Below are 115343 nucleotides of genomic sequence, written 5' to 3' on the forward strand. Positions count from 1 at the left end.
TAAGCCTCAATAAAATAAATCCAATGCCGACAAACAGACTGATAACAATAACGCCCACCCAAGGCTGAAAAAATGATTGACCCCATTATTATTATCCTGGCGCTGGCCGCCGGTTTGCTGATTCGCCAGCTGGGTTTTCCGCCCATGCTGGGTTACCTGGTGGCTGGCTTTGCCATCAGCCAAACGTCTCTGAACCCTGGGCCATTGATTGACCAGATTGCCAGTGCCGGGGTTACCCTGCTGTTGTTTACCATCGGTTTGAAGCTGAACCTGCGGGATTTGGCTGCGGTGCAGGTGTGGGGGGTGGCTGCCGGGGTTATGGTACTGGTGATTCCGTTGTTTGCCCTGGGGTTAATGTTGCTGCTGGCACTGGTGCCCGCACTGTCGGCATTGCAAGGCGGTGCCCTGTGGACAGTGGCTTTTGCGCTGTCATTTTCCAGTACGGTGTTTGCGGTCAAGGTGTTTGATGAGCGTGGTGAAGGGGCATCCCTGCACGCCAAAATCGCCATCGGTATTCTGATTGTTCAGGACTTGATGGCGGTGGTATTCCTTGCCCTGAGTACTGGCAAATTACCGGACTGGCCCGCGTTGGCGTTGTTGTTGCTGATACCCCTGCGGCCCGTGTTGCATCGCCTGTTTGCCCTCTGTGGCCACGGCGAGCTGCTTACACTGTTTGGTATCGGCCTGGCGTTTGGTGGCTATGGGTTGTTTGAATATTTCAACATCAAGGGCGACCTGGGGGCACTGATACTGGGGGTATTGCTGGGGGGGTGCAGCAAAGCCAGCGAACTGCGCAAAACCCTTATCGGCCTCAAAGAGCTGTTTCTGGTGGGCTTTTTTGTCAGCATCGGCCTTAACGGATTGCCGTCGCTGGAGATGTGCCTGTTGGCGGCGGCGCTTGCTTTATTGGCAACGATCAAACCGGTGCTTTACTACCTGGGGTTTGTGGCCACCCGGTTGCGGGCGCGCACATCATTTCTGGCGTCATTGTCACTGTACAACCACAGCGAATTTGGCCTGATTGTCGCTACCCTGGCGGCTGCCAATGGGTTGATTGGCGACGAGTGGGTGGTGATTACTGCACTTGCCATGGCGCTGTCGTTTTTTGTAGCGGTGCCTTTTAACGCACGCTCTCATCGTATTTACCGCCGTTTCAGCAAGCGACTGTTCGAACACTCCCGGCGGCTTCCCTACGAACAGCCGGTGGATATTGGTGATGCTACGATATTGGTGATGGGAATGGGGCGGGTAGGGCGCGGTGCCTACACACACCTGAAGGAAATTTACGGGGACTGTGTATTGGGGGTGGACTCCGAACAAGGCCGCCTGCCGGAGTTGACAAAAGAGGGCTATCGGGCCGTATCCGGCGATGCCACCGACCGTGATTTTTGGGAGGGCATCGACCTGGACGCCATCAAAGTGATTATGGTTTGCCTGCCGGACCACGCGGAAAACCTGGATACCAGCCAACTATTGAAATCCATGGGTTATGGCGGGCAGTTGGCAACCATCGCCCGCTTCCCGGACCACGTGCAAGAACTCACCGATTTGGGTTGTATCTCTTTTAACCTGTATGCGGAAGGCGGCTACGGTTTTGCCGAGCATGTGGTGGAGCGGATTGGGTAGTTTGGCTACTTTATAAAATAGCCAACTACGCGCCAGTTGCTGCCCACTTTAGTGACGGTAATGGTTTCAGTGGCGGATTCTTTGTACTCAAACCGGGTAGCAATTTTTACAACGACATACTCACCTTCGGGCGCATTGGGTAAAGAGGTATAGGCGCTGGCACTGGTGATGTTGTGTGAAATACGTTTGCCAAGCGGTGTACGAACGTTATTTGCCGCTTTCACCCATTGTTCGGATGACACTTTTGTTTGAAAAAATGGTGCGGCCTGATGCCAGCTATCCACGTAATTTCCAGAGTCTACAATCGCTAACCAGGCGAGTGCGGCATTGGTTTGAGATTGATTGGTCTCCGCAACACTGAATACCGAGAACATCCAGGTAACAAGCAATAAATAGACGTTTTTCATAATAGATCCGTTATTTGTCAGACAGCTTTACACAGCTTTTCAATTGCACCACCCAACTTTACGTTGACCCTATCCATAATGGCAACCATCAAACAGCAACACCCCCCTCGTTACTGTTTTGACTACCCCCCTTGATAGAACACTTTTTAGTGTATTTTCAGCCCTGCTCCCCCAGTAGGGCTTTTTTTTGGCTGTTATTCTGTTGCCTGATTCAAGCGCTGTGCGGTAATGGCAACGGCGATATTGAGAATGGCAGTGCCCAAAAAGGTGACAATGGCTGCCAACTCGGTGAATTTGCCGGTGTACACATAAAGGCAGATATTGGCCAGGGCAAACAGCCACCAGGTAGTGATGCTGACCCCTTGAGCATTGCGTTGTTTGACCAATGCCAGAAGCTGAATCAATGCAGCGCCGGGAAATACGACCGCAGGGACAATCTTTACCAGGTCTATCCACTCGTTCATTACGGCTTTCTCTATTTGGGGCGGGGCACGTCGATAATGTTGCCCAGTGTGCCGTATTCGGAACTGCCCAGGCGGGCCAGCGGGTCGATGGCGTTGGCATCCAGCGTCAGTCGGCCAGCATCATTAACCGAAGCCACTTCGTCGCTCACGTAAAGGGCTTTTACTTCACCCAATACCAAAAACTGCGGGCCATTGCCCAATTCCTGAATCTGGTAGCGCTGGCAGGCAAACGCCAGGCGACACTCTGCCAGCCGTGGCAGGCCGAACCCCTCGAAAGCCGTTAAGGGCATATTGAGGTTGTCCAGTTCGGAAACTCCGTGCGCCAGGGTACGCGAGCTTTCGGTCACCTGTGCCGCCTGCCCGCTGTGGGGAATATGCACCACAAAGTGCCCTCGCTCACGAATGTTCACCAGGGTGTCTTTGCGGCTGCCGTCGGGCTTGTGGCCGATGGATAGCATTACCAGCGGCGGGTCGGAACAGACCGCATTAAAGTAAGAGAACGGTGCCAGGTTATGACTGCCATCGCCGTTGTCGGACAACACCCAGGCGATGGGCCGGGGCAGGATGCTCTGGGTCATGGTGAAGTAGCGCTGGTTGGCAGAAAGTTGTTGGAAATCCAGATACATAGCGTTGCTCGACAGTTTTTTCGCCAGTGTATCTGCTGCCGTGGTTTCTGAACAGGACGTACTAAGGAGTTAACAAGATAGGCGACATGGGCTTTTCAAGACCGTCAGCGGCAAGGAAGCCGCTGCCGAGCGTACAAGGATGTATTCACAGCGTGTCTTGAAAAGCCCATGTCGCCTATCTAACGTACGGTTTAGTATGTTCTACCACTACTGCCTATCAGTTGTATCACAGGGCATGAACCCGGAGAGGCTTGCTGGCCACGGTCACAGTAAGTCTCTCCAGATTCATGCCTTCAAATTTTGTGGTGTAGCAGCGATGTTCTACTATCAATTGCCGCCACTAACCTGTATTTTGCGCTCCCTCTCCAGATTCTTGTGGGAAACCTCCATGACGTTCGACCAACTGGGCCTGCGGCCCGAGCTGCTGAAAGCAATTTCTGCCCAAGGCTACAGTACGCCCACTGCCATTCAGTCTCAGGCCATTCCTGTGATATTGCAGGGCCGGGATGTGTTGGCCGGTGCCCAGACCGGCACCGGAAAAACCGCTGGCTTTACCTTGCCATTACTGCAATTGCTGAGCGACAAGGGCAAGCCTGTTAAAGCACCTCGGCCCCGCGCGCTGGTGTTGGCTCCCACCCGGGAGCTGGCCGCCCAGGTGGGTGAGAGTGTTGAAAATTACGGCGCTGAACTGCCGTTGCGCAGTCAGGTGATTTTTGGCGGGGTGAACATCAATCCACAGATTCAACGCCTGCGCCGGGGAGTGGATATTCTGGTGGCCACGCCGGGGCGCCTGCTGGATCACGCCGGGCAGAAAACGCTGGATTTGTCCGGGGTAGAAATTCTGGTATTGGACGAAGCAGATCGCATGCTGGATATGGGGTTTATTCACGATATTCGCCGGGTGCTGAAATTGCTGCCGGGCAAACGCCAGAACCTGCTGTTTTCCGCCACCTACTCCCGGGAAATCAAACAGCTGGCGGACGGCATTTTAAACAACCCCGCCGAGGTGGAAGTGGCGCGGCGCAATACGGCGGCGGAAACCGTCAGCCAACTGGTTTACCCGGTGGCGCAAAAGCAAAAGCGGGCGCTGTTGTCGCAGTTGATTGGCGAGGGCAACTGGTCGCAGGTATTGGTGTTTACCCGCACCAAACACGGTGCCAACCGCCTGGCCAAACAGCTGGAAAGCGATGGCATCAGCGCTGCGGCCATTCACGGTAACAAAAGCCAGAATGCCCGCACTGCGGCGCTGGCTGGTTTCAAGGCGGGTAAGGTGCGTACCTTGGTCGCCACGGATATTGCCGCCCGTGGCATTGATATCGACAAGCTGCCCCATGTGGTGAATTTTGAGTTGCCCAACGTGGCCGAGGACTATGTGCACCGCATTGGCCGCACGGGTCGCGCCGGTGCCGAAGGGCAGGCGATATCCCTGGTATCTGCGGATGAAAACAAGCTGCTAAAGGGGATTGAGCGGCTGTTGAAGCGCAATATTCCCAGTGAGATGTTGTCCGGTTATCGCCAGGAAACCCCCGAAGAATTGGCGGCCAAACCCGCGCCACAACCACGGGGACAGCGCCGCAACCGGGGCGGGGGGAAACAGTCCGGTGGTGATGGCCAAAATAAAAACCGACAGAGTCGCAACAGGTCCCGGCGCCGCTCCGGAAATTCCTGATGCAGTGGGCAAAAAAAAGCCCCACTGGGGAAGCGGGGCAAAAAATGTTCTATCAAGGGGGGTAGTCAAAACAGTAACAAGGGGTGTGTTGCTGTTTGATGGTTGCCATTATGGATAAGGTCAACGTAAAGTTGGGTGGTGGCTGCGTAAAGAAGGGTAAAAATGCCCGTAACTATTCAGCACGTTCTGAAAAACTTGAAGGCGTGAATCTGGGGTGGTTTGCTGTGACCGTGGCCAGCAGGGATGCTGGCCTCGAGCTTACATGGACGTACTTGCAGCGGGTCACAGCAAACCACCCCAGATTTACGTCTCGCGACAAAACCCCACAAATAGCGCCCGTATCATTGTCACTTCAAAAAGTGCTGAATAGCCACAAATGTCCTAAATAAGATGATCGATTTTCTTATGGGTTTTGGAAGCTGTGAATACGAAATACAAAACATTTGCCATTGGAGTACAATGTCCAAACATGCCATACACCCATGTTGTTAAGCTCTGACCAAAATTGAAATTATTATTTGACTCATGCCTGTCTTCTCCAAACTGACAAAATACAAGCGCCAAGCCAGCAGCTTTTTACTGCTTTGGCTATTGTTCAGTGGTCAGTTATTTTGCACTGCCCATGCAGGCTTTGGCAGTGATATTGATTTTGGGCAGTCTCAAGAGCAACAGGTAAAAGCCTGTTGTCATGGCAGCAAAGATCAATCGTCCGCTCCAGAGGCCAATGCAAGCTGTTGTGAAAACCCCGCCAGCTTTTGCTGTGGTGAGGGCAAGTTCACAGGCGCTGATGTACTAAGTGCGGACTTCTCCCATCCGGTATTGTATTTGGTGGCCAGCTTTGAAGATTGGCTGGATACGTACGATGCTTATTCCCCAACTGTCGTTTCCTCATGGGAAGAACTGATTGTCTTGCGGCGATCAGATCCACCCCTCTATCTGCAAGTCTGCAGTTTTATCGAATAACCAATCCTTGCCTTGAGTTCGCAAGCGCTTTGCTGCGCTTGCGTTGGTGGTTGGCGCGCAGCTGGCCAGTCAAGATGCAAGGAGAATAATCATGTTTACCCCTGTTCGTTCGGCGTTGGTTATCCTGGCGCTGAGTTTGTCGGCTCCGGGTTTTGCGGATCAGCCAGCAAATAATCAAAACCTGCCACTGGAAGTGGCAGAGCGGCTGGCTATTGCCAATGAGCCAGGTGTACTGTCGCTGGCGGCGAAAGCCGAGGCACTGGCCAGTGAAGCGACAGCAGTTCGGCAGTTGCCTGATCCGGAGCTGCAACTGTCAGCGGCTAACTTTCCCACAGACACTTTTAACCTCGATCAAGAGCCGATGACTCAGCTCAAGGTCGGTATCAGCCAGAAAATCCCCGCTTCTGGTGCGCTGAAAGCTCGCAGCCAGATTCGCCAGAAGCAATCGCAAGCAATGCAATGGCAGGCACAGGATCGTCAACTTCAAGTTTTGCGGCAAGTGAGGCGTGACTGGCTGGAACTCTATTACTGGCAGCAGGCCGGCGAGATTGTTACCGAGAGCAAAGTGGTTTTCGAACAGTTGTTGGCGGTGGTCAATTCTCTCTACGAGGTAGGCAAGAAACAGCAGCACGATCTGCTACGTGCTGAACTGGAGTTGAGCCGACTGGATGATCGCTTGATTGATATTACCGATCGTTGCAGTCGGCAAAAGGCCAATCTATCGCGCTGGATAGGCGATATGAGTCAATATGACGCTGCTCAAGCATTACCCCATTGGAGTTTGAGTGTAGGCAATCACCATGATCGATTGCTAACGCATCCCGCTATTCAATCACTGGATAAGCAGGTCGCTGCACGGCACCATGGCATTGAGCTGGCTGAGTCCGGTTACCGGCCAAACTGGGGAGTCAGTCTCAGCTACGGATATCGGCAGGAGGATTTTAACGGTCGTGAATTACCGGACTTTTTCTCCGCTGGCGTCACCGTTCAATTGCCACTATTTACTGGTAAACGCCAGGACCAAAGCTATCGTGCCAGCGTGCAGCAACATCAATCTTCACGCAGTGAACGCCAGGAAAAACTGGTTGCCATGCGCGCCGAGCTCGACAACCTGACGGTTGATGCCCGTCACCTGGAACAGCGCTTCCAACTCTACCAACAGACCATTCTGGTGCAGGCCAATCAGCAAGTCGACGCTGTACTCAAAGCGTATCGTTCTGACGCGGCAGACTTTGATGAAGTGATGAGAGCCGTGTTGTCCGAACTGTCGTTGCGTCTGGAATACCAGCGGTTACGCATAGATTATCTGCAGGGCGCTGCACACGTGAAATATTTGACTGAATACGATGAACTGGAGCGACTCAAGCCATGAAACGGTTACTACCCGCTTTGATTTCCCTGGTGGTTGGCCTGGGGGCTGGCTACTACTTGTTTCAACCACATGATGACAATGGCAATGGTACCCCAGAGGCAGATCACCAGCACGATCATGCCAGCCATTGGACATGCCCGATGCACCCCAAAATTGTGCGGGATGAACCGGGTAGCTGCCCGATTTGCGGTATGGATCTGGTTCTTAAAAAACAGTCCGCGCAAGCGGAGGATGATGCATCGACAATTACCATCTTTGCCGCAGTAGAAAACAACCTCGGTGTAAAAACCGAGCCGGCAGTGGAATCGCTGCTGTCACGGCGGATCGAGACCGTCGGCTATGTGCAGTTTAACGAAAGCAGTCTGCACCACATTCACTCCCGGGTGGAAGGCTGGATTGAAACCCTTAATGTAGAAAGTGTTGGAGACCCGATCAAAAAGGGCCAGGTGTTGTTTGAAATCTATGCCCCAGAGTTGGTCAATGCACAGGAGGAGTACATAACGGCACTGGCCAGCGGCAATAAAAAACTGCTTAGTGCGTCCCGCCTGCGGCTTGAGTTGCTGGGTGTTACTGAAAGCCAGATCGACAAATTGCGCAGCACTCGCAAAATCAGTCAACGGTTGGCGGTTCTCGCCCACAGAGACGGCTATGTCAGTGCCCTCAATGTGCGTCACGGCATGCATGTGAAACCGGCTACTGAAATCATGGCCACGGGTGATTTGAATACGGTGTGGGTGATTGGAGAAGTGTTTGAGCGCCAGGCGGCCTGGCTGAAAGAGAGCCAGCAGGTCACGATGCGAGCAGACAGTTATCCCGGCCATCAATGGATGGGGGAGGTGGAATATATTTATCCGGTGTTGAACGAAACATCGCGCACTGTGCAAGTGCGGGTGCGGTTCGATAATGCCGACGAGCTGCTTAAACCCAATATGTTTGCCAGCCTTACTATCCATGCTGACAGTGACAAACCGCTTCTGAATATCCCTCGCCAGGCGTTGATTCGCGGCGGCCATGTTGATCGAGTGGTGTTGTCCGAAGGCGAAGGTCGCTATCGCTCTGTGCCGGTGCTGGCGGGTATGGAATCCGGCGACCGGGTTGCCATTCTGGACGGCTTGACGGTTGACGACCAGGTAGTGACTTCGGCGCAGTTTATGATCGATTCGGAATCCAACCTCGATGCTGACCTGGACAGATTGCACGATGCCGCAGATGTTTCCGACAGTCGTGGCCTGTGGGTAACCGGTGGCGAGGTGTTACGACGCAATGGTTACGATGCAGTAATACGCCACAACGCTATCCCTGAATGGAAATGGCCAGCAATGACCATGACTTACGGCATTGGCCGCGATGTTGATGTCAGCCAGTTAATTCCAGGTGCCCAACTGGAATTTCGTTTGTACCGGAAACGCAAAGGCTTGTACCTGATTACCCGTGTTGAGGTTAAAAACCCGCAGGCAGGAGGTGATCGCGATGATTGAAGCCATTATCGACTGGTCGACTCGCAACCGATTCTATGTGGTGTTGCTGGCAGTATTGTTGTTGGGCTGGGGAATCTATTCGGTGCGAAATACGCCGATAGACGCCATACCCGACCTGTCTGATGTGCAGGTCATTATCAAAACTTCCTATCCCGGCCAGGCACCACAGGTGGTTGAGGATCAGGTTACCTATCCGCTGACCACAGCCATGCTGTCAGTACCCAAAGCCCAGGTGGTGCGTGGTTTTTCCTTTTTTGGCGATTCTTTTGTCTATGTGATTTTTGAAGACGATACCGATATGTATTGGGCACGCAGCCGGGTTTTGGAATATCTGAGTCAGGTATCCCCACAATTGCCGGAAGGTGCCAAACCGCAACTGGGGCCAGATGCCTCCGGGGTTGGCTGGGTATATCAATACGCATTGGTGGATCGCACCGGCCAACATGACCTGGCGGAACTGCGCACTTTGCAAGACTGGTTCCTGAAGTTCGAGCTACAGGCGGTGCCGGGCGTTTCGGAAATTGCCACCGTTGGAGGCATGGTCAAGCAGTACCAGGTGGAAGTGGACCCCAACAAGCTGCGTGCCTACCAGATACCGTTGGCTCATGTCAGCAACGCCATCAAACGCGCGAATAAAGAATCCGGTGCATCGGTGATCGAGATGGCGGAAGCGGAATACATGGTGCGCGCCTCTGGTTATATCGATTCGGTGCAGGATCTTGAGCAGGTGCCATTGCGCCTCAATGATGGCGGCACTCCTCTATTGCTGGGGGAAGTCGCCGACATTGTTGAAGGCCCGCAAATGCGCCGGGGTATCGGAGAGCTCAATGGCGAAGGCGAGGCGGTCAGCGGTATTGTGGTGATGCGCTACGGCGAAAATGCCCAACAGGTGATCGATGGTGTCAAGGCAAAACTGGAAGAACTGAAACAGGGGCTTCCAGCCGGTGTAGAGATTGTAGAAGTGTATGACCGTTCCAGCCTGATTCAAAGGGCGGTGGACAATCTCTGGCACAAACTCACTGAAGAATTTATTGTGGTGGCACTTGTCTGCGCCTTGTTTCTGTTCCATTTCCGCTCTTCCCTGGTGGTTGTGATCAGCCTGCCACTGGGAATACTGGGCGCTTTTATTGTCATGCATCAACAGGGCATCAACGCCAATATCATGTCTCTGGGCGGTATCGCCATCGCCATTGGCACCATGGTGGATGGCGCTATTGTAATGATTGAAAACCTCCATAAACATATCGAAAAAGAACCGCTGACAGACAACAACCGCTGGCGGATTGTTGCCCAATCCTGCAAGGAAGTGGGACCGCCGCTTTTCTTTTCACTGCTGATTATCACCGTCAGCTTTTTGCCGGTATTTACTCTGGAGGCGCAAGAGGGTCGGTTGTTCAGCCCGCTTGCTTACACCAAAACCTATTCCATGGCAGTGGCGGCTGGTTTGGCAATTACCCTGGTGCCGGTGCTGCTGGGTTACTTTGTCCGTGGTCGGATTATTCCAGAGCACAAAAACCCGGTTAATCGGGCATTAATTGCCGCTTACATGCCGGCGATTAAAGCGGTGTTGCGGTACCCGAAAACGGTAATGGCAATGGCGCTGGTGGCGATACTGTCAATTGCCTGGCCCTACAGCAAAGTGGGCAGTGAATTTATGCCTGCGCTGGATGAAGGTGACCTGATGTATATGCCCACCACCTATGCGGGCATTTCCATTGGTGAAGCGCGAGAGCTGTTGCAGCAAACCGATAAATTGATCCGCACCATTCCGGAAGTGGTCACGGTCTACGGAAAAATGGGCCGCGGCGAAACCGCCACCGATCCGGCACCGCTCACCATGATCGAAACCATTATTCAGCTCAAACCCAGAGATCAGTGGCGCAAAGGTATCACCACCGGCGACCTCAAGGCGGAGCTTGATCAGCTGGTGACATTTCCGGGGCTGACCAATGCTTGGGTGATGCCTATAAAAACTCGCATTGACATGTTGGCCACCGGTATTAAAACCCCGGTGGGTATCAAGGTGTCTGGCCCCAAACTCAGCGAAATTGAAAAGATCGGTAAGCGCCTGGAGACCGTGTTGGCAGGCGTGCCGGGCACCTCCTCGGTTTATTCCGAGCGTGTGGCAGGTGGGCGTTATGTCAACGTCGATATTGATCGCCTGCGGGCAGCCCGCTATGGCCTCAATGTGGAATATTTGCAAATGGTGGTTCGCACCGCTATCGGCGGGGTCAACGTCACTGAAACTGTAGAAGGGCTTGAGCGTTATCCGGTCAACTTGCGCTACCCCCAACGCTATCGGGATTCTGCCGAACAGTTAAAGCTGTTACCCATTGTCACTCCCGGTGGTGGGCAAGTGGCGCTTGCAGATGTAGCAGATGTTTATGTGGCCAACGGGCCGCCAGCCATCAAAAGCGAGAACGCCCGGATTAATGGCTGGACGCTGGTAGATATCAAAAACCGCGATCTGGGCAGCTATATTGATGAAGCCCAGCAAATTGTTCGAGAGCAGGTGGAACTGCCACCGGGGTACTCGGTTACCTGGTCTGGGCAATACGAATACATGATGCGCGCCGAACAGAAGCTACAAATAGTGGTGCCGTTGACCCTGGCAATTATTGTTCTGCTGCTGTACATGAGCTTCCGTCACCTGGGCGATGTGGCTCTGATTGTTGGCACGCTGCCATTTGCCCTGGTGGGCGGCATCTGGTTTATGTACTGGAACGATTACGACTTCTCGGTTGCCGTCGGGGTGGGTTTTATTGCCCTTGCTGGGCTGGCAGCGGAACTGGGTGTTTTGATGCAAGTGTATTTGAACCAGGCCTGGCAGCGGATCAGTGGCGAAGCCCAGAAACAAGGGCGCCAGCCCAACAGAGCTGACCTGCGCGAAGCCATTATCGAAGGTGCCTGCCTGCGGGTAAGGCCCAAAATGATGACGGTAGTATCCGTTGTTGTGGGTTTGATTCCCATCATGCTCAGTACAGGCAGCGGTTCGGAAGTTATGCAGCGCATTGCCGGGCCGATGGTTGGTGGCATGGTGTCGGCACTGGCGCTGGCATTGTTGGTGATTCCTGCTGTGTATTATGTGTGGAAAGGCTATGGCTTAAAAAGTGGTTAAAACGGCGGCCGGAATTCTTGCGGTAGCTGATAGTGGTGTAACTCACTATTTAATGGGCAGGTAAATAACAGCTGCACAGCGGTCAGTTGTAAATCCTGCCCTGGTTCCCCATCTCCATATAGTCGATCCCCCACCACCGGGTAGCCAATGCCAGCCAAATGGCGGCGAATCTGGTGCTTGCGGCCGGTTTCTATTTTTACTTCCAGCAAACAGCGATTGCTGACTGCATCGTATCCCAGCTGGCGCACATGGCTGATGGCGTGGCGGTCATCAATGGGTGCTGCGATGGTTTGTTGCTGTGCGGCAAACTGGCCACTGACAATGACCTGATAGCACTTGTCCAGCTGGCGCAGTTCAAACATCTTTGCCAGTGCCGCGGTCGCCTTGCGGCTGTGGCCAATCAGTATCAAACCGCTGGCGGCACGATCCAGGCGGTGAATGATGTGCGCCGGGCGCTGGTGTTGCAGTTGCTGTTCCACCAGACGATGGATGGTGCAGTGGTCGCTCCATTTGGACCCTTGACTCAGCACACCGCGAGGTTTGTGCCAAACGCTGTAGTCACCTTCATCGGCAATCAGCAGGGGCGCTGCTGGCTGTTGTTGAAGAACATGGCTGTCGTAGTAAAGGTGCAATTGCTGCCCGGGCTGCAGCACTTTGCTGTGCCGCCTCAGGCGTTTGGTGTGCTGGCCGCGAGTCAGCCATACGGCGCCTTTCTGCATCACCTGCTTGATGTGTTGTTTGGAGAGGTCACAGGCCCCTGTCAACAGCGATACCGGGTCGGTAGCCTCAGTAATCTCAAGGTGCAGTTCAAAACGGTCACTCATAGGTGAGATTATATCTTGCCCGTTAGGTAGAATGCCCCCTGCTTTTTACCCGGATGTGGCATGAACCAACTCAATCCCCAACAACACAAGGCCGTGCACTATATCGATGGCCCGCTGCTGGTGCTGGCGGGGGCGGGTTCTGGCAAAACCAGTGTGATAACCCGCAAAATTGCCTACCTGATTGAGCAGTGCGACTACAGCGCCCGCCATATTGCTGCGGTGACCTTTACCAACAAGGCGGCCCGGGAGATGAAAGAGCGGGTGAGCAAGTTGGTGCAGGGCAAGGCCAGCCATGGTTTGACTGTGTCTACCTTTCACAATCTGGGGCTCAATATTATCCGCCGGGAAATTCGCGCTCTGGGTTTTAAAAGCGGCTTTTCCATTCTCGATCAGGAAGACACCAAAGCCATTCTGAAAGATTTGATGCTGCGGGAATCGCAACTGGATGGCGACCATGTGGATTTGGTGCAGCACCAGATATCCGATTGGAAAAACAGCCTGCTGTGCCCACAGATGGCCATGTCCAAAGCCCAGAGCCCCGGCGAGCAAACCCTGGCCATGCTCTATCAGCGCTATACCCAGGCATTGCGGGCCTACAATTCTGTGGACTTCGATGACCTGATTTTGATTCCCGCGCAGTTGTTTCGCGACAATGCGGACATACTGCAAAAATGGCAGCGGCAAATTCGCTATCTGTTGGTGGACGAGTATCAGGACACCAATTTGGCTCAGTACCAACTGGTGCAACAGTTGGTGGGGGATCGCGGGGGCCTGACGGTGGTGGGGGACGACGACCAGTCTATCTACGCCTGGCGGGGTGCTCGCCCGGAAAATCTGGTGAAACTGGGGGAGGATTACCCGACTCTGAAATTGATCAAACTGGAGCAAAACTATCGCTCCACCGCGCGTATTCTGAAAGCTGCCAACTGCCTGATTGCCAACAATCCCCATGTGTACGAAAAGACCCTGTGGAGTGAGCTGGGTTTTGGTGAACCCATGCGTTTGATTCGCTGCGGCAATGAAGAAACCGAGTGCGAGCGGGTAGCCAATGAAATTCTCGCCCAGCGCGCCCATCGCACATGCCACTTCAAGGATTTTGCGGTGCTCTACCGGGGCAATTTCCAGTCCCGTATTCTGGAATTAAAGCTGCAGGCGGCGGGTATTCCCTATCATCTTAGCGGTGGCACTTCGTTTTTTGCCCGCACCGAAATCAAAGACATCATGGCTTACCTGCGACTGCTGGTGAACCCGGACGACGACAACGCCTTTTTGCGCATTATCAATACCCCGCGCCGCCAGATAGGTGCTTCCACGTTGGAAAAACTGGGGGAGTACGCCAACGAGCGCCACATCTCCATGCACGATGCCATTGACGAGCTGGGCCTCAAAGAGCGCCTGCCCGAGCAAAGCCTGGAACGGTTGCAGCGTTTTAAACACTGGCTGGACAGCGTGCAGCGCAACGCCGAGAGCAACGACCCGGTGGCGGCAGTGAAGGAAATGATCGACGATGTGGATTACGAGGGTTGGTTACACAACAACACCAGTAGCGCCAAAGTAGCGGAAAATCGTTACAAGAATGTTTTGTTTCTGGTTGAACAACTGGCCAATGCGGTTGAGCGTGAGCAAGACTCCGCCAACCCTCTGGAAAGCGCCATCAGAAAATTGATACTGCGGGATATGCTCGATCGTCAGGAGGAGGAAGACGCCGACGACAAGGTGCAACTGATGACCATGCACGCCTCGAAGGGTCTGGAATTTCCCCACGTGTTTGTGATTGGCATGGAGGAAGATTTACTGCCCCACCGCACCAGCATCGACGAAGACAATATCGAAGAAGAGCGTCGCCTGGCCTACGTAGCCATCACCCGCGCCCGGCAAACCCTTACCATGACCCTGGCGGGCAAGCGCAAGCAATACGGCGAGATACTCGAAACTACCCCCAGCCGCTTTCTGGATGAGCTGCCGCAGGTGGATATAGAAAGGGAGGGGTTTGGCGAGAATGACCCGCAACGTAATAAAGAGAAGGGTAAAAAATCCCTGGATGATTTGAAGGCGTTGTTTGGGTAGTTGGCGGGTATCGGATTTGGTCTGAACTAATACAACTCCAGCTGCCTCATCTGAAGCAATCCATTTACGCCGCAATTTCCTCCAATATTTTTGGGTTTTTTTTAGCCACTTTTATCAACGTAATTGCAGCGCTATCTGGCTGCTTCCGGCCCTGTTCCCAGTCTCTGATAGTACCAATGGGAACGCCTAGTAATCTGGAAAATTCGGGTTGAGATTTTTTCAGTGATTTGCGAACACTTATGACGAGCAGTTGTTCAGGTGTCCACTGCTTTGCCGGTTCTTTATTGTTGGCTTTTATCGCTTTGATTTCATCCAGTAAAGCTTGTCCTTCGGAACTCATGTTGTCAGTCATTAATCGACTCCTTAATCATTCTCAGTTCATTGGCGGGAATAGACTCGCGCTCATTTTTGCATACATCGTGAGCAGCCAGGTTTCCCGGCGGGCGCTGTTAAAATAAATAACCCTTACGCCGCCGCTCTTGCCTTTATTGCCAGTACTCCAACGAATTTTTCGCACGCCGCCAGAATCTTGAACCACAACACCTGCTTTGGGATTTTTGGCAATGTAGATAATAAATGCTTCGTAATCCTCGGTATTCCACAGCTTAGTGGCTTTATTAAACCGGCAACCTTATAGGTTGCGTTTAATAATGCGGCACAGGGATGTGCCGCCGCTGGCGTAGCCAGCGCGAGCTCAATAAAATCAAGCACTTCCGCGCAAGTGCGTCAGGTTTTATTGAGCTCGCAATAGAAAAGGCAGGACGCCTTTTCTATTGCCGGGTTAATAGTGTGGAAGATGTTTGTTTCAATAATTGTATTCATATTGAGTATACGGCCAAGCCGTACTTTGTCAATCCTTGAATTGTGGGCTTATTGTCGGTTTGTATCCAGCCGATACCCCACCGCCTCCGCCAAATGAGCATCACTCAGTTTCTCGGCTCCTTCCAAATCCGCGATGGTGCGCGCCACTTTTAAAATGCGGTGGTAGGCCCGTGCCGAGAGTTTCAGACGCTCGATGGCGCTGTCCAGCCATTCCCGCTGTTGCTGGTTGATGTGGCAGCAGTTTTGCAATTCCTTGTTGGTCAATTGTGCGTTGGCCTTGCCATTGCGTTGCACTTGGCGCTGTCTGGCCGCTATCACCCGCTTGCGAACCGCAGTGCTGCTTTCGCCACCGGGTTTAGCCTGGGTGAGCTGACCCTGTGGCAAGGCGCTGACTTGCACTTGCAGGTCGATGCGGTCCAGCAATGGGCCAGAAATTTTGCCTTTGTAGCGGCGGATTTGGTCCGGCGTGCACTGGCAGCGGTCATCCCCCAAGTGGCCGCAGGGGCAGGGATTCATGGCCGCCACAAGCTGAAACTGGCTCGGGAAAGCCACCTGGCTGTTGGCGCGGGATATGAGGATTTCACCCCGCTCAAGGGGTTCGCGCATCACTTCCAGGGCTTTGCGGGGGAATTCCGGCAGCTCGTCCAGAAACAGTACGCCATGGTGTGCCAGGGAAATTTCGCCGGGTCGCGGCTGACTGCCACCACCCACCAGGGCCACCGCCGACGCGGTGTGGTGGGGTGAGCGAAACGGCCGCTGGAAGAAGTTGTCGGCAATGCCCAGGCCTGCAACCGAGCGCACGGCGGCGGTTTGCAGGGCTTCCTGCTCGCCCATTGGCGGCAAGATACCGGGCAGGCGGCTGGCGAGCATGGTTTTGCCGGTGCCCGGAGGCCCGGAAAACAGCAAATTGTGTGAACCGGCGGCGGCAATTTCCAGCGCGCGCTTGGCTTGCTGTTGGCCAATCACTTCCGCCAGGTCAGAGCTGTTGTCAGGGCTTGTGTTGGCCAGTGTTGTGGGTGCTTGCGGCAGAGGTTGGTTGTTGTGCAGGTGGGCGCATACGGCCAGCAGGTGGTCGGCGGGCAGTACCTGGGTGCGGGAGCTGAGCGCCGCTTCGGGGGCGTTTTGTGCCGGCAGAACCAAGGGCCGCCCGGCGTTTCCGCAAGCGAGGCTGGCGGGCAGTACGCCGGTGACGGGGCGCAGGTCACCGGACAGTGACAGCTCCCCCAAAAATTCACAGTCGTTCAGGGCCTCCGCAGGCACCTGGCCAGAGGCGGCGAGAATACCCAGGGCGATGGCAAGGTCGAAGCGGCCTCCCTCTTTGGGCAAATCCGCAGGGGCCAGATTGATGGTGATGCGGCGGGCGGGGAATTCAAAATGGGCATTGAGTATGGCGCTGCGCACCCGGTCTTTACTTTCCCGCACGGCGGTTTCCGGCAGGCCGACGATGTTGAGGCTGGGCAGGCCGTTGGAGAGGTGAACTTCGACGGTAACCAGGGGTGCCTGAATGCCGGTGCGGGCGCGGGTGTGGACGGTGGCCAGTGACATGCTTCCTCCTTGAAGGCTGTAAGGTATTAGAACGTGGCAGATATGGGTCTGATTATGCTTGCTGTGACACGCCGTGAACCCATCCGTGGGGGCTCGACGCCAGCATCCATGCTGGCGACGGTCTCATCAAGCATAACCAGACCCATATCTTTAAATTCTCAGTTCAGTTGTGCTTCCAACTCCGCAACCAGCTTTTCCAGCTCCTCCAGCCGTTGCCGGGTGCGTTGCAAAACCGCTTGCTGGGCGTCGAATTCTTCCCGGCTGACCAGGTCCAGTTTTCCTATGGCGGAATTCATGGCGCTGCGCATGTGTTGTTGCAGTTCGTCGCCAAGGGCGCGGGCTCCGGGGCCGAGGTTATTGTTTAGCTGGCGGCTAAATTGCTCAAAAAGCTCGCTGGGTTGCATGGGAGTGCCTGTATTCAAAAAAGTCGAAGGCTGGCATTGTAACACTACTGCACCGCAGGTATGGTTGGTGCCTTATCAAAACGCACAAGGGGCAGGGTTGTGAAACTGATTACCGCGATTATCAAGCCGTTCAAATTGGACGATGTACGGGAATCACTGGGGGAAATCGGGGTGCAGGGCATCACGGTCACGGAAGTGAAGGGCTTTGGCCGCCAGAAGGGGCATACGGAGTTGTATCGCGGTGCCGAGTATGTGGTGGATTTTTTGCCCAAAGTGAAACTGGAAATTGCGGTGGATACGGATATGGTGGACCAAGTGGTGGAGGCTATCAGCAAAGCCTCCGCCACCGGCAAGATTGGCGATGGCAAAATCTTTATTTCGTCACTGGATGAAGTGATTCGCATCCGTACCGGGGAAACCGGTAAAGAGGCGATTTAAAGGCAGCCTCGGGCTTCGGGCAAATCCAGCAAAATTGTCATTCTGTGCGCAGCGAAGAATCTCTGCGCTCTGCCGAAGTTTGGGATTCTTCGCTACGCTCAGAATGACAGTGCCCGCAAGCGATTATTTCTGATCGCTCACCCACTCTTTAACCTGTTGCTCCAGAACTGGTAGCGGCAATGGGCCGTTGCCCAGTATCAGATCGTGGAAGCTGCGGATGTCGAATCTGTCTCCCAGCGCTGCCTTGGCGTTTTCCCGCAGTTCAAGAATTTTCAGCATGCCCACTTTGTAAGAGGTAGCTTGTCCGGGCATCACCATGTAACGCTCAATTTCCTTGACCACTTCTTCTTTCGGGTTGGGACTGTTATTCAGAAACCACTCTATGGCTTGTTCGCGGGTCCATTGTTTACTGTGCATACCGGTATCCACCACCAGGCGTATGGCGCGCATCAGTTCCAGGGTCAGGCGGCCAAAGTCTGAGTACGGGTCCTGGTAAAAACCCATTTCCTTGGCCAGCAGTTCGGTGTAAAGAGCCCAGCCTTCCCCATAAGCGGTTATCCAGCTGTATTTGCGAAAGTTGGGAATATCCGACAGTTCTTGAGCAATGGCGATTTGCATATGGTGCCCCGGCACCGCTTCGTGAAAGGCGGTGGCGTCGATCTGGTAGTTGGGCATGGCGCTCATGTCGTAGAGGTTGGTGTAGTAAATGCCAGGGCGTGAGCCATCCAGAGCGGGGGGTTCATAGAAGGCGATGCCGGCACTGGCTTCGCGGTACGGTTCTACGGCTTTTACCACCAGGTCAGCTTTGGGGAGAATGCCAAACTGTTCCGGCAGGCGTTGTTTCATGGTGGCGATGACGTCTTCACTGCGTTTGAGAAATTCCGCCCGGCCCACTTCTGTGTTGGGGTAGAAGAACCGCGGGTCGGTGCGGAAAAAATTGAAAAAGGCCTGCAAATCACCCTTAAACCCTACCTGTTGGCGAATCTTGTCCATGTCTTCGTGAATGCGTTTGACTTCAGCCAACCCCAGCTGGTGGATTTCGTCGGCGCTCATATCTGTGGTGGTATGCAGTTTCAGCAGGTGTTGGTAGTAGGCGTCGCCGTTGGGCAGTTTCCAGGCGCCGGCGCGCTCGTCGGCGCTGCGTTGCATGGCGCTGACAAAAGCGATCAGTTTTGAATAGGCGCGAAAGGTGACGTTTTCCAGCGTAGTCGTGGCGCGTTCAATCAGTCGCTGTTTGCTGGCAGTGTCGATGTCCAGAGCGTTTACCTTGGTGCGAAAATCTGCCAGTAGCGGGCTGTCCGGGCCATCGTCAAAGGGCGCGCCGGTAATCACATTCAGGCTGGCATCCACCACCTGTTGCAGTACAAAAGTCGGTGGCATTACCCCTTTGGCCTGCCGGGTTCGCAACTGCTGAACCATCTGGTCAAACAGGGTTTGGGTGCGCCCCAGGCGGGAAATGTAGGCTTCAGCGTCTTCTTCACTGGCAATGTTGTGCTGATTGATCAGTACGCCGGCCACCTGGGTGTGAATGCCGAACATCTGCGTCAGCGGGTAGTCGTGGTGCCGCCAGCGGAAACTGTCAATACTCTGTTGCAGCTCCGCCTTTGCCAATTGCAGGCTGAGTCTGGTTTGTTTGTTGAGATTGCTGCCATCAATCCGATTGAGCTCGTTAAGATGCTGCAAACGCAGTGCCTGTTGGCGTTCTTCGCCTTTGCCGGAAATGTCGTCCCATTCGTGGTAGCGCTCGCGCTTGCCCTGGCCGGTGAGGGCGATCGGGCTTAATTGCAGGCGCTTGTTGTACTGTTTGTCCAACAGCTGGTTGACGTTGTCGGAGGCGAGCTCCGGGTTGTTGGCAGCGGGGTCGCTACAGGCGGTAATCAATAGAGCAGAACAGCAGAGCAGAGCAGCGGGCAGCAGTTTCATGGAAGATTCCTTGGGACATTCCTTGCGTAAAAATAAGGCGCCAAGAATAGCAGAATTTGCCGCTGTGATGGTCATGCCGTTAAAGTAGCTAACCCTTTATTGATAGGCCTCAAATATCCATGACTCGTTTCGAAACCCTGTACCGTGCTGCCGTTAAAAAACTCGGGGATGAGCAGCAGTTGCTGGATTCCCTGCCGCCAGTGCTTGCGGAGCAACAGCTGCGCGAGATCAGCGACGACCGCTATCTGTCGATGATGACTCGCTGCGTATTCCGAGCCGGTTTTGTGTGGCGGGTGATCAACAACAAGTGGCCGGGCTTCGAGGCCGCTTTCGATGCTTTTAACCCTTTGGTTATCGCCCACTATTCCGACGAAAAACTGGAACAGCTGGCCAAGGATGAACGCATTGTGCGTAATTTTCAGAAAATCAAAACCGTGCGCGACAACGCTGTGTTTGTATTGGATTTGCAACGCCAGTGCGGTGGGGTTGGCAACTGGCTGGCGGACTGGCCCGGGGAGGAGGTGGTCGGTCTGTGGTTGGAACTGAAAAAACGCGGCTCACGGCTGGGCGGCAACAGCGGCCCCGGTTTTTTGCGCAATATGGGCAAGGACACCTTTATGCTCACCGGCGATGTGTCAGCGGCGCTGGTGAACCACGGTTTGATCGACCGCTTCAGCGCGGCGTCAAAACGCGATTTGTACCGGGTTCAGGCTGTGTTCAACGACTTGCGACAGCAGTCCGGTCTGCCGCTGGCGCACATCAGCAAGATATTGGCGTTTACTGTGTGATAAATAGCGTAGGGTGGATTAGCGAAGCGTAATCCACCAAGTAGTTATGGCCCGGTGGATTACGCTTCGCTAATCCACCCTGCGAAAAAATTACATAGGTTGTGCAATAGATGCTGCCAACTGTTGTCCTATATCCGGACATTGAACATGGAGCGCATTATGAGTACTAAAAGACGACTGTTGCTGGTAGCGGTATTGGGGCTTGTGGCTTTTTGCGGCCAGGCAATCAGCGAGGAAGATTCGCTGCCAAGCATGAGTCAGCAGCAGTTAAATGACCTGATTGAACACTACGGCGAAGACGTAAAGCGCAGCGGCAATGCCGCCGAGTTTGTGTATGAAGAAGTGGATATGCTGATGGTCAGCGATGCCAATGCGGATCGTATGCGTATTGTCAGCCCCATTGCTCATATCACCAATGTGGAGCCGCAAATGGTGGTGCAGGCCCTGGCTGCCAATTTTCATTCCGTGCTGGATGCCCGTTACGCGCTGGGGGAAGATGGCACCATTTACGCTGCCTATATCCACCCCTTGTCGCCACTGACCGAACAACAGCTACTGTCAGCTCTGCGCCAGGTGGCCTCCGCCCATGAAACCTTTGGCACCACCTTTACCAGTGGGGAGTTGGTGTTTCCGGGGCGACAACCGCAACAGGCACCGCCTGCGGATTCGATATAGAAGCGTTTCGGGTTGCGGGTTTCGAGTTACGGGCAGGCCGCAACCCGAAACCGATTTAATACCACACCGATAAAAACAGCCGGATAACATCTGCATCGAAGCTGTAGAGGGGTTCGGCGCCCACGGCGAAAGCGCCGGGGTTGGTGTTGTGTACGGTAACATCGCGGAAATTGTCGTAATCAAAGGCGATGCGATCCCAGAACAGGTTAATGGTACTTTTTTCGGCAATGCCCCACAGCTTGTTTGGAATTTCGTAACTGACGCCAATACCGATGGTATTGGATGTGAAAGTGCTCAGCTCCTTGTCTCGTGCCAGAAAGTTCTGTGCACCCTGGAAGGCAAAAATATCGTTGTAAAAATCCGCGTCATCCTGTTTGTAATGGCGCAATTTGGCCTCAAAGGTAAAGCCGTGTTTCCAGGGGTGTGTGTAGCCAAATTCTATGGAGTCTGCCTCTATCCCCCAGCTGTCGGCAAAGCGGCGGTATTCGCCTTTTAACGAGGCGTGCCAGGGCAGATAATAGAGCCCGCGCAAGGCAACTGCATCGCTGTTGCGGGTACCCGGGTATTCTTCCAGTGCGTAGCTAAAGCCCAGCGCTTCACTGGCGTCCAGAAAGCGGTATTGCCGGTAAGGATTGTTCAAAAAGCCCTCGTCGGTGATGCTTTCCACTCCCAGGCTGGCTACCAGTTTTGGGGTAATAATTTGCGTCAGCGTCAGGCTGAATTGCTGCCTGTCCACTTCTTCTTCAAATACATCATCATCCCGGCGGCGCACGGTATCGCTGCCCACGGAATAACCCAGTGCCAGGGTGGTGAGGTCGCCAAAAAAGTCCTGACTGATGGAAAAGCCCACGGTTTGCGCATCGTAGTCATTTTCGCTGCTGGATGTGACATTCAGGCTCATGGTGGTTTTGTTGTGCAGGTAGTCGATGCCGCCGCTGAATTCGGTGCGTTCTTCTTCGTAGGGGCTGGCGGTGGCAATCACGTCGATGGAGGCGCTGCTGACAAAGTCGGCGTAGTAATTGGCGCGCACCGATACCTTGTCGGCAAACTTTTTGCGCACCAGTACCGATGGCCCATCAATAGTGGCGCCGCCGCCTTTATAGCCGTGGTAGAGAATATCGAGCCGGTCTTCTGGCAGCGTAGCGGAGGTGGCATTGAGCGAGAACAGTGCGAGTATGAAGCTGCAGAGTGTTATTCGAGTGGTCGCACGTCGCACGTCTGACGTCGCACGCTTTGGTGCGGCACCCTGTAGGCCGCCCTTCAGGGCGATAACCAACTCGCCAAGTTCCACCCATTTTGTCAGGTTAAAGCCTGAACTACATAGAATGGTGGTTTTAGCGTGCGACGTGCGACGTGCGACTTCCGACGTTCTAATTACACCCACAACCACCTCCCGAACCGCCCTCTGCACCGCGGGCGCCTTCGCGGGACTGGAATACGTGGTGCAGGTAGCCGCTGGCTACCGGGTCGCGGTCAAATTGCATGATGTCGGACGCCAGGTAGTGACGCTCGTAGGGTTTTACCCAGGGCTCGATGCTGCTGCAGCCGGCCAATGTAAAGCTCAATATAAAGAGGGTGGCCAGGGTAATTGCTGTGCGCTTCAGGTTTGTCATAACACCTCCTTTACTCGCGAATCAGTTGTTTGATTTGCTTGCGGTATTCGTTTTCGTAGCCGGGCTTGAAGCCTTTGTGAAGGTGACGGATATTGCCGTCACGGTCGATCATTACTGTGGTGGGCATGGCACTGACATCGTAGGCTTTGCTGACGCTGCTTTCGGTGTCGAACAGCACCGGGAAGCTCACTGGAATATCCCGCAATACACGTTTGGCGTCTTCCGGGTCGCGTTCCACGTTGACGCCGAGAATGGTAAAGCCGGCGCGGGAGTAGCGTTTGTATAAATCATCCAGCAGCGGCATTTCCTGCTTGCAGGGGCCACACCAGGAGGCCCAGAAATTCAGCATCACCACGCTGCCCCGTTGTTCTGCCAGACGCAGGTTGTCGCCGCTATTGCTTTTCAGGGTAAAGTCCGGCGCTTTGTCGGCGGCATTGGCGGTGGTGCCAATAATGGCAAAGCCGAGAATGGCGGCAACAAAAATTTTGGCTAAATTGTCCATTATTTTTCTCCTTTTTTGTCATTCCCGCGTAGGCGGGAATCCAGGTTTTCAGGAATGTGGGCCCCCGCCTGCGGGGGGACGACAGCTATTAAAAAAATGCCGTCAGGCCCAGGGTGAATTCCAGATTGTTAAGGGTTTTGTCTTCTCCCAACAAATCGCTGTTAAACACGTGGTCGCGCACGTCCATATGGATGCTGAACCAGTCGGTGGCGTAAAAGCGGTAGCCCACCCCCAGGTTGTAGGTAAAGTGGCTGCTGTCGGCAAAGTCGGTATTGCCCACCCCGGCAACCAGATACAGGTTGGTGTTAAAAGCGCGGCCTTTGCCAAAAAACACTTCGCCGGGGAACAGGTTGTAGCCCACGGACAGGTTGTAATAGGTGAGGTTGCGCTCGCCGTCCGGCAGTATTTGCACGTTGCCGCTGAGGTCTTCAAAACTGGTGGTGCCCAGCTCGGTGGTGCCCAGGGTGGCTTCCAGGAAAAAGTCTTCGGTGGCGTGGTAGGCGGCGCGAATGCCGTACACCGGGTTGGTGCCAAAATCTTCCACGTTCATAAAACCGGCAAAGCCGCCGATTTCGAAGTTTTCGCTGTCGATGTCCGCTTCCTTGATGGTGCGTCGCTCCAGGTCTGGCAATACAATCTGGTCGAGGCCGCGGTTATCGTTTTGCTCCTCGGCGTCTGCAGATATGGGCAGCAGTGCCAGACAGAAAAACGCTGCGGCTGTTTTTAATAAAAGATACTGATTCCGAGTGTCCATTCTTTTACCTCCTCGTTTTGGTCGCGGCTGGTAAGTATGACGTGGTTGCGATATTCCGCTCGCAATACCATGTTGCGGGTGATGTAAGCGCGGGCGCCAATGCCCACATTAAGTGTACTGTCGATGCGATCTTGCACCTGTACCAGGGTGGCGTTGGGCTGGGTGCGAATCACCCCGGCACCGATGCTGAAGTAAGGCGATACCCGCCATTGCGGGAACGGCTGGTTTTGAATATTTATGCTGGCCAGGGTGTTGTCGGAAAAGCTGCCAATGGCGTGAGTCAGGCGTACCTCTGTAGTGAGGTTTTCTGTCAGGCGATAACCCAGGTGGCCATTAATGGAGGATGCACCTTCAAAATCGCCAGCGGCAATACCTATTTCCCAACGGCTGTTTTTAAAGTCTTCAAACCCGGCGTGTTGCAGGCCCAATAACTCGCCACTGGGGGACAGGGTGCGCCCCATCTGGCTGCGGTGTACCCAGCCCACGCGCTCGCGGCCTTCAATGTCCTGGTGAATGCGCACCTTGAACCAGTCGGTGCGGCTTTTCAGAATTTCCACCGTTTCGCCTTTTTCCACCACATGAAAAACCGGGTAACCACGGCCGGGGCCGGAGTGCATTTCCAGGTAGGGGTCGGCGACGGTGGCGATGAGTTGTTCGTCGGCGGTTGCGGTACTTGGCAAGATGGTGAGCAAGCAGATGATTAGCAGTACTTGGAGGAAGGTCGCACGTCGCACGTCTGACGTCGCACGCTTTTGTGTGGTGCTTTCAGCGTGCGACGTGCGACGTGCGACGTGCGGCGTAATAAGGTGCAGCCGGAAAGGTGCCCAACACAAACGCGAGGAGGAGGGGGACTCTGCATTTGTGACTACGGGCACCAAACCAGCTGCGGGGGAGACCGGTCGGGTAACAAAGCCTTGTACGGCGCGCCAGATTTTTTTGGCGATTATTATTGTCATATTTTTCTTATTCTAGTTTTGTGGCACATCAAAGGGATTGTTGTAGTACTGCCCACCAATATCGATCCATTCCGATAATAACTTGAGCTCGGCGGCGTCCAGGTAACCTTGGTGACTGCCACCGGGAGCGAAGCGCGAGAAGAATCTTGGGCTCGCCAGAGCGCCGTTTACCGACATGCTGGCGGCTACGTTTACGGTTACTAAAATGGGAATCGGGTTGTCGTTGGCGTCCAGTATCTGATTGCCGTCCGCATCCAGTAAAAACAGCAAATTGCCGTTGGCGTCTCTGGCTTGCACCATCCGGTCGACGACGGTGTTGGTGTCCGGGTCGAGGAATTGTTCGTTGTCCGGGAACAGCAGCTCGCGATAGGAGGTGAGGTGGTCCGGTTCATCGGTGGAGGGCGTGCCCGCCAGGTTGAGCTGTCCCAGCGGTTCCATGGGCATGTTGTTGTCATCGACAACGTTGTGACAGCTGGTGCAGGTGTTGTCCTGCAACAGGGTGATGCCATCGCTATCAAAAATCTGCCGGTCGCGCTCCCACAGGGGTTGCAGGTGCACCGGGTAGTTCACCACGATGCGGCAATTACTTGTCCAGTTGGTCTGGCAGGCCAGGGAGGTGGGGTGGGGGGTAGACAGGTCGGCGTACTGATACTGAATATCCGGGTCGGGGGTGCTGATAACCGGGTCGCTCCAGACATCGCTGAAAATCAGGTCCACGGTCAGTTCGCTAATGCCATTAATACGCCCCAGAGTTTCCGCCATGGATTCACCCGCATCCGGAAATAACGTGGGGTTGGTGTTGGGGAAGGCCACGCCGGTGACCATGGCGCCGTTGTTAATACTGGGGGATTCGCCATTGGGACGACCGTGGGGTAACTCGCTGGCGGCGGTGTGACAGCCATTGCAGTCCCGCTGTTCGCCGGGGCGCAGTTGCAGCCAATTGTTGTGGCGGCCACCGATGGGCAGGTTGCTGATGCGGCGGCCGTTGGCGTCCAACACCGACACCATAAAGGGGATGTTGGCGGGGATTTTTACTTGCACCGAGCCGTCTGGCTGAATCGGTGTGTAGCCGATGACTTCGCGCATCAACTGGTTTTGGCTGCGGCCAAAGGCGGTGTTGTCAAAATCCAGTACGTCTTCGTCCGGCATGGATACCGCTTTTACCACCCGCAAAAAGCGTGCGTCGCGAGCGGCAAAGTCCGCCTGTAACGGGTCGGCGGTAGCGGTAATGCCATTGGCAGTGGTGTCGGTACCATCCAGGTCATAGACGCTGCGAATGTGCAGCACACCCACATTTTCGCTGAGCAGGTCGTTGTCCAGGCTGACACCGGGTACGCCGTCTTCAATGTTGACGGGCAGGTTGCGGGGCTGCATGGCCACCACTTCCGTGTACATCACATCTTCCTGGCCGTTGATAATGGGCTGCTGCGATTGATCCGCCAGGTTGTAACTCCAAATGCCGTACAGTGGCGGCGCTTCCTGTACGTTGGCCAGTGCCAGATTTGCGTCTGTGCAGGGAAGAATGGTGGTGCCGTCCGCCGGGTCCAGCAAGCGGCACTGGGCCCAGCTCACCAGCAGCCGGTCGCTGCCATCGTGCAGCGGAAACACCGAACTGAAGTGGCCGTGAGGGGAGGGGGTGCCATCGGTATTTACTGTCGCAAAAGCCACTGATTGATGGCCGTCACCGCTGTTGGGGGCGCTGGGATTGGACAGCTCCGACTGGTCAATTTCGGTAAACCCGGCGGTGTTCACCGCCACCATATCGCCACCCAAACGGTCGCTTTGGGTGGGCCGCAGGGATACCAGTATCCGGTTGTCCGGAAGCTCACGGGGGTGTAAAAAGCGGCCTTCGCCGTTGTTGGTACCGGTGTCCTGGCTGTGGTAGCCGTAGATAAAGTCCAGCTGGCGGCCATCCGGGTTTATCTGATAGAGGCTGATGCTGTTGTTGCCCGCGGCGTTGTCCCAGCGGCTGAACATCACTTCGCCAGTGCTCAGCACCGTAGGGTCCAGGTCGTGACTCTGGTTGTAGGTAATCTGGCGGATATTGCTGCCGTCGTCTTCCATTACATGAAGCACAAAGGCTTCGGTGTCGCGGTCTTCGGTAAGGCCGGAAAACTGGGGCTTGCCTTCGTCCAGCAGAATGGAGCGGGCCTGCCGCTGGCGGGTGGAGGAGAACACAATGCGGCCATCTGCCAGATAGTGAGGGGCAATATCCTGGCCGGCGCGGGCGTTGGTGTCGGAGGTGATAATACGTCGCAGAACATCGTTGACCCGGTCGTACTCCCAAATGTTCCAGGTGGGTTGTTCGTCGTCATCGGCGTTGGGAATTTCCGGTGCGCGCATGGAGAACAACAGTTTTTCGCCATCAAAGGAAGGTTCCAGATCCTTGACGTCATAGAGTTCGCCATCGGCAAACACGTTGGCGGTGATTACGGTATCCGCCGCGCTGGGGGAGGCGCGGTCGCGCATCACCAGTTCGGCACCGGGGCGGAAGGCCGCCGGTTCAAGAATGTTGTCCGCCACACGGTCGCCGTTATCATCCACTGGCAGAGGGCGCTGCACAAAGAAAATGGGAATGTCTACTACCACCGGGTCGGGACTCTGGCCGCTGCCAATGCCGCCGCCGGAACCGCCTTCACCACCACCGCCACCACAAGCGGCCAGTAATAAAATACTGGCTGCTGCGCAACCTTTTTTACCTGCCTTGAGCAAGCAGGTGTTGAGCAGGGAGTGGCTTGTCACGTCGATCGGCTCCTCGATGGGGTACAGCGGTTTTTATGCTTTTGGGGCACTTCTAAAAATGCACTATTTCCGCGATAGCGGCGTTGGCGTCGTACTCGAGTCCTCATGTATGCCTTATACACTGCGGGTCTGCGTGCGCCGCCGCCTTGCTCTCACGAAAATATCACTATTTTTAGAAGCGCCCTTTTGTTTTATATTTTTTGTGTGCGGCTATTTTTCGTCGCCACTGGTATTAATGCCGTGCGCTCTGTCACGGTTTAATGGTTGCTGATGGGGATAAACGGAGGATGTTTGGAGTTTTATGCAGAACTGAGAAGGGTGTCTCAAGTCGAGGGGTAATTCTGCGCTGTTCCCAATAGTGTGCAGACATAGTATGCCAAGCAACAAAAACGAATAATCCAAATTCACCCAGCCGACGATAAAAACACAAGGCAAGGCATATGAATAAAAAGCCATTCCTCACCGTCAGTCTGCTCAGCTTTTCCCTTAGTTTGGCCTTTGCGTGCGCGACGGCCCATGCCGGGCCCAGGGAGCAGGCCAAACGCATCCACGACCGTATAGCTGGAGTGCCGCCATCTGAACTGGTGCTCGGTAATATGGCAGCACTGCTGGCGGATGCCGACCCCACAAACGACATTGACGCCGCGCTGATGGCCACGGATAACCCGGAATTTTATCGGGTGTCCCTGAAGAACTTCGCCGCCAGCTGGACCAACCGCGACCAGAGCCAGTTTGTCGACCTTAATGATTACACTGCTACCGTAATCGGTCTGGTGCGAGACGAGCTGGATTTTCGCCAGGTACTGTACGGCGACATTATTTATATTGGCGATCCCAATCTGGGATTGCCCGCTTACGCTGCTGGCAATAACAACCACTATGAGGCGCTGGAAAATCAGGGTATCGACCTGCAGGCCGACCTGGTGCAACGCACCCAGTCTTCCGTAACCGGTTTGCCCAGCGACGCTACTGCCGGAGTAATGACCACTCGCGCCGGTGCCCAGGCGTTCTTTATTGCCGGCACCAACCGGGCCATGTTGCGCTTTACCCTGCTCAATCATCTGGGTCGCGACCTGGAGCAGTTGCAGGACAGCAGCCGCTCGCCAGACCGCATTCGCCAGGATGTGTCCCGCAGTCCCGGTGGCGACAGCCGTATTTTTCTCAATAACTGTGTCAGCTGCCACAGCGGTATGGACCCATTGGCCCAGGCATTTGCCTACTACAACTTCAGTTATGACGCAGATAACGACCCCACCGGCAGAAACGGCCAGATGGTGTACAACGACCTGGGTGCTACCGACCCGGATACCGGTACACGGGTGGTGGCCAAATACCACATCAACAGCAACAACTTCCCCTTTGGTTACATTACCCCGGATGATGGCTGGGACAACTATTGGCGCACAGGCGTAAACAGCCTGCTGGGGTGGGACAGTACCCTCAGCGGCACCGGCAACGGCGCCAAATCATTAGGCATGGAACTGGCCCACAGCCGCGCCTTTGCGGAATACCAGGTCACCAAAGTGTTCCGCGCGGTGTGCCTGCGAGAGCCCGGCGACAGCACTGATCGCAGCCAGGTAACCACCATCACCAATTCATTTATCGCCAACGGCCACAACCTCAAAAGGGTGTGGGCGGAAGCGGCGTTGTATTGCAAGGGGGAATAAGACGTGATTTTTAAAAGACTTGGACGCACGTCGCACGTCGCACGTCGGACGCTAAAAGCGAATCGTGCCACGCAACCGTTACTCGCTATCCTGAAAATGCGTACCTCCGTACTGGCGGGTTATCTGAAAAAGTTACGCGGGCCGCTTGGTTTTGGCGTGCGACGTGCGACGTCAGACGTGCGACCCACGAATAGAACACTAAAACTGATCGCACTGCCAACCATCTTACTCACCCTTGCTGCTTGTAGTGGAGGCAGCGGTTCCCCTGTTACCCAACTGCCCAACCCCAATCCTGGTGGTGGTGGCAATACCGGTAACGTGGTGTACAACGGTCCGGCGCCACAAACGGAGGATGTACAGAGCTTCCGCATTCACGTATGGGACAACCTGGTGGCGGACAATCGCTGCGGCCAGTGCCACGGCGATGACCTGCAATCCCCGGCCTTTGTGCGTACCGACGACATCAACGTTGCTTACAATGCGGTCAACGGCGTGGTGGATCTGAATAACCCCGCCAGCTCGGTTCTGGTGACGCAAGTGGCCGGTGGTCACAACTGCTGGCTGGCCAGTGATCAGGCCTGTGCAGACATCATCCAGGGCTATATCACCGACTGGGCCAACGACAGTATTGGTGGCAGCGGCACAGTGATTTCCCTCACCGCCCCCACTATTCGAGACGTAGGTACCAGTAAAACCTTCCCCGCAGACAGCGGCGCTTTTGGCAGCACCGTGTACCCGCTGCTCACCCAATATTGCTCTAACTGCCACAGTGACGATGCTGGTACGCCGCAGCAACCGTACTTTGCGGCGGCGGATGTAGACGTAGCCTACGCCGCAGTACAAAGCCGAATTGACCTGGACGACCCGGCCCGCTCCCGCCTGGTGGTGCGCCTGCGAAATGAATTCCACAACTGCTGGGACGATTGTTCAAACAACGCCACGGAGATGGAGAACGCCATCACCAATTTTGCCGATGGCATACCGCTGACCACGGTCGACCCGGATTTGGTAATCAGTAAAGCCCTGACGTTGTTCGACGGGGTACTGGCCAATACCGGTGGCCGTCACGAAAGCAACGCCATTGCCAAGTACGAATTCAAAACCGGCAGTGGCTTTACCGCCTTCGATACCAGTGGTGTCGACCCGGCCATGGACCTGACCATCAGCGGTAACGTGGAGTGGGTCGGTGGTTTTGGCATTCGCATTAACGACGGCAAGGCCCAGGCAACCACCGGTTCCAGTGCCAAACTGCACAACCTGATTGCGGGTGCTTCCGGCACCGGCGAATACAGCATCGAAGCCTGGGTTGCTCCGGGTAATGTGACTCAGGATGGCCCGGCGGGCATTGTCAGCTACTCCGGTGGCAACAATATTCGCAACTTTACTCTGGGCCAGACCCTGTACAACTACAACTTCCTTAACCGCAGCAGCACCACCGATGCCAATGGCGAGCCGGCCCTGTCCACCGCCGATGCGGACGAGCGCCTGCAAGCCACCCTGCAACATGTGGTGGTGAACTACGACCCGGTGAATGGTCGCCGCATATATGTGAATGGCGAATACACCGGCGATGCCGACAGCGTTGGCGGTGGCAACCTTACCGACTGGGACGATACGTTTGCCTTTGTACTGGGTAACGAGGTGTCTAACCAAAGACTGTGGCAGGGTGTGTTCCGCCTGGTGGCCGTTCACAATCGCGTGTTGACGGATGAGCAAATTCAGGACAACTTCGACGCCGGTGTGGGTGCCAGATACCTGCTGCTGTTCAGCGTCAGTGACCTGGTGTCTGTGCCCGATGCTTACATCGTGGTGGAAGTGAGCCAGTTCGACAGCTACAGCTACCTGTTTAATGCGCCTTACTTTATCAGCCTGGACAGCAGCGCCACGCCGGACAATATTCCGGTACAGGGCATGCGCATTGGCATTAACGGGCGCGAGGCAGCGGTAGGGCAGGCTTATCAGAATATGGATGTTACCCTGAACTCCAACGATTACAGCGCCAGCGGTCAGGTGATGTCCGATCGCGGCACCATTATCGCTTTGGAAAAAGGCCCGGAATCCGACGAGTTCTTCCTTACCTTTGAGCGCATTGGCAGTAACGAAAATGTGGTGCTGGAACCGGTACCGCCCACCCCGGCGACACCGGCAGACCTGGCTGCACAATCGGACATTGGCCTGCGCACCTTCGACGAAATTAACGCAACCATGGCGGCTGCCACCGGTGTTAGCGCCACCCAAACGGATGTGCAAAACACCTTTAATACGGTGCGCCAGCAGTTGCCGACAGTGGAAAGCATCAACGGCTTCTTGTCCGCTCATCAGATGGGAGTTACCCAGCTGGCCATTGAATACTGCAACGCACTGGTGGAAGACACCGGCTTGCGCGGCAGCTATTTCACTGGTGTGAACTTTGGCGAGGCGGCAGCCACCGCTTTCGATACCCAGGGCGAACGGGACCTGGTTATTACCCCGCTGCTGAACAATATCGTCGGCACTAATTTGGCTACTCAGCCCGCCGATGCCCCTATGCGCAGCGAACTCAACAGCCTGATTGCTACCATGACAGCAAACCCGGCTACCGGTACCGACACTGTGGTGAAGGCCACCTGTGCGGCGGTACTGGCCAGTGCCACCATGCTGATTCAATAAACAAGAGTGGAACGGAAACATGATTATTAAAAAACAAAGCCCGCGTCCTCTGGGACTGAACGAGCCCCTGTATCACGCCGACCACTCTCGGCCTGTCACTCGCCGGGATTTTCTCGCCCAGGGTTTTTGCGCCGGTGCGGGCACGGTGCTGGGCGGTTCGGTATTGAGCATGTTTGCCAACCCCCGCAAGGCCCATGCGCTGTCACAGGATTTGATCGACGCCATGGATGCCGCCGGTTGTTCCTCCGGTTTGGGTGCGGGCAAAATTCCCTTTATCTGTTTTGATTTGGCCGGTGGTGTCAATATCGCCGGTTCCAATGTGTTGATCGGCGGCCAGGGCGGGCAGATGGATTTTCTCAGCACCGCCGGTTATTCCAAACTGGGTTTGCCCGGCGACATTATTCCCGGTGTGGCGGAAGTGAACGGTGCCGGTTCTTCGGAGTCCGGTACCAGTAACGGCGACCACACGGATACCACTTTGGGCCTGGCGTTCCACAGCGACAGTGCCTTCTTGCGCGGCATTTTGGAAAAACTGTCGCCGGGAACGGCGGCTAATATCAATGGCGCCATTATTCCTGCCCGCTCGGAAAACGACACCGGCAACAACCCCCACAACCCCATGTACGGTATCGCCCGTGCTGGTGCTGAAGGTTCTATCCTCAGCCTGATTGGTTCCCGCAGCAGCGATTCCGGCGGCAACTCGCTGGCGCCCATGGCCATGATCGACCCCACCATTCGCCCCACCAAAGTGGATCGCCCCTCGGATGTGACTGGCATGGTGGATATTGGTGATCTGGTGGGATTGCTCAATCAGTCTGATGCGGTGGCAGTAATGGAATCTGTGTATCGCCTCAGTAACGCCAAACTGGGTGCCGTGGATACCCGCCTCACCAACGATGCGGTAATCAAAGATTTAATTGAATGTGGTTACCTCAGCAGTGCAGACCTGGCAGAGCGTTTTGGCGACCCCAATACTCTGAACCCGGACGACCGCAATGCCCCCAATCCGGTCATTGTCAGCGACAACGGCGGCATTTTCTCCACCAACGAATTTGACGGTGACGGTGAGTTCCGCAAAACCGCCTCGGTGATGAAAATGGTAATCGACGGCTTTGCCGGTGCCGGCACTATCACGATGGGCGGTTACGATTATCACACTGGCGAGCGCGCCACTGGCGAAATACGCGACCTGCGTGCGGGCCGTTGTATGGGCGCCTGTCTGGAATACGCCGCTCGCACCAATACGCCGCTGATGATGTACGTGATGAGCGACGGTTCGGTGGCCAGTAATGGCCGTATCGACAACTCCGTGAACGGCCGCGGCAAAGGGGAATGGACGGGAGATAACCAATCCACCGCTTCGTCTTTCTTCCTGGTGTACAACCCCAACGGTCAGCCGCAGTTGCTGGGCGCCAGCCCGGAAGAACAGGCCCGCCACCAGCAAATCGGCTTTATGCGCAACGATGCCTCCGTAGAAACCGCCTCCACCCCGGCGGCCAACAACGTCAATCTGTTGGTGGAAACGGTAATTTTGAATTACATGGCGCTGCACGGTGAACAAGGCAACTTCGCCAACCTGTTCCCGGCCAATGGTTTGGGGAATAGCGCGTTGATGGACTCCCTGACGGCGTTCCAGCCGATTGTGAATGGGACGATTTAAAAAGTAATAATTTCCTCCCCCCTATGCAACAGGGATGTTGCGCCTTCTTTCTTGAATATCCAGCGTTTGTGGAATAGTGTTTTATTCCAGAGTGCGCGACCTCGGTATTGCCTGCTGTGACACGCCGTGAATACGTCCATGTAGGCTCGTTACCAGCATCCCTGCTGGCAACGATCACATCAGGCAATACCGAGATCACTTTGAAAATTGAATCCGCGTTTGTCAGGTTTGTGCTGCAAAACACAGGGAGAGAGTGCGATGGCCTTTTTGAGATTCTTTGTCTATGGTTTGGCTTGTTTTAGTGGGTTGGCTTTGTTTCTCGAATGGCCCCACGTGCCGCTTGGTGATGTTTCAATTAAATTGCTAGCCTATTTGGGAGTGGCTGGGGGCGTCAGTTTTGTTATTTCATACGGAGCATGTGTGATTTTGTATCGTTTGCTAAGGGAATTAATTTGTGGAACTGACTGATTATTTTTTGGCAGCGGTTATCGTATTGAGTACGTTGTTTCCCATAGTTTACATATTCTATCGGCAGGTCGAAAATAAGCTGTTTTTTCTTTCGGCTTGTATCGGCGTTTATTGTTTGATTGATGTTTTATTGGCAGTGGCTGCGGCCCCTTTTGCACTTTTTTTGATTAAAGTAATTCCGCAATTAGCCGAACAAGGCCAGACGGTTTACTTGGTTCCTGTTATGTCTTTTCTCGGGCTTGTTCAGGAGTATTGGTTTTTCTTGTCTCATCCGCTATTAGCAATCTTGCTACCACTGGCTATACACAGAAGATACAGCTTATTTCGTGCCGAAAGCAGCTGATACCCCGGCACTAATTGCCGCCGAGTCAATTGTGCTAATTTTTGGTGAGATTTTCATGTTTCCAATTCGGCTGTTCGTGTTTATTAGCGGGCAGTTCAAGTATTTGGCCTATGGGCTTTGCCTGTAAAAATGCTACAAAAGCACAACAGCCAAGGCGCCGACAAATACGTACTCACTAATAATTCAAAGCCCAGCTAACAACATTTTAGTTTGTTTCTGTTAGTTATGGTCATTGTTTCTGCCCTTGGTGAAGACCACCGTTTGGAGAGTAGATAATAATGATCCCATCCAATTTTAATTACCACGCACCAACTTCCATTGAGCAAGTGTTTGGCTTGTTTGAGGCTCATGGTGACAGTGCCAAGCTGCTTGCCGGCGGCCACAGCCTTTTGCCCATGATGAAATTCCGCTTCGCGGAGCCTAAACAGCTGATTGACCTCAACGGCATTGATTCCCTGCGCGGTATCACAGTGACCGACGACACCATCGAAATTGGTGCCATGACCACTGAAACGCAGATTCTCGATTATCCGGATATGGAAAAGATCTGCCCATTGCTGACCACCGCTACGCGCCTGATTGCCGACCCGCAGGTGCGCAACCGTGGCACCATTGGTGGCGACATTGCTCACGGTGACCCCGGCAATGATCACCCATCAGTCATGCTGGCGTTGGATGCGACGTTTGAACTGGTTTCCAGCAAAGCAAAGCGCCTGGTGAAAGCCGACGACTTTTTCTTTGGTACTTACCAGACTGCTCTGCAAAAAGGCGAGCTGCTGACCAAAATTATTATCTCTCGCGATGTAGCCAGCCGCCCATTCGGGTTCCGCAAGTTGAAGCGTAAAACCGGCGACTTTGCCACTGCTGCCTGTGCACTGACCTTGCAAAAAACCGGCGACCATTGCAGCAACGTGCGTATCGCACTGACCAACCTTGGCCCCAAATCGTTTCGTGCTACTCAGGCTGAATGGTTGCTCAACAACAATTCACTGTCTGAAGACGTCATCACCGCTGCCGTTCAAGTGGCAATGGATGCCTGCGAGCCTGCAAAAGATCAGCGCGGCGATCCTGAATACAAAACGCAAATGGCCGGCACGATGCTTGAGCGCGCCTTAATTGACGCAACGGCTTAACGAATACCGCCCATAAGAACAACACCAGAAAAAGCGAGCTAAAACGATGTCCAATAACGAAACGTCCAGCCAAGGTGTATCTGTGTACAAACCCCAAACGGTGGAATTTAACCTCAACGGTAAGCCCACCACGGTTGCAGTTGATGAGCGAACTTTGTTGGTTCACGCACTGCGTGAAAACCTGAACTTAACTGGAACTCATATCGGTTGCGACACCTCACACTGCGGTGTGTGCACCGTTGATGTGGACGGTGTGTCTGTTAAATCCTGCACCATGTTGGCGGTGCAAGCCGCTGGCAAAAGCGTAGTGACTGTAGAAGGGCTGGCTGATGAGAAAGGCCTGCACGCTGTGCAAGCGGCTTTTATTGAAGAACACGGCCTGCAGTGCGGTTTCTGCACTACCGGCATGATGATGCGCGCTTACCGCTTTTTGCAGGAAAACCCGACCCCCAGCGAAGAAGAAGTGCGTTGGGGCTTGTCTGGCAACCTGTGCCGTTGCACCGGTTACCAAAACATTGTCAAAGCGGTTATGACCGCCAGCAAAAACCTGCAAGCAGAAGCCGCTACTGCGGCCGCCGGATAAGGGGGTAATGAAAATGAATAAGCCAATTGATCCATCCCATCTCGAAGAGCCGGTGTCCGAAAGCGCGGAAAAAGTGCAGGGTATTGGTTGCGCACGCCGCCGTAAAGAAGACCCCAAATTTGTTCAAGGTAAAGGTCAGTACGTTGATGACGTGAAAATGCCTGGCATGGTATTCACTGATATGGTGCGCAGCCCATATGCTCACGCGCGTATTGTGTCTATCAACAAAGAAAAAGCCCTGGCGCTGCCCGGTGTGCACGCCGTATTAACCGCCGAAGATTTAAAACCCCTTGATTTGCACTGGATGCCCACCTTGGCCGGTGATAAGCAAGCGGTGCTGGCGGACGAAAAGGTGCACTTTCAATATCAGGAAGTGGCTGCGGTGATTGCCGATGACCGTTACATCGCTGCTGACGCAGTGGAGTTGGTAGAGGTTGAGTACGAAATTTTGCCGCCCATGGTTGACCCTTACAACGCCATGAAAGATGACGCGCCCATTGTGCGTGATGACCTTGTTGGCGATGACGGCAAAAAAATCGACTCTGAAGATCACCCCAACAAAATTTTTGAATGGGAAGTGGGTGACAAGCAGGATACCGATGACATTTTCTCTCGCTCCCCAGTGGTGGTGAAAGAAGAAATGTACTACCCGCGGGTGCACCCAACGCCATTGGAAACCTGCGGTAGTGTTGCCTCGTTTGACCCTGTAAAAGGCACCTTGACCGTTTACGTTACCTCACAGGCACCACACGTTGTACGTACTGTTGTGTCCATGCTGTCGGGTATTCCCGAGAGTAAAGTACGTATTATCTCACCGGATATCGGTGGTGGTTTCGGTAACAAAGTGGGTATCTATCCCGGTTACGTGGTTTCCATCGTGGCTTCTATCGTACTTGGCCGCCCGGTCAAGTTTGTTGAAAACCGCACCGAGCACCTGTCTACCACCGCGTGGGCGCGCGACTACTTTATGACCGGCGAAATCGCCGCCGACGAAAACGGCATTATCAAAGCTTTGCGTGTCAACGTACTGGGCGACCACGGTGCCTTTAACTCACAAGCCCAGCCCACCAAATGGCCTGCTGGCTTTATGAGTATTTGTACTGGCTCGTACCACATTCCTCAAGCCTATTTGAACGTGCTGGGGGTGTACACCAACAAAGCCCCCGGTGGTGTTGCTTACCGCTGTTCGTTCCGTGTTACCGAAGCGGTTTACGTAATCGAGCGCACCATGGACCTGCTGGCCCGCAAGATCGGCGTATCCCTGGCGGAAATTCGCATGCGCAATTTTGTCAAGCCAGAGCAATTCCCCTACGACACCCCACTGGGTTGGCAGCTGGACAGTGGCAACTACCACAACGCCCTGCAAAAAGTGATGGACGCGGTTGATTACCCCGCATTGCTTGAAGAACAGAAAGAAAAACGCGCCAAAGGCGAATTGATGGGTATTGGTGTCTGTACCTTCACCGAAATTGTCGGTGCAGGCCCAACCCGCAACTGCGACATTCTGGGCGTCGGCATGTTCGACTCCGCCGAAATTCGCATGCACCCGGACGGCAGTATCATGGCTCGCATGGGTACCATTACCCAGGGTCAGGGCCACGCCACTACCTACGCGCAAATTATTGCCAGTGAGCTGGGTATTCACTCTGACGTGATTACCATTGAAGAGGGCGATACCGATACCGCACCCTACGGTTTGGGTACATACGGTTCCCGTTCCACACCGGTTGCCGGTGCTGCGGTTGCCAAAGCCGCGCGCATTATTCGCGACAAAGCCCGCAAGATTGCCGCCCATCTGTTGGAAGTATCGGAAGAAGACCTGGAGTGGGAAGACAACCAGTTCGCGGTGAAGGGCAATCCCGACATGGCCAAAACCATGACCGAGATTGCTGGCGCGTCTTACAACACCCTGCCAGACGGTATGGAGCCAGGCCTTGAAGCGGTTTACTACTACGACCCCCCCAACTTCACCTACCCGTATGGCGCGTACCTGTGTGTGGTGGATATCGACAAAGACACCGGTGAAACCAAAGTTCGTCGCTTCTACGCGCTCGACGACTGCGGTACTCGTATTAACCCGATGATCATCGACGGTCAGATTCACGGCGGTCTTACTGAAGGTTTTGCCGTGGCATTTGGTCAAGAGCTGCCATTCGACAAAGACGGCAATATTTTGGGCAACACCTTTATGGATTACTTTGTGCCAACCGCCGTTGAAACGCCGAAATGGGAAACCGATTTCACCGTGACGCCATCGCCTCACCACCCGATTGGTGCCAAAGGTGTGGCCGAATCGCCTCACGTGGGCAGCATCCCGTGTTTTACCTCAGCGGTAGCCGATGCGGTAGCCCACCTGGGTGTTACCCACCTGGATATGCCACACACCGCATACCGTGTGTGGCAAACCCTGCAAGAAGTACAAGGCAGGCAAGCGACACCGAGCGACAACGTTTTGGCACTGGTTGAGCAAGCCAAAGATCAATGCGTCGCTGACCTGGCCGTTGTTGAAGGCCACGAAACCAAAGGCGACACCATCGTTGAAAGCGAAGACGGCATGACCGTACACAAAGTCTTCAGCGTGAAATCCAACGCCGACGATGGTTGGAAAGTGCTGCAAGACATCGGTCTGTTGGCCGGTTGTTTCCCCGGTGGCCGTGTAACCGAACAAACCGACGAGAACAACTACATCGCTGTTGTTGAAATCTCCGTCGGCCCTGTAATCATGGCCTTCGACGGCAAAATCACCATTGAGCAACTGGACCACAGCAACCGTGTGATGCAGATGATTGGCTCTGGTCAAGACTCTAAAGGCACCTCGTCAGCGGAAATGAAACTGACCGCACAAATCGTAGAAACCGCAGATGGCTTCGACCTGATTGGCGACTCTACCTTTCAAGTGCGTGGCAAGTTGGCTGCCTTCGGTAGCCGCATGATGGGCCAGGTGGCGGATCAACTACTGGGTCAATTCGGCAACCGCTACGAAGATCACGTGTTGGCCCTGGGCGGTGGTGCCGACGCTGCCGCTGCTCAAGAGCGCCTGGAAAAAGGCCCGCAGAAGATGAATGCATTTGCGTTCGGCTTCTCGGTGTTTGTGAATACGATCAAGCGCCTGTTTGGTAAAAAGTAAGTGGCCGCCGTCATTCCCGCCTGCGCGTATTGCCGTTCGGGATAAACTATGATGCCGTCATTGCGAGCGCAGCGAAGCAATCCAGTGTCTTTTAACACGCCGGTATACAGGTAAAACCACTGGATCGCCGCGCTTCGCTCGCGATGACGAAACTTTTAAGTCTATCTGCCATGTCCGTAGCCGAGCAGTACACAGAAGAAGCCATCCTCCAAAAGTTGCGGGAGGGTGGTTATCTTGCATCTCGTGGTTTGAGTTTTAGCCTGTCACTTATGCGCCAGCTTAATCGGCCCTTGTTGCTGGAAGGGGAGGCCGGTGTCGGAAAAACGTCATTGGCCAAATCACTCAGCTCGGCCCTTGGCATGGCCCTTATTCGTTTGCAATGTTACGAAGGCCTCAGCGTTAGCCAAAGCCTGTACGAGTGGAACTACCAGCGCCAACTGCTCAGCATCAAACTGTTGGAAGGAAAATCCAAACAAGAAATCGAAGACGAAATCTACTCCAGGCAATACTTGCTGGAACGGCCACTGTTGCAAGCCATTCAACAGCCTGAACCGCCCATTCTGTTGATTGACGAAATCGACCGTGCCGACGAAGAATTTGAAGCCTTTTTGTTGGAGCTGTTGGGTGAGTTTCAGGTGACCATTCCAGAAATGGGCACCATTCAAGCGGTCACCAAACCTTACGTTATTCTCACCTCGAACGGCACCCGTGAACTGAGTGATGCGCTGCGCCGCCGTTGTTTGTACCACTACATCGACTACCCAACAGTTGATGAAGAACTGCAGATTATCCAAATGCGCCTGCCGAACATCGACCGCGACCTGACCGCACAACTGGTGCGCTTTGTTGAAAAGCTGCGACGCATGCAACTGCGCAAAGTGCCGGGCGTTGCAGAAACCCTCGACTGGGCCGAGGCCCTGATGAATCTCGGTTTTCGCAGCCTCGACCAGGACCTGACCAGCCTGGAGAGCTCGCTGATGTGTTTGCTGAAATACCAGGAAGACCGCGCCACCGTAAGCGCCAACAATCTCGAAAAAGTCGTTAGCACAGTTTTATAACTGTTTTTGATAACTGGCCTTTATGACAGCTTCTTGTGAAAGATGTGTATGAAAGAAAGTATCGACCTGATATTCGATGGAAGCAGTCTCCACTCCATGCAGGGCAAGTTGGCAGGGTTTTTAACTCATTTGAAAAAAATTGGTTTTCAAGTCGATATCGATCATCAAATTATTGCCCAACAACTCTTGGCCAAAAATGATTTTTTCGATCGTTTTGGCTTTGAATTGGCGTTGCGCACTCTGTTGTGTAAAAACAAAAAACAGTGGAAGTTGTTTGCGGATATTTACAAAGAGTATTGGATGCATAAGCAAAACCCCAATTCGCTGTCAACGTCGAAGCCTGAAAAAAATGCACCCATCAATGGATTTGACGACGGCAAATCGGATCAAAGCAGCTTGCAGCCGTCTACAGGAAAAGAACGCCCCAATAAAAGCCACAGCAACCAACAAGTTCGATCTGATATTGCCTCATCTCAGGATTTTGACGAAGAGGCAGACTTCAGTTTTCTGGACGATCCAGATTTGCTGGCCATGTATATAGACAGCTGCCGGGCATTGATTCGCAAATTGGCGCGTAAATCACGTAAAAAGCACCGCACCAGAAAACCGGATGTGCTGGATATTCGCAGCACCATCAGCAACAACTTTAAAAATGGCGGAGAGCTGTTGGATGTTATTTTTTGGCAGCGTCCTCAGATGCCACCACGGTTTACGGTGGTAATAGACGTCAGTCGCTCAATGTCGGTTTATAGCGACGCCTTCCTCGTGTTTGCCATGGCTATGGTGAATCTGCTGCCCACAGTGCGAGTTTTCCTGTTCAATACCCGGCTGGCGGAAGCCACTCAAACACTGCGGAACAGAAATCTGAACGTGGTGAAATACCAGCTTGAACAGCTCTCCGGGTCTTGGGGTGGCGGCACCAAAATTGCCACTAATCTCAACAAACTCAAGAATTATAATCTGTGGAAGAAACGCTCTAACCACCATGTGATTGTACACAGTGATGGCCTGGATACTGACCCTCCAAAAGAACTCGCCAGGGTATTAAAACGCTTGAAAACCGGGTGCCGAAATCTGTTCTGGTTGTCACCGTTATTAAAGAACGCCAACTACCGGGTTGAGACCGGCGCGTTGAAAAACGCTTTGCAATACATTGATTATTTATTGCCAGTACACAACTTTCAAAACTTGAAAAACCTGGTGGAATTGATTGAAAACCATGGCGCGTCCGAGGCTTGCCGCAAAGCCCTGGAGGTTGCCTGAGTGGGAGCAGAACCATGAATGCTGATCTGTACCAGCAAATAGCCAATGCCATCAAACTGCAGGTGCCGCAGGTGCTAGTGACCGTGGTACGGGTAAAAGGCTCCAGCTCTGCCAATGTGGGGGATAAGGCCATAGTAAATGCCGATGGCGAAATGATGGGCTGGGTAGGGGGCGCATGTTGTCAACGTATCATCAAAAAACTGGCACCAGAAATTCTGCTGTCTAACAGTCCGCGCCAGGTGCGTGTCGCTCCGAAGGAGGATCTTGTTGTCGACATGGAATGCTATCAGTCTCACTGTGCCAGTGAAGGTACAGTGGATATGTTATTAGAGCCCATCGCTAATGCGGCATCCATTTGTGTGTACGGCGAAAGCCCAATAGCCAGTTGTGTAACAGCATTTTGTCAGGAGCTGGATATTCAAGTGGTGCAGGCTGACCCGAGATATGAAGAAGGTGCGAGCAACAGCCTCGGTATTGCGGTGGTTGCCACCCAGGGCACTGGCGATGTGCCAGCGGTAAAACACGCGCTGGCCACTTGCCCCAATGGTGTGCTGTTGGTGGCGAGTGCCAAAAAAGCCGCGTCCATTGAAGTCGCATTGCAGAAGCAGGGTGTAGATGCCAATGCCATGAAGCAACTGCACTCGCCAGCAGGTATCGATATTGCAGCGCAGAACCCCGCAGAGATTGCACTGTCGATTGTGAGTCAAATCGTACAGTTAAAAAATACGGATTGCTGTAAGCCCGTTGCCAATACCGCGTTAAAAGCTGCGCCCGCTGACAGGTCGAAAACCGTGTGCTGCGGCGGTAGTGAATGAGCCAGAACAACGCGCCAACTGTTGCAACTGTTTTGCTGGCAGCGGGGCTGTCAAGCCGTATGGGGGAACTGAATAAATTGCTGCTGCCGGTCGATGGCAAGCCCATGGTGCGCCATATGGCAAATATCTATTTGCAGGCGGGAGTTGCTGAATTGGTTGTTGTGGTGGGCTATCAGCAGCAAAAGGTGAGGAATGCGTTAAGCGGTTTGCCAGTCACCATTGTTGAGAATCCCGAGTACGAAAATGGGCAACTGTCGTCTATTCAGCAGGGCTTGCAAGCGGTTTCAAACGCAGCGGATTTTGTGTGTGTGGCGCTGTCTGATCAGCCATTGCTAACCAGTGACGATGTTCGCCATTTGGTCGACGCATTTTCAGCGCTGCAGGCACAACCAAAAAACACCAAAACCATGTTGGTGCCATATGTTGGCGGCAAGCGGGGAAATCCGATTTTGCTGACCCGCCAACAAGCCTTGGCTGCTGATAAACAAGGGGTGCGCTTGGGATGCCGAAAATTGATTGACAAGTACCCGGAGAAAGTTGTCTGCCTCGAAGTAGACCATACTCGCTACCACAAAGACGTAGACACTCAACAGGACGCGAAAACAACCTTGAATCTTCATGCGTTGCGTGAAGCTGGTTAGGGCCTGTTAACACTAATTGAGTCATCACTGCTGGGAGCCATTTTTTCGCCCAGCAAGGCAGAAGGAGTGCTGTGTAGTCATTCTACATGAGCGACTGATAACGCAGCTGGGCGGGAAAATGGTCCCAGCCCCGTTTTTTCTAACGAAAGGGGTTGCGGCTAAAAAAGCGCCACTCGGTGTTGCTCGTCGCTCATTTGGAGTGACCAAACCGCTCTCCTCGCGCCTTGATTGGCGCTTTTTTAGTCACAACAGTGACGATTCAATTAGTGTTAACAGGCCCTGAGAGAAACAGTATGAAGCAATCGATTTACCAAATGATTCAACAAATGTTGGATGCCCGCGAACCATTTGCCGTTGCCACAGTAATTGGCAACCACGGTTCAGTGTCTGCCAAAGTTGGCTCCAAAGCGGTGATTGATGCTCAAGGAAAATTGATTTCTGGCTGGATTGGTGGCGGTTGCGCGGAGTCTGAAACCTGTTTTGAAGCCACCATAGCCATAGAAAGCGGCGAAAGCCGAACCTTTGAAATTGATCTTGACGATGAAATGTTAGGGGCAGGTATGCCCTGCGGAGGAGCCATGACCGTTTACGTAGAGCCGCAAATTCCTTGCCCGACATTGTGGTTGATCGGCCACGGAGAAATTGTGCGCAGCCTGTCCCAGCTGGGAAATTTGATGGGCCTGAATGTGGTGATTAACGACCCGGTAGCTACCTTCGAGCAATACCCGGATGCCCACACCATTATCAACGACGACCTCAATTACCAACAGCTTGTTCCAAGCGATGAAGACTTTGTGATTATCGCCACGCAACACAAGGGTGATCATTTATCCATGACCCAGGCGTTGGACTCCGGTGCAAAATACATTGCGCTGATTGCCAGTAACAAGCGCGCCAAACTGGTGTTGGAGTATTTGAGCGATGTGTCTGCGGAACAACTGGAAAAAACTCATATCAGTACTCCGGCGGGCATTGATATCGGCGCAAAAACGCCACAGGAAATTGCCTTGAGTGTGATGGCTGAAGTGGTGATGCATCGCCGTGGTGCGTCGGGAAAGTTGAAAAAAATTGATGAAAAAATTCACCTCGGTGCTCCGGAAAGTATCGTCGAATGAATATGAATGCTGTGCCGGATATGTTGTTTTTTGAGCAGAAAGTGCGCCGTGCCTTTAGTCGCAATAATGGCCATGCACATTATCTGGATTCCGCAGCGACCACTCTAAAACCGGATACTGTTCTGGATGCAGTTGTTCGGGGCTATGAAAAATTTGCTGCCCCCGTTCACCGAGCCAGTTATGGCGCTGCTGAGCAGGCTTCTCTCACCTACGAAGAATCCCGCGAAACCGTGGCGGCATTTATTGGTGCAAAGCCTGAACAACTGGTATTTACTGCCTCCTGCACTGCCGCCATCAACGGGATTGTCGTTGGCTGGGGCGAGCGCAATATTTGCAAAGGCCAAACAGTTTGGGTAACCCGTATGGAGCACAACGCCAACTACTTGCCGTGGCGTATGCTGTGTGAGCGGGTGGGTGCCCGGTTAAAAATTATTGAATTGAACGACAATGGCCAATTGCTTTTTGATTCTGAAGATATATGGAATGACAGCACTGCACTGATTGCAGTATCCCATTGCTCCAATGTGTTGGGTGGTGAAAACCCGGTACAACGCATTTGTCAGCGAGCGCGAGAACAGGGCATTGTCACCATCGTGGACGCCGCTCAATCGGTTGCCCACAAGTCCATTTCAGTCGCCGATACAGGTTGCGATTTTTTGGCGTTTTCTGCCCATAAAATGTATGGGCCGGAAGGTATTGGTGCACTGTATATTCACCCTGATCGTATAGCCCAAATGCAGCCATTTCTCTATGGCGGCGGCATTGTTACCAGCCTGTCGCCGGCGGCAATTCGTTGGCAGCAAGCCCCCCATTGTTTTGAGGCGGGCAGTGCAAACTTGTCCGGTGCATTGGGTTTTGCGGCGGCGGTAAACTTTATCACCGATTTGGGTATTGACGATATTGGCCATCACATCGGCAAGCTCGGTAGCCGGTGCCGCAAAGCGCTGAATCAAATTAAAGGCCTTACTTTGCTGCCAACGGCGGGGGCAAGCCATGGCACATCCGTTGTGTCATTTACACTGGATGGTGTTCACCCACACGATGTGGCCCATATTGCTGCGGAGCAGGGCGTTGCCATTCGCACTGGCCACAATTGCAGCCATTTGTTAATGCAGGGGTTGGGGCTGACTGCTGTAAACCGTGCCAGTTTTGGCGTGTATAGCAACCTTGAAGATGTGGATGCGCTTGTGCAATCGGTACAACGGGCCAGCGAGATATTCAAATAATGGACAAATCTTACTATCAATCTCAGTTGCTGGAACACTACAAAAATCCTGTCGGTAGCGGTGAGGTAACGGATGAACATCGTCAAGGTGTCGGTAGCAACCCATTGTGTGGTGACGAAATTTGCGTTGGCGTAAAAGTGATCGATGGTGTATTTGCAGAGATTCGCTTTAAAGCCCGCGCGTGCTCCATTTGTATCGCCTCTGCGTCAATGATGAATACCCTGTTAAGCCATCAACCCGTTGCGCAAGCGGCTGTTTTCCGTGAGCAACTTCAACGTTTATTCGCCGGTGATTCAGGCGAAAACGACCTGCCGGAAGTGTTGCAGCCTCTGGCAGCTATTGTGCCCATGCGCTCGCGTCACAAATGCACACTTATTGGCTGGGAGGCGCTCAATGACGCGTTGGCTGAGTAACTCGGTAAACAGTTCCTGCCTGCTTAGCGCTTTTCTTATTGCGGCTTTCTTGCTGATTACACAGCTTTCCTGGTATTGGTTGCCATTTCTTTGTTTCTTGCTTTGCATGGTCGCGTTTAAAGCCAATGCCAGCGGTTTGTCGGTAGTGCTAACCTGCCTGTGGAGTAGCTCTGCAACGATAACAGGCTTGTCGCTGGGACTGTATCTGGATATGGGTGTGTTCGATGTGCAATTTTTGTATTGGGTATGCGGTTCCGGCGGCATGTTTGCCCTGGCTCCGTTTGCCGCTTTGGGTATGACGTTGGGGTGCAATTTCGGTATGCTGATGTCTGCCGGTTGTTTATCGTGGACACGTATTCTGTATTGCAATATCGGCATGCTATTGGGGATGTGGGTATTTGAGTGGCTGCATAATTACTTTGCCATGGGCAGTGGTTTGTTTGTACTGGCAGGCCATGTGGCATCCATGGTCTTTTTTGCCGGTGTGATTGAACAGGTGGCCAATTGTATTGTGCGAGGGCCAGCCAGCTATTACGCAGAGCCTAAAAAATTATAAGGGCACTTCTAAAAATGCACTATTTCCGCGATAGCGGCGTTGGCGTCGTACTCGAGTCCTCATGTATGCCTTATACACTGCGGGTCTCCGTGCGCCGCCGCCTTGCTCTCACGAAAATATCACTATTTTTAGAAGTGCCCATAAGTTGTAAAACCAGAAAACAACAAAACGAGATATCGATTGGAAACCCTTCAATACAAGTTGCAACAATTTGACCCCGGCATCGTCTGGTTGGATCAAAACAACACCGTAACGGCCATGAACTCAGTGGCCATTGATGTGCTGGGTGGGTTAAAAGAAAATCCGTTAGGCCAGAACATCATTACGTTTCATCCGCCGAAAAGCCAGGATAAAGTACAGATGTTACTGAAAGAATCCCGCTGCCCCATGGATTCGCCACCGCCTGTTTCCATGATGATCAACGCCATTGATCGCCTGCTGATGATCAAAGTCAGCAAAATGTACAGCGACTCGGAAAGCCTTGGCACCTGTATGATTTTTTACGACCTGACCAACGTGGCTTCCGGCACAGGCGCGGAGCCAGAGCCAGTACCAGAAGATCACAAGCGATTACAAATCAAAAAAATTCCGGTATACAAAAACAACCGAATATTGTTGATCGACCTGAATGATGTGCATTACATCAAAGCAGAGGGTCACTACTGCTCCTTGCACACAGAAGAAGGGGAGTACCTGTGCAATTTATCCCTGGCGGACCTGGGCAACACTCTCTTTATTGAGAGTTTTAAAAGGGTACACCGCAGCTATATTGTCGACCTGGAAAAAGTCACCGAAATTGCCCGTAAAGAGAAAGATTTTGTGTTGTATCTGAACGGCACAAAAGAAGTGCAAATCCCGGTAGGGCGCAGTCATCGGGACGAGGTAAAAAACCACTTTAATTTGACCTGAATCCGTGATTTCAGAGTGGATGCAGAGCGTAAGATATTGGTTTCACGGCGGAATTAAAAAATCTTAGCTTCACCCGTCGGTTAAGAGGGTATTTTTTAAACCGCTGTGGAATCAAGAGCTTGCGTTATGCGCCGCTCTGGAGTCACGGATTCAGGTTTGATTTAGCTACGGACGTTTACTGTCGTTGTATGCCGTTAGATATGGTCCAACGCCCCTCCAGAATAACGGCACCATTTCCCTTGTCTCCCAGCTTGTCACCCTCGTTATAAATCGGACAGCTTTTCATCGACAGGCAGCCACAACCGATACAACCAGTAAGCAAATCTCGCAGTCTTTCCAGGTAGGCAATGCGGTGGTTTAAGTCATCTCGCCATTCGCGAGAGAGTTTGTTCCAATCGCTGGCGGTGGGAGTGCGGTTGTCGGGCAGTTTTGCGAAGGTTTTCTTGATTTCTTCCAGGGTGAAGCCCACTTTCTGGGCGGCTTTGATCAGCGATACCCGGCGTATCACATCGGCTTTGTAACGGCGCTGATTGCCAGGGTTGCGCTGGCTTTGTATCAGCCCTTTAGCTTCGTAAAAGTGAAGGGTGCTGACTTTGATGCCACAGCGCTCGGCGACTTTGCCGACTGTCCAGTTGGATTCTTTCATTTCTGTTTCCCTGAGTTGCTATACCACCATAGCTGAATGCTGAAGTCTTGATTACCTTTCTGTGACCGTATGCGACATGGATGTCGCATCCGAGCCTACATGGATGTATTGACGGCGTGTCACAGAAAGGTAATCAAGATTTCAGGCCTGCGCTGGAGACTTGTCGCACTACTAATAGGCTTTCCCTATCAAAACCATAGTCAAAATCTCTCTTTACCTCAAGTTAAGTTCAGGTTTTATAGTGCCCGCACTTTATCAATGGCCACAGAGGGCGTAACAATGGTTCGTATTGAGCATATCAATCTGGTGATTAAAAATCTGGACAAATCCATGGCATTTTACAAGGCGGCTTTTCCCCATTGGCAGGTGCGCACTCAAGGCGGTGGTGAGTGGTATGGCAAGCCGCGCAGGTGGGTGCACTTAGGGGACGATTATCAATATCTGGCGCTGAATGAGTTTGGTGAAGGTGATAATCGCGACCTGCAGGGCCACCAAGTGGGCCTGGCACACTTTGCCTTTGAAACCAACGACCTGGATGCGCTGATCGAACGGATGAAAAACGCGGGTTTTGCTGTGGATAAAGACGGTGCGGACGAACCCTTTCGCAACAATGTCTACTACATTGACCCGGATGGCTTTGAAGTGGAGTTTGTGGAATATTTGAGTGACTTGCCCAGCGAGCGTAATCTGAGTAAAGAGGAAAAATAATGAGAGTTTTAGCGTTTTCATCCAGCAACAGCAAACAATCTATTAACAGGGCACTGGCGGCTTATACGGCCAATCTTATAGAGGGTGCGACCGTAGAGGTACTGGACATTCACGACTACGAACTGCCGCTGTTCAGCCTGGAACGGGAAACTGAATTGGGGCAACCACAGCTGGCCCGTGATTTTCTCGATAAAATCGCCTCGGCGGATGCGCTGGTTATCTCCCACGCCGAGCACAACGGCTCTTACACCGCAGCCTACAAAAACCTGTTTGACTGGGCATCGCGGGCTGAGCGCAAAGTATTTCGTGGCAAACCAACTCTGTTGCTGGCCACCTCTCCGGGGCCGGGGGGCGCCAAAAATGTGTTGGCCCAGGCGGAATCGTCGGCACCCTATTTTGGAGCGAACGTGGTGGCGGCGATATCAGTGCCATCGTTTCAGGATAATTTTGATGGCGACTTTGGCGAGATGACCAATCCGCAAATCAGCGATCAACTTCAGTCGGGGGTGAGAGCGCTGAATCAAGCTGTGTTGTCATTCTGAGTGCAGCGAAGAATTTCTGCTGGAGGGCTCACTTCCTGTACCACAAAACCTGAAGGCGTAAATCTGGAATGGCTCGCTGTGACCGTGGCCAGCAGGGATGCTGGCCTCGAGCATACATGGATGTACTTGCTGCGTGTCACAGAGAGCTATTTCAGGTTTACGTCCTGCGACACAACGCCTATCTTGTGAACTCCCTAGCAACTGAATGAGCACAGAGAATCCTCAGCTCTTGTGCCAATGCCACTCGCCGCGCTGTGAAGGGCCTGTCCACCCGGAATGCAGTGGGAAGACGCCCCTCGCCCGGTCTTTAAAATACTTGTCCAATGTGGCCTTTACCGAGGTAAAGGCAATCTCACCCCAGGGTATTTCGTCTTCCCGAAACAGTTTCACTTCCAGGCTCTCCGGGGTTGCGCGAAACTCCGGTTTCGGAAGATTGGCAAGAAAAAACAAGTGCACCTGATTGATGCCGGGAATACTGGTCATGGTGTACAGCTGGCCAATTTCCACCTCGGCCCGGGATTCTTCCAGGCATTCCCTCGCCGCCCCCTGTTCCGTGGTTTCGCCGTTTTCCATAAAGCCGGCCGGTATGGTCCATTTGTCGGCCTGAGGTTCAATGGCGCGTTTGCATAACAGCACGCGTTGCTCGTTGCCATCGTCGTAGATCGGCAGGCAGCCGGTAATAATCAACGGATTTTGGTAATGAATAGTGTCGCAGTGGTCGCATACATCGCGTTCGTGATCGTCGCCTTCAGGAATACGTCGCTTGACCGGCTGCCCACAATTACTGCAGTAGTTCATGGTTGCTTTGCACTATCAAGGTAAAATGAATTGTGCCGCAGTATATAACAAGCGTTTCGTTGGAATTGATTGAATGCTGACAACTATTGTAAATAACCTCAAACAGTTGCCCTTGTGTGAGGCTATGCCGGAACACTGCGGCGAGCGCGAGGCAGCGGTGTTGCTGGCCTTGACGGAGGAGGCGCAACCCCATGTGGTACTGACCCGCCGCGCCAGCCACCTTAACGACCACGCGGGCGAAGTGGCTCTGCCCGGTGGTATGTGGGAACCACAAGATGGCAGCCTGTTGCAGACTGCCCTGCGGGAAAGCCATGAGGAAGTCGGCCTGTCACCCCGTCAGGTAGAACTGTTCGCTACCTTGCCAGCACGCAATACCCGCCTTGGGGTCAGAGTCACACCTTTTGTGGGGCGTATCCCTGCCACGGTGAAGTTACAGCCGGAGTTGGCAGAGCTGGATGCGATTTTCCGGGTGCCGGTGGCATACCTGCTGGATACCAGTCATCTGGTCTACGCCAATTTTGACATCAATGGCAGGGAGTATTCGCTGCCCTGTTACCAGTACCAGGAATACACCATCTGGGGTTTTACCCTGGCGCTGTTGGTGGAGTTTCTTAACTGTTCACTGCAAGCAGGTATACAGTTAAACTACCCGGCCATCAAACACTTCCCCCAGTCCCGGCCAGAAACCCGCAATGAGTAACGACGAAAAGCCCATCAACTCCCCCTGTATTTCCATCTGCGCACTGGATGACGACGATGTCTGTGTGGGCTGCTTCCGCACCGCCGATGAAATCCGCGGTTGGATGGCTATGGACAACAGCGAACGCAAAGAAGTGCTGAAAAACAGCATGCTGCGTTCACGCCAAGCGAATCCGTTTGCATGATTGTTGGACGTAAAATTTGCGCACTAAAAAGGCGGCCAATGGCCGCCTTCGTCTAACGTCGAACATCCAACGTCAAACCATCTTTAGTTCGCCATATCTTTGAGTTTTTTCAGTGCCAACACTTTTACTGCGGTGCTGGCGGGGCGGGCAGCGAAAGTGGTTTCTTCACCGGTAAAGGGGTTGATGCCTTTGCGCGCCTTGCGAGCGGGCTTTTTCACGGTTTTGATTTTCAGCAGGCCGGGCAGGGCAAATTCGCCCACGGCGCGCTTTTTGATGTGGCGCTCAATCACGACACCCAACTCATCCAGCACCGCGCCAACCTGCTTCTTGCTCAGGCCGGTGTTGTCGGCAATTTCGGTGAGTATCTGGGTTTTGGTATAACGGGATTTAACGGCGGTTACTTTGCGGGCGGGAGCTGCGGCTTTGGCGGGTGCTTTTTTCGCAGCGGCTTTTTTTGCCGGGGCTTTCTTGGTGGGTGCTTTCTTGGCTGGAGTTTTTTTGGCGGCCATCTCACTATCCTTTATAGATTGTTGTTGATACAGGTGGTGCGTTTGGGGGCGGCACTGCGCAGCGGTCTTGTTGGATGCTGCAGCCGAGCCTATATATAAAGCATCGCCGGGATGCAGGCAACAGAAAACACTTAAAAACAGGGGTTTTTGCCACTTTTCTGCGGTCCTGATTGTTTTTGCGGGTTCCGCTTTGGATGGCGGTGCATGTCATCGAACCCTGGGGTATAATGCCCGGCTTTTTGTATGGGCAGCTGGTCTGCCTGCTTGTTTGAAAACGATGGGAACTGACGATATGCGCAGCGGTTACTGTGGCGCCCTGAACAAAACCAATATTGACGAAGTGGTCACGCTGTGTGGCTGGGTGGATCGCCGTCGCGATCACGGTGGTGTAATTTTTATCGATCTGCGAGATCGCGAAGGGGTTGCCCAGGTAGTGTTCGACCCGGACTGTGGCGAACATTTTACTACCGCTGAACGGCTGCGCAGTGAATATGTGATTCGCGTTACCGGCAAGGTGCGCGCCCGCGACGATGCCGCCGTGAACACCAATATGAAGACTGGCGAAATCGAAGTGTTCGCCAGCGAGCTGACCATTCTCAATAGCTCTGAGACCCCGCCGTTCCCGCTGGATGAGCACCAAAAGGTGGGTGAAGACGTGCGACTCAAGTACCGCTACCTGGACCTGCGCCGCCCGGAAATGCTCGGTAACCTGAAATTCCGCTCCGACGTCACCACCGCCATTCGCAGCCACCTGGCTGAGCGTGGCTTTATGGATGTGGAAACCCCCATGCTGACCCGCGCCACCCCGGAGGGCGCCCGTGACTACCTGGTGCCCAGCCGTACCCACGAACACAAATTCTTTGCCCTGCCGCAGTCACCACAGCTGTTTAAACAGTTGTTGATGATGTCCGGTGTGGATCGCTACTACCAGATCGTCAAATGCTTCCGCGACGAAGACCTGCGTGCCGACCGCCAGCCGGAATTTACCCAGATCGATATGGAATTTGCCTTCGTCGAGGAAGACGACATTATGGGCCTCAGTGAAGATATGATCCGCAGCGTATTCCGCGATGTGAAAGGTATCGAGCTGGGTGACTTCCCCCGCATGCCCTACAGTGAGGCTATGGAGAAATACGGCTCCGACAAGCCGGACCTGCGCATTCCCCTGGAGCTGGTGGAAATCAAGGACCTGGTTAAAGACGTTGATTTTAAAGTGTTCTCCGGCCCCGCCAACGACCCCAAAGGCCGCGTGGCCGCATTGAAAGTACCCCAGGGCGGTGAAAAGCTGGCCCGTAAAAAGGTGGATTCCTACGGCAAGTTTGTCAGCACCTACGGTGCCAAGGGCCTGGCCTGGATCAAGGTCAATGACCGCAACGACCTTGAAAACGGCTTGCAGTCGCCGATTATCAAATTCTTCCCACAGGAAGTGGTGGCAGCGATCTTGGATCGCGTAGAGGCAGAAACCGGCGACATTATCTTCTTTGGCGCCGACAAAGCCAGCGTTGTGTCCGATGCTCTCGGCGCGCTGCGCGGCAAACTGGGCGAAGACCTGAATCTGTACACCTGTGAATGGGCGCCCCTGTGGGTAGTGGACTTCCCCATGTTTGAGGAGTTGGAGGGCGGCGCGCTGACTCCGTTGCACCACCCCTTTACCCAGGCGTCCTGTTCTTTGCAGGAACTGAAAGCCAATCCCGCAGAGGCCCTGTCTCGCGCCTACGATATGGTGCTCAACGGCACCGAACTGGGCGGCGGTTCCATTCGTATTTACGACCCGCAGATGCAGTCCGAAGTGCTCAGTATTCTGGGCATCAGTGAAGATCAGGCACGGGAAAAATTTGGCTTTCTGCTGGACGCCCTCAACTACGGCTGCCCGCCCCACGGCGGTATTGCCTTTGGCCTCGACCGCCTGATTATGTTGATGGTGGGTGCGGACTCCATTCGCGATGTCATCGCCTTCCCGAAAACCCAGTCCGCCCATTGTGCCATGACCGATGCGCCGGGGTTGGTGGATAAAGGACAGTTAAGGGAATTAAATATACGTCTTCGAGAGAAAGTGGCGGAGCAGTAAAAGACTGGTCGCACGACGCACGTCTGACGTCGCACGCTAAAACCAAGCACTTCGTCGTTACAAAAGCGTGCGACATACGACGTCAGACGTGCGACCAAAACAATATGAATATTGTGCCAAAGTGCATCCTATGGCACATAGATAAATAAAGAACTGGAGACTACCAATGGCAGGTCACAGTAAATGGGCTAATATCAAACACCGCAAGGCGGCTCAGGACGCCAAGCGGGGCAAGGTATTTACCAAAATTATTCGCGAGCTGGTGGTGGCGGCCAAAGCCGGTGGCCCCAACCCGGAAGATAACCCCAGCCTGCGCGCCTGTGTCGACAAGGCGCTGGGCGCCAACATGAAAAGAGACACCATCGACAAAGCCATCGCCCGCGGAGCCGGCACTGGCGATGGTGATGACTACGAAGCCGCCACCTACGAAGGTTATGGCGTTGGCGGTGTGGCGGTACTGGTGGAATGCCTGACCGATAACCGCAACCGCACCGTGGCGGAAGTGCGCCACGCCTTTAGCAAGCGCGGTGGCAACCTGGGTACCGACGGCTCGGTGGCTTACCTGTTCTCCAAAATCGGCCAGCTCAGCTACGCTGAAGGCGCCGACGAAGATCAGATCATGGAGGTGGCCCTGGAAGCCGGTGCCGATGATGTGGTGAGCAACGACGATGGTTCCATTGATGTGATCACCGCCTGGGAAGACTTTCTGTCGGTAAAAGACGCCATGGTCGCCGCTGGTCTGATCCCGGAACATGCGGAAGTCACCATGCAGCCGTCCACCAGTGTTGAACTGGACAAGTCCGGTGCCGAGAAAGTCATGGGCCTGGTGGATATGCTGGAAGATTTGGACGATGTCCAAAACGTCTATACCAACGCGGATATTCCCGAATCGGTATTGGCGGAAATGGAGTAAGGGCTTTATGTCATTCTGAGCGCAGCGAAGAATCTCAGTGTTTTACGGAACGACGAGATCCTTCGTTGCACTCAGGATGACAATATAGGCTAGCGTAGAAACATTTAACCAAAGACTTTTAAAAAGGTAGTGAACATGAAAACCATCAAAAAAACCGCTGACTACACCATCTATCAAAAGCGCAACGAGCGCTACGCGGTCAAAGGTGCTGACAAGAAATGGGTTAACGGCGAAGAAAAAGCCAAAATCCTGCTGGCGGAAGAACTGATCAAACTGTCTGTCGCCGCTCCCGTTGAAGAAGAGCCGGTAGAAGAAGTGACAGAAGAAGCCACAGAGGAGGCGGTTGCCGAAGAAGCGCCGGCGGAAGAAGAGGCTGCCGAAGAAGACAAAGAGTAACGGTTGGACGTTTGAGGTTCGACGTTTGACGGGACAGGCGGCCAATGGCCGCCTGTTTTGTTTGTGCGGTTTGAGTTACCCTTCGTCCAACATCAAACATCCAGCGTCAAACCGTATATGACTCGCATCCTCGGCATCGACCCCGGCTCCCAACGCACCGGCTTTGGTGTTATCGAAGTAGTGGGTTCGCGCGAGAGTTACGTCACCAGCGGTATAATCAAACTGCCAGCGCAGGCCACCCTGCCGGAAAAATTGAAAATTATCTACGCCGGTGTCAGCGAAATTATTGCCGAGACATCCCCGGATATGATGGCGGTGGAAGAAGTATTTTTTGCCAAAGACCCCCGTGCTGCGTTAAAGCTTGGCCAGGCCAGAGGCAGTGCTATCGTAGCAGGCATGAATGCGGGTATTCCGGTAGGCGAATATTCCGCCCGCACCGTCAAACAGGCGGTGGTGGGCAACGGTGCGGCCACCAAAGAACAGGTGCAGGAAATGGTGGTGCGGCTGTTAAAGCTGTCAGCCACTCCCAAGGAAGACGCCGCTGATGCCCTGGCCGTTGCCCTGTGTCATGCCCAGAGCAGTCGTACACAAGCGAATATGGCGGGGGTGAGCCGTTATGCAAGGGGACGGAATAGGTAACAGGTGACAGGGCGGGCTTCGCCCTTACAGGACGCGCTGCGCGCTACAGGGGTGGGTTCCTGTCACCTGTATCCTGTAAGCGAAGCGTCTTGTAACCTTTGCCCTTTGCCATCCAACAACTGCAACCGCACCTCAATCCCCCGCTCGATTCCCGCTGCATCCAGGCCAACTTGAGCTAACTGCTCACCGTGGCTGGCGTGGTCGATATAGCTGTCTGGCAGGCCCAGGTGCAGCACTGGCATAACCACGCCAGTCTGTGCCAGGTATTCACTCACCGCGGCACCGGCACCGCCGTGAACGCTGTTTTCTTCCAGGGTAACCAGCAGGTCGTGATCCATGGCCAGCTGTTCAACCAATTGTTCGTCCAGCGGTTTGACAAATCGCATATCCGCTACCGTAGCGTTGAGTTTTTCCGCCGCCTGCAAGCCGTGATGCAGCAGAGTGCCGAAGTTGAGAATGGCCACTTTGCAGCCTTGGCGTACCACCTCGCCACGGCCAATGGGCAGGGCGCTCATCTGCTGTTGGATTTCTACGCCGGGGCCGGTGCCGCGGGGGTAGCGCACCGCCGCCGGGCCATTGTGGATAAAGCCGGTGTACAAAAGTTGGCGGCACTGGTCTTCATCAGAGGGTGTCATCACCACCATATTGGGCACGCAGCGCAGATAACTCAGGTCAAAGCTGCCCGCGTGGGTGGCACCGTCTTCCCCCACCAGCCCGGCGCGGTCGATGCCAAAAGTGACGTCCAGGTTTTGCAGGGCCACGTCGTGAATCAACTGGTCGTAGGCACGCTGTAAAAAGCTGGAATAAATCGCCACAACCGGTTTTTGGCCTTCACAGGCCATGCCCGCTGCCAGGGTTACTGCGTGTTGTTCGGCAATGGCCACATCGTGATAACGCTGGGGAAAGCGCTTGGCGAACTCCACCATACCGGAGCCTTCGCACATGGCCGGGGTAATACCCACCAGCTTGCCATCCTGCTCCGCCATGTCGCAGAGCCAGTCGCCAAAAATGTCCTGGTATTTCTTTTTGTTGGCGGCTTTTGGCTTCAGGGTTTTGTCCGCTGAACTCACCGCCGTTTCGGTTTTGGGTTCGATTTTACTGAGGGCGTGGTAACCCACCGGGTCGTCTTCCGCCGGGGTAAAGCCCTGGCCTTTGCAGGTGATGCAGTGCAGTAGCACCGGGCCGCGAAGGTGTTGCAGGTTCTCGATGGTGTGAATCAGCTGTGGCAGGTCGTGGCCGTCGATGGGGCCAATATAGTTAAAACCCAATTCCTCGAACAGGGTGCCAGGGGCCACCATGCCCTTCATGTGTTCTTCGGTGCGGCGCACAAAGGCGGCGGCGGAGGGAATGGCTTTTAGTACCTTTTTACCGCCTTCGCGAATGGTGTTGTAAAAACGGCTTGCCCAGATTTTCGAGAAGTAGGTAGCTAGCCCCCCCACGTTGTGGGAGATGGACATGTTGTTGTCGTTGAGCACCACCAGCATATCCGCGTCTGTGTGCGCGGCGTGGTTCAGGGCTTCAAACGCCATACCTGCAGTCATGGCACCGTCGCCAATAACCGCCACGGTGCGGCGCCCCTCTCCAGACATTTCGGCACCCAGGGCCATGCCCAGCGCAGCGCTGATGGAGGTGCTGGAATGCCCCACACCAAAGGTGTCGTATTCACTTTCGCTGCGTTTGGGGAAGCCGGACAGTCCCCCTTTATGGCGAATGCCTGCCATCTGCTCGCGGCGGCCGGTAAGAATTTTGTGCGGATAAGTCTGGTGGCCCACATCCCACACCAGGCGGTCGTGGGGAGTGTTGTAGGCGTAGTGCAGGGCGAGGGTCAGTTCTACCACGCCGAGGCCAGCACCAAAATGCCCGCCGGTGCGACCCACGGTATACAGCAGGAAAGCACGCAGTTCGTCCGCCAGTTGCAGCAGTTGCTCCTCGCTGAAATGGCGCAGCTGCGCCGGCTCACCAATGCTGTCCAGCAGTGGTGTGGTGGGGCGGGAAAGGGGGATTTGGGTAAATTTCTTTGCCATGGCAAGCACGCTTGTCAGTGAGGCGGCAATATTACAATAAAAAGACGCGCTTAGCCCCTTCTATAGAGTGGGTAAATGCTGGAGAGGAATCATCTACGTTGATGTCATTCTGAGCGCAGCGAAGAATCTCTTTGTTGAATCGGGCTATGAGATCCTTCGCTGCGCTCAGGATGACGGATTCGGACTATTGATCCGTATCCGTCATCTCCACCGAACGCAAATACAACGAATACTCATCCCCATCGTTTTCCACCCGGTGAAACTTTGCCAGCAGGTAGTTGTACTTCGGAGCCATCCAGAAGGTGGTCTGGCGTTTGTTTGGGTCTTTGACGCGCTCCAGTTTGACGGTGTTGATCTCGCCCATGGGGGTGTCGATGGTTTCCTCGCCCACCACCTGAAAGTAGTAATCTTTGGTTTGGCCTCGGCGCACAATTCGGTAGTGCAATTCGGTTTTGCCTGCCATCAGATCGAGAGAGATTTGCAGCTGGTAGCCGAGCCAGTCCAGCTCGTTGCCGGCCAGTGTCAGTTCGCTGGCGTCGCCCTTGTAGATGCTGGTGACCTGGTTGTTTACCCAGTCGAAGGCCGCGGTTTCTGTTCTTCCGGAACCGAGTATTTTGCGCTTCATCTGGTAGTTGGTTGGCTTAATGCGGTTACCTTGCAGGGCAAATTCGCTGCTCTCTTTGATGCCGCCAAAAAAGAGGTGTCTGGCGTGGCTGCTAATGCGGTAATGGCCGTTTTCCAGGGGCTCCAAAGTTCGTATGGCCTTTAGGTGCATGCCCTTGTATTTGGCGCCGTAATTGGCAGTAAAAGGTTCCAGCTGGGGAGTTGGTTCAGGAGTTGCACTGTGGGCGGTGGCGCACAGAAGGCAAGTGAGTAAAGCGGTAACGGCGCGTTGCATAATCCTTGTTCCCACTGCTCTGGTGAGTTTCTGTAGGGGGATTAGCGTAGCGCAATCCACCATCGTACAAACAGCTCAAACGCCCTGCTGCTAATTTGGTTGAAAGGGGTGGCCGGTCTCTGGCAACAGTTCGCCATCCAGCAGTGCGCGGTTGCCTTGCATTTTCAAGCGGCCACTGCATAGCCAGTTGGCCGCCAAGGGGTAGATGCGGTGTTCAAATGTCAGTACCCGAGCAGCCAGGTCGTCGCTGCTGTCCCCGGCTTCAATCGGTACTGTTGCTTGTAGCACCGGTGGCCCGCCATCCAGTTCCTCGGTAACAAAGTGCACGGTGGCGCCGGCTTTACAGTCACCGGCGTCAATGGCCCGTTGATGGGTGTGCAGGCCGGGGTATTTGGGCAGCAGGGACGGGTGAATATTGAGCATGCGGCCCTGATAGCGGCGGATAAACTCCGCAGTAAGAATGCGCATAAAACCCGCCAGAATAATGATGTCTGGCTGGTAGCGATCAATACGCTCGGCCAGCGCCTGGTCAAAGGACTCGCGGCTGTCAAACCCGGTGTGGTCCACTACCTCGGCGCTGATGTTGGCGCGCTCGGCCCGTTGCAGGCCAAACACGCCGGGGCGGTTGCTGATCACAGCTGCCACTTCGCCCCCCAGGGAGCCATCGTTAGTGGCGTCGATAAAGGCTTGCAGATTGCTGCCGCTGCCGGAAATCAGCACCACTATCTGTGGTAGCGATTGGCTCACCCGTCGATTCCCACCAGTTCGACCTGTTCTTCGCCACTGGCGGCTTGGGTGATTTCGCCGATCAGGAAGGCTTCCTGATTGCTGGCGCGCAGGATATCGAAGGCGTTTTCGACACTGTCGGCGGGCACGCAGATCACCATGCCGACACCGCAGTTAAAGGTGCGGTGCATTTCCCGCTCGCTGACATTGCCGTGTTTTTGCAGCCAGTCGAACACTGCCGGGCGCTGCCAGCTGTTGGTGTCGATCACTGCTTTGGCGTTGTCTGGCAGCACTCTGGGAATGTTCTCCAGCAGGCCGCCGCCGGTAATGTGTGACAGGGCATGTACCTGACTGTCGCGAATCAGGCGCAGCAGGGGTTTGACGTAGATGTTGGTGGGCGCCATCAGCGCCTCGATCAGCGGCTTGCCGTCCAGCAGTTCTTTGTTGATGTCAGCGCCGGATACTTCAATGATTTTGCGAATCAGGGAATAGCCGTTGGAGTGGGGGCCGCTGGCGGCCAGGCCGATCAGTTTGTCGCCTACGTGCACAGAGCTGCCGTCGATAATTGCTGATTTTTCCACCACGCCGGTGCAAAAGCCCGCCAGGTCGTAGTCTTCACCTTCGTACATGCCTGGCATTTCGGCGGTTTCACCGCCCACCAGGGCGCAGCCCGCCAGTTCGCAACCTTTGCCAATGCCTTCCACTACCGCAGCGGCGGTATCCACATTGAGTTTGCCGGTGGCGTAATAATCCAGGAAGAACAGTGGTTCGGCGCCGCACACCACCAGGTCGTTGACGCACATGGCCACCAGGTCGATGCCGATGGAGTCGTGTACGCCGCTGTCCATGGCCAGACGCAATTTGGTGCCAACGCCATCGGTGCCGGACACCAGTACCGGCTCCCGGTAGCCCGCAGGCAGCTCGCAGAGGGCGCCAAAGCCGCCCAGTCCGGCCATCACTTCCGGGCGGCGGGTGTTTTTGGCAACGTGCTTGATGCGTTCTACCAGGGCGTTGCCGGCGTCGATGTCCACGCCGGCGTCTTTGTAGCTGAGAGGGGTGTTTTGTTGTTCTGTGGTCATTGAATGTGGCCGCGATCGATGTAAATTCAGAAGGCGCGTATTTTATCCAGTTCAGTGCCGCGACACCATCGAAATCGTTTATCCTTTACAATACGCACACGTAACTATTCAACATGCACGCTATAAAAATGGAAAGGATAGATCATTGAAGCTGTTACTCCGCCCAACTCTGGTTTTGTCGCTGTTTTCGTCTTTGCTTGTGTTTGCTGTCAGCGCCCAGGCGGTGCCGGTGAATGACCTGTACCGGGCCGAAATTACCCTTCAAGACAAAAGCAGTAAAGAACGCCAGCGGGCCGAGTCCGAGGGTTTGCGCAGGGTGCTGGTGAAAGTCAGCGGCAACTCAAAAACTGCCAGCCATCCGCAGATACAGGCGGCGATAAAAAGCCCTGGCAAATACGTCAGCGAATTTAGCTACCTGAGTCGCAGCGACGACGATGGCAATCGTCAGGTGGTGGCGGAAGTTACCTATTCCCCGGAAATGGTTGATCAATTGCTGGTCCGCAGTGGTCGGTCTATTTGGCCCGCGGATCGTTCGGAATTGCTGATGTGGATGGTGGTGGATCAGGCCGGTGAAGGCCGCAGCCATGTGTCGCCGGATGCCATGCCATACGTTTACAAGTTGTTACAACGCTCTGCCGCCGAGCGCGGCCAGCCACTGCAACAACCGCTACTGGATTTGGAAGATCACCTCACCCTGTCGGCCAAAGATGCCTGGGCTTTTGATCGGGGGTCTCTGGTCGCCGCTGCCCGCCGTTACAAGGTTCATCAGTGGAGCGTATTGCGCTTTTATGAAACCAGTAACGGACAGTTTCGCGGCACCGTACAGGTAGAGGCGGGGGCTCACAGCGGATTGCAGAACATCAACGCCGACACCCTGGACGAATTGATTCGTAAAGGGGTGGATATTGCCGTGGACCGGGTAGCTGCCGGTGCTACTTTTGTTCGCCAGCACACCGCGGAAGAATTTGCCCTGTTGCTGGAAAATATCAGCAGTTTCGACGATTACCAGGCGGCCATTGAACTGCTGTCCGAACTGAAAATGGTGCGCTCGGTGCGAGTGGCCTCCGCCGTTGGCAATCACCTGGATTTGCGGCTTACCATCGATGGTGGCGCTGCTGGCCTGCTGAGGATTCTCAACCGCAACAAACGTTTGGAGCCTCTGGTAGGTATCGACTCCGCAGCCATCAGCCGTTTTCGCTGGCGTTAACCCCCCGATGACCCGGTTCCCCAGCCAGATGGCATTGAGTGTTTCCCTCGATCGCCAGTGCACCCTGGATAATTTTTACGCTCCCGCAGGTTCTGTATTCGAGCAGGTGATATCTATCCTGCGCGGCTCGCTGATGACTGGGCAGGAGCCCTTTGTGTACCTGTGGGGCAACAGGGGCAGTGGTGTTACCCATCTGGTGCAGGGGGCCTGCCACCAGGCGTTGGCAGCGGGGTTGTCGGTGCAGTACCTGCCTGTTGATGAACTGTTGGAATATCCGCCGCAGGCGCTGTTTGACGGCCTGGAGCAAACAGACCTGGTGTGTGTGGATAACCTCCAGATGATTTCCGGGCAAGGTGAGTGGCAGGAGGCCCTGTTCCATTTGTTTAACGGTATCAAAGCACAGGGCAGTCGCTTGCTGGTGGGAGCCAACGCCAGTCCGGTGCAGGTGCCCATTGAGTTGGCGGATCTGAAATCCCGCCTGGCGTGGGGACTCAGCCTGCAACTGCCAGCCCTGGCTGATGAGCAAAAGGTGTTGCTGCTGCAATTCTGTGCCCGTCAGCGAGGCCTGGAATTGGCAGATGCCCCGGCTCAATACCTGTTCAGCCGCTTGCCCAGAGACATCGGTCAGCTGGTGGTGGCTCTGGATCAACTGGACAAAGCCTCCCTGCAAAGCCAGCGCCGCCTGACCATTCCTTTTATCCGTCAAATATTGCAGTTGTAATCATAATGAGCACTGGCTCACGGCTGTAATCGAAACTCTTCAGTAGCATCAATCCATAACTATCCATAACTATATCCATAACTACGTCATTGCGAGTCGCCGTAGGCGGCGCGGTAATCTCCAGCTACGGAGTATTTATCAAAAGATCGCCACGCTACGCTCGCGATGACGGAAAAGCAAAATAAAAAACAAAGGAGTTTGCCAGCCATGAAAACCAAAACAGTTGCCATCGCCATTGCACTCACCGCAGCCAGCAGCGCTGCCCAGGCGGATACCATATTGGGCCTGTACGCCGGTGTCGGTCAGTGGCAGTCAGAATTAAGTGGTGATGTGGGTGTAACCAGTACCGACTTTTCCAGCCTCGGTTTCGACGAGGAAAACAACAATATGTTTTACCTGGCGCTGGAACACCCGGTGCCGGGCCTGCCCAATATCAAGCTGCAGCGCACCGACCTGTCCACCACCGGCAGCGCCGCCCTGCAGGGCAACGTGCAATTCGACAACGTAATCTTCCCCTCTGGCACCACCCTGGCCACAGAAATCGACCTGGATCACAGCGATGCCACCTTCTATTACGAAGTGCTGGATAACTGGCTCAACCTGGACCTTGGGCTCACCGCCCGCCAGTACAAAGGCCAACTGACCGCCAGCAATAATGATGTAATACCACTGAGCGAAACCGTGGAACTGGACGTGGTTATTCCACTGGTGTACCTGAAAGGCCAGATCGACCTGCCGTTTACCGGCTTTTCCATAAAGGGCGAAGCCAATGCCATCGGCTACAGCGGCGACAGCATCAGCGACCTATCCGCCGCTATCGCCTGGCAGGATGACTTTTTGGTGGCTTTTGATCTGGGGGTAGAATTGGGCTATCGGAGAATGAATCTGGAAATTGATGATCTGGGGGATTTGAATACAGACTTGACCATTGATGGGCCGTATTTATCGTTGAATGCGCATTTTTGATTTTTGTCGCCAGTAGGGAAAACAAAAAGCCGGCAGCTTTTTTTGCCGGTTTTTTTAGGCTTATTAAAAGTGACTGGAGTCATCAGGGTTTTACTTCAATACATTTGTCTCAATACACCTGTCCATCAAAACACAAAGCGCAGTAAAATATCCGCTTTTGATAGCGCGGAACCACCATGCATTTAAACGGCGATCTCGGTGAAAGTTTTGGTCCCTGGGAAATGGGCATGGACGAGCAGTTAATGCCCCATCTGCATCGGGCCAATATCGCCTGTGGCTTTCACGCTTCCGACCCGCTGACCATGTCACGTACGGTGGCATTGGCGGTCGAGCACAACGTGACTGTTGGCGCTCACCCCGGCTACCCGGATTTACAGGGTTTTGGTCGTCGTTCGATTCCCTGTAGCCACAGCGAAATTATTGCTTTAGTTACTTACCAGGTGGGGGCGTTGGCAGCTATCGCTTATCGCCACAACGCTAGCTTGGCTTATGTTAAACCTCACGGCGCTCTGTATAGCGACATGATGGCCGATGACAGGGTCTGTTCTGCAGTGATGGAGGCAGTAGCCAGTTGTGCCGGTGATCTCTCTCTGGTGATGTTGTCCACTGCTGAAAATTCTCACTATCTGCAAATGGCTCAGCCTCTGGGTTTGTCCCTGGAGTTCGAGTTATTTGCCGACCGCGCTTACGGTGACGATGGTCGCTTGATGCCACGCAGCCAGCCCGGTGCGGTGCTGCAGAACAGCAAGCAAATTGTTGAACGGGTGGAGCGATTGTTGGCCAGTGGTGAGCTGATCAGTGCTAATGGCACCCCGCTGCGGTTACAGGCCGATACCCTGTGCGTACACGGTGATAACCCCGAAGCGGTGAACATAGCTCGCCGGTTGCGTCAATTGCTGGACAATTGATGGCGACGAACTACCCCAAAATCATTGCCGCCGGTGAAGAAGCGGCACTGGTTTATCTGGAGGATCGGCCCAGTGACGTTCTGTTATCCCGCATCCAGCAGCTGTGTACAAACATTGAGCAAGCTCGGCCTGAGTGGTTGGTGGAGTTGGTGCCATCCTTCACATCGCTGATGGTTTATTACGATGTCTTGCATGCGGATTTTGCTCAGGTGCAAGAACAGCTAAAGGATTTTCTTGAGGATGCCGGACGGCCCATCGATTCTGCCGCCGGCAGAACTTTGGAACTGCCGGTCTACTACGGCGATGAGGTGGCGCAAGATATCGACCGGGTAGGTGCAATCACCGGCCTTGGTCGCGAGCAAATTATTCACTTTCACACCAGCATTGAACTGCGGGTATATGCCCTGGGGTTTCGCCCGGGCTTTGGTTTTATGGGGTCGTTGCCAGAACAGTTGCGGGTGCCGCGCCTGGATACGCCGCGCCAACAGGTGCCCAAAGGAGCAGTCGCCATCGCCGAAGCGCAGGCAGCGGTTTATCCGGATGTCAGCCCCGGCGGTTGGAATATCATTGGTCGCTGTCCCATCCCCATGTTTGATAGACAATCCGCCCAGCCTGCCACTTATTTAAGTGTGGGGGATCGGGTGCAATTTGTGTCGGTGGACCGCCAGCAGTTTTTGCGGCTCGCCCAACAGCATGGGGGTGAGGTATCGCTCTGACGATTATTTCACCCGGTGTGCTGGCCATGGTGCAGGACGCGGGACGGTTGGGTAGCCAGCATCTCGGTGTTGGTGTTGGTGGACCTATGGATGCCCATGCCTTTGCCTGGGGCAATCGTCTGCTGGGTAATGCACCTGATGCAGCTCAAATTGAACTGTGCTTCGGCAATTTCCACGCCCGTTTTGAAGCCGCCACCTGGATCGCCCTGAGCGGTGCGGATTTGGATTGGCGTCTGGATGGTAAGCCGCTGGTTCCCTGGGCCAGCTATCGGGTGCAGCCCGGCAGTGAACTGCGAGCGGGGATGGCCAGCGCAGGCGTGCGTGGTTATCTGGCCGTGGCCGATGGCTGGCAGCTGCCTCTGGTGTTTGGCAGCTGCGCCACGGTAATCGGAGATCGCCTGGGTGGTTTGACGGAGGGCAGGCCGTTGCAGGCGGGGGACAGGTTGGCCTGCAATAACAGTGATAGTCGTTCAGCTGCTTTTGGCGGCCATCGGGTACCGCAAAAATTTATACCGGACTTTGGCGCTGCTATTACATTGAGGGTGGTGCCCGGCAATCAGTTTGAGCAATTTTCAACCCCCTGTCGCCAGCAGTTTTTTGCCCAGGAATACCAGCTCAGCAACCGCTGTGACCGCATGGGTTGCCGTATGGATGGGGAACCCATGGCCGATGTGCCCGCCAGTATGGTGTCGGAGGCGGTGCCGCTGGGTGCCATCCAGGTTCCCAGTGATGGCTTGCCCATTGTGTTGCTGAACGACCGCCAGACCATCGGTGGCTACCCAAAACTGGGTTCGGTTTACCAGGTGGATTTGCCCAGACTGGCCCAGTGCAGGCCGGGGGACAAGGTGAATTTTGTAGAAGGCAGTTTGCAACAAGCGCAAGCGGGGTTGCGGGAGTTTAAGCGCTTTTTTGCCGTGCCGTAGTGCTGAACCTTGGCTAGGAGGTGTGAACATTCCCTGGTCTCTTTATTGCGGGTAAGCGCAGTGGAAGCCGGGTTACAGTAATTCCTCGTCCAGCAACTCCCGCTCAATATTGCCGCCGCTGTTTTCCGGTTCCACCGGCAGGTGTTCGTGGCGGAAAATTTCGAAAATGGCACCGGGGAAGCGGGCGCTGACACGTTTGCCGGTTTTGGGGTCGACGCGAACCTGTACCAAACCGTCCGGTTGGCTGCGGGGTAGGTCCTCAACGCCCCTCAGTGCGGTGCGCATAAAGTCGATCCAGATGGGCAGGGCCGCGGACCCGCCGTATTCGTTTCTGCCCAGTGAGTTGTTGTTGTCGAAGCCCACCCAGGCGGTGGCGACAATGTGGGGGCTGTAGCCGGAAAACCAGGCGTCTTTGGCGTCGTTGGTGGTGCCGGTTTTGCCAGCGATGTCATTGCGTTTGAGTTGTTTGGCTTTGACGCCGGTGCCTTTGCGGATCACGTCTTTCAGTATGGAGTCCATGATGTAAGCCACCCGGGGCTCCACCACCCGTTCTGCTGTGCGGGGTTCGGGTTTTGGTGCAGATTGCTCGCCATTGCCGTCAGTGTCTGGCTGCTCTGGTTCAGTTTGCTCGGGACTGTCGCTGTTGGCCCACTGATCCAGGTCCAGTTGCTCCAGTTCCTGTTCTATTTGTTCCAGCTGTTGTTGTTCCAGTTGTTGTTCCAGTTGTGCCTCATCTTCTGTTTCTGCCGCGTCTTTGCTGACGGTATTGTCGGGAACCCGTGTCGGGTTGGCCTGGAAAAGAACATTGCCATAGACGTCTTCGATGCGGTCGATCAGGTAGGGCTCCACCAGGTAGCCGCCGTTGGCAAATACCGCATATCCCCTGGCGATCTCTATAGGGGGCAGAGCGTGGCTGCCCAGCGCCATGGTGTAGTTGTCGGGCAGGGCGTTGGGGTCAAAGCCAAAACGCGCCACCCCGTCAATGGCCGCTTTCAGGCCAATGGTGCGCAGCAGGCGGATGGAGACGGTATTGAGGGATTTGTACAGCCCTTTGCGCAGGCGGGTTTCACCGTACACCTCGCCGTTGTCGTTTTCTGGCTTCCAGTAGCCCTCCAACAGGCTGTCTTCCATGGAGATGCTGGCGCCGCTGACGGTGGATGCGGCGGTCATGCCACTATTGAGAGCAGCGGTGTATATAAAAGGTTTGAAGTTGGAACCGGGCTGGCGTTTTGCCTGGGTCACCCGGTTGTACTGGCTTTGGTCGAAATCAAAACCGCCCACCAGGGACTTGATGGCGCCATCCTGGGGCGACAGCGCTACCAGCGCTGACTGGGCGGTGGGTATTTGCGACAGGGCCCAGCTGCCATCCGATTTTTGTCTGAGGCGCATCAGGTCGCCAACGGCAAATTCATCGATGGTGTTTTTCAGCTTGCGGTAGCGGTTGGTGGTAATAAATCCACGCACTTCTTTGAGGTCGTCTTCCCAGGTGAGGGTGATGTCTTCGCCGGTTTTGCTCAGCAGGGTGATCTGCTGTTCATCTACGGCACTGACGATGGCGGGAGCCAGGTCGCCCACTATTGGCGTGTCCTTGAGAATGTCGGGCCATTCGGCAGGGTCGCTGAATTGTCGCTCCGGCCCCCGGTAGCCGTGGCGCCAGTCGTAGGTGGTGAGGCCGTTGCGCAGCGCGCGGCGGGCGCTCTTTTGCAGCTCACTGTCGATAGTGGCATAAACCCGCAGGCCATCGTTCATAAGATCAATGGGGTTGTCCTGGTACGCCTCGCTGCGATTGAGGTTGGCGATAATTTGTTTGGCTTCCAGGCGTACCATCTCCGATACATAAGGGGCGTTGAGCTCGGTTTGGGGGCCGTGATAGCGAGCGGTCACCGGCTCGGCCACTGCCAGGTCATATTCTTCCCGGGTGATGTAACCCAGGGGGGACAGCATGCGGGACAGAATCCAGTTGCGGCGTTCCAGTGATTCTTCCGGGCTGTTGATGGGGTTTTGCCGAGAGGGGGACTGGAACAACACCGCGATCATGGCGGTTTGTGCCAGACTCAGCTCATCAATGGGCTTGCCGTAGTAGACGTTGGCCGCTGCCTCCACACCGTAGGCGCGTTTGCCGAGGAACATTTTGTTGGCGTAGAGAGAGAATATTTCCTCTTTGGTCAACTCGTCCTCAATTCGAAATGACAACAGGATTTCGTTGAACTTGCGGGTGAATTCCTTTTTCTTGGTCAGGAAGAAATTGCGCGCTACCTGCATGGTCAATGTGCTGCCACCGCCCTGGCGCTCGCCACTTTTCACTATTTGCCAAACTGCCCGCCCCAGGCCCCGGGGGTCGATGCCCTTGTGCTCAAAAAAGCGGCTGTCTTCCGCCGCAAGTATGGCGTGCACCATATGTTTGGGAATGTCTTCATAGGCTATCGGGTTGCGTCGTTGTTCACCAAATTCGCCAATCAGTTGCGAATCTTGTGAATAAATTCGCAAAGGTGTTTGCAGTTTTACCGTTTTCAGGGTTTCAACGGTGGGTAATTTGGGGCTAAGGTATAGGTAAAGGCTGGCCGCTATTAGCAGTATGCCGCCGATTCCGGCGATAGTGAGGCGAATTAGAGAGCCGATTAGCGGTTTTGAGGGTAACTTCATCTGTTTCTGATGTGATTGGGCGTAAAGGCCGCTCATTATAGAGGCAGCATCGGTGATAAACAAAAATGCTTGCATTGTTGCGGCAAGTAATTAAAGTTGTTTATCGCAATGTCACATAACCCACGGATAAGAAAATAAAAATGGGATTACTACAGTTCTTGGATAAACGGCCAAAAAACCTGTTGGGGTTGGATATTACTTCCTCGGCGGTCAAGCTGTTGGAGCTCAGTGGCAGCCGTGACCGGCTCCGCGTGGAGAGCTACCTGGTGCGACCTCTGCCACCCAATACCGTTGTGGAAAAAAATATCAACGATGTCAGCGCCCTGGCAGATAATATTCGCAAGCTGCTCAACCAGTCCCACTGCAAACTCAAGGATGTAGCGGTATCGGTGTCGGGTTCATCGGTGATTACCAAGGTGATTGAGGCGCCCTCTGGCCTCAGCGACCAGGGTATGGAAGCTCATATTGCCCTGGAAGCGGATCAATACATTCCCTATCAATTGGATGAAGTGGCCATCGACTTTGAGGTGCTCGGCCCCTCGGAAAGCAACCCGGACCAGGTGGATGTGCTGCTGGCGGCCTGCCGTAAAGAGAACATTGATCAGCGCTCTGAGGCGCTGGCGGAAGCCGGGCTCACTCCGCGCGTTGTAGATGTAGAGGTGTACGCGGTAGAGCGCGCCTTCAATCTGCTGTCCCAGGGTGACCAGGATATGCAGAGTCAGGTAGTGGCCATTGCCGATATCGGCGCCACCATGCTGACTCTCAGCGTATTGGTGGATGGCAAAACCGTTTACACTCGGGAGCAGCTGTTTGGCGGCAAGCAGGTGACTGAGGAAATTCAGCGCCGCTACGGTCTTTCTGTGGAAGAAGCAGGTCAGGCCAAGAAGCAAGGCGGCTTGCCGGAGGATTACCAGTCTGAAATCCTCGACCCCTTTAAAGAAGCCCTGATCCAACAAATCTCCCGCTCTTTGCAATTCTTCTTCTCCTCCAGCCAATACAACTACGTCGACCAACTGGTGCTCGCCGGTGGTGTCGCCGCCATGGAAGGGCTGCGGGATGAAGTGGAAGAAAAGCTGGGGCTGCCCACCATGGTCGCCAACCCCTTTACCGGTATGTCGGTGTCCAAAAACGTCAATGCAGTGGCCTTGGCGAATGACGCTCCGGCCATGCTGGTAGCGGCAGGACTTGCGCTGAGGAGTTTTGAGTAATGGCATTGATTAACCTACTCCCCTGGCGTGAGGAACTTCGCCAGGAGAAGCAAAAAGAGTTTCTCAGTATTCTGATGCTGGTGCTGATTGTTGCCCTGGTTGCCGGCTTTGCCTGGCACTCGGTCGTCAAAGGGCAAATTGAAAATCAGCAAAGCCGCAACAAAATGCTGCAAGACAACATCAAGCTTCTGGAAAACGATCTCAGAGAGATCAATGCCCTGGAAGAAAAGAAAAAGCTGTGGCTGGCCCGTATGGATGTAATCCAGGGGTTGCAGAGCAACCGGGCTGAAGTGGTGAAAGTATTCGACCAGTTTGCCCGCGCCGTGCCCGATGGCGCTTTTTTGTCGGAGATGGTGTTGGCCAACGAAACTTCAGTTTCCCTGAAAGGCTTTGCCGAGTCCAACGCCCGGGTGTCTGCGTTTATGCGTCGCCTGGACGAATCGGAGAAGTTCGACAAGGCGGGCTCTCTGACCATGGGCAAGGATGAAACCCTGGGGGAGGACGGCACCCAATTCGAATTCAAGGCCCAGGTGGTCAAGCCCGCTTCCCTGGCAGAAGATGGCAGCGGTTCAGGAAATAATAACAATGGAGGGGAAGGCTAATGGCATTGTCTGACTCCATACAGGAGATGAAAAACTTCGATACCTCGGAGTTGACCCTGGAAAATATTGGTATCTGGCCAGTGGCTTACAAAGCCATTGCTTTGTTGTTTGTGGTTGCTCTGGTACTGGGGGGTACTTATTACCTCTATATCGGCGATATGAACACCCAACTGGCCTCGGAAAGCCGCAAAGAGCAACAGCTAAAGAAAGACTATAAAAAGAAAGCCTTTGACGCCGCCAACCTGGAGGCTTTGAAAGTGCAGATGGCAGACCTTGAAGAATCCTTTAAAAACCTCAAGAGCCAATTGCCCAAAGACACCGACATCCCCGATCTGGTGGATGAAATCTACGATGCCGGTCGCGGTAGCAGCGGTGTGGTGGCCAAGGTTGAGATGAACCCGGAGAGAGACGCCGAGCTGTTTATCGAGCAACCTATGGATGTGATAGTTGAAGGTGGCTACCACGATTTTGGCTCTTTCGTCAGCACCATATCTGCACTCTCCCGTATTGTTACTCTGCACGATTTCAAAATCGCCCCTGTCGGTGACAACAGCAGCCTGCTGCGCATGGAGATCAAAGCGAAAACCTACCGTTATAAAGCCGAGGAGGGAGAAGAATAATGAGCCCCTTTATTCGACGACTTTATCTTCGACTGTCCCTGCCTCTGGCGGCACTGCTGTTGACCGCCTGCGGTGGTGATGGCAACCACCAGGATTTGAAGCAGTATATGGCTGAGCAAAAACAGCAGACCGGAGGTGATATTCCGCCGCTGCCTACCGCACAGCCCTACAAAACCGCCAAGTACGATGCTTTTTTGCTGCGCAGCCCGTTTGAGGAACCAGAGGTAATTATTGCCGGCATGGTGCGGCGAGGCCCAACAGGTTCACGTGCGGTGAAGCCGAATGAAAACCGGGTGCGTGAGTATCTGGAGGATTTCAGCTTTTCGGCACTGAGCATGATGGGTTCCATAAATATGAAAGGCCAGACATGGTCATTGCTGGATGATGGCACCGGGACGATTCACCGGGTCAAAGTAGGCAACTATGTGGGCAAAAACCATGGGCGCATTACGTCTATTAGCAGGGACAAAATGCAAGTGATTGAAATCGTCTCCGACGGCAAGGGTGGCTGGCTGGAAAAGCCGCGCACCCTGTCGTTAGAGGTCAAGGAATAATCCGGTTGGGGAAGTTGGTATGAATAGGCATAAAAACAAAACAATTAGCACTCTATTTGCTGCTCTGGCCTGTTGGGTAACGTCACTTGTGGCGGCTGCCGAGCCGGTGACTCTGGACAAGGTGGATTTTGCTTCCCTGCCCGGTGATCGCTTCCAGGTGGTAATGACGTTCTCCGATACGCCACCGGAGCCCAGTGATTTGGCAATGGCTGATCCGGCGCGCCTGGTGATGGATTTCCCCGGTGTGCAAAGCCAATTGGAGCAAAAGCGTTACTCACTGTCGTTTGAAAACGCCCGCAGCTTCACCGCGCTAAGTGCCGGTGAACGCACCCGTGTGGTGTTGAGCATGCAACAGATGGTGCCCTATCAGTCACGGGTGGATGGCAATGTGCTTACCCTGGAAGTTGGCGCCTCTGCCAGCCAGGTAGCGGAAGTGGCGCAAGCGGCCAAAGTGCATACATCCGGTTACAACGGTGATGTCAGTGGTTCGGTGTCCGTTGCCAACGTCGATTTTGAACGTGGCGAAGGTGGTGAGGGCCGGGTGATCATCGATCTGTCTGACGCCAACGTCAATATTGACATCAACCAGGTGGGCAATGAAATTCAAGTGAATTTTTACCAGACGGCGCTGCCGGGCGACCTGGATCGCCGCCTCGATGTGGTCGATTTTGCCACCCCGGTGAAATCCATTGACAGCACTCGTCGCGGCTCCACCACTCACGTGGCCATCGGCGCCCTGGGTGAGTACGAGTATTCCGCTTATCAGGTGGATACCCAGTACGTGATTGAAGTGAAACCTCTGACCCCTCGCGAGTTGGAAGAACAGCGCAATAAATTTGCCTACAATGGCGAAAAAATGACCCTGAACTTTCAGGATATATCCGTTCGCGCGGTATTGTCACTGATCGCTGATTTTGGTGGCATAAATATTGTTGTCTCCGATGCGGTGGATGGCAGTACCACCTTGAACCTTACGGATGTGCCCTGGGATCAGGCCCTGGACGTTATCCTCAAAAACAAAGGCCTGGACAAGCGTCAGGAAGGCAACGTTATGCACGTTGGCCTGGCGGAAGATATCGCCGAGCAGGAGCGCCTGCAGGTAGAGGTCAACAAGCAACTGCAGGAGTTGGCGCCGCTGCGTACCGAGTATGTACGTATCAGCTATGCCAATGCGGAAGAACTGTTTGCACTTTATCGCGGTGAAAGGGCGGAAAGTGCCGATGGCACTTTGGATCGCGGCGACCTGAAAGTGGATTCTCGCACCAACACCATTATTATTACCGATACCGAAGAAAATATTGCCGAATTCCGTCGCCTGGTGAAAGAGCTGGATATCCCTATCCGCCAGGTAAGAATCGAAGCGCGTATTGTTACCGCCAATACGGATTTCCGTGAGGAGCTGGGTGCCCAGTGGCGCTTTGGTGGTGCGGCCAGCTTTAATGGCAATACCGTTGGCGCTGGTGGTGACGCTGGCAGTTTTGCTTCCAGCGATGGCGACGGCGGTGGCGGTGGCGTATTGAACTTTTTTGAAAATGGCCTCGGTGGTGGTGATTTAACACTTACAGAGCTGGTTGGTGTAGATCTTGGTGTCAATGAGCCCACTGGCAGCTTTGCTTTGGCGTTCTTGTCTGATAACGCCTTTTTGGACCTGGAACTGAGTGCCCTGGAAGAAGCGGGTCACGGTGAAGTGGTTGCCCAACCCAGTGTGACTACTGGTGACAAGCAGGAAGCCATGATTCGCACCGGTCAGGAGGTGCCCTTCCTGGAAGCCACTTCCAGTGGTGCTGCCAGTCTTCAGTTCAGGGAAGCACTATTGCAATTGCAAGTAACCCCGCAGATTACCCCGGACAATCGTATCAATATGGATCTGCTGATTACTCAGGACGCGGTAAGTGGTCAGGCCATCGGTCTTGCTAACAGTACAGTGCCGATCATTGATGTCACCAGCATTGAAACAACTGCTCTTGTGGGTGATGGTCAGACTATTGTACTGGGCGGTATTTTTCAGTTGGATGAACGCACGGATACTCGCAAGGTGCCGTTGCTGGGCGATATTCCGTTTGTGGGTAGATTGTTCCGCAACGAAACCGAGCGTTATGAAAAAACGGAAATCCTGATTTTTATCACGCCAAAAATTATCGATGATGCGCTAAATCAGTAAACGCGCTAAGCAAATAAAAAAACCGGAGCTCAGTCTCCGGTTTTTTTATTTGCAGTGCTCCATGGTGGCTGTTAGTTTTGCACCATGAAATACGCCAATAATATTTTTCTGGTCGGCCCTATGGGTACTGGCAAAACCACCATTGGCCGTCAACTGGCCAACCATCTGCGTATGTGCTTTCTCGATCTCGATCAGGAGATTGAGGAGCGCTGCGGTGCGGATATTCCCTGGATTTTTGATGTGGAAGGTGAGCAGGGCTTTCGCCTGAGGGAATCCCAGGTGCTTGAAGACCTGGTTGCAGACAAAGGCATGGTGCTCGCCACGGGTGGTGGGGCAGTGCTGGCGGAAAAAAATCGTCAATTACTCAAGCAGCACGGCGTAGTGGTGTACTTGAGTTCCACCTTGGAGCAGCTGTTGGAACGCACCCAAAAAGACCGCAAACGCCCCTTGCTGCAAGTGGATGATCCCCGCCAGGTGTTGGAACGCCTGATGCAAGAGCGGGAGCCGCTTTATCAGGATGTGGCGGATATTGTGATTACCTCCCGCAATCAACGCCCCCAGGTGGCTGCGGAAGAGTTGGCAGAGCAACTGCAAGCCTATATTTGACGACCCCGCCCTGCTGCGCTGTGGTAAAGTGGCGCCCCCATTATCGAGTTTTCTGGTATTTCCAATTCATGCGAACCCTTACCGTTGATTTGGCTGATCGCAGCTATCCGATTCATATTGGCACAGCATTGTTGGCTGATCCGGGCAGTTACAGCCCCTATATTCGTGGTCAGCGCGTCTGCGTTGTCAGCAACACCGCAGTGGCTCCGCTGTATCTGGCTGGGCTCAAAAACGCACTGGGCGCCTATCAGGTAGATGAGGTAATCCTGCCAGACGGCGAGCCCTACAAAAACCTCGACACGCTCAACCGGGTTTTTACCACCTTGCTGGAAAAACAGCACAACCGCCAGACCACCTTGATCGCATTGGGTGGCGGCGTGGTGGGGGATATGACCGGTTTTGCCGCAGCCTGCTACCAGCGAGGCGTGGATTTTATCCAAGTGCCCACCACCTTGCTGGCCCAGGTGGATTCATCGGTGGGGGGCAAAACTGCTGTCAATCATCCCATGGGCAAAAACATGATTGGTGCGTTTTACCAGCCCAGGGCGGTGATCATCGATACCGATGTACTGGCCAGCTTGCCAGAGAGGGAGTATGTGGCCGGTGTTGCGGAAGTCATTAAATATGGGGCGATCAACGATGGCGATTTTTTCCAATGGCTGGAGGAAAACAGCCAGCAACTGTTAAATCGTGACAGGCAGGCGCTGGTCTACGCCATTGAGTGCTCTTGTCGCAATAAGGCAGATATCGTCAGCCAGGACGAACGTGAAGGTGGTGTACGGGCGTTGCTGAATTTTGGTCATACCTTTGGCCACGCCATTGAAGCAGCCGGGGAATACAAGGAGTGGTTGCACGGTGAAGCGGTGGCAGCGGGTATGGTGATGGCAGCGGATTTGTCAGTGCGCCTCGGTTGGCTGCCTGCCGAGCAGCTGGAGCGATTGAGCCAGTTAATACAGCGGTTTGGTCTGCCGGTGGCTGCACCTCTGCATTTTCCCACTGATCAGCTGCTGGAACTGATGGCCGTCGACAAAAAAGCCACTGACGGTGGCCTGCGTCTGGTGTTGTTAAAAGCCATCGGCGATGCGGTGGTTACCACCGACTACCATCGTGACCAGCTGTGCGAAACTCTTAACTCTATCCGTATTTAATTGTGTATTGCTATGACTGAGTCGACTCCTGTTGAATCGAACGTTGAATTAAAAAATGACCGTTTTCTGCGCGCCCTGATGCGTCAACCGGTGGATGTGACTCCGGTATGGATGATGCGTCAGGCCGGGCGTTATTTGCCAGAGTATCGCGCTACCCGGGCCAGGGCTGGGGATTTTATGTCCCTGTGCCAGTCACCGGAACTGGCCTGTGAAGTCACTTTGCAACCCCTGGAACGCTACCCTCTGGATGCTGCCATTCTGTTTTCAGACATTCTTACCATACCCGATGCCATGGGCTTGGGGCTGTATTTTGAAACCGGTGAAGGTCCGAGATTTCGCAAGCCCGTGCAAACTGCCGCAGCGGTGGAAGCGCTGCAAGTGACAGATACCGAACGAGATTTACCCTATGTCACTGCCGCTGTTCGCACCATTCGCCGAGAGCTCAATGGTCGTGTGCCGTTGATTGGTTTTTCAGGCAGCCCATGGACACTGGCCACCTACATGGTTGAAGGGGGCAGCAGTCGCGATTGGGCGCGTACCAAGCAGATGTTGTATCAGCAACCGGAAGTGCTGCATTTATTGCTGTCGAAGCTGGCGGATTCAGTCACCGAATACCTCAACGCCCAGATTGCCGCCGGTGCCCAGGCGGTACAGATTTTCGATAGCTGGGGTGGAGCGTTGTCGCACAGTGCCTATGAAGAGTTTTCACTGGCCTATATGAAACGCATTGTGGCTGGGCTCAGCAAGGAATCTGAAGGCCGCGAAGTGCCGGTAATACTGTTTACCAAAGGTGGTGGTCAGTGGTTGGAAACGATGGCTGACAGCGGCTGTTATGCCCTGGGGCTGGATTGGACCACCGATATTGGCCAGGCTCGTCAGAGAGTGGGTGACCGCGTGGCCTTGCAGGGCAATATGGACCCGGCGGTGTTGTATTCATCGCCCGAGCGCATACGTCAGGAAGTGGGACAAATTCTGGCCGGTTTTGGTCGACACAGTGGTCATATTTTTAATCTGGGCCATGGTATCACCCCGTCGGTAGATCCCACCTGTGCAGGAGCATTTGTTGACGCAGTTCACGAATTGTCTGCGACTTATCATGCAGCTTCTGATCAGTGAATCCCACTTAAGCATTAAATGTGACCGGTTAACTCTACTACCTTTGTTTTGGTTGGTTAACTATCTACCCTTGGCATTGTCAAAGAAATACTTTGTCGGTGGTATGTCCCACCGCAGGGTTGAACAGTCACCAAGATAGTCAGTTGCCATGAGTATCAAGCCGGTTCAAGTCAATGTGAACGAGCTGCAGTTGGGTATGTTTGTATCCGGGCTCGATCGTCCCTGGACCCAGACTCCGTTTCCAATTCAGGGGTTTCTGGTACGTTCTTCGCTGGATGTAGAAAACCTTCGCGCCTACTGCGATTACGTTTATATCGACGTCACCAAAGGCCGTTCGGCGGCCCCCGCGAAGCCCAGCCCAGTTCCGCGTATACACCGCGGCGAGGTGCCGGATAAAAAGCTGAAAGCGCCACCTGCCCGCCCAGCGGCTGCCAAATCCGCCACTTCCGCAAACCGGGTTGGTCAGGTTCCCCTGAAAGTGCAGTACGGTGTCTATCGTACCGTAACGCCCATGCGCAAAGAGCTGGTTCAGGCCAACCGCGCTTTTAATACCCTCAAAGGCAACCTGAGCCTGTTTGCCAAGCAGCTGTCCAAAGGCAAACAGATCGATTACGACACCGTGCGCCGTTCCGTCAATTCCATGGTAGACAGCGTGCTGCGCTGCCCGGATGCCTTTACCTGGCTGATGCGCCTGCGTCGCAAAGATCAGGAAACCTACGATCACAGCTTGCGATCTGCTCTGTGGGCGGTGCAGTTTGCCCGCTTTATCGGCACCTCGAAAGCCGATATTCAAACCCTCTGCACCGCCACTTTGCTGAAAGATATTGGCAAAATGCGTTTACCCAAAGAGCTGCTGCAAAAGACCAACCGCAGCCCTGAGGAAGAACACCAGTACCGCCGCTTTGTGGAGTACGGCATAGAGATGCTGCGCAATACTCATCAGGTGGAAGCGAAAGTGATTTCCGTGGTGCGTCACCACTGCGAGCGCTTTGACGGCAGTGGCTACCCGGAAGGTCTGATTGGCAGCAAAATTCCCCTGTTGGCGCAGATGTGTGGTATCGCCACGGTGTACGATGCCATTTCCAATCCCCGGGAATCCGCCAAACCGGTGGCCGCCTCCCGAGCCATCAGTCTGATCTACAACATGCGTGACCGCCAGTTCCGCGAAGATCTGGTGTTGCAGTTTATTCAATCCATTGGCTTGTATCCCACGGGCACAATGGTTGAGTTGACTACCGGTGATATTGGTGTGGTGGTAGAACAGGATCAGGACTCACGCCTGACTCCCAAAATTGCTCTGCTGGCTAACCGTCAGGGTGATGGCGAGAAAATCGTTGTCGACCTCAAGGACCAAAAAGCGGTTACTGCGATTCTGGAACAGCGCCAGCAGTTAATGCGTACACCTGGCAAAGTGGCCATTGCCCGCGATCTTGAGCCCTCCCGCTTTGATTTCGATGTCACCGACCTGACGCCGGAATTTCTGCAGCCCAAAGCGGAGTTTGCAGGTGGTGTCTTGGGTAGCCTGAAAGAGCGGCTGCTGCGGCGTTAAAGGTTTTCTTTGCGCCGCAATCTACTTAGGTTGTAACCCAGTTAGGTTGCAACCCCTAGTACCTCCCCCATTTTTACCCCTCTGCCCCGGCTCAATTGCTGGTGCCAGTGCATGGCGTCTTTTTCAAACAGCATAATCACCGTTGAGCCAAAGTTAAAGTGACCCAATTCATCTCCTTTATTCAGGGTGATTGCGGTTTTGCTGTCAAACGTTTGCTCAATTACAGCCTGTGGGTTGGGGGTAAATTGACCCTGCCAGACTGTGCCAATGCCAGCCACCAGCATGGCCCCCACCAGAACGATAGCCACTTTGCCAACCGGTGTTTGAAACAGGCACACCAAGCGCTCGTTGCGGGCGAATAGCCCCGGAATATGAGTGGTGGTGGCTCTGTTGACAGAAAACAGGTGCCCTGGAATATAGCGGCTGTGCAGCAGTTGGCCATCAACGGGCATATGTACCCGGTGGTAATCCTTTGGGGACAGGTAGATGGTGGTAAAAGCCCCTTGTTCAAACAGGCTGGCATCCTGTTCGCTGCCCAGCAGGGCGTTGGCGGCAAAGGTTTTGCTCTTTGCCTGTATCAACTGGTCGCCCTGCAAGTAACCAATCTGGCTGATGGTGCCATCCGCCGGGCTGGTAATGGCATTGCTGCTGGTATCCAGAGGGCGTACATCCGGCTTTAACTGGCGGGTAAAAAAGGCATTGAAACAAGGGTAATGTTCCAGGTCTTGCTGCAGCGCTTCTTCCATATTGATGTCATAAGCCGCTACAAAGCGTTCAATCAGCCAGCGTTTGAGCCACGGTGTTTCGCTGTCGGCGAGCCTGGCGATCAGCCGCGACAGGCTGTGCTGGGGCAACAAACGCTGCAATGCGGCAAACAATTCGCCGGGCAGGTTTTTAAGGGCAGGGTTCTGCAACGGTGTTGCCACAGTTATATCTCTACCGGTGTGTCATTGCGATTGCCCCAATCGGACCAGGATCCGGGATAAGCCCGTATGCGAGGATAACCGAGAATTTTTGCCACCAGGTAAGTAAATCCGGAACGGCGGTGGGTCTGGCAGTGAGTGACAATATCTTTGTCTGCGGTGAGTCCCAATTGCTGCAGTATGTCTTTGGCGTCTTCCCGCAGGCGCAAACTGTTATTGGGGTCCATCAGATTGGTCCATTCGCAATTGATGGCACCGGGAATACGGCCACCGCGCTGAGCCAGCACCTTGGTGCCGTTGTATTCGCCGGGGCTGCGGGCGTCCCAGATGGCAAAGTCGTCGTTATCCAGGCTGGCCATAATATCCTCGGCGCTGACAAGCTGGTTCTGATCTATGGTGACAGCGACCGGCTGGCTTTGTGCCTCACAGGTTCCGGTTTCTGTATCTAGGCCTTCGCTGCGCCAGGCGTGAATACCGCCATTTAGATACGAGCAATTGCGGTGGCCGACAACGTCCAGCGTCCAGATAAAGCGTCCGGCCCAGCCGCCGCCCTCGTCGTCGTAGCAGATGACGTGGGTATCAGGAGTCAGGCCCAGGCGGGTAAACAGGGCATCCAGTTGTTCTTTGTGGGGCAGTCGTCCCGGCGCGGGTGGCTCACCCAATATCAATTCTTTGGGAGCAACGTGTACTGCGCCGGGAATATGGCCGAGGCTGTATTGCTCGTCGGAACAAAGGTCAACAATCAGCAGGTTTTGGTTGTGCAGATGTTGTTGAAGTTCGGCGGCTTCAATCAGCAAAGGTAAAGTCATGGAAATTTCCGAAATTGGTGAGTGATAGGGGGACGGAGTATAGCAGCGCAGTCAGAGTTTGAATTACTCTCAAAGGATTCAACCTACAAACTTCCTAATATCCGTCGATAGCTTTCCAGCCGCTGTGAGGAGATTTCACCCCGTTGTTCCGCGGCCAGCAACGCACAGCCGGGTTCTTGTTCATGGCGACAGTCGCGAAACTGGCAGTGACCGAGCAAGGGGCGCAATTCGACAAAGCCCTCGGCCACTTGCCGAGGTTCCAGATGCCAGAGGCCAAATTCGCGAATGCCGGGGGAATCAATCAGGCGGCCTCCGCCGTTCAAGTGAAACAGCCGCGCAGTGGTGGTGGTGTGGGTACCTTTGGCGCGTGCTTCAGAAAGCTCGCCAACGGCGGCGTTGGCCTCTGGCAGCAAGGCGTTGATCAATGACGATTTGCCCACACCTGATTGCCCCACAAACACACTGGTGTGGCCGGCCAGCATGTGTTGTAAAGGTTGCAGGCTGGCTTCGGTGGTGTCTTTGGCGGATAGTGTCAGCAGCGTGTAGCCCAGCTTTTGGTAAGGGGTGACCAGTGCTTTTGTGGCCTGCCCGGATTCACCGTTGAGCAGGTCGCACTTATTGAGCAGCAGAATGGCCTCTATGTTCTGGTTTTCCGCCGCCACCAGATAGCGATCAATCAGGTTGGCGAAAGGCTCTGGTTCCGCTGCCACGACAATAAAAATGCGATCGATGTTGGCCGCTACCGGTCGCAGGGCGCCGCGGTTGTCTGGCCGGTAAAGAGCGGATTGGCGCGGTTGTGTGGCGACAATTATGCCATTGTCATCATTGTTGCTGGCGCGCCAGGCCACTTCGTCGCCGGTGACTACCGTGCCGATATTGGCACGCAGGAAACAGCGTTTTAACGTGCCGGGTTGCCCATGAGGTTCTACATCCGCCTGTGCGCCGTAGCGGGAAATAACAGTGCCCGGTTGCTCCGGCCCCAATTGACTGTCATCTGGCAATTGTGCGTTGTTTTGCTGGGCTCGTTTGGCGCGCTGCTGTTGACTGTGTTGAACCCGGCGCTGTTGGTTTTTGGTGAGCTTGCGAGCCATAGATGGGACGGATATTTACCTTGAAAGCCTGTAAGGATATAGCATAATCCGGGGGAGGGATATGGAGACGCCGATGCTCGCCGATCTGTTGGAACAAGTAAAAGACCTGCTGTTGCCGCTGTCGCTGATCGCCATGGTGTTATTGGCGCTGTGGTTTGGCCATTGGCTATTGTTGCGCCGCTCTGGTGTTCATTCCGGCAATCACATGGCGCGCCAGCTGAGCTTTATGGTGTTGGTGGCGGTGGCGGTTGTGCTGATTATTCTCGCCCTGCCAGTGCCTCACGAAACCCGCAATCAACTGTTGAGTCTGCTGGGTTTGGTGCTCACCGGCGTTATTGCATTTTCCTCAACCACCTTTGTGGCCAATGTGATGGCGGGGCTGATGCTGCGGTCGGTGCGCAGCTTTCGCACCGGGGATTTTATTCGCGTAGCGGAGCACTTTGGCCGTGTTACGGAACGCGGTTTGTTCCATATCGAAATCCAGTCGGAAGAGCGCGACCTGATTACACTGCCCAACCTTTTTGTGGCGTCCAATCCGGTGAAGGTGGTGCACAGCAGCGGCACCATCGTTACCTGTGACCTGTCGCTGGGCTATGATGCGGCCCACTATAAAGTAACGCCTCTGCTGAAGCAGGCTGCCAAACAGGTGGGTTTGCAGGAGCCTTTTGTGCATGTACGGAAACTCGGCGATTTCGCCATCAGTTACCGAATCTGTGGTTTTTACGAAGAAGTCAAACAACTGCTCAGCAAGCGTTCTGAACTGCGCACCCAGGTGCTGGATCAGTTGCACGGTGCCGGTATTGAAATTGTCTCCCCCACATTTATGAATCAGCGCCAGGTGAATGACGAACAGTTTGTTGCGCCTCCACAGCGTGCAAGAAATATGGATATGAGCACTGCCAATGCCGAAACCATGATGTTCGACAAGGCCGAGCGAGCGGAAAAGCTGGAAGCGTTGAAAAAGGAGCTGGCACAGCTACAGGGCACAGTAAAAGCGGCAGAAGCCCGGCAAGACGAAAAGGGTGATGTGACCGCTCAACAGGATCGCATTGCCCTGTTACAACGCATTATTGAAGTTGCGGAAGAAAACGGAAAACAACATGACTGATTGCCTCAAAGACGATTTAAACCTGATCTGGATCGACCTGGAGATGACCGGGCTGGATCCCGAGCGCGATGTAATTATTGAAATTGCCACCATCGTTACCGATAAAAATCTCAACCTGTTGGCGGAAGGGCCGGTGTTGGCCATTCATCAGCCGGACGAGATAATGAGTGCAATGGATGACTGGAATACCCGCCAGCACGGGCAGTCTGGCCTCACAGAACGGGTGCGCAACAGCACGGTTTCCTGCGCTGACGCCGAGCGGCAAACCATTGAGTTTCTGGAAAATTATGTGGATGCGGGCAAGTCACCCATCTGCGGTAATACCATCGGTCAGGATCGCCGCTTTTTGGTGAAATACATGCCGCAGCTGGAAAGCTATTTTCACTACCGCAATTTGGACGTCAGCACCATTAAAGAAATTGCCCGCCGCTGGCAGCCGGCGTTGCTGGACGGTTTTGAAAAAAAGGGTGCGCACTTGGCGCTGGATGATATTCGCGATTCTATTGAAGAATTGAAATATTACCGGGAAAGGTTTTTTATTAAACCGGCAACCTTATAGGTTGCGTTTAATAATGCGGCACAGGGATGTGCCGCCGCTGGCGCAGCCAGCGCGAGCTCAATAAAATCAAGCACTTCCGCGCAAGTGCGTTACTTTCTTTTATGTGAAAGTTATTGAGCGAGCAATACAAAAGGCAGGACGCCTTTTGTATTGCCGGGTTAATAAATAGTGGCAGAGTGACGGTTATGGTGTTGTTTCAGCGCCCACTCGATATGCTCCCAGACCATCTCTGAGACTTTCCCGCGCCGTGCTTCCAGTGCGGCAATAATATCCTTTGAATAGGGCGCATTACCCAGCCCGACTGCCAGGTTTCGCAACCAGCGCTGATAACCGATACGGCGAATGGGCGACCCGGCGGTACGTTCCAGAAACTCATTTTCTGTCCAGTTAAACAGGTCCACAAGCCGGGTGCTGTCCAGTTGATGACGGGGCAGAAAATCCAGTTCCTGGCTGGCTTTGGCAAAACGGTTCCAGGGGCACATGGCCTGGCAGTCGTCACAGCCAAATACCCGGTTGCCCATGGGAGTGCGAAATTCTTCCGGTATGGCCTCTTTAAGTTCAATGGTGAGATAGGAAATACAGCGGCGGGCATCCAGCACATAGGGCTTAGGGAAGGCGTCAGTCGGGCATACGGTCAGGCAGGCCTTGCACTTGCCGCACTGGTTTTTCTCCGTGGATTGGTCGGTGGGTAAGGGCAGGTTGGTAAAAATTTCCCCGAGAAAAAACCAGGATCCGGCCTGGCTGTTTAATACCAGAGAGTTTTTCCCCACCCACCCAAGACCGGCTTTTTCCGCCAGTGCTTTTTCCATAACCGGGGCGCTGTCCACAAAAGGGCGTTGTTCCACTGTGTGGGGCACGCTTTGCTCGATTTTTTGTGCCAGTTTAGCCAGTCGTTTGCGTATCAGTTTGTGATAGTCCCGCCCCAGCGCATAGCGGGATATGTAGGCGGTATCGGGCTGTTTGAGCACGGCAATCATATTGCTGTCGGCGGGCAGGTAATCCATGCGTACAGAAATCACCCGCAAGGTGCCGGGGTGCAATTGCTCCGGGCGATAGCGTTTGTCGCCGTGGTCAGCCATCCAGTTCATATGGCCCTGGTAGCCGTTGTCCAGCCAATCCCGCAAGCGCTGGCCGGCTTCCGTCAAATCCACATCGGTAATCGCCACCTGCTGGAAACCCAGCTCCTGACCCCAGATTTTAATCTGTTGGACGAGATCTGAGAAATCAGTTTGGGAAATATCTGCCATGGTTAGCTACGTAAGTGATAACGGCGCGATGTTACCATGATGGATATATCGGGTTTTCGTATAATGGGGCGTAAATCTGCAGGTAAGGGTTGGGGCTTGTTTCTTCGACACGTCACTTACTTAAAATGAGAGCCCCATCCATGGGGGCTCGAGGCCAGCATCCTTGCTGGCCACGGTCGAAAAAAGAAGCCCCAGCCCTTACCTGCTCATACCGAGTAACTATCAACTAAAAGTAATGACTGATAACCAAATTGCCAACCAACTCTACCGCCCGGCCCAGGTTCGCGAACTGGACCGGATGGCCATTGAGGAACGGGGTATTCCCGGTTTTGAACTGATGCAGCGGGCGGGCAGCGCTGCCTTTGATCTGTTGTTGGAGTGCTGGCCAAAACCGGAAGAACTGCACGTGTTCTGCGGTTCTGGCAATAACGCCGGCGACGGCTATGTGATAGCGGCACTTGCCGCGCAGCAGGGTTTGCCGGTTCAGGTGGTTTACCTGAGCGACCCACAAAAACTGACCGGTGATGCTCAATTGGCCTTTGGCCATGCGGTTGCTGCGGGTGTTCCCTGTCGGCCATTTGGCGAAGACAGTTCTCTGGGAGCCGGTGTTGTGGTGGATGCCTTGCTGGGCTCGGGCTTGAATGGCCCGGTACGGGAGCCATTTGCTCGGGCCATTCGCCAGATTAACGACAGCCAGCTGCCGGTGCTGGCGGTGGATATTCCCTCTGGTCTGTGCGGTGACAGTGGCGCCGAGTTGGGCGTGGCTGTACAGGCCGACGCTACCATCAGTTTTATTGGCCTCAAGCGCGGTGTATTTAGCGGGCGTGGCCCGGCTCTTTGTGGCGAGGTGTTTTTCGATTCGCTGGGTGTCCCCGCAGATGTTTATCGACAGCAGCAACCTGCGGCGCAATTGTTGGAATGTGATTATTTGCGCCAGCAGTTACCCCCCAGACGGCGAGACGCTCACAAAGGGGATTTTGGCCACCTGATGGTGATTGGTGGTGACAGGGGCATGGGGGGCGCGGTAATGCTGGCGGCGGAAGCTGCCCTGCGTTGTGGCGCCGGCCTGGTGAGTGTGGCCACTCGCCCGCAGCACGTACCGGCGCTGTTGGCTCGGCGACCGGAAGTCATGGCGCTGGGGGTGAATTCCGGGCAGGAGTTGAGGCAACAATTGACTAAACCCACGGTGCTGGTAGTCGGCCCCGGTATGGGGCAGTCCCCCTGGTCGCAGCAACTGTTACAGGCAGCGCTGGCCAGTGATTTACCACTGTTGCTGGATGCGGATGCTCTTAACCTGCTGGCTCAAGGTCCACAGTCTTTTTCCCATCACCACAACGCTCGCGTTATTACGCCGCACCCGGGGGAGGCGGCGCGTCTCCTGGGTACGGAAACAGCGGAGCTGCAAAAAGATCGTTTTAATGCGGCTCGGCAGCTTGTGAACCAAACCGGGGCAGTTACCGTTCTTAAAGGGGCTGGCACGGTGGTGTGCGATGCTGAAAATACAGCAGTTTGCACTGCGGGCAACCCCGGTATGGCCAGCGGCGGTATGGGCGATGTGCTATCTGGTGTCATCGGTGCGCTGTTGGCTCAGGGGTTGGCGCCTGTGGACGCTGCCCGGCTGGGTGTCTGCTTGCACGCTACAGCGGCGGACCGGGTGGCGGAGCAGCAGGGCGAGCGGGGTATGGTGGCCAGCGATCTTTTTCAGCCGTTAAGAGAGATGATGAATTGTTAGAATCTGTCCATAAAGACTTTGAAATCGTTGGCGAAGACGCGATGGTAGCCTTTGGTGTAAACCTGGGCAGTCAATTACAGGACGGCGGCCTGGTGTTTCTGGAAGGTGAGCTGGGTGCCGGTAAAACCACTCTGAGCCGGGGAATACTGGCTGCTTTTGGCCACAACGGTGCGGTTAAAAGCCCCACCTATACTTTGGTGGAGCCCTATCAATTTGACGACACCACCGTTTGCCATTTTGACCTCTACCGATTGGGCAATCCGGAAGAACTGGAGTACATGGGCATTCGCGACTACTTTGCTGACGGTAACTTGTGCCTGGTGGAATGGCCTGTGCGCGGCGAAGGCTTTCTGCCACAGCCGGATTTGCGACTGTGCATCAGTGTCGGTAAAGTGGGCTCTGGTCGCCGGGTTTGTGTGCAGGCGCAAACCGTCAGGGGCCAACACATAATAAACGGGTTGTCTCCTTGCTAAAAAGACGCATTACCGCTCAAATTATTTTTCTCTGGTTGCTGCTGTGTTCAGTAACCGCTGCGGCCTCCACTGTGGACGGCGTGCGGTTGTGGCGCTCGCCGGATAACACCCGCCTGGTGTTTGATCTCAGTGCTGCGGTGGATCACCGTATTTTTACCCTGGAAAATCCCAGTCGCTTGGTAATCGATATCGAGGATGCCACCTCAAAAGCCCGCTTTGACAATCTGCCATTGGCCAACACGCCGGTATCAGCGATTCGCAGTGCCGCCAAAAAAGGCGGCGACTTGCGGGTGGTTCTGGATTTGGGCAGTGTGGTATCGCCGCGCAGCTTTACCCTAAAGCCCAACAAACAGTACGGCCACCGCCTGGTTATTGATCTTTACGACAAATCCAAAGCGGCAAAAACCGTTAAAACCGTTTCCGATGCGGTAAAAAACAAAGAGCGGGATATCGTTATTGCCATCGACGCCGGTCACGGCGGTGAAGACCCCGGGGCGCTGGGCAGACGGGGCATTCACGAAAAGCATGTGGCATTGGCAATCTCCAAGCAACTAAAACGCATCGTCGACCGCAGCCCCGGTTTTCGCGGCGAGCTGGTGCGCAAAGGGGATTACTACATTCCCCTGAAAAAACGCCGCGATATTGCCCACGACCTGCGCGCCGACTTGTTTGTTTCTGTACACGCCAACTCTTTTACCTCCCCCAAACCCCGAGGAGCATCGGTGTATGTGCTATCCACCAAAGGTGCCACCAGTGAAATGGCTCGCTATCTGGCCCGCAAGGAGAACAGTTCTGACTTGATCGGAGGGGTGGAAAACGTCAGCCTGAAAGACAAAGACGATGATCTGGCGCGGGTGCTGTTGGACCTTTCCATGGACGCCACCTTAAACAGCAGCCTGGACGTGGCTTCGGAAGTGCTGAAAGGTATGGGGCAAATTTCCAGGCTGCATCAGAAAAATACCGAGCAAGCCAACTTTGTGGTGCTGCGCTCGCCGGATATGCCCTCCATTCTGGTGGAGACCGGTTTTATCTCCAATCCCAGTGATCGCAAGTTGCTGGTGCAGAGCGGTTATCAGAAGAAAATGGCGGACGCGATTTTTACCGGCATTGAAAGCTACTTCCACAAACGCCCCCTGGAAGGCACCTGGCTGGCGGCCAACCGCAACAAGGTGGAACGCACCTACGTGATTGGCCGCGGCGACACCCTGTCGGAAATTGCCCAGCGCCATAAAGTCAGCGTCAAACGACTGATGAGTTATAACGGCCTGAAAAGCAGTCGCATTCGTATGGGGCAACGCCTTAAAATACCGGCGTCTTGATCCCATTGTCATCCTGAGCGCAGCGAAGGATCTCTTGGCTGCTACAACGTCGAGATCCTTCGCTGCGCTCAGGATGACCCTAATCTGAAAGTTACTTATGTCCCAAATCCATAAACTCAGCCCCCGTCTGGCCAACCAGATTGCCGCCGGTGAGGTAGTGGAGCGCCCCGCATCGGTCATCAAGGAATTGCTGGAAAACAGTATTGACGCTGGGGCCAGCCGCGTGGATGTGGAGGTTGAGGCCGGTGGCGTTAAACTGATGCGTATTCGCGATAACGGTCGCGGCGTGGATAAAGACGATTTGCCCCTGGCGCTGTCCCGTCACGCCACCAGTAAAATCGTTGAGCTGGAAGACCTGGAAGCGGTGCAAACCCTTGGCTTTCGGGGCGAGGCATTGGCCAGTATCTGCTCCGTATCGCGATTGGCAATGACATCGAACAACAGCGAAGGTCAGTCTGGCTGGAAGGCGGTGTCTGAAGGCCGGGAGATGGAAGTGCACCTGGAACCGGCGCCGCACCCGCAAGGTACGACGGTTGAAGTACGCGATCTGTTTTTCAACACCCCGGCGCGGCGCAAGTTTTTGCGCACCGAAAAAACCGAATTCAATCGCATCGACGATGTGATGAAGAAGCTCGCCCTGAGTCATTTCAATGTGGCTTTTTCCCTGCGCCACAACAACAAAACCCTGTTCACCATGCGGCCAGCGGAAAACCAGCTGGAGCAGGAGCGGCGGGTGGCGCAAATTTGCGGCCCGGCTTTTATGGAGCAGGCGGTTTACCTGGATATCAATCGCGGCGGTTTGCGCCTGTGGGGGTGGATGGGCCTGCCCACGTTCTCCCGCAGTCAGGCGGACATGCAGTACTTTTTTGTCAATGGCCGTGCCATTCGCGACAAGGTGGTCACCCATGCGGTGCGCCAGGCCTACCAGGACGTGCTTTACCACGGTCGCCACCCGGCTTATGTGCTGTTTCTGGAGCTGGACGCCGCCGATGTGGATGTCAATGTACACCCCACCAAGCACGAAGTGCGTTTTCGTGACAGCCGCTCGGTGCACGGTTTTATCTACAGCACCCTGAATCAGACGGTGGCGGAAGTGCGCCCGGGCGAATCACTGACTGCCAGCCAGGAACAGCCGGTGCCGGCCTCCGCCAGCCCGGTGTCGATAGCTGACAGCAACCAGGGCTTGCGCAGCACCATGGGTCTGGGCTTGGGCTATCAGATGTCTGCCCCTCCGCCCCGGCCGGTGCAGGAGCAAGTGAGTCATTACGGTGCGTTGCATCAGCCCGCTCCCACAGCCACCCAGCCAGCCATCGCCAATGCCGGTGATAATGAAGAAATTCCCCCTCTGGGCTATGCAGTTGCCCAGCTCAAGGGTATTTACATTGTGGCGGAAAATGCCGAAGGCATGGTGCTGGTGGATATGCATGCCGCCCACGAACGCATTACCTACGAGCGCATGAAAGTGGCCTACGAGCAGCAGGGCATGGCGTCACAACCGCTTTTGGTACCCGAAACACTGGCGGTGAGCCAGCGGGAGGCGGACAGCGCCGAACAGCACCACGGCGTCTTCGAGGCGCTGGGTTTTCAGCTGCAGCGGGCGGGCCCGGAAAGTCTGCTGGTGCGGGAAATTCCCGCACTGACCCGCGGTGCTGACGTGGAGCCTCTGGTGCGGGATGTACTGTCGGATTTACTGGAGCACGGTAGCAGCGACCGCATTGCCGCCCATATCAACGAAATACTGGGCACTATGGCGTGTCACGGCTCGGTGCGCGCCAACCGCCGCCTGACCATTCCCGAAATGAACGCCCTGCTGCGGGATATGGAACACACCGAACGCAGCGGCCAGTGCAATCACGGCCGCCCCACATGGACGCAAATGAGCTTGGTTGAGTTGGATAAATTGTTCTTGCGCGGCAGGTAATCACTCTGTCGTCCTGAGCGGCGTAGCCGCGTGAGCATCTCACAACTTTCAAAACCTGAGATCCTCACGTCGCTACGCTCCTCAGGATGACACTGGCATGGGGTTTAGCGTGCGACGTCAGACGTGCGACCATTATAATCGAAGTTCTATCTCTAACTTTGGTGCCAACGTGAACAACGCCCCCATAGCCATCTTCCTAATGGGCCCTACCGCCTCCGGTAAAACCGACCTGGCAATAGCCCTGCGCGAGCATCTGCCGGTGGAGCTTATCAGTGTGGATTCTGCGTTGGTTTACAAGGGGTTGGATGTGGTCAGTGCCAAGCCCGATGCCGCCACTCTGGAAAAAGCACCGCACAGCCTGATTGATATTCGCGACCCGGCGGAAAGCTACTCCGTGGGTGATTTTGTCCGCGATGCCCGTCGGGAAATGGATGCCATCAGTGCCGCCGGCAAAATTCCCCTGTTGGTGGGCGGTACCATGTTGTACTTTCGAGCGCTGCTGGAGGGCCTGGCCGAACTGCCGCCGTCGGACCCGGCGGTGCGCGCCGAGATTGAAGCCCGGGCCGCCGAACTGGGGTGGCCTGCCATGCATCAGCGCCTGGCCCGGCTCGACCCGCAAGCCGCTGATCGAATTCATCCCAATCACTCCCAGCGCATACAGCGCGCTCTGGAAGTGTGCCTGACTACCGGTAAACGGTTTTCACAACTTCTGGATCAGCAGGGCAGCAGTTCGCTGCCGCCCATTACAGACAGCTACCAAGTGACCCAGATTGCCATTGCTCCCAGAGATCGCACGGTGCTGCACCAGCGAATTGAAAGCCGTTTTGCCACCATGATGGCCAGTGGTGGACTGGATGAAGTCAGGCAGCTGTTTGCACGGGGTGACTTGCACCCAGACCTGCCCGCCATACGTGCGGTGGGCTATCGTCAGGCCTGGCAACACCTGTGTGGGGAATTAAACCACGAGCAGATGGTCACAAAGGCTGTTGTGGCCACCCGGCAGTTGGCTAAACGCCAGCTCACCTGGCTGCGTGGTTGGCAGAATCTGAACTGGGTTTATACGGATACTCCCGAAGGAGTGTCGCTAAGTTTTGATGAAATCCTGCAAAATGCCTTGAAAATTCTGAGAAGCAGTCCCATATACAAGGGCAGTGGCTAGGGTTATCATAAATTTTCGCGGTTTTTTACACCTTTAATCGTGCAGATGACGTTTTTGGGTGCCACAATTACGATTGCAGTATATTTTTTTATATTGACCCGCAGCGAGCGGTTGGTTTGGAGCTGCTGTTATATTCTGACAGCAGCTGATTTTAAAAAATAAGGAGAATCCCATGTCAAAGGGGCATAACTTACAAGACCCTTTCCTGAATGTCTTACGGAAAGAGCGTATCCCGGTTTCAATATTTCTGGTCAATGGCATCAAGCTGCAAGGGCAGATTGAATCCTTTGATCAATTTGTTGTTCTGCTGAAAAACACAGTCAGCCAAATGGTGTACAAGCACGCCATTTCCACCGTTGTCCCGGCGCGTCCGGTTCGCCTGCCCCTGGGTGCTCCGGTTCAGGGCCAGCAAGGTGGCGAGGCCGGTACTGATTTTAGCGACTGACTGAGTCGATACCTTCTATGGAGGCACTGGTTGTTCTTTGATCGCCCGGAATCCGGTGAGCTGGCTATTTTGGTTCACCTTGATTTGCACAGTGAAAATGAGCCGGAAGATCCCCGTGAATTTGAAGAACTGGTGTTGTCTGCAGGCGGTGATCCTGTAGACTTTGTCATGGGGCAGCGCCAGAGCCCCCATCCTAAGTATTTTGTCGGCACCGGCAAGCTCGACGAGCTGGCCGGTTTGGTGCGCCATCACGATGCGCAATTGCTGATATTCAATCACACGCTGTCCCCCAGCCAGGAACGCAACCTGGAACACCACCTCAAGTGCCGTGTGCTGGATCGCACGGGTCTTATTCTCGATATCTTTGCCCAGCGCGCCCGCACTCACGAAGGGAAATTGCAGGTTGAGCTGGCCCAGTTGCAGCATATGTCTACCCGTCTGGTGCGGGGCTGGACGCACCTGGAGCGACAAAAGGGTGGTATCGGTTTGCGCGGCCCCGGTGAAACCCAGCTGGAAACCGACCGCCGCCTTCTGCGGGAACGCATCAAGTCCATTCAAAAGCGCCTCCTCAAAGTGCGCAAGCAACGGGATCAGGGACGTCGCTCCCGGCGTAGGGCAGAGATTCCCACGGTGTCTCTGGTGGGTTACACCAACGCCGGAAAATCCACGTTGTTTAATGCCTTGACCACTTCCGAGGTGTACGCCGCCGACCAGTTGTTTGCCACACTGGACCCCACCATGCGGCGCCTGGAATTACCGGAAACCGGCCCGGTGATCCTCACCGATACGGTGGGTTTTATCAGCCACCTGCCCCACAAACTGGTGGAGGCGTTTCGCGCCACACTGGAAGAAGCGGCCAATGCTTCGCTGTTGCTGCACGTGGTGGATGCCGCCGATGAGGAGCGCCACCGCAATATTCAGCGGGTGGCAGAGGTGTTGGAGGAGATCGACGCCCACGAGTTACCCAGCCTGCTGGTGTACAACAAAATCGATTTGATGGAAGAGGCCCGGCCACGCATCGACCGTGACTCTCGCGGTGTGCCGGTAGCGGTTTGGTTGTCGGCGCTGGATGGTGTTGGGCTGGATTTGTTGCAGCAGGCCATTCGCGAGCGCATTGGTGCGCGCATGCGCCATGCTACCTATCTGCTGTCGCCGCAACAGAGTCGCCTGCGAGCGCGGTTTTACGAAAGCGATGCAGTGGTTCAAGAGCAGGTGCTGGATAACGGTGATATTAAGCTGGAAGTACGTATGCCAGAGGCGGATTTTTTGCGGTTGTTAAAAGTGGAAGGTATGGATATTAACCAATTGGTAGAGCTGCCGGATTTTGATGATCTGGCGCAGAGTGCTTGAGATACGTAGGCAGGAAGGCGAATGTTGCTTTCAGACCCGCTGTGCTTTCGTTTTCAAAGTAAGCCTCCTTGTACGCTCTTTGGCCGCTATTCCTGCGGCCAACGGTCTGAAAGCAACATTCGCCTCCCTGCTCCAAGTTATGCGGTTTGCTGGCAAACAAAATCCTCACTTACCTTGAATTTCCAGATAGAATCCCCACCATTCTCTTAATACCTATCAATCTGATTAACGGAGCTGAATATGGCCTGGAATGAACCCGGTGGCGGCCGTGACCGCGATCCCTGGGGTGGCAAGAATGGTGGCGATGGGCCGCCGGACCTGGACGAGGCGCTGCAAAAGCTGAAAGAGCGCTTTGGTGGGTTGTTTGGTGGTTCTGGTTCCGGTGGTGGCAAAGGCGTTAGCGGTGGTCTCATTGGCCTTGCTCTTGGTATTGCTGTGGTTTTGATGGCGTTTGCGGGTATCTACCAGGTGGACGAGAAAGAGCGTGGCGTGGTGCTTCGCTTTGGCAAATACCATGACACGGTTGGCCCGGGCCTACATTGGCGGCCAGTGTTTATCGACACGGTTGATAAGGTCAATGTCACCAAAGTTCAGGAACATCTTGCCAGTGGCCTTATGCTGACTAAAGATGAAAATATTGTCAGTTTGCCGGTTACTGTGCAGTACACCGTTCCCGATGCAAAGGCTTACATTATCAATGTGCGCGATCCGATCGTCAGTCTGAAACACGCCACTGACAGCGCCATTCGCCATGTTGTGGGCAGTACTTTGACAAGTGATGTTCTGTCTGAAGGTCGTGAAAAACTGTCTGGGGAAATCAAGGTTCGCCTGCAAGATTACCTGGATATTTATGAAACCGGTATTCAGATTTCCAAGGTGAACATTGGTAAAGGTGAGCCGCCTGCGCCGGTGAAACCCGCTTTTGACGATGTAAACGCCTCCCGCAAAGACAGGGAGCGCTACATTGAAGAAGCCGAGTCTTACCGGAATGGCGTTGTGCCTGTTGCCCGTGGTGAAGCCCAGAGAATGATTCAGGCGGCGACTGCCTATCGGGATCGGGTTATCGCGGAAGCAGAAGGTGAGTCCCAGCGTTTTGAAAAGCTGCTGGTTGAGTACAAGAAGGCACCGGAAGTTACCCGCCAGCGCTTGTATCTGGATACCGTGCAATTTGTGATGCAGAACGTTTCCAAGGTGATGGTAGACGTAGAAGGCGGAAATAACATGCTGTATCTGCCATTGGATCAAATTGCCAAGTCACAGCCAAGACTGCCAAAAGGTCAGTCGGTAGATGCCAGTGCCCTGGATGAGGCGCAAATACGCAATATTGTTGAAGATCAGCTGCGTGAAATGCTGCGAGACAGTAATACCAGAGGGAGCAGACGATGAGACCATTACCGATTATTTGCATATTGGCTCTTGTGTTGATTGGCTCCATGAGCGTCTACAAAGTACAGGAGCAGGAACAGGGTCTGAAGCTGAGGTTTGGCCGCATTGTTGAGCCTAATATTGGTCCTGGATTGCACTTTAAATTGCCCTGGGAAGATGTGCGCAAGTTCGAATCTCGCGTGCTGACTCTCGATGCCAATAAAGAGAGTTTCTTGACCAAAGACGAAGAGCGCCTTCAGGTTGATAGCTATGTGAAGTGGCAAATCACCGATGTAGAGACTTACTACAAAGCCACTGGCGGTGATGAAACGGCGGCGGCTTCGCGTCTGGAGGCCCGTGTTAATGACGGTCTGCGCAACGAGTTGAGTAGCAGAACCTTGAATGAAGCGGTCTCTGGAGAACGCGACCAGCTAATGGAAAAACTGACATCTGACCTCGACTCCCTGTCAAGAGAGACGCTGGGCATCAAGGTGGTGGATGTTCGAGTCAAGCGTATCGACTTCCCGGATACGGTCAGCGAGAACGTGTACCGGCAGATGCGCGCCGAGCGTGAAAAGGAAGCCAAGCAATATCGTTCCGAAGGTAAGGAGCAGGCCGCCGCCATTCGCGCTGATGCGGATCGTCAGAAGGTGGTGATTGAGGCGGAAGCCTATCGTGAAGCGGAACAATTGCGCGGTGACGGCGATGCCAAGGCCGCCGGTATTTACGCCGATGCCTACAACAAAGACCCGGAGTTCTACGCTTTCCTGCGCAGCCTGGAAGCCTACAAGCAATCATTCGACAACAAAGGCGATATGATGCTGGTGGACCCGGACAGTGAGTTCTTCCGCTATTTGAAGGATTCAAAGGGTAAGAACTAATACCCCGCCATTGCGAAGGAGCGCAGCGACTGCGGCAATCTCCATCAGCTCTCTGCCAGCTTCACGAGATTGCCACGTCGCCCTTTCTTTATAAAGAAAGGGCTCCTCGCAATGACGGCGCTTGCTTTTTCGTTGGCCACCGTCACCCCCTATGCTAGAATCGCGCAACCGGGTAACCCCGGTTTTTTTGTGGGTAAAGTAAGCCCGTGATAGCAAAAAGGTATAGCGATTCAATGACGTTTTGGCAAAGTCTGTTACAGGCCATCTGCCTGATGTTGGTGCTGGAGGGGATTATTCCGTTTCTGGCCCCGGATCGCTGGCGCAATATGGCAAAAATGCTGGCTCAGGTGAATGATCGCTCCATGCGTATTATGGGCCTGGTAAGTATGTTGATCGGCGCAGGCCTGCTGTTTCTGATTCGCTGATTTCTTTATATCGTTCAAATTTTTTCTTTGGAGCATCTGTACGCGATGGGTAAGAATGTAGTCGTGCTGGGCACCCAGTGGGGTGACGAAGGCAAGGGCAAAATCGTTGACCTGCTGACCGACAAGGCCTCTCTGGTGGCTCGTTTTCAGGGGGGGCACAACGCTGGCCACACCCTGGTAATCGACGGGGTAAAGACCGCCCTGCACCTGATTCCATCGGGTATTTTGCGCGATGATGTGTCCTGTGTGATCGGCAACGGTGTGGTGCTGGCTCCGGACGCATTGCTCAAAGAAATGGCGATGCTGGAAGCACAGGGCGTACCCGTGCGCCAGCGCCTGAAAATTTCCCCTGCCTGTCCGCTGATTCTGCCCTATCACGTAGCACTGGATCAGGCCCGCGAGGCCGCCCGTGGCAGCCGCAAGATCGGCACTACCGGTCGTGGTATCGGCCCCGCCTATGAAGACAAGGTGGCCCGCCGCGGGTTGCGCTTTGGCGACCTGATGCACCCGCAGCGGTTTGCGGAAAAGCTCAAGGTGGTGATGGAGTATCACAACTTTGCACTGAGCAATTACTACCGAGTGGATGCGCTGGATTACCAGCAAACCTTGGAGCAGGCACTGGCCTGGGGCGAGGAGCTAAAGCCGCTGCTGGGTGATGTGACCGATATTCTGCACAGCGCTCGGGAAGCCGGTGACAATATTCTGTTTGAGGGTGCCCAGGGCTCTCTGCTGGATATCGACCACGGCACCTATCCGTTTGTTACCTCCTCCAACACCACCGCTGGCGGCACTGCCACCGGCTCCGGCTTTGGGCCTCTGTACCTGGATTATGTGCTGGGTATTACCAAGGCGTATACCACCCGTGTTGGTTCCGGACCTTTCCCCACGGAATTGGGTTGCGATATCGGCAGGCACCTGGGAGAGAAGGGCCACGAATTCGGTACCACCACTGGCCGCGAACGCCGTTGTGGGTGGTTTGATGCGGTGGCGGTAAAGCACGCTATCCGTATCAACAGCATTTCCGGCCTGTGCCTCACCAAACTGGATGTTCTCGACGGCCTTGAAACCATCAATATTTGCGTGGGTTACCAGGATGCCTCTGGCAACGCACTGACCATGCCCAACGATTCCGATGATTGGGCGCAGGTGGTGCCTGTGTACGAAGCAATGCCCGGTTGGAGTGAGAATACCTTTGGTGTGAAATCTCTTGAAGAACTGCCTCAGGCGGCTCGGGATTACATTCAACGCCTGGAACAACTGGTGGGTGCGCCCATTGATATTGTGTCTACCGGGCCGGACCGGGTGGAAACCATTTTACTGCGCCACCCGTTTGAATAATTTCACCCGTCATTGCGAGCGAAGCGCGGCAATCTCCTCCAAAGTGGCAGAGGAGATTGCTGCATTGCCCTTTGGACTCCTCGTAATAACGAAGTGTTGTTTTAGCCTCTATCACCACACTGTTGAACCACAGATTCAATAATCGCACTGTCCAGCTTGTCGCAGGGCAATTCGATCAGTGGCGCCTGTTGCAGAGCGGTTTTAATCACCCCGAGATCGCGGTTTTCACTGACTACCACTACAATCAGCCCTGCTTCCAGTAATGGTTTCAGAGCAACAGGCGAGTTGTTGTTCAAATCCAGCAGGTAGGTGTGAAAGCCCTGGCGGTGCAATGCCAATTCCACACGGTGAGCTCCAGACAGGCAGTTACTCCATATGCAGCGGCTGCTGTGAGGTTTGATGGCGGAACGCATGTGCTGGGTTACCGCGCTGGCGAACTGATCCACATTGTCGCTGACGGTGTTATTGACTATCTGGGAAATCATTCCGGCGCCAACGGTGGCGTTGGTCAGGCGATCGATCACCACAAAGCTGCCGGTGGTGCGGTTGCTGTCATAGGTGTCGTGAATCACTGCTTCTGTCAGACTGACGTGGGCTTCACCAATGCCATTGAGAGGCAACTGTTCGGCCTCTTGTTGTTGCAGGCTGTTGATGTCTAACTGCCAGTCCAGCGCAGCAATGGTGCCGCTGGTGTAGCGGGTGCCGATTTTGAAATCGTAGCGTTTGCCGGGGGTCAGCGCGTCTTCATTCATCCACACAATATGGGCTTTGAATTCGTCGCTTACCGCCGCGTGGTGCTCCGGGTCCACAAGCTGGTCGCCCCGGGAAATATCAATCTCGTCATTCAGGGTTACCGTGATGGCCTGGCCGGGAATGGCGCTGCTCACCGGGCGGTCGCCCACCAGAATTTCCTTTACGGTACTGGTTTGTCCTGAAGGTAAGGCAGTTATCGCCTGACCGGTGTGTAATTCCCCAGACGCCAGGGTGCCACAGTAGCCTCTGAAATTCAGATGAGGGCGGTTGACGTATTGCACTGGCAGGCGCATGGCCTGTTGTTCCGGTGTGGTGCTGACATCGATGTGGTTCAGCAACTCCATCAGGGTTTGCCCCTGGTACCAGGGCATATTGGCGCTGGCTTCAACCACGTTATCGCCGGCCAGTGCGGACAGCGGCACAAACTGGCTTTCGACATCGGGGAAGCGTTGGGCCAGTGCCAGAAAGTCGTTTTGAATCTGCTGGAAAGTTGTCTCGCTGTACTCCACCAAATCCATTTTGTTGACGGCTACGACAAAATGGCGAATGCCCAGCAGTGCACAGATGTAACTGTGGCGCCGGGTTTGTGCCTGTACGCCGTAGCGGGCATCGATCAGCAGTACCGCCAGCTCCGCAGACGATGCGCCGGTGGCCATGTTGCGGGTGTACTGCTCGTGCCCCGGTGTATCAGCGATAATGAATTTGCGCTGGTCGGAAGAAAAATAACGGTACGCCACATCGATGGTAATGCCTTGTTCGCGCTCCGATTGCAGGCCGTCTACCAGCAGTGCCAGGTCTGCATGGTCACCGGTGGTGCCAACAATTTTGCTGTCTTTGGCAACCGCCGCCAGCTGATCCTGATAAACGGTTTTCGAGTCGTGCAGCATGCGCCCAATCAGAGTGGACTTTCCGTCGTCGACACTGCCGCAGGTAATAAAGCGCAACAAATCTTTTTGTTCGTGTTGCTGCAGGTACGCTTCAACGTTGGTTTCAATCAGGGCGGTATGAGCGTTCATGGGTATGACCGTTTATTTGTAGTGTTGATGTTTTTAGAAATAACCTTCGCGTTTTTTCTTTTCCATGGACGCGCTTTGATCGTGGTCGATTGCTCGCCCGGAACGTTCCGATGTTCTCGCCACCAACAATTCCTGAATAATTTCCGGCAACGTGGTGGCCTGCGAACTGACCGCACTGGTGAGCGGGTAGCAGCCCAGAGTTCTGAAACGCACCCACTCCTCGCGAAGCTGTTCGTTGGGGCGCGGTTCCAGGCGTTCGTCATCCACCATAATCAGAGAATTATCCCGCTCTATAACCGGCCTTGGCGCCGCGTAGTACAGCGGTACAATTTCTATATTTTCCTTGTAGATATATTGCCAGATATCCAGTTCTGTCCAATTGGACAGCGGAAAAACCCGGATCGATTCGCCCTGGTTGCGGCGACCGTTGTACAGCTTCCACAATTCCGGGCGCTGGTTTTTTGGGTCCCAGCGGTGGTGTTTGTCGCGGAATGAATACACTCTTTCCTTGGCGCGGGATTTTTCTTCATCTCGACGGGCACCGCCAAAAGCCGCGTCAAATTGGTACTTGTCCAAGGCCTGCTTGAGTGCATCGGTTTTCATGATGTCGGTGTATTTGCTGCCGTGTTCAAAAGGATTGATGCCGGCGGCCAGGCCTTCCTGATTGGTGTGAACCAACAGTTCCATGCCCGCTTCCCTGGCGGCGCGGTCACGGAATTTAATCATCTCTTGAAACTTCCAGGTGGTGTCGATGTGCAACAGAGGAAATGGCGGCTTGCCTGGAAAAAAGGCTTTTTTCGCCAGGTGCAACATAACCGCAGAGTCTTTGCCGATCGAATAAAGCATCACCGGATTTTCAAATTCGGCGACCACTTCGCGAATAATATGTATGGACTCTGCTTCCAGCTGCTGCAGATGAGTGAGCCTTTGCTGGTTGAGAGAGGCAGCGGCATTGGCGTTGTACGACGTCATGAAAAATCCTGAAAAACTGTGTTTAGGGCGCCTCTAAAAATGTTTGCCCAAAAATAAGGTTGAATGCTGAAGGCAAGGCATTCAGTCATCAACAGGGTGGCATTTATATCAATACTTGAAAAATTCTGGGAATGACTTGCAGTTCTAAAGTTAGATCAAAAGGCTATGCAATCAATTTTCATCTAACGAAGATGCTATATTTTCAGTTGTTATTGTTCCGGGTAAATAGTCAATGGTTCTTGTGCTATAACCGAAAATAATTCTTTTTTGCCTGATACCATTGGTATAAAAACGCGCTCATTATGAGGTTGAAAGTATGTTCAAGCAGATTCGCGAAGATATAAACAGTGTATTTGCCCGTGACCCGGCGGCACGCAATGGGGCTGAGGTTCTTCTTTTATATCCCGGCTTGCACGCCATATGGTGGCACCGGCTGAGCCATTGGCTGTGGAATAAAAAAATTCGCTGGCCGGCGCGGATACTCTCCAATATTGTGCGTTTGTTTACCGGTGTGGAGATTCATCCAGGGGCCACTGTGGGCCGCCGCTGCTTTATTGATCACGCCAGCGGTGTAGTGATTGGTGAAACCGCAGAGATGGGGGATGACTGCACGCTGTACCACGGCGTCACTCTTGGTGGCACCAGTTGGGGCAGCGGCAAACGCCACCCGACGCTGGGCAACAATGTGGTTGTTGGCGCCGGAGCGAAAATACTGGGTCCGATTACTATTGCCGATGGCGCCCGTGTAGGATCTAACTCGGTGGTGGTTAAAGAAGTGGCGGAAGGAGCTACAGTCGTGGGTATTCCTGCTCACGTGGTCAAGGAAAAGAAGCCAGAAAACGCAGACCCCAAGGCACGTGTGGAGGAGCTGATTGGTTTTAGCCCATACGGTGAAGTTGACGATGCGCAGGGTGATCCGGTCGCTCAGGTTGTCAGTAATATCCTGCGCCATTCGCGAGCTCTGGAATTGCAGGTACGCTGCCTGCAGCAGGCCCTGGACAACGCGGGTATTGATTCCACTCGCACGGCCATTCCCGGTATCGACGCGGCGGATTTTTTGCGCGAGGAAGAATCGTCGCCGGGGTATGTGATTTAAGGGTTTGTTTGACGTTTGACGTTCGACGAAAAAGCTTTGGTCGGCAGTGATGCTGGGCATTATCATACTTTCCAACGTCCAACGTCCAACGTCCAACGTCCAACGTCCAACGTCCAACGTCCAACGTCCAACACCCATATAACAGCTTGTTATTTCCCTATCGCTTTTATTTCGTTCTGTTGTGTCCATGGCCTGTCTAAGGTGACACCTCTGTTATTTATAGTGGCCACAGGTTTTGGTTATGTCTTCACAAATTTTGCAGCAATTATCGGGGCCGTTGAGCAACGATCAAGTTGACATTATTCGCACTGCCGTCAGCGACTTGTCCATCGAGCAAACCCAATGGTTAAGTGGTTATCTGGCGGGTTTGGCTGCTGCCCGTCAGGGCGAAGTGGGCGCTCAGGATGCGGTATTTGGCAACCGTGAAGAAGTTGTCGAGCAGCCGCAAATAACGGTACTTTTTGGTTCCCAAACCGGCAATGCCAGTGGTGTTGCCAGTGCCTTGTATGGGCAGTTGGAGGCAGACGGTTTTCAGGTAAAACTGGAAAATATGGCCGACTACAACCCCCGCAACCTGAAAAAAGAACAATACATTGCCTTGGTGGTGAGCACTCAGGGTGAGGGCGATCCGCCAGATGATGCATTGGCATTTCACGAATTTTTATTTTCCCGCAAAGCGCCAAAACTGGACAACCTCAAGTTCAGTGTTATGGGTTTGGGGGATTCCAGCTACGAACAATTTTGCCAGACTGCCAAAGAGTTTGACGAGCGCCTGGCGGAGCTTGGCGGCGAACGCACTCACAGCCGTATCGATGCCGATGTCGATTACAGCGGTGAACAAAAACAGTGGATTGAACAATGGCAGTCGGTGGCAGAACAATTGCAAAAAACCGTTGCTCGCCCGAAGTTGAGTGTAGTGGGTGGCGCCGACGTAGCGCAGCCGCAGTGGAGCAAGTTTCAGCCCTTTAGTGCCGAAGTGATCAACAGCATTGGCATTACAGGACGGGGTTCTGAAAAAACCATTCAGCACGTGGAAATTTCCCTGGAGGAATCCGGCCTGCAATATCAGCCCGGTGATGCTCTGGGTGTGTGGCCGCAAAACCATGCCGATCTGGTGGACGAAGTGCTGCAGTTGACGGCACTGGATGGCGAGACCAGCGTTCAGATAGACGATGCTGAAACGACCTTGCGCAACGCTCTGACCAACCAGCGTGAATTGACTCAGGTATCGAAAAAGTTTCTCGAAAATCTGGCTGCTGACAGCGAACAGTTACAGCAATTACTGGACGGTGAACGCAAAGATTTGGTTGCCTTTATGCAGCGCACCCAGATGGCAGAATTGCTGAGCCTGGTTCCCCGCCAGTGGCAGGCTCAACAACTGGTGGATCAACTGCCGGGTATTACGCCGCGTTTGTATTCCATTGCTTCCAGCACCGATGCGGTGGACGAAGAAGTTCACCTGACTGTGGGTCTGGTTGCCGATGAGCGGAATGGTCAGGTTCGTTTTGGCGCTGCGTCCCGCTTTCTTGCGGATATCAGTGAAGGTGATTCCGTGCGGGTTTTTGTGGAGCACAACCGTCACTTCAAACTGCCGGAAAATGGTGATACCCCCATCATTATGGTGGGCCCTGGAACCGGCGTGGCACCGTTCCGCAGCTTTATGCAGCAGCGCGATGCCAACGGCGACAGCGGCGACAACTGGTTGTTGTTTGGCAATCCTCATTTCCACACCGACTTTCTCTACCAGACCGATTGGCAGGGGTGGAAAAAATCCGGTTTGCTGACGCGTATTGATTTGGCCTTTTCCCGCGATCAGAAAGACAAAATTTATGTACAGGATCGCATGGCAGAAAATTCCGCTGACTTGTATCAGTGGTTGCAGAACGGTGCACACTTTTATGTGTGTGGCGACCAGAAGAATATGGCCAGAGCGGTGGATGAAACCCTGCATCAAATTGTTGCTGAACAAAGCGGCCAGGGCGACGACTACGCCGCTGACTATTTGAAGCAACTGAAACGGGATGGTCGTTATCAGCGTGATGTGTATTAAGTATTGTCGGTTGTCAATGTGTCCAGCAAAAACCGTATATAGCTACTACTGAACTAGAAGAAAAGAATTGTTGTCCTTTCCTGACCGTTGTCAGCAGGGACGCTGACAACGAGCCTACATGGATGTATTTACGGCGTGTCAGGAAAGGACAATTATTCTTTTTATGACTCTGGTTATTAAACCGGCAACCTTATAGGTTGCGTTTAATAATGCGGCACAGGGATGTGCCGCCGCTGGCGTAGCCAGCGCGAGCTCAATAAAATCAAGCACTTCCGCGCAAGTGCGTCAGGTTTTATTGAGCGCGCAATAGAAAAGGCAGGACGCCTTTTCTATTGCCGGGTTAATAGTAAATTTGAGAAGTTAAGGTATGAGTGAAAAAACTGAATTGGCTCCCACGGAAGGGCTGAAAGAACGCAGCCGCCACCTGCGCGGCACTTTGGTGGAAAGTCTGGGCGATGCCATTACTGGTGCCATCCGCGAAGAAGACCTGCACATCCTCAAGCACCACGGCACCTACCAGCAAGATGACCGGGACATGCGCAATGAGCGCCGCAAGCAGTTTTTGGAACCGGCTTACAGCTTTATGATTCGCGCCCGCATGCCCGGTGGTGTGTGCACCCCCGAACAGTGGCTGGCCATGGACGATATTGCTCAGCAGTTTGGTAACAACACCTTGCGCCTGACCACTCGCCAGACATTCCAGTTTCACGGTGTGGTGAAAGACCATCTGAAACCCACATTCCAGCGCATGCACTCCGTATTGGTGGACGCCATTGCCGCCTGTGGTGACGTTAACCGCAACGTAATGTGCAACCCCAATCCGGTGGAAAGCCAGGTGCATGAGGAGGTGTATCAGTGGGCGGTAAAAATTTCTGAACACTTGCTGCCCAACACCAACGCTTACGCGGAAGTATGGCTGGACGGCGAAAAAGTGGACGTGGAAACTGAAAAAGAACCCATCTACGGTGATACCTATCTGCCGCGCAAATACAAAACCGTTGTGGCGGTTCCCCCGTACAACGATGTGGATATTTACGCTCACGACATGGGTTTTATCGCCATTATCGAGGCTGGTGAGCTGAAAGGTTTTAATATCACCGTTGGCGGTGGCCTGGGTATGACCCACGGCGACCCGGAAACCTTTGCCCGCCTTGCTGACCTGATTGGCTTCTGTACGCCGGATCAGGTGCTGGAGGTGTCGGAAAAAATTCTCACCATCCAGCGGGATTATGGTGATCGGGTCAATCGTCGCCTGGCGCGCTTTAAGTACACCATCGCCAAGCACGGCATTGAGTGGTTTAAAAAAGAACTCAACGAGCGCCTGGGTTATGACTTGCAAGCGCCGCGTCCGTTTGAATTTATCAGTAACAGTGATCGTTACGGCTGGGTGGAGGGCTACGATGGCCGCTGGCACCTGAATCTGTTTATCGAGAATGGCCGCATTAAAGATGGCGACGGTTTGCGGCTGATGACTGGCCTGCGGGAAGTGGCCAAGGTGCACCGGGGCGATTTCCGCATTACTCCCAATCAGAATATTATCATTGCCAATATTGCCCCGGAAAAACGCCCGGAAATTGAAGCACTGGTTGAAAAGTACGAGTTGCAAGACGGTGCCCGGATTTCTGCGGTGCGCCGTAATAGCATGGCTTGTGTGGCTTTCCCAACCTGTTCATTAGCCATGGCGGAGAGTGAGCGCTATCTGCCCAGTCTGGTGACCAAGGTGGAGCAACAGCTGGCGGACCACGGCTTGCAGGACGAAGAAATCACCGTGCGTATGCAGGGTTGCCCCAACGGTTGCGGCCGGGCAGTGCTGGCGCAAATTGGCTTTATCGGCAAAGGCCCTGGCAAATACAACATGTATTTGGGTGCCGGCCGCTGGGGTCAGCGCTTCAGTGCACTGTACCTGGAAAACATCGATGAAGCGGAGATTCTCGCTGAGCTGGACGCACTGTTTGGCCGATTTGCCGCACAGCGCCAACCGTCCGAACCCTTTGGGGATTTTGTGATCCGTGCCGGCATTGTGGCGGAAAATACGGAGCCATCCGCTTTCCACAGCGAAATGAAGCGCGTTGATGTGATCGAGGTCGCTTAGCCGACTTTTGCCTTTCTCAAGCCTGCCGTATCAAGCGATACGGCAGTTTGCTTTCGTCAATACAGCTGATGGATTTGCTGTCCCGGTATTCCTGAATGGCCTTGTCCACCAGCTCCCGCTGCAGGTGGGGGGCCAGCAGGTTGATAAAGTCGTAGGTGAAATTGCTCAGGTACAGATCCTCGCGGAAGCCGATCCAGGTGGTATAGGTGGGCAGAATATCGTGAGTGCTGATGGCCACCAGGTCCTTATCCTGAATCGGGTCGTAGGCCATATTTGCCACAAAGCCGATACCCAGCCCCTCGCGCACATAGGTTTTGATCACATCCGCATCCCGGGCAGTGATGGCGATATTGGGTTCCAGGTCCTCTTTGCGAATGGCGTCCACCAGGGTAGAGCGGTCGGTAGAGCTGAACAAATAGGTGACGATGGGGTAGCGCACCACGTCTCTCAGCTCGATATTGCTGACTGTTGCCAGCGGGTGATCGCTGGGCACCAGCAATGCCTGATCCCAGTAATAACAGGGCAGGGTCACCATGTTATTGCGCCGGGGGTGGGCGCTGCTGGCAATGGCAAAGTCCACCTGGCCAGTTTTCAGCCACTCGTCAATCTGGTCGTTGGTGCCCTGGTGCAAATCCAGCTGCACGTCCGGGTAGAGTGTGCGGAATTGACCCATGATTTCCGGCAGCACATAGCGCGCCTGGGTATGGGTGGTGCCAATGGTGAACACCCCGCCGTGCTCATTTTGCAGGTCGTCCGCCAGCTGTTTGATGTTGTCCACTTCGCGGAGGATGTTCTTGGCCTTTGCCAATACCTGTTCACCGGCATTGGTAATACCGTCCAGGGTTTTGCCGCTGCGGGAAAACAGCCGCAGGCCAAGTTCCTCCTCCAGCAGTTTCAGCTGTTTGCTGACCCCGGGTTGTGAGGTATAGAGCTGTTCGGATGCGGCGGTAATGTTGAAACCGTTCTCGGCAATGGCAACGAAGTAGCGTAACTGCTGCAGCTTCATATTTCAGGCTCCCACAGACAAACGCTGCTGGGTAAAGGCGAAAAAGGGCCACCTGCCCAGGGCAAGGTGGCACTAAAGGGCGCGATTTTTAACATGAACGGGCGTTTCATATCAAACAGTATATGCCACTAATAACGAAAAAATATTAACAAATAAGTAGAGATTATTTTTTTAAAGTTGCGGTGGTCGTTAAATTGGCTGCTCTTTATGTTAGCTCCTGTTGTTCCTTATGAACTATTTCCCTATTTTTGCCAATCTCCGTAACAAACCGGTTCTGGTGGTAGGGGCTGGCACCATTGCCAGCCGCAAAATAGAGCTGTTGCGAAAAGCCAATGCCGAGATAAACGTGGTGGCGAAGCAGGCTTGTCAGCAGGTGCTGGATTGGCACAGCAGTGGCGTGCTGTCATTGCGTTTGGGGGAGTTTCATACCTCGGACCTCAAGGGGCAATGGCTGGTGGTGGCCGCCACCGACGACAGCCTGGTTAATCGCACGGTGGAGCAGGCAGCGGTTGCCCGGCAACTGTTGGTGAACGTGGTAGATGACCGGGAGTTGAGTCACTTTGTGGTTCCCTCCATCGTTGATCGTCACCCGGTGCAGGTGGCCATCTCTACCGGCGGCGAAGCGCCTGTTTTGGCCCGCAGTCTGCGTGCGCAGCTGGAAGCGCAATTGCCGGCTTCTTTGGGCAAATTGGCAACGGTGATGGGTAACTGGCGGCATACGGTCAAACAAAAGCTGGCACGCCCCGCCCTGCGGCGGCAGTTCTGGGAAAAAGTGCTGGCCTCTGCCATTCCCCAAGACATTTTTCAGGGGCGTGATCAGCAGGCAAAAAACACGATGTTGCGCTTGCTTAATAGGGATTCTGAATCTGCGAAAGGATGTGTAGGTCATGTCAGTCTGGTGGGGGCTGGTCCCGGTGACCCGGAGTTGCTCACCATCAAGGCCTTGCAACGACTCCAGACTGCCGATGTGGTGTATTACGACAATCTGGTCAGCGATGAGGTGCTGGAGCTGATACGCCGGGACGCCGATCGAATTTACGTGGGCAAAAAAGCCGGGGCACACAGTTGCAGCCAGAGCAGCATCCAGCAGCAGTTGCGCGATGCGGCCCTGGAAGGCAAGCGGGTTGTACGCCTGAAAGGGGGCGACCCCTTTGTGTTTGGGCGCGGCGGCGAAGAGCTTGAGGTACTGGCGGAAGCGGGTGTCAGTTTTGACGTGGTACCGGGAATTACAGCAGCGGCAGCTACCGCCGCCTATACTGGCATACCGCTGACCCATCGCGACTATTCACACTCTGCAGTTCTGGTGACCGGCCATGGAAAATCCGCACAGGGCGAAGACAACAGCGATGTGGACTGGCAGGCACTGGCTCGCAGCAAACAGACCCTGGCCATCTACATGGGGCTTAAAAAGTCCCCGGTGATTGCCGAACAGCTAATCGCCCACGGTCGTTCGCCGCAAACTCCCCTGGTGATTGTAGAGCGTGCCACCACTGACAGGCAGAGACAGATCAGCGGTATACTCAAAGACCTGCCGCAACTGGTCGAGAGTCATGGGGTTGAATCCCCTGCCATGATTTTGATTGGCGAAGTCTGCCAGCTGGCAGGGCGCTACGCCTGGTTTGGTGAGCAGCCAACGATGGCCGAACAAGCGTTAACACAGCAAGCCTCCGGCTTTTAATGTAAACAATAAAAGGGTACTGAAATGATTTACGACAATATTTTGCAAACCATTGGCCGCACACCAATTGTTAAAGTCAATCGTCTGGGGCCAGACCACGTCAATCTGTTTGTCAAAGTGGAATCGTTTAACCCCTTGGCATCGGTGAAAGACCGTCTCGCCATTGCCATTGTCGAGGATGCAGAGCGCAAAGGAATTCTGAAACCGGGCCAGACCATTATTGAAGCGACATCGGGCAATACCGGTATTGCCCTGGCGATGGTGGCCGCTGCCAAGGGTTACCCCTTTGTGGCCACTATGGTTGAGACTTTTTCCGTCGAGCGTCGCAAACTGATGAAAGCCCTGGGCGCCAAAGTGATTCTCACTCCGGCAGCAGAACGTGCCAGCGGCATGGTGCGCCTTGCGGAAGAACTGGCAGAGAAGAACGGTTGGTTCCTGGCTCGTCAATTTGAAAACCAGGCAAACCCGGAATACCACCGCAATACCACTGCTCCGGAAATTCTGCGCGACTTTGCCGGTCAGCGCCTGGATTACTTTGTCAGTGGTTATGGCACCGGTGGCACCATTACCGGTGTGGGCGAAGTGCTGAAAGTGGCCCTCCCGGACATCAACATTATCGGTACGGAACCGGAAGGTGCTGCACTGTTGGCTGGCAATGAATGGCAACCGCACAAAATCCAGGGTTGGACGCCGGACTTTATTCCCGAAGTGATGAATCGCGATGTCATCGACCAAGTTATTCCGGTAAATGACACCGTGGCTCGCGATACCGCCCTGGCACTGGCCCAGCAGGAAGGTATTTTTGTGGGTATTTCCGCCGGTGGTACTTTTGCCACCGCATTGAAAGTGGCGGAAAGCGCACCAGCGGGCAGTAATATCCTGGCCATGCTGCCGGATACCGGCGAGCGCTACCTGAGCACCTTCCTGTTCGACGATATCAGCGAAGGATCGGATGACCTGTGGTTGCAACAGGTGACTGGTCAGTAACTCTCACTACCGACTAGTATTAAACCGGCAACCTTATAGGTTGCGTTTAATAATGCGGCACAGGGATGTGCCGCCGCTGGCGTAGCCAGCGCGAGCTCAATAAAATCAAGCACTTCCGCGCAAGTGCGTCAGGTTTTATTGAGCGCGCAATAGAAAAGGCAGGACGCCTTTTCTATTGCCGGGTTAATAGTGCTGCAGGTTAACTTTGCCGGGTGCAGTGCTCACAGGCCTTTTCAGACCGTTGGCCGCAGGGATAGCGGCCACCGAGCGTACAAGGATGTATTCACAGCGTGTCTGAAAAGGCCTGTGGGCACTGCGCCAGTATACTCGACAAAATTACATTGAAGATCTACTAGTTATTGCGAGACAAATCCGCAGGCGACGTAGCAATTTCGTCCAGTCTGGCAGCGACTTGATGAAGATTGCCACACTCGCCTTTCCACAACAGGAAAGGCTCCTTCGCCATGACGTTTTCCTTGAGTCCTTTTCTTTGAGTTTAAGCCATGTCATTGACCCAAAAAGCCGCTCAACTGGTGGATCAGTTAAAACAGATTGCCAGCGAACACCACCCGGTTGCCCTGGCCAACAGCCTCAGCATTGAGGATATGGCACTCACCCACCTGATTTTGGAGAACGGGATTCCAGTGGAAATCTTCTCCCTGGATACCGGTCGCCTCCATGAAGAAACCTTGAAAGTGATCGATGATGTGCACGAGCGCTACGGTTACCGGATTGCGGTGTACTGCCCAGACGCGGAAGAGTTACAGTCCTATGTGGCCAACAATGGCGTCAACGGCTTTTATAACTCGGTAGAGCAGCGCAAGGGTTGTTGCCACGTGCGCAAGGTGCGGCCGCTACAGCGGGCGCTGAAGGGCAAGCAGGCGTGGATTACCGGCATGCGCCGCAGCCATGGGGAAACCCGCGCCGACTTGCAGGAAAAACAATGGGACAGCAGCAATAACCTGTGGAAGTACAGCCCATTGGCCGATTGGCAGGAAAAGGACATCTGGCAGCTGATTCGCGACAACGAGGTTCCATACAACAGTCTTTACGACAACCACTACGCCAGTATTGGGTGTCAGCCCTGCACCCGCTCCATCACCATGGGTGAGGATGTACGCGCCGGACGCTGGTGGTGGGAAGACCCACAAAACAAGGAATGTGGACTTCATGTGGAGGCTGCGCCAATTACCATTCTTCCGGCCACTTCGGGCGAAACCAGGCCGCTTGTCTATGATGGTGGTGAGCAGGGGTAGCAGCAAAAAAACTACCGGGCACTTCTAAAAATGCACTATTTCCGCGATAGCGGCGTTGGCGTCCCTGTTTGCTTATGGGAAGGCGAATCCTCATGTATGTCTTATACACTGCGGGTGTGCGTGCGCCGCCGCCTTGCTATCACGAAAATATCACTATTTTTAGAGGTGCCCTACCGTCATTGCAACGTTGCTTCGCGATTCGCAATGGCGGTGTTTGAGTTAAACCTGAATCCGTGACTACAGAGTGGCGCACAGCACAAGCTCTTGATCCCACAGCGGTTTAAAAAATACCCACTTAACCGATGGGTGAAGCTAAGATTTTTTAATTCCACTGTGAAATCAATATCTTGCACTCTGCACTCACCCTGAAGTTACGGATTCAGGTTAAAATAACGCGCTGATTCTTTGAGCGCTAAGCATGAGCCAATTTCACTACCAGCCACCTCAAGAGCCCTTGGCTATTATCCATGTGGACGACCACCTTATTGTGCTCAATAAACCCTCTGGCTTGCTGACAGTGCCGGGACGTCTGCCTGAGCACCGGGACTCCCTGGCGTTGCGGGTGCAGCAATATTATCCCGGCGCCTTGATAGTGCACCGTCTGGATATGGACACCTCCGGCGTTGTAGTGATGGCTCTGGGTCAGCAAAGCCAGCGCCAACTGAGCCGCCAGTTCCAGGAGCGAAGCACCAAAAAAATCTATTACGCCCGGGTCTGGGGGGGGTTGGCGGAGCCGCAGGGCAGTGTGGATTTGCCGCTGATTTGTGACTGGCCCAATCGCCCGCTGCAAAAGGTGGATCGAGAACAGGGCAAACCCTCACTCACGCACTGGCGGCGATTGTCCTGTCAGTCAGGGTGCACTCTGGTTGAGTTGCAGCCCCATACCGGTCGCTCTCATCAACTGAGAGTACACATGCAGGCCCTCGGCCACCCCATACTGGGTGATCGATTTTACGCTCACAAACAAGCGCTGGATGCGGCGGACCAATTGCAACTGCACGCCGCTCGGTTGGAGTTACACCACCCGGCCAGTGGTGAGCTAATGGACTTTTCAGCAGCGGCGCCTTTTGATACAGGGTTGACGATAAAAAATTAAAAAACCCGCCACAGGTTATCGAAACACAGGTTATCGAAACACGGGTTATCGAAACAAAGTGGCGGGTTCAGATTCACCCTTCAGAAAGCATAAACTCATCAAAAAATGCAGCCAGCTCTTCGTGGGCGGTAACGGGCAATATGGTCGCGACATGCTGATCAGGTCGTACGATAACCACACAGCCCGTATCCCGGTTAATCTCACGCAGATCAAAGACGTCATTGCCTTCGTCCCCGTGGAATACCTTCTCGTAGTCTCTTAGCCCATATTTGCCTTTTGCTGGCCACAGGTAATCGGGCAGGTCGCGCATTGACAGGCCAAATGCTGGCTGCTGAAACACGGCGTAGGTATCAATGACTGAATCAACATCAGACCCTTTTGGGGTGTATTTTTGTACCGGCGAAGCCTCTGAATTCGCCAGGAAGTCAATAAATTTGTGGGCATCGGATGATGAGTCTGTTGGGTTTTGTTTATTGCCAAACAGGAATATCCGCCAGCGGCCATCGGCTTTTACCAGGTGTCCAAGGTGTTTTACTCGGCCATCAGCAACACGCCTGGCTTCGGCTGAGTGGAAGCGCTGGCCAATCTTGAAACCACTGGCCAGTTGTTGGTTGTCCTGCCCTGTACAAATGTATGAAGGGTAGTATTCGATAGCGGTTCCTGACACAAAACCGCTTTGCCTGTTCATAAAGTCTTCAATTTTGGCGGTATCGATTTTTGCTTGCTCTGAGTCGTCTCCGGCGGTTGGCCGTGTGGCGATCAATTTGGATAATTCGCGATCGGCATCAATGAGCTGCTGTGCGACTTTGCGGCGTTCTGTACCGTATGTGTGCAGCAGTTTCGGGTGGGCTTTGCCCTGCAGTACGTGGGCCAGTTTCCAGCCCAGGTTAAATGTGTCGGGAAGTGATGTGTTCAGCCCCCAACCCCCTTTGGGGCTGTGGGTGTGACAGGCGTCACCGGCGACAAAGGCGCGGGGGATAATGTCTTCTGAGCTACCCAGGGGGCGGTTGTCAAACCGTTGAGCCACCCGCTGACCAACCTCGTATATAGACCACCATGCCACTTCTTTGACATCCAGGGTGTAGGGGTGAAAAATTTTCTGCGCCTTGGCAATCAGGTCTTGTTCATTGAGTTTTACGTCTGCTGCTCGCTTGTCTTTACCCAGCAGATCCAACTCCACATAAAACCGGCACAGGTAACCACCTTCACGAGGTATGGTCATTACCGCACCGTGGTCTTTGGATTGAATAAAGCTTTTGATACGGATATCAGGAAAGTCTGTGTTCAATAGAATATCCATTACGCCCCAGGCTTTATTGGCTGAATCCCCTTCCAGGGGGATGTCCATTCCCCGGCGCACGTTACTTCTGGCACCATCGCAGCCGACGATATAGCGCGCTTTAACGACTTCTGTCTTTCCTGGAGATTTCTCGTCGGTTCTTTCAAAGGTGGCGGTAATGGGGTATGCGCTCAGGTCTTGGGTCAGGCTGTCGTCAATCTCCATTTTTACCAGCTTGCGGCTATAGTTAGCCAAAAGATTGCTCACAGAGTTTTTCATGCCGTCTTCCAACAGCTCATGCAGACGGGCCTGGTTAACGATACAGTGAGTAAATTCTGAAAGTCCTGCCCGGGCATCAGCTATTTTGTGCGTGCATTTGATATTTTCAGGATTGGCATCGTCTGGTTCCCAGAATGTGTTCTGTTTTAGCTGGTATGCCTCTTTCACTACCATTTCGCTGCTGTTGAAAGCTTCCATAATTTCTATGGTGCGGCAGGAAATACCATCAGCCCGTCCAAATAACAGTGGGCCGGGTTCCATGTCCACAATGCAGGTTTTAATATCCTTGAATTCGGAGAGTTGTCTGGCCATGGTCAGTCCTGCCGGACCCGTGCCAATAATCAGAACATCCACTTCTTCGGGCAAGTCCACAAGCGGAGGGTTGGGGTAGGGCTTTCTGGTTGCGTCGGGAATTTCGTAGTTGCCGGGCTTAAAGCCATTCAGGTGGTATTGCATTACATACTCCTCTCAATTACATTGCCATTTATTAAATATATTAATTATTAACATATTAAGTATTATCCGGAGATCGACTGAAAATGCAAGAGCACTTTGAACGTTCATTGCCTATGTTGCTCTACCGGACGCTAGATGCAGTGATGCCTGCGTTTCGCGAAATATTCGCTCAATTCGGTATTACCGAGCAGCAATGGCGGATATTGCGTGTCCTGTGGGAGGTTGAGCAGTGTTCAATGTTGGAGTTGTCCAGGAAAACCCTGATTCCTGCGCCAAGTATGGTGGGGATTATTGATCGCCTCGCTCGGGACGGACTGGTCCAGCGTGTTCGCTCAGAAAGTGACAGGCGTGTTGTCTATATTCGTGTAACCACTGAGGGTAAGGGCCTGGAAGATCAGGTGACGCCGCTGGTAGACGCGGCTTACGAGGAGTTACATGCTTCTGTCAGCCAAAAGGATTGGCAGCAAATGGCGCGAACTCTGGATACCATTGCGGCCTCTGTAGATAAAACCAAAAAGGTTGATTATTAAATCGGCAACCATATAGGCTGCATTTAATAATGCGGTACAGCCAGCGCAAGCTCAATAAAATCAAGCACTTTCGCGCAAGTGCGTCACTTTCTTTTTTGTGAATGTTATTGAGCGTGCAATACAAAAGGCAGGACGCCTTTTGTATTGCCGGGTTAATAGAAGTGTGAAATCTGGAAGGCCCCCCGAACTGGATGTAACAGGGAGCCCCCAGAGTGATGATATAAGCTGGTGCCTTCAGTCGGCTCCGTGCTTACCTGGCTCCCACCCTTTGCCGCCAATCAATTCCTGAGCGACTTGTTGCGGGAATTCTTCCAGATCTGTCGCCATCGTATCGTTCCAGCGATTCAAGTAACCAAACAGGGCGATACTGGCGACAATTTCGACGATTTCATCATCGCTGTAGTGTTTTTTCAATTCAGTAAAGTGCTGCTCGTCCGCGCTGTTGGGAACCAGGCTGGCGTTGAATGCCAGATTCAACGCTGCGCGTTCTGCATCCGAGAACAATTCACTGGTTTGGTATTCCCATACCGCCGCAATTTTTTCAGAAGATGCATTGTAGATTTTTGACAGATTGGCCATATGTGATTGGCAGTAGCGGCAACCGGCAGCTTGACTGGCAATTAAGGCGACCAACATTTTCAACTCTTCAGGTACTGTGCCTTCATACAAAACAGCCTGGTTGAGTTGCATAAATGCTTTTGAAATATTTGGTCGTCGTTGCATGGTGAGAATACTGTTGGGGATAAAGCCGCGAGTTTTCTCATAGTGTTCGAACTTTGGTGTCAGCTCTGGTGTGGCGTGTTTTGAAAGTGGATTGATGTGTGCCATAAGGTATTCCTCCGGTATTTATTGTTTGCAATTTGTACACTGCTGTCCCATAAACTTTAAGGGCACTTCTAAAAATGCACTATTTCCGCGATAGCGGCGTTGGCGTCGTACTCGAGTCCTCATGTATGTCTTATACACTGCGGGTCTGCGTGCGCCGCCGCCTTGCTCTCACGAAAATATCACTATTTTTAGAAGCGCCCTTAGGTTTTTATCCCTGAATCACAGGAAAAATAAGGCCGTCAAAGAGTTTGGGTTCGCAGCAGACATGAATTGGGTATTGTTCGCTGTGACGCGCCGTAAACCCATCCATGGGGGCTCGAGGTCAGCATCCTTGCTGACCACGGTCACATCAAGCAATACCCAATTCATGTTGTTCGAGTTTGTGGGACAGCAATGCAATTTGTACTATTCGAATTTTCTACACTCCATGCATGTTCCAAGCCTGGTAGAGCAATCGGCAGCCAAAGAAGGTCAGAATTAGTTTGAAGGTCAACCGGAAGTTCTGTTCAGAGACTCGTACCAGAACTTGTTTTCCTGTCCAGGTGCCCAAATAGCTGACCAAAAAAACGGCGGCAATCAAGGGAAGATAGGGGCGATAATCAAAGCCAACCAGCATATAGCCCGTCATTTTCAGGATACCCATGGTCAGCAGGCTGCCGGCGATTGTGGCCACAACCTGCTGTTTTTGAAGCTTTGTGCGCAATATCACCGCGTGAAAAACGCCCCCATAGGCAAACACCGTTGACAGGAAGGAGTGAATAGCTCCAACCCAAAAAAAAGGTTTCGGCAGATTCCTGGCAGGCAAGTCAGGTACCCATACGCTGAGCATCAGCACTCCCAGTACAAGTGCAATAATCCAGTCTGGCAAGTTGACATAAATCTGGGCACCGGCAAATACGCCAATTAAGCAGCCCAGTGAGAAAGGCTTGGCAATTGGCCAGTAAATGTCTTTCCAGTAGAGTGCAATCCGACTGATCAATGAGCCGAACATCAATGGGCTGTGTAGTGGTATGACTGCCTGGATAGGTAGCAAGCTGGTCATCATCGCCAGCATCAGCATGGCGCCGCCAAGCCCAAAGGCAGCATTGATAAAGGCAGCTAAATAGCTACCCACTACGACGATTGCAAAATTTGCTGTTGATAATTCAGCCACCGGGCATACTCGTATTTAAGCCGCGTGGTCGGCAGCTGATGGAGAGGTGGGTAATGCTGTTTGGTTATTTCTCGCTGTGTAAATTTATGAAAACTCTTTTATGTTTGGCACTGAGTCTTCATTGTTGGATGCGGTAAACAAGTATTATTTCTAATATAAGAAGCTACTCGCGTTCTTTTGTATCAAGCTTTTCAACCAGGTCTTCCAGTAACTCGTACAGCAAGTTGAGCTTGCCGGGTCCAAAGCGCTCGCTGATAAATTGATAGCGTTCGTTGGATACCGGAGCAATCTTGTCGTACAGCTTGTGTCCACTGGGTGTTAAAACAATGGCCGAGCGCCGCAAGTCACTGGTCACCGCTTTACGCTCCACCAAGTTTCGGCCTTCCAGATTTTGCAAAATTCGGGACAAACTGGGCATAAGCAAATAGCAGCTTGTAGCCAGCTCGGATATCTCCAGGCTGGGCACCCCCTGCAAGGCGCGTATAACCCGCCACTGCTGTGCCGATAGGTTATTTTCCTGCAGCGAGGGCAGGAATTTTTTCATTACCACTTCCCGTGCTCGCAGTAATGCCATGGGCAGGGAGTGGTCAAAGTCACGCAGGTTTTTATCAGTCATTTGAGCAGTTTGCTGTGATTACAGTTGTTCGTCAATGACCCCATTCACCAGAGTGCCAACACCTTCGACCTCGACCTCGACAATATCTCCTGGTTTTAAATACTTCGGAGGGTCAAAGCGTGCACCAGCGCCATTGGGGGTGCCGGTAGCAATAATATCGCCGGGCTTCAGGTGG

General features: G+C 54.0%; 105 protein-coding genes (1 of these 105 only partly in view). 71 read left to right on the top strand and 34 right to left on the bottom strand.

Annotated elements, in window-relative coordinates; genetic code table 11:
• Window positions 1-72: 72 nt before the first annotated feature.
• Window positions 73-1626 (top strand): cation:proton antiporter domain-containing protein, encoded by a 1554-nt coding sequence (locus ACVBEJ_RS04815; RefSeq protein ID WP_447128472.1) that lies wholly within the window; start codon window positions 73-75, stop codon window positions 1624-1626.
• 5 nt (window positions 1627-1631) lie between these two features.
• Here ACVBEJ_RS04815 and ACVBEJ_RS04820 read toward each other — a convergent pair whose 3' ends face one another.
• The 3 genes from ACVBEJ_RS04820 to ACVBEJ_RS04830 all read right to left on the bottom strand — a co-directional run bounded on the left by ACVBEJ_RS04820 (window position 1632) and on the right by ACVBEJ_RS04830 (window position 3123).
• Window positions 1632-2033 carry a DUF4019 domain-containing protein gene (locus ACVBEJ_RS04820; protein WP_447128473.1) on the bottom strand — a complete coding sequence of 134 codons (402 nt, stop codon included), beginning with the start codon at window positions 2031-2033 and terminating at the stop codon, window positions 1632-1634.
• Between the two features lie 194 nt (window positions 2034-2227).
• A complete protein-coding gene (locus tag ACVBEJ_RS04825; RefSeq protein ID WP_447128474.1) occupies window positions 2228-2497 on the bottom strand; it encodes a hypothetical protein in 270 nt (89 codons plus the stop codon).
• An 11-nt stretch (window positions 2498-2508) separates the two neighbouring features.
• A complete protein-coding gene (locus tag ACVBEJ_RS04830; RefSeq protein WP_447128475.1) occupies window positions 2509-3123 on the bottom strand; it encodes a flavin reductase family protein in 615 nt (204 codons plus the stop codon).
• A gap of 388 nt (window positions 3124-3511) precedes the next feature.
• On the opposite strand from ACVBEJ_RS04830, the gene ACVBEJ_RS04835 reads away from it, so the two are divergent.
• From ACVBEJ_RS04835 to ACVBEJ_RS04860, 6 genes are all read left to right on the top strand, one after another.
• The gene (locus ACVBEJ_RS04835) at window positions 3512-4792 is read left to right on the top strand and encodes a DEAD/DEAH box helicase (protein WP_447128476.1); all 1281 of its coding nucleotides are present in this window, start codon (window positions 3512-3514) and stop codon (window positions 4790-4792) included.
• 110 nt (window positions 4793-4902) lie between these two features.
• Entirely contained in the window at window positions 4903-5181 is a 279-nt protein-coding gene (locus tag ACVBEJ_RS04840; RefSeq protein ID WP_447128477.1) for a hypothetical protein, read from the top strand.
• Window positions 5182-5317: 136 nt separating this feature from the next.
• Window positions 5318-5755, top strand: coding sequence for a hypothetical protein (locus ACVBEJ_RS04845; RefSeq protein WP_447128478.1), 438 nt, complete (start codon window positions 5318-5320; stop codon window positions 5753-5755).
• 91 nt (window positions 5756-5846) lie between these two features.
• On the top strand, window positions 5847-7127 hold the full coding sequence (locus ACVBEJ_RS04850; RefSeq protein ID WP_447128479.1) for a TolC family protein: 1281 nt from the start codon (window positions 5847-5849) through the stop codon (window positions 7125-7127).
• Window positions 7124-8605 (top strand): efflux RND transporter periplasmic adaptor subunit, encoded by a 1482-nt coding sequence (locus ACVBEJ_RS04855; protein ID WP_447128480.1) that lies wholly within the window; start codon window positions 7124-7126, stop codon window positions 8603-8605. Before ACVBEJ_RS04850 ends, ACVBEJ_RS04855 begins: the two co-directional genes overlap by 4 nt.
• Entirely contained in the window at window positions 8598-11723 is a 3126-nt protein-coding gene (locus ACVBEJ_RS04860; protein WP_447128481.1) for an efflux RND transporter permease subunit, read from the top strand. The genes ACVBEJ_RS04855 and ACVBEJ_RS04860 overlap by 8 nt, the downstream gene beginning before the upstream one ends.
• Here the strand turns inward: ACVBEJ_RS04860 and ACVBEJ_RS04865 are convergent.
• Window positions 11720-12547, bottom strand: coding sequence for an RluA family pseudouridine synthase (locus tag ACVBEJ_RS04865; protein WP_447128482.1), 828 nt, complete (start codon window positions 12545-12547; stop codon window positions 11720-11722). The two genes, ACVBEJ_RS04860 and ACVBEJ_RS04865, sit on opposite strands and share 4 nt — an antisense overlap.
• A 60-nt stretch (window positions 12548-12607) precedes the next feature.
• Here ACVBEJ_RS04865 and rep point away from each other — a divergent pair, with 60 nt between their 5' ends.
• The gene (gene rep / locus ACVBEJ_RS04870; RefSeq protein WP_447128483.1) at window positions 12608-14614 is read left to right on the top strand and encodes a DNA helicase Rep; all 2007 of its coding nucleotides are present in this window, start codon (window positions 12608-12610) and stop codon (window positions 14612-14614) included.
• Between the two features lie 64 nt (window positions 14615-14678).
• Here the strand turns inward: rep and ACVBEJ_RS04875 are convergent, their stop codons facing one another.
• The 3 genes from ACVBEJ_RS04875 to ACVBEJ_RS04885 all read right to left on the bottom strand — a co-directional run bounded on the left by ACVBEJ_RS04875 (window position 14679) and on the right by ACVBEJ_RS04885 (window position 17385).
• Window positions 14679-14966: a helix-turn-helix domain-containing protein gene (locus tag ACVBEJ_RS04875; RefSeq protein WP_447128484.1), complete on the bottom strand. Its 288-nt coding sequence runs from the start codon at window positions 14964-14966 to the stop codon at window positions 14679-14681.
• Between the two features lie 518 nt (window positions 14967-15484).
• Complete coding sequence (locus tag ACVBEJ_RS04880) at window positions 15485-16981, bottom strand: YifB family Mg chelatase-like AAA ATPase (protein WP_447128485.1); 1497 nt, start codon at window positions 16979-16981, stop codon at window positions 15485-15487.
• Window positions 16982-17139: 158 nt separating this feature from the next.
• Entirely contained in the window at window positions 17140-17385 is a 246-nt protein-coding gene (locus tag ACVBEJ_RS04885) for an accessory factor UbiK family protein (protein WP_447128486.1), read from the bottom strand.
• Window positions 17386-17484: 99 nt separating this feature from the next.
• On the opposite strand from ACVBEJ_RS04885, the gene ACVBEJ_RS04890 reads away from it, so the two are divergent.
• On the top strand, window positions 17485-17823 hold the full coding sequence (locus tag ACVBEJ_RS04890) for a P-II family nitrogen regulator (protein ID WP_447128487.1): 339 nt from the start codon (window positions 17485-17487) through the stop codon (window positions 17821-17823).
• A 123-nt stretch (window positions 17824-17946) separates the two neighbouring features.
• Here the strand turns inward: ACVBEJ_RS04890 and ACVBEJ_RS04895 are convergent, their stop codons facing one another.
• The gene (locus ACVBEJ_RS04895) at window positions 17947-19746 is read right to left on the bottom strand and encodes a DUF885 domain-containing protein (RefSeq protein ID WP_447128488.1); all 1800 of its coding nucleotides are present in this window, start codon (window positions 19744-19746) and stop codon (window positions 17947-17949) included.
• Between the two features lie 119 nt (window positions 19747-19865).
• Here ACVBEJ_RS04895 and ACVBEJ_RS04900 point away from each other — a divergent pair, with 119 nt between their 5' ends.
• Window positions 19866-20534: a DNA-3-methyladenine glycosylase I gene (locus tag ACVBEJ_RS04900; RefSeq protein WP_447128489.1), complete on the top strand. Its 669-nt coding sequence runs from the start codon at window positions 19866-19868 to the stop codon at window positions 20532-20534.
• A 159-nt stretch (window positions 20535-20693) separates the two neighbouring features.
• On the top strand, window positions 20694-21209 hold the full coding sequence (locus ACVBEJ_RS04905) for a hypothetical protein (RefSeq protein WP_447128490.1): 516 nt from the start codon (window positions 20694-20696) through the stop codon (window positions 21207-21209).
• Between the two features lie 55 nt (window positions 21210-21264).
• On the opposite strand, the gene ACVBEJ_RS04910 is transcribed toward ACVBEJ_RS04905, so the two are convergent.
• From ACVBEJ_RS04910 to ACVBEJ_RS04935, 6 genes are all read right to left on the bottom strand, one after another.
• Complete coding sequence (locus ACVBEJ_RS04910) at window positions 21265-22593, bottom strand: DUF3570 domain-containing protein (RefSeq protein WP_447128491.1); 1329 nt, start codon at window positions 22591-22593, stop codon at window positions 21265-21267.
• Window positions 22580-22822, bottom strand: a complete 243-nt coding sequence (locus ACVBEJ_RS04915) for a DUF4266 domain-containing protein (protein WP_447128492.1) — start codon at window positions 22820-22822, stop codon at window positions 22580-22582. Before ACVBEJ_RS04915 ends, ACVBEJ_RS04910 begins: the two co-directional genes overlap by 14 nt.
• Before the next feature lie 10 nt (window positions 22823-22832).
• Window positions 22833-23324 carry a TlpA disulfide reductase family protein gene (locus tag ACVBEJ_RS04920; RefSeq protein WP_447128493.1) on the bottom strand — a complete coding sequence of 164 codons (492 nt, stop codon included), beginning with the start codon at window positions 23322-23324 and terminating at the stop codon, window positions 22833-22835.
• An 88-nt stretch (window positions 23325-23412) separates the two neighbouring features.
• Window positions 23413-24078 (bottom strand): outer membrane beta-barrel domain-containing protein, encoded by a 666-nt coding sequence (locus ACVBEJ_RS04925; protein ID WP_447128494.1) that lies wholly within the window; start codon window positions 24076-24078, stop codon window positions 23413-23415.
• The gene (locus ACVBEJ_RS04930; protein ID WP_447128495.1) at window positions 24048-24758 is read right to left on the bottom strand and encodes an outer membrane beta-barrel protein; all 711 of its coding nucleotides are present in this window, start codon (window positions 24756-24758) and stop codon (window positions 24048-24050) included. The genes ACVBEJ_RS04925 and ACVBEJ_RS04930 overlap by 31 nt, the downstream gene beginning before the upstream one ends.
• A 288-nt stretch (window positions 24759-25046) precedes the next feature.
• Window positions 25047-27776 carry an HzsA-related protein gene (locus ACVBEJ_RS04935; RefSeq protein ID WP_447128496.1) on the bottom strand — a complete coding sequence of 910 codons (2730 nt, stop codon included), beginning with the start codon at window positions 27774-27776 and terminating at the stop codon, window positions 25047-25049.
• 440 nt (window positions 27777-28216) lie between these two features.
• Here ACVBEJ_RS04935 and ACVBEJ_RS04940 point away from each other — a divergent pair, with 440 nt between their 5' ends.
• The 16 genes from ACVBEJ_RS04940 to ACVBEJ_RS05015 all read left to right on the top strand — a co-directional run bounded on the left by ACVBEJ_RS04940 (window position 28217) and on the right by ACVBEJ_RS05015 (window position 47402).
• Window positions 28217-29443 (top strand): hypothetical protein, encoded by a 1227-nt coding sequence (locus ACVBEJ_RS04940; RefSeq protein WP_447128497.1) that lies wholly within the window; start codon window positions 28217-28219, stop codon window positions 29441-29443.
• A gap of 96 nt (window positions 29444-29539) precedes the next feature.
• On the top strand, window positions 29540-32092 hold the full coding sequence (locus ACVBEJ_RS04945) for a LamG domain-containing protein (RefSeq protein WP_447128498.1): 2553 nt from the start codon (window positions 29540-29542) through the stop codon (window positions 32090-32092).
• Between the two features lie 19 nt (window positions 32093-32111).
• Complete coding sequence (locus ACVBEJ_RS04950) at window positions 32112-33752, top strand: hypothetical protein (protein ID WP_447128499.1); 1641 nt, start codon at window positions 32112-32114, stop codon at window positions 33750-33752.
• A gap of 454 nt (window positions 33753-34206) precedes the next feature.
• Window positions 34207-34563, top strand: coding sequence for a hypothetical protein (locus ACVBEJ_RS04955; RefSeq protein WP_447128500.1), 357 nt, complete (start codon window positions 34207-34209; stop codon window positions 34561-34563).
• Between the two features lie 278 nt (window positions 34564-34841).
• Window positions 34842-35696 (top strand): FAD binding domain-containing protein, encoded by an 855-nt coding sequence (locus ACVBEJ_RS04960; RefSeq protein WP_447128501.1) that lies wholly within the window; start codon window positions 34842-34844, stop codon window positions 35694-35696.
• An 82-nt stretch (window positions 35697-35778) separates the two neighbouring features.
• A complete protein-coding gene (locus tag ACVBEJ_RS04965) occupies window positions 35779-36279 on the top strand; it encodes a (2Fe-2S)-binding protein (RefSeq protein WP_447128502.1) in 501 nt (166 codons plus the stop codon).
• A gap of 13 nt (window positions 36280-36292) precedes the next feature.
• Window positions 36293-39406, top strand: coding sequence for an aerobic carbon-monoxide dehydrogenase large subunit (locus ACVBEJ_RS04970; RefSeq protein ID WP_447128503.1), 3114 nt, complete (start codon window positions 36293-36295; stop codon window positions 39404-39406).
• A 170-nt stretch (window positions 39407-39576) separates the two neighbouring features.
• A complete protein-coding gene (locus tag ACVBEJ_RS04975; RefSeq protein WP_447128504.1) occupies window positions 39577-40464 on the top strand; it encodes an AAA family ATPase in 888 nt (295 codons plus the stop codon).
• A gap of 48 nt (window positions 40465-40512) precedes the next feature.
• Window positions 40513-41727, top strand: a complete 1215-nt coding sequence (locus ACVBEJ_RS04980; RefSeq protein WP_447128505.1) for a vWA domain-containing protein — start codon at window positions 40513-40515, stop codon at window positions 41725-41727.
• 14 nt (window positions 41728-41741) lie between these two features.
• A complete protein-coding gene (locus ACVBEJ_RS04985; protein WP_447128506.1) occupies window positions 41742-42542 on the top strand; it encodes an XdhC family protein in 801 nt (266 codons plus the stop codon).
• Window positions 42539-43183: a nucleotidyltransferase family protein gene (locus ACVBEJ_RS04990; protein WP_447128507.1), complete on the top strand. Its 645-nt coding sequence runs from the start codon at window positions 42539-42541 to the stop codon at window positions 43181-43183. Before ACVBEJ_RS04985 ends, ACVBEJ_RS04990 begins: the two co-directional genes overlap by 4 nt.
• Window positions 43184-43476: 293 nt before the next feature.
• Window positions 43477-44298: an XdhC family protein gene (locus tag ACVBEJ_RS04995; protein ID WP_447128508.1), complete on the top strand. Its 822-nt coding sequence runs from the start codon at window positions 43477-43479 to the stop codon at window positions 44296-44298.
• A complete protein-coding gene (locus tag ACVBEJ_RS05000) occupies window positions 44295-45524 on the top strand; it encodes an aminotransferase class V-fold PLP-dependent enzyme (RefSeq protein WP_447128509.1) in 1230 nt (409 codons plus the stop codon). Before ACVBEJ_RS04995 ends, ACVBEJ_RS05000 begins: the two co-directional genes overlap by 4 nt.
• On the top strand, window positions 45524-45937 hold the full coding sequence (locus ACVBEJ_RS05005; protein ID WP_447128510.1) for an iron-sulfur cluster assembly scaffold protein: 414 nt from the start codon (window positions 45524-45526) through the stop codon (window positions 45935-45937). Before ACVBEJ_RS05000 ends, ACVBEJ_RS05005 begins: the two co-directional genes overlap by 1 nt.
• 106 nt (window positions 45938-46043) lie before the next feature.
• On the top strand, window positions 46044-46493 hold the full coding sequence (locus ACVBEJ_RS05010) for a hypothetical protein (protein WP_447128511.1): 450 nt from the start codon (window positions 46044-46046) through the stop codon (window positions 46491-46493).
• 180 nt (window positions 46494-46673) lie between these two features.
• Window positions 46674-47402, top strand: coding sequence for a LytR/AlgR family response regulator transcription factor (locus ACVBEJ_RS05015; RefSeq protein ID WP_447128512.1), 729 nt, complete (start codon window positions 46674-46676; stop codon window positions 47400-47402).
• A 175-nt stretch (window positions 47403-47577) separates the two neighbouring features.
• Here the strand turns inward: ACVBEJ_RS05015 and soxR are convergent, their stop codons facing one another.
• A complete protein-coding gene (gene soxR, locus ACVBEJ_RS05020; protein ID WP_447128513.1) occupies window positions 47578-48048 on the bottom strand; it encodes a redox-sensitive transcriptional activator SoxR in 471 nt (156 codons plus the stop codon).
• A gap of 279 nt (window positions 48049-48327) precedes the next feature.
• Between soxR and ACVBEJ_RS05025 the strand changes: the two genes are divergently transcribed.
• On the top strand, window positions 48328-48756 hold the full coding sequence (locus ACVBEJ_RS05025) for a VOC family protein (RefSeq protein WP_447128514.1): 429 nt from the start codon (window positions 48328-48330) through the stop codon (window positions 48754-48756).
• Window positions 48756-49298, top strand: a complete 543-nt coding sequence (locus ACVBEJ_RS05030; RefSeq protein ID WP_447128515.1) for an NADPH-dependent FMN reductase — start codon at window positions 48756-48758, stop codon at window positions 49296-49298. The genes ACVBEJ_RS05025 and ACVBEJ_RS05030 overlap by 1 nt, the downstream gene beginning before the upstream one ends.
• Before the next feature lie 222 nt (window positions 49299-49520).
• Here the strand turns inward: ACVBEJ_RS05030 and ACVBEJ_RS05035 are convergent, their stop codons facing one another.
• Window positions 49521-50096, bottom strand: coding sequence for an NUDIX hydrolase (locus ACVBEJ_RS05035; protein ID WP_447128516.1), 576 nt, complete (start codon window positions 50094-50096; stop codon window positions 49521-49523).
• Between the two features lie 73 nt (window positions 50097-50169).
• Between ACVBEJ_RS05035 and ACVBEJ_RS05040 the strand changes: the two genes are divergently transcribed.
• Both ACVBEJ_RS05040 and ACVBEJ_RS05045 read left to right on the top strand, forming a co-directional pair.
• The gene (locus ACVBEJ_RS05040) at window positions 50170-50796 is read left to right on the top strand and encodes a CoA pyrophosphatase (RefSeq protein WP_447128517.1); all 627 of its coding nucleotides are present in this window, start codon (window positions 50170-50172) and stop codon (window positions 50794-50796) included.
• On the top strand, window positions 50789-50980 hold the full coding sequence (locus ACVBEJ_RS05045) for a DUF1289 domain-containing protein (RefSeq protein WP_447128518.1): 192 nt from the start codon (window positions 50789-50791) through the stop codon (window positions 50978-50980). Before ACVBEJ_RS05040 ends, ACVBEJ_RS05045 begins: the two co-directional genes overlap by 8 nt.
• A gap of 83 nt (window positions 50981-51063) precedes the next feature.
• On the opposite strand, the gene ACVBEJ_RS05050 is transcribed toward ACVBEJ_RS05045, so the two are convergent.
• On the bottom strand, window positions 51064-51489 hold the full coding sequence (locus ACVBEJ_RS05050; RefSeq protein WP_447128519.1) for an HU family DNA-binding protein: 426 nt from the start codon (window positions 51487-51489) through the stop codon (window positions 51064-51066).
• 292 nt (window positions 51490-51781) lie between these two features.
• On the opposite strand from ACVBEJ_RS05050, the gene aspS reads away from it, so the two are divergent.
• From aspS to ruvC, 4 genes are all read left to right on the top strand, one after another.
• Window positions 51782-53557 carry an aspartate--tRNA ligase gene (gene aspS / locus ACVBEJ_RS05055; RefSeq protein WP_447128520.1) on the top strand — a complete coding sequence of 592 codons (1776 nt, stop codon included), beginning with the start codon at window positions 51782-51784 and terminating at the stop codon, window positions 53555-53557.
• A gap of 166 nt (window positions 53558-53723) precedes the next feature.
• Complete coding sequence (locus ACVBEJ_RS05060; RefSeq protein WP_447128521.1) at window positions 53724-54470, top strand: YebC/PmpR family DNA-binding transcriptional regulator; 747 nt, start codon at window positions 53724-53726, stop codon at window positions 54468-54470.
• 135 nt (window positions 54471-54605) lie between these two features.
• Complete coding sequence (locus ACVBEJ_RS05065) at window positions 54606-54866, top strand: hypothetical protein (protein ID WP_447128522.1); 261 nt, start codon at window positions 54606-54608, stop codon at window positions 54864-54866.
• 117 nt (window positions 54867-54983) lie between these two features.
• Window positions 54984-55505 carry a crossover junction endodeoxyribonuclease RuvC gene (gene ruvC / locus ACVBEJ_RS05070; protein ID WP_447128523.1) on the top strand — a complete coding sequence of 174 codons (522 nt, stop codon included), beginning with the start codon at window positions 54984-54986 and terminating at the stop codon, window positions 55503-55505.
• Between the two features lie 62 nt (window positions 55506-55567).
• Here ruvC and dxs read toward each other — a convergent pair whose 3' ends face one another.
• From dxs to purM, 4 genes are all read right to left on the bottom strand, one after another.
• Window positions 55568-57529 (bottom strand): 1-deoxy-D-xylulose-5-phosphate synthase, encoded by a 1962-nt coding sequence (dxs, locus tag ACVBEJ_RS05075; protein ID WP_447128524.1) that lies wholly within the window; start codon window positions 57527-57529, stop codon window positions 55568-55570.
• A 184-nt stretch (window positions 57530-57713) separates the two neighbouring features.
• On the bottom strand, window positions 57714-58427 hold the full coding sequence (locus tag ACVBEJ_RS05080) for a DUF3108 domain-containing protein (protein WP_447128525.1): 714 nt from the start codon (window positions 58425-58427) through the stop codon (window positions 57714-57716).
• Between the two features lie 90 nt (window positions 58428-58517).
• On the bottom strand, window positions 58518-59174 hold the full coding sequence (gene purN / locus ACVBEJ_RS05085) for a phosphoribosylglycinamide formyltransferase (RefSeq protein WP_447128526.1): 657 nt from the start codon (window positions 59172-59174) through the stop codon (window positions 58518-58520).
• Window positions 59171-60232 carry a phosphoribosylformylglycinamidine cyclo-ligase gene (purM, locus tag ACVBEJ_RS05090; protein WP_447128527.1) on the bottom strand — a complete coding sequence of 354 codons (1062 nt, stop codon included), beginning with the start codon at window positions 60230-60232 and terminating at the stop codon, window positions 59171-59173. The genes purN and purM overlap by 4 nt, the downstream gene beginning before the upstream one ends.
• A gap of 145 nt (window positions 60233-60377) precedes the next feature.
• Between purM and ACVBEJ_RS05095 the strand changes: the two genes are divergently transcribed.
• The 6 genes from ACVBEJ_RS05095 (at window position 60378) to ACVBEJ_RS05120 (ending at window position 65673) form a co-directional block, all read left to right on the top strand.
• Window positions 60378-61439: a DUF2066 domain-containing protein gene (locus ACVBEJ_RS05095; RefSeq protein WP_447128528.1), complete on the top strand. Its 1062-nt coding sequence runs from the start codon at window positions 60378-60380 to the stop codon at window positions 61437-61439.
• Between the two features lie 7 nt (window positions 61440-61446).
• Window positions 61447-62160 (top strand): DnaA regulatory inactivator Hda, encoded by a 714-nt coding sequence (gene hda, locus ACVBEJ_RS05100; RefSeq protein WP_447128529.1) that lies wholly within the window; start codon window positions 61447-61449, stop codon window positions 62158-62160.
• Window positions 62161-62367: 207 nt separating this feature from the next.
• Window positions 62368-63126 (top strand): TIGR04219 family outer membrane beta-barrel protein, encoded by a 759-nt coding sequence (locus ACVBEJ_RS05105; protein ID WP_447128530.1) that lies wholly within the window; start codon window positions 62368-62370, stop codon window positions 63124-63126.
• A gap of 176 nt (window positions 63127-63302) precedes the next feature.
• Window positions 63303-64034 carry a 5-oxoprolinase subunit PxpA gene (locus ACVBEJ_RS05110; protein WP_447128531.1) on the top strand — a complete coding sequence of 244 codons (732 nt, stop codon included), beginning with the start codon at window positions 63303-63305 and terminating at the stop codon, window positions 64032-64034.
• The gene (gene pxpB, locus ACVBEJ_RS05115) at window positions 64034-64750 is read left to right on the top strand and encodes a 5-oxoprolinase subunit PxpB (protein WP_447128532.1); all 717 of its coding nucleotides are present in this window, start codon (window positions 64034-64036) and stop codon (window positions 64748-64750) included. The genes ACVBEJ_RS05110 and pxpB overlap by 1 nt, the downstream gene beginning before the upstream one ends.
• Window positions 64751-64776: 26 nt before the next feature.
• On the top strand, window positions 64777-65673 hold the full coding sequence (locus ACVBEJ_RS05120; protein ID WP_447128533.1) for a 5-oxoprolinase subunit C family protein: 897 nt from the start codon (window positions 64777-64779) through the stop codon (window positions 65671-65673).
• Window positions 65674-65745: 72 nt separating this feature from the next.
• On the opposite strand, the gene ACVBEJ_RS05125 is transcribed toward ACVBEJ_RS05120, so the two are convergent.
• Window positions 65746-68316 carry a penicillin-binding protein 1A gene (locus ACVBEJ_RS05125; RefSeq protein WP_447128534.1) on the bottom strand — a complete coding sequence of 857 codons (2571 nt, stop codon included), beginning with the start codon at window positions 68314-68316 and terminating at the stop codon, window positions 65746-65748.
• 140 nt (window positions 68317-68456) lie between these two features.
• Here ACVBEJ_RS05125 and ACVBEJ_RS05130 point away from each other — a divergent pair, with 140 nt between their 5' ends.
• The 9 genes from ACVBEJ_RS05130 to ACVBEJ_RS05170 all read left to right on the top strand — a co-directional run bounded on the left by ACVBEJ_RS05130 (window position 68457) and on the right by ACVBEJ_RS05170 (window position 77880).
• Window positions 68457-69524, top strand: a complete 1068-nt coding sequence (locus ACVBEJ_RS05130; protein ID WP_447128535.1) for a pilus assembly protein PilM — start codon at window positions 68457-68459, stop codon at window positions 69522-69524.
• Complete coding sequence (locus ACVBEJ_RS05135) at window positions 69524-70126, top strand: PilN domain-containing protein (RefSeq protein WP_447128536.1); 603 nt, start codon at window positions 69524-69526, stop codon at window positions 70124-70126. The genes ACVBEJ_RS05130 and ACVBEJ_RS05135 overlap by 1 nt, the downstream gene beginning before the upstream one ends.
• Window positions 70126-70746, top strand: a complete 621-nt coding sequence (locus ACVBEJ_RS05140; protein ID WP_447128537.1) for a type 4a pilus biogenesis protein PilO — start codon at window positions 70126-70128, stop codon at window positions 70744-70746. Before ACVBEJ_RS05135 ends, ACVBEJ_RS05140 begins: the two co-directional genes overlap by 1 nt.
• A complete protein-coding gene (locus ACVBEJ_RS05145) occupies window positions 70746-71300 on the top strand; it encodes a pilus assembly protein PilP (protein ID WP_447128538.1) in 555 nt (184 codons plus the stop codon). Before ACVBEJ_RS05140 ends, ACVBEJ_RS05145 begins: the two co-directional genes overlap by 1 nt.
• Window positions 71301-71319: 19 nt before the next feature.
• A complete protein-coding gene (pilQ, locus tag ACVBEJ_RS05150) occupies window positions 71320-73461 on the top strand; it encodes a type IV pilus secretin PilQ (RefSeq protein ID WP_447128539.1) in 2142 nt (713 codons plus the stop codon).
• 84 nt (window positions 73462-73545) lie between these two features.
• Window positions 73546-74067 carry a shikimate kinase AroK gene (gene aroK, locus ACVBEJ_RS05155; RefSeq protein WP_447128540.1) on the top strand — a complete coding sequence of 174 codons (522 nt, stop codon included), beginning with the start codon at window positions 73546-73548 and terminating at the stop codon, window positions 74065-74067.
• Window positions 74068-74135: 68 nt separating this feature from the next.
• A complete protein-coding gene (gene aroB / locus ACVBEJ_RS05160; RefSeq protein WP_447128541.1) occupies window positions 74136-75215 on the top strand; it encodes a 3-dehydroquinate synthase in 1080 nt (359 codons plus the stop codon).
• 12 nt (window positions 75216-75227) lie between these two features.
• A complete protein-coding gene (gene hemE / locus ACVBEJ_RS05165; RefSeq protein ID WP_447128542.1) occupies window positions 75228-76331 on the top strand; it encodes a uroporphyrinogen decarboxylase in 1104 nt (367 codons plus the stop codon).
• A 148-nt stretch (window positions 76332-76479) separates the two neighbouring features.
• A complete protein-coding gene (locus ACVBEJ_RS05170; RefSeq protein ID WP_447128543.1) occupies window positions 76480-77880 on the top strand; it encodes an HD-GYP domain-containing protein in 1401 nt (466 codons plus the stop codon).
• Window positions 77881-77921: 41 nt separating this feature from the next.
• Here ACVBEJ_RS05170 and asd read toward each other — a convergent pair whose 3' ends face one another.
• The 3 genes from asd to rsgA all read right to left on the bottom strand — a co-directional run bounded on the left by asd (window position 77922) and on the right by rsgA (window position 80703).
• Window positions 77922-78806 (bottom strand): archaetidylserine decarboxylase, encoded by an 885-nt coding sequence (asd, locus tag ACVBEJ_RS05175; RefSeq protein ID WP_447128544.1) that lies wholly within the window; start codon window positions 78804-78806, stop codon window positions 77922-77924.
• Between the two features lie 2 nt (window positions 78807-78808).
• Complete coding sequence (locus ACVBEJ_RS05180) at window positions 78809-79612, bottom strand: sulfurtransferase (RefSeq protein ID WP_447128545.1); 804 nt, start codon at window positions 79610-79612, stop codon at window positions 78809-78811.
• Window positions 79613-79695: 83 nt separating this feature from the next.
• Window positions 79696-80703: a small ribosomal subunit biogenesis GTPase RsgA gene (gene rsgA / locus ACVBEJ_RS05185; protein WP_447128546.1), complete on the bottom strand. Its 1008-nt coding sequence runs from the start codon at window positions 80701-80703 to the stop codon at window positions 79696-79698.
• 73 nt (window positions 80704-80776) lie between these two features.
• Between rsgA and ACVBEJ_RS05190 the strand changes: the two genes are divergently transcribed.
• Together ACVBEJ_RS05190 and orn are read left to right on the top strand one after the other, a co-directional pair.
• Window positions 80777-81811 carry a mechanosensitive ion channel family protein gene (locus ACVBEJ_RS05190; protein ID WP_447128547.1) on the top strand — a complete coding sequence of 345 codons (1035 nt, stop codon included), beginning with the start codon at window positions 80777-80779 and terminating at the stop codon, window positions 81809-81811.
• Entirely contained in the window at window positions 81804-82370 is a 567-nt protein-coding gene (gene orn / locus ACVBEJ_RS05195; RefSeq protein ID WP_447128548.1) for an oligoribonuclease, read from the top strand. Before ACVBEJ_RS05190 ends, orn begins: the two co-directional genes overlap by 8 nt.
• A gap of 158 nt (window positions 82371-82528) precedes the next feature.
• Here orn and queG read toward each other — a convergent pair whose 3' ends face one another.
• Window positions 82529-83617, bottom strand: coding sequence for a tRNA epoxyqueuosine(34) reductase QueG (gene queG, locus ACVBEJ_RS05200; RefSeq protein WP_447128549.1), 1089 nt, complete (start codon window positions 83615-83617; stop codon window positions 82529-82531).
• A gap of 235 nt (window positions 83618-83852) precedes the next feature.
• Between queG and ACVBEJ_RS05205 the strand changes: the two genes are divergently transcribed.
• From ACVBEJ_RS05205 to ACVBEJ_RS05255, 11 genes are all read left to right on the top strand, one after another.
• A complete protein-coding gene (locus ACVBEJ_RS05205; RefSeq protein ID WP_447128550.1) occupies window positions 83853-85349 on the top strand; it encodes an NAD(P)H-hydrate dehydratase in 1497 nt (498 codons plus the stop codon).
• 41 nt (window positions 85350-85390) lie between these two features.
• Complete coding sequence (gene tsaE / locus ACVBEJ_RS05210; RefSeq protein WP_447128599.1) at window positions 85391-85822, top strand: tRNA (adenosine(37)-N6)-threonylcarbamoyltransferase complex ATPase subunit type 1 TsaE; 432 nt, start codon at window positions 85391-85393, stop codon at window positions 85820-85822.
• On the top strand, window positions 85816-87141 hold the full coding sequence (locus ACVBEJ_RS05215) for an N-acetylmuramoyl-L-alanine amidase (RefSeq protein WP_447128551.1): 1326 nt from the start codon (window positions 85816-85818) through the stop codon (window positions 87139-87141). The genes tsaE and ACVBEJ_RS05215 overlap by 7 nt, the downstream gene beginning before the upstream one ends.
• A 97-nt stretch (window positions 87142-87238) precedes the next feature.
• Entirely contained in the window at window positions 87239-89062 is a 1824-nt protein-coding gene (gene mutL / locus ACVBEJ_RS05220; protein WP_447128552.1) for a DNA mismatch repair endonuclease MutL, read from the top strand.
• 199 nt (window positions 89063-89261) lie between these two features.
• Entirely contained in the window at window positions 89262-90221 is a 960-nt protein-coding gene (gene miaA / locus ACVBEJ_RS05225) for a tRNA (adenosine(37)-N6)-dimethylallyltransferase MiaA (protein WP_447128600.1), read from the top strand.
• Between the two features lie 172 nt (window positions 90222-90393).
• Window positions 90394-90666: an RNA chaperone Hfq gene (gene hfq / locus ACVBEJ_RS05230; RefSeq protein WP_447128553.1), complete on the top strand. Its 273-nt coding sequence runs from the start codon at window positions 90394-90396 to the stop codon at window positions 90664-90666.
• Window positions 90667-90696: 30 nt separating this feature from the next.
• Window positions 90697-92016: a ribosome rescue GTPase HflX gene (gene hflX / locus ACVBEJ_RS05235; protein ID WP_447128554.1), complete on the top strand. Its 1320-nt coding sequence runs from the start codon at window positions 90697-90699 to the stop codon at window positions 92014-92016.
• 240 nt (window positions 92017-92256) lie between these two features.
• The gene (gene hflK, locus ACVBEJ_RS05240) at window positions 92257-93402 is read left to right on the top strand and encodes an FtsH protease activity modulator HflK (protein WP_447128555.1); all 1146 of its coding nucleotides are present in this window, start codon (window positions 92257-92259) and stop codon (window positions 93400-93402) included.
• Window positions 93399-94262, top strand: a complete 864-nt coding sequence (gene hflC, locus ACVBEJ_RS05245; protein WP_447128556.1) for a protease modulator HflC — start codon at window positions 93399-93401, stop codon at window positions 94260-94262. Before hflK ends, hflC begins: the two co-directional genes overlap by 4 nt.
• Before the next feature lie 233 nt (window positions 94263-94495).
• The gene (locus ACVBEJ_RS05250) at window positions 94496-94687 is read left to right on the top strand and encodes a DUF2065 domain-containing protein (protein ID WP_447128557.1); all 192 of its coding nucleotides are present in this window, start codon (window positions 94496-94498) and stop codon (window positions 94685-94687) included.
• 45 nt (window positions 94688-94732) lie between these two features.
• Entirely contained in the window at window positions 94733-96025 is a 1293-nt protein-coding gene (locus ACVBEJ_RS05255; protein WP_447128558.1) for an adenylosuccinate synthase, read from the top strand.
• A 101-nt stretch (window positions 96026-96126) separates the two neighbouring features.
• Here the strand turns inward: ACVBEJ_RS05255 and cysN are convergent, their stop codons facing one another.
• Both cysN and cysD read right to left on the bottom strand, forming a co-directional pair.
• Window positions 96127-97794 carry a sulfate adenylyltransferase subunit CysN gene (cysN, locus tag ACVBEJ_RS05260; RefSeq protein ID WP_447128559.1) on the bottom strand — a complete coding sequence of 556 codons (1668 nt, stop codon included), beginning with the start codon at window positions 97792-97794 and terminating at the stop codon, window positions 96127-96129.
• 33 nt (window positions 97795-97827) lie between these two features.
• Window positions 97828-98766, bottom strand: a complete 939-nt coding sequence (gene cysD, locus ACVBEJ_RS05265; RefSeq protein ID WP_447128560.1) for a sulfate adenylyltransferase subunit CysD — start codon at window positions 98764-98766, stop codon at window positions 97828-97830.
• 316 nt (window positions 98767-99082) lie between these two features.
• Here cysD and cysE point away from each other — a divergent pair, with 316 nt between their 5' ends.
• From cysE to cysI, 3 genes are all read left to right on the top strand, one after another.
• Entirely contained in the window at window positions 99083-99862 is a 780-nt protein-coding gene (gene cysE / locus ACVBEJ_RS05270; RefSeq protein ID WP_447128561.1) for a serine O-acetyltransferase, read from the top strand.
• A gap of 241 nt (window positions 99863-100103) precedes the next feature.
• Complete coding sequence (locus ACVBEJ_RS05275; protein WP_447128562.1) at window positions 100104-101912, top strand: assimilatory sulfite reductase (NADPH) flavoprotein subunit; 1809 nt, start codon at window positions 100104-100106, stop codon at window positions 101910-101912.
• Between the two features lie 367 nt (window positions 101913-102279).
• On the top strand, window positions 102280-104004 hold the full coding sequence (gene cysI / locus ACVBEJ_RS05280; RefSeq protein WP_447128563.1) for an assimilatory sulfite reductase (NADPH) hemoprotein subunit: 1725 nt from the start codon (window positions 102280-102282) through the stop codon (window positions 104002-104004).
• A 16-nt stretch (window positions 104005-104020) separates the two neighbouring features.
• On the opposite strand, the gene ACVBEJ_RS05285 is transcribed toward cysI, so the two are convergent.
• Window positions 104021-105010, bottom strand: coding sequence for a LysR substrate-binding domain-containing protein (locus ACVBEJ_RS05285; RefSeq protein WP_447128564.1), 990 nt, complete (start codon window positions 105008-105010; stop codon window positions 104021-104023).
• Between the two features lie 229 nt (window positions 105011-105239).
• Between ACVBEJ_RS05285 and cysG the strand changes: the two genes are divergently transcribed.
• From cysG to ACVBEJ_RS05305, 4 genes are all read left to right on the top strand, one after another.
• Complete coding sequence (gene cysG / locus ACVBEJ_RS05290) at window positions 105240-106688, top strand: siroheme synthase CysG (RefSeq protein ID WP_447128565.1); 1449 nt, start codon at window positions 105240-105242, stop codon at window positions 106686-106688.
• 24 nt (window positions 106689-106712) lie between these two features.
• Complete coding sequence (cysK, locus tag ACVBEJ_RS05295; RefSeq protein WP_447128566.1) at window positions 106713-107675, top strand: cysteine synthase A; 963 nt, start codon at window positions 106713-106715, stop codon at window positions 107673-107675.
• Window positions 107676-108178: 503 nt separating this feature from the next.
• Entirely contained in the window at window positions 108179-108931 is a 753-nt protein-coding gene (locus ACVBEJ_RS05300) for a phosphoadenylyl-sulfate reductase (RefSeq protein WP_447128567.1), read from the top strand.
• A gap of 418 nt (window positions 108932-109349) precedes the next feature.
• Window positions 109350-110027 carry an RluA family pseudouridine synthase gene (locus ACVBEJ_RS05305; protein ID WP_447128568.1) on the top strand — a complete coding sequence of 226 codons (678 nt, stop codon included), beginning with the start codon at window positions 109350-109352 and terminating at the stop codon, window positions 110025-110027.
• 73 nt (window positions 110028-110100) lie between these two features.
• On the opposite strand, the gene ACVBEJ_RS05310 is transcribed toward ACVBEJ_RS05305, so the two are convergent.
• The gene (locus ACVBEJ_RS05310) at window positions 110101-112041 is read right to left on the bottom strand and encodes an FAD-dependent monooxygenase (protein WP_447128569.1); all 1941 of its coding nucleotides are present in this window, start codon (window positions 112039-112041) and stop codon (window positions 110101-110103) included.
• An 83-nt stretch (window positions 112042-112124) separates the two neighbouring features.
• Between ACVBEJ_RS05310 and ACVBEJ_RS05315 the strand changes: the two genes are divergently transcribed.
• A complete protein-coding gene (locus tag ACVBEJ_RS05315; RefSeq protein ID WP_447128570.1) occupies window positions 112125-112571 on the top strand; it encodes a MarR family winged helix-turn-helix transcriptional regulator in 447 nt (148 codons plus the stop codon).
• A gap of 234 nt (window positions 112572-112805) precedes the next feature.
• Here ACVBEJ_RS05315 and ACVBEJ_RS05320 read toward each other — a convergent pair whose 3' ends face one another.
• From ACVBEJ_RS05320 to ACVBEJ_RS05335, 4 genes are all read right to left on the bottom strand, one after another.
• Window positions 112806-113399 carry a carboxymuconolactone decarboxylase family protein gene (locus ACVBEJ_RS05320; protein WP_447128571.1) on the bottom strand — a complete coding sequence of 198 codons (594 nt, stop codon included), beginning with the start codon at window positions 113397-113399 and terminating at the stop codon, window positions 112806-112808.
• Between the two features lie 418 nt (window positions 113400-113817).
• A complete protein-coding gene (locus ACVBEJ_RS05325) occupies window positions 113818-114552 on the bottom strand; it encodes a sulfite exporter TauE/SafE family protein (protein ID WP_447128572.1) in 735 nt (244 codons plus the stop codon).
• A 163-nt stretch (window positions 114553-114715) separates the two neighbouring features.
• Window positions 114716-115168, bottom strand: coding sequence for a homoprotocatechuate degradation operon regulator HpaR (gene hpaR, locus ACVBEJ_RS05330; protein WP_447128573.1), 453 nt, complete (start codon window positions 115166-115168; stop codon window positions 114716-114718).
• An 18-nt stretch (window positions 115169-115186) separates the two neighbouring features.
• Window positions 115187-115343, bottom strand: the end of a protein-coding gene (locus tag ACVBEJ_RS05335) for a fumarylacetoacetate hydrolase family protein (protein ID WP_447128574.1). 704 nt of this gene lie beyond the right edge of the window; the window shows 157 of its 861 coding nt (coding positions 705-861); the start codon falls outside the window, past its right edge; its stop codon occupies window positions 115187-115189.

The organism is Porticoccus sp. GXU_MW_L64 (assembly GCF_052983295.1).

Coding starts and splice junctions, on each gene's coding strand:
- ACVBEJ_RS04815 (WP_447128472.1), top strand. CDS start 73: ATGATTGACCCCATTATTATTATCCTGGCGCTGGCCGCCGGTTTGCTG.
- ACVBEJ_RS04820 (WP_447128473.1), bottom strand. CDS start 2,033: ATGAAAAACGTCTATTTATTGCTTGTTACCTGGATGTTCTCGGTATTC.
- ACVBEJ_RS04825 (WP_447128474.1), bottom strand. CDS start 2,497: ATGAACGAGTGGATAGACCTGGTAAAGATTGTCCCTGCGGTCGTATTT.
- ACVBEJ_RS04830 (WP_447128475.1), bottom strand. CDS start 3,123: ATGTATCTGGATTTCCAACAACTTTCTGCCAACCAGCGCTACTTCACC.
- ACVBEJ_RS04835 (WP_447128476.1), top strand. CDS start 3,512: ATGACGTTCGACCAACTGGGCCTGCGGCCCGAGCTGCTGAAAGCAATT.
- ACVBEJ_RS04840 (WP_447128477.1), top strand. CDS start 4,903: ATGGATAAGGTCAACGTAAAGTTGGGTGGTGGCTGCGTAAAGAAGGGT.
- ACVBEJ_RS04845 (WP_447128478.1), top strand. CDS start 5,318: ATGCCTGTCTTCTCCAAACTGACAAAATACAAGCGCCAAGCCAGCAGC.
- ACVBEJ_RS04850 (WP_447128479.1), top strand. CDS start 5,847: ATGTTTACCCCTGTTCGTTCGGCGTTGGTTATCCTGGCGCTGAGTTTG.
- ACVBEJ_RS04855 (WP_447128480.1), top strand. CDS start 7,124: ATGAAACGGTTACTACCCGCTTTGATTTCCCTGGTGGTTGGCCTGGGG.
- ACVBEJ_RS04860 (WP_447128481.1), top strand. CDS start 8,598: ATGATTGAAGCCATTATCGACTGGTCGACTCGCAACCGATTCTATGTG.
- ACVBEJ_RS04865 (WP_447128482.1), bottom strand. CDS start 12,547: ATGAGTGACCGTTTTGAACTGCACCTTGAGATTACTGAGGCTACCGAC.
- rep (WP_447128483.1), top strand. CDS start 12,608: ATGAACCAACTCAATCCCCAACAACACAAGGCCGTGCACTATATCGAT.
- ACVBEJ_RS04875 (WP_447128484.1), bottom strand. CDS start 14,966: ATGACTGACAACATGAGTTCCGAAGGACAAGCTTTACTGGATGAAATC.
- ACVBEJ_RS04880 (WP_447128485.1), bottom strand. CDS start 16,981: ATGTCACTGGCCACCGTCCACACCCGCGCCCGCACCGGCATTCAGGCA.
- ACVBEJ_RS04885 (WP_447128486.1), bottom strand. CDS start 17,385: ATGCAACCCAGCGAGCTTTTTGAGCAATTTAGCCGCCAGCTAAACAAT.
- ACVBEJ_RS04895 (WP_447128488.1), bottom strand. CDS start 19,746: ATGAAACTGCTGCCCGCTGCTCTGCTCTGCTGTTCTGCTCTATTGATT.
- ACVBEJ_RS04900 (WP_447128489.1), top strand. CDS start 19,866: ATGACTCGTTTCGAAACCCTGTACCGTGCTGCCGTTAAAAAACTCGGG.
- ACVBEJ_RS04905 (WP_447128490.1), top strand. CDS start 20,694: ATGAGTACTAAAAGACGACTGTTGCTGGTAGCGGTATTGGGGCTTGTG.
- ACVBEJ_RS04915 (WP_447128492.1), bottom strand. CDS start 22,822: ATGACAAACCTGAAGCGCACAGCAATTACCCTGGCCACCCTCTTTATA.
- ACVBEJ_RS04920 (WP_447128493.1), bottom strand. CDS start 23,324: ATGGACAATTTAGCCAAAATTTTTGTTGCCGCCATTCTCGGCTTTGCC.
- ACVBEJ_RS04925 (WP_447128494.1), bottom strand. CDS start 24,078: ATGGACACTCGGAATCAGTATCTTTTATTAAAAACAGCCGCAGCGTTT.
- ACVBEJ_RS04940 (WP_447128497.1), top strand. CDS start 28,217: ATGAATAAAAAGCCATTCCTCACCGTCAGTCTGCTCAGCTTTTCCCTT.
- ACVBEJ_RS04945 (WP_447128498.1), top strand. CDS start 29,540: ATGCGTACCTCCGTACTGGCGGGTTATCTGAAAAAGTTACGCGGGCCG.
- ACVBEJ_RS04950 (WP_447128499.1), top strand. CDS start 32,112: ATGATTATTAAAAAACAAAGCCCGCGTCCTCTGGGACTGAACGAGCCC.
- ACVBEJ_RS04960 (WP_447128501.1), top strand. CDS start 34,842: ATGATCCCATCCAATTTTAATTACCACGCACCAACTTCCATTGAGCAA.
- ACVBEJ_RS04970 (WP_447128503.1), top strand. CDS start 36,293: ATGAATAAGCCAATTGATCCATCCCATCTCGAAGAGCCGGTGTCCGAA.
- ACVBEJ_RS04975 (WP_447128504.1), top strand. CDS start 39,577: ATGTCCGTAGCCGAGCAGTACACAGAAGAAGCCATCCTCCAAAAGTTG.
- ACVBEJ_RS04980 (WP_447128505.1), top strand. CDS start 40,513: ATGAAAGAAAGTATCGACCTGATATTCGATGGAAGCAGTCTCCACTCC.
- ACVBEJ_RS04985 (WP_447128506.1), top strand. CDS start 41,742: ATGAATGCTGATCTGTACCAGCAAATAGCCAATGCCATCAAACTGCAG.
- ACVBEJ_RS04990 (WP_447128507.1), top strand. CDS start 42,539: ATGAGCCAGAACAACGCGCCAACTGTTGCAACTGTTTTGCTGGCAGCG.
- ACVBEJ_RS04995 (WP_447128508.1), top strand. CDS start 43,477: ATGAAGCAATCGATTTACCAAATGATTCAACAAATGTTGGATGCCCGC.
- ACVBEJ_RS05000 (WP_447128509.1), top strand. CDS start 44,295: ATGAATATGAATGCTGTGCCGGATATGTTGTTTTTTGAGCAGAAAGTG.
- ACVBEJ_RS05005 (WP_447128510.1), top strand. CDS start 45,524: ATGGACAAATCTTACTATCAATCTCAGTTGCTGGAACACTACAAAAAT.
- ACVBEJ_RS05010 (WP_447128511.1), top strand. CDS start 46,044: ATGGTCGCGTTTAAAGCCAATGCCAGCGGTTTGTCGGTAGTGCTAACC.
- soxR (WP_447128513.1), bottom strand. CDS start 48,048: ATGAAAGAATCCAACTGGACAGTCGGCAAAGTCGCCGAGCGCTGTGGC.
- ACVBEJ_RS05025 (WP_447128514.1), top strand. CDS start 48,328: ATGGTTCGTATTGAGCATATCAATCTGGTGATTAAAAATCTGGACAAA.
- ACVBEJ_RS05030 (WP_447128515.1), top strand. CDS start 48,756: ATGAGAGTTTTAGCGTTTTCATCCAGCAACAGCAAACAATCTATTAAC.
- ACVBEJ_RS05035 (WP_447128516.1), bottom strand. CDS start 50,096: ATGAACTACTGCAGTAATTGTGGGCAGCCGGTCAAGCGACGTATTCCT.
- ACVBEJ_RS05040 (WP_447128517.1), top strand. CDS start 50,170: ATGCTGACAACTATTGTAAATAACCTCAAACAGTTGCCCTTGTGTGAG.
- ACVBEJ_RS05045 (WP_447128518.1), top strand. CDS start 50,789: ATGAGTAACGACGAAAAGCCCATCAACTCCCCCTGTATTTCCATCTGC.
- ACVBEJ_RS05050 (WP_447128519.1), bottom strand. CDS start 51,489: ATGGCCGCCAAAAAAACTCCAGCCAAGAAAGCACCCACCAAGAAAGCC.
- aspS (WP_447128520.1), top strand. CDS start 51,782: ATGCGCAGCGGTTACTGTGGCGCCCTGAACAAAACCAATATTGACGAA.
- ACVBEJ_RS05060 (WP_447128521.1), top strand. CDS start 53,724: ATGGCAGGTCACAGTAAATGGGCTAATATCAAACACCGCAAGGCGGCT.
- ACVBEJ_RS05065 (WP_447128522.1), top strand. CDS start 54,606: ATGAAAACCATCAAAAAAACCGCTGACTACACCATCTATCAAAAGCGC.
- ruvC (WP_447128523.1), top strand. CDS start 54,984: ATGACTCGCATCCTCGGCATCGACCCCGGCTCCCAACGCACCGGCTTT.
- dxs (WP_447128524.1), bottom strand. CDS start 57,529: ATGGCAAAGAAATTTACCCAAATCCCCCTTTCCCGCCCCACCACACCA.
- ACVBEJ_RS05080 (WP_447128525.1), bottom strand. CDS start 58,427: ATGCAACGCGCCGTTACCGCTTTACTCACTTGCCTTCTGTGCGCCACC.
- purM (WP_447128527.1), bottom strand. CDS start 60,232: ATGACCACAGAACAACAAAACACCCCTCTCAGCTACAAAGACGCCGGC.
- hda (WP_447128529.1), top strand. CDS start 61,447: ATGACCCGGTTCCCCAGCCAGATGGCATTGAGTGTTTCCCTCGATCGC.
- ACVBEJ_RS05105 (WP_447128530.1), top strand. CDS start 62,368: ATGAAAACCAAAACAGTTGCCATCGCCATTGCACTCACCGCAGCCAGC.
- ACVBEJ_RS05110 (WP_447128531.1), top strand. CDS start 63,303: ATGCATTTAAACGGCGATCTCGGTGAAAGTTTTGGTCCCTGGGAAATG.
- pxpB (WP_447128532.1), top strand. CDS start 64,034: ATGGCGACGAACTACCCCAAAATCATTGCCGCCGGTGAAGAAGCGGCA.
- ACVBEJ_RS05120 (WP_447128533.1), top strand. CDS start 64,777: ATGGTGCAGGACGCGGGACGGTTGGGTAGCCAGCATCTCGGTGTTGGT.
- ACVBEJ_RS05125 (WP_447128534.1), bottom strand. CDS start 68,316: ATGAAGTTACCCTCAAAACCGCTAATCGGCTCTCTAATTCGCCTCACT.
- ACVBEJ_RS05130 (WP_447128535.1), top strand. CDS start 68,457: ATGGGATTACTACAGTTCTTGGATAAACGGCCAAAAAACCTGTTGGGG.
- ACVBEJ_RS05135 (WP_447128536.1), top strand. CDS start 69,524: ATGGCATTGATTAACCTACTCCCCTGGCGTGAGGAACTTCGCCAGGAG.
- ACVBEJ_RS05140 (WP_447128537.1), top strand. CDS start 70,126: ATGGCATTGTCTGACTCCATACAGGAGATGAAAAACTTCGATACCTCG.
- ACVBEJ_RS05145 (WP_447128538.1), top strand. CDS start 70,746: ATGAGCCCCTTTATTCGACGACTTTATCTTCGACTGTCCCTGCCTCTG.
- pilQ (WP_447128539.1), top strand. CDS start 71,320: ATGAATAGGCATAAAAACAAAACAATTAGCACTCTATTTGCTGCTCTG.
- aroK (WP_447128540.1), top strand. CDS start 73,546: ATGAAATACGCCAATAATATTTTTCTGGTCGGCCCTATGGGTACTGGC.
- aroB (WP_447128541.1), top strand. CDS start 74,136: ATGCGAACCCTTACCGTTGATTTGGCTGATCGCAGCTATCCGATTCAT.
- hemE (WP_447128542.1), top strand. CDS start 75,228: ATGACTGAGTCGACTCCTGTTGAATCGAACGTTGAATTAAAAAATGAC.
- ACVBEJ_RS05170 (WP_447128543.1), top strand. CDS start 76,480: ATGAGTATCAAGCCGGTTCAAGTCAATGTGAACGAGCTGCAGTTGGGT.
- ACVBEJ_RS05180 (WP_447128545.1), bottom strand. CDS start 79,612: ATGACTTTACCTTTGCTGATTGAAGCCGCCGAACTTCAACAACATCTG.
- rsgA (WP_447128546.1), bottom strand. CDS start 80,703: ATGGCTCGCAAGCTCACCAAAAACCAACAGCGCCGGGTTCAACACAGT.
- ACVBEJ_RS05190 (WP_447128547.1), top strand. CDS start 80,777: ATGCTCGCCGATCTGTTGGAACAAGTAAAAGACCTGCTGTTGCCGCTG.
- orn (WP_447128548.1), top strand. CDS start 81,804: ATGACTGATTGCCTCAAAGACGATTTAAACCTGATCTGGATCGACCTG.
- queG (WP_447128549.1), bottom strand. CDS start 83,617: ATGGCAGATATTTCCCAAACTGATTTCTCAGATCTCGTCCAACAGATT.
- ACVBEJ_RS05205 (WP_447128550.1), top strand. CDS start 83,853: ATGACTGATAACCAAATTGCCAACCAACTCTACCGCCCGGCCCAGGTT.
- tsaE (WP_447128599.1), top strand. CDS start 85,391: ATGGTAGCCTTTGGTGTAAACCTGGGCAGTCAATTACAGGACGGCGGC.
- mutL (WP_447128552.1), top strand. CDS start 87,239: ATGTCCCAAATCCATAAACTCAGCCCCCGTCTGGCCAACCAGATTGCC.
- miaA (WP_447128600.1), top strand. CDS start 89,262: ATGGGCCCTACCGCCTCCGGTAAAACCGACCTGGCAATAGCCCTGCGC.
- hfq (WP_447128553.1), top strand. CDS start 90,394: ATGTCAAAGGGGCATAACTTACAAGACCCTTTCCTGAATGTCTTACGG.
- hflK (WP_447128555.1), top strand. CDS start 92,257: ATGGCCTGGAATGAACCCGGTGGCGGCCGTGACCGCGATCCCTGGGGT.
- hflC (WP_447128556.1), top strand. CDS start 93,399: ATGAGACCATTACCGATTATTTGCATATTGGCTCTTGTGTTGATTGGC.
- ACVBEJ_RS05250 (WP_447128557.1), top strand. CDS start 94,496: ATGACGTTTTGGCAAAGTCTGTTACAGGCCATCTGCCTGATGTTGGTG.
- ACVBEJ_RS05255 (WP_447128558.1), top strand. CDS start 94,733: ATGGGTAAGAATGTAGTCGTGCTGGGCACCCAGTGGGGTGACGAAGGC.
- cysN (WP_447128559.1), bottom strand. CDS start 97,794: ATGAACGCTCATACCGCCCTGATTGAAACCAACGTTGAAGCGTACCTG.
- cysD (WP_447128560.1), bottom strand. CDS start 98,766: ATGACGTCGTACAACGCCAATGCCGCTGCCTCTCTCAACCAGCAAAGG.
- cysE (WP_447128561.1), top strand. CDS start 99,083: ATGTTCAAGCAGATTCGCGAAGATATAAACAGTGTATTTGCCCGTGAC.
- ACVBEJ_RS05275 (WP_447128562.1), top strand. CDS start 100,104: ATGTCTTCACAAATTTTGCAGCAATTATCGGGGCCGTTGAGCAACGAT.
- cysI (WP_447128563.1), top strand. CDS start 102,280: ATGAGTGAAAAAACTGAATTGGCTCCCACGGAAGGGCTGAAAGAACGC.
- ACVBEJ_RS05285 (WP_447128564.1), bottom strand. CDS start 105,010: ATGAAGCTGCAGCAGTTACGCTACTTCGTTGCCATTGCCGAGAACGGT.
- cysG (WP_447128565.1), top strand. CDS start 105,240: ATGAACTATTTCCCTATTTTTGCCAATCTCCGTAACAAACCGGTTCTG.
- cysK (WP_447128566.1), top strand. CDS start 106,713: ATGATTTACGACAATATTTTGCAAACCATTGGCCGCACACCAATTGTT.
- ACVBEJ_RS05300 (WP_447128567.1), top strand. CDS start 108,179: ATGTCATTGACCCAAAAAGCCGCTCAACTGGTGGATCAGTTAAAACAG.
- ACVBEJ_RS05305 (WP_447128568.1), top strand. CDS start 109,350: ATGAGCCAATTTCACTACCAGCCACCTCAAGAGCCCTTGGCTATTATC.
- ACVBEJ_RS05310 (WP_447128569.1), bottom strand. CDS start 112,041: ATGCAATACCACCTGAATGGCTTTAAGCCCGGCAACTACGAAATTCCC.
- ACVBEJ_RS05315 (WP_447128570.1), top strand. CDS start 112,125: ATGCAAGAGCACTTTGAACGTTCATTGCCTATGTTGCTCTACCGGACG.
- ACVBEJ_RS05320 (WP_447128571.1), bottom strand. CDS start 113,399: ATGGCACACATCAATCCACTTTCAAAACACGCCACACCAGAGCTGACA.
- hpaR (WP_447128573.1), bottom strand. CDS start 115,168: ATGACTGATAAAAACCTGCGTGACTTTGACCACTCCCTGCCCATGGCA.